Origin of the sequence: Citrobacter sp. RHBSTW-01013, from assembly GCF_013781985.1 — a bacterium.
GTDB classification, from domain to species: domain Bacteria; phylum Pseudomonadota; class Gammaproteobacteria; order Enterobacterales; family Enterobacteriaceae; genus Citrobacter; species Citrobacter braakii.
Genome location: NZ_CP056185.1, coordinates 1 through 114,604, shown reverse-complemented (window position 1 = coordinate 114,604; position 114,604 = coordinate 1). Strand labels below are relative to the sequence as shown.

The following is a 114,604-nucleotide window of genomic DNA, read 5'->3' as shown; positions in this document are numbered from 1 at the left end:
TGAATCCCTGGTTCAGGATAAGGTAAAAACAACCAATCAAATGCATGCTTTTCTGCTGGAATTTGGCATTAGCGTTCCCCGAGGAGCTGCCGTTATTAGCCGACTGAGTACCATTCTTGAGGACAATAGTTTGCCTCTTTACCTCAGCCAGTTATTGCTGAAATTACAACAGCATTATCACTATCTTGTTGAGCAGATTAAAGATTTGGAATCCCAGTTGAAACGAAAGTTGGACGAAGATGAGGTTGGACAGCGCTTGCTGAGCATTCCCTGCGTCGGAACACTGACAGCGAGTACTATTTCAACTGAGATTGGCGACGGGAAGCAGTACGCCAGCAGCCGTGACTTTGCGGCGGCAACAGGGCTTGTACCTCGGCAGTACAGCACGGGAGGTAGGACGACATTGCTGGGAATTAGTAAGCGAGGTAATAAAAAGATCCGAACTTTGTTGGTTCAATGTGCCAGGGTATTCATACAAAAACTGGAACACCAGTCTGGCAAATTGGCCGATTGGGTCAGGGATTTACTGTGCCGGAAAAGCAACTTTGTCGTCACTTGTGCTCTGGCAAACAAGCTGGCCAGAATAGCCTGGGCCCTAACGGCACGACAGCAAACTTATGTAGCATAACGGCAGAAATACACCGGTTTAAAGAATTACTGATCTGGTTTTGCGAATACTGATATTGATGATACTAACGGCCCACCGGCCTGTTGAGGAACCTGTAAAACGGAAAGGCTCATTGAAGCCGTATATTTTCTGGAGGTTCATCAGGCGCGGAACTCATCAAGGCGCGGGAATAAAATCCCATTCAGACGCCGGATAGATTCAAGCAAGCCAATTTATCGTCAAAATCGGTGTTGCAAAAACGGGAGTGACCATAGATTCCGTTTTCTGAGACGACCCCTGCATGACCATTATCGCCGCATATTATTACAACGAAGGTAAGCGAGTCCGTGAAATCAGGCTCGATGAGCACGTCGAACTAAACGAGAATCGCTCGGGCTTCTGCTGGATCGCGCTTAGCGAGCCCACCGCAGACGAACTCAGCGCGATCCAGACGACGTATAACCTCCATCCTTTGGCGATCGACAACGCCATGCACCCGCTGTGCCCGCCCAAGCTCGAGGTCTACAACGATGAGTTGTACGTCGTCGCCCAGACCGCCGAGCTGGTCGGCGACCGGATCAGCTACGGCAAGATGGCGATCTTCACCGGTCACAATCACCTTATCACCGTGCGGCACGGCAATGCCGGAGCGCTGGGCAAACTTCGGGAGCAACTCGAGGCATCGCCGACGCAGTTCGGCAAGGGTGTCGACTATGTGCTGCACGCGATCTTGCACCGAGTGGTCGACCAGTATCTGCCCATCTTCGAAATGATCGAGGACGACGTCCTGGCGATGGAGCGACGGTCGCTGCACGATTTCCTCGAGCCAGAAGAGGTGGCGCGAATCTTCGAACTAAGGTCCGAACTCACGCGGTTCCAGCGCACGCTCGGGGCTATGGCCGAGCTGGTGCGAAAGCTCGTTCGCGGCCACTTTCCCTGCATCAGCGCCGAAATGACACCATATTTCCACGACGTCGCGGACCATGTCCACCGCGTGCAGTCCATGGTCGACGGCCTCCTGCTTGTCCTGTCCACGGTCTTCGAGGCCAGCAGCCTTCTGGAAGCGCAAAGGATCGGTGTGGTCACTCGCCAGCTCGCGGCCTGGGCGGCGATCTTGGCGGTCCCGACGGCGATCGCCGGAATATATGGCATGAACTTCAAGCACATGCCGGAACTGGACACGCCATATGGCTACTTCGTCGTGCTCGGAGTGATAGCGGTGTTCTGCCTTCTCCTATTCATGCGCTTCAAGAAGGCCAAGTGGCTATGAGTAACGCACTTCGCGAGCTTCTCCGTCCGCCGAGTCACAGCGCGCTTTGTGCGCGAGCGTGTCCAATCCAGTTCAAGATGAAGGTGCTTCCATGACCTCCCAGGTGACCGACGTTCTAGAAGCAGTCCAGTCATTCATCGCCAAAGGCTATGACCGCGAATACCGCGTCAAGGACGGCAATCTCGTCGATCTCGAACTAGGGTCAACCCTCGATGCATGCAGCATTCGCGTCGATGCGGCGTTGCGCCTCGAGAGCGGGGACGACGGCGAAGATGCCTCCAACATCTACGCGATCACCGATCCGGCGACAGAGCATAAAGGCCTGTTGATCGACGCCTTCGACGTGTTCCACGAAATCTGCCCCCGCGACTTGTCCGAGCGCCTTGTGGCGCATCGGGAAACAGCACCGGCAGGTGACCAGGACGCGCCGAGCAAGCACGGACTACGGAAAGTCTACAAGAGCGAGTTTCACAGCGATCCCGAGCGTTACGTTCTGCGCGAGGGCTTTCCAGACTTCCCGCCATGCCCTTTCGGCCAATCCTTCAGCATCCTCGGCTTCGATACCGCCGAGCAGGAATATGTCTGGCTCGTCACGAGCATCATTCGAGATCCTCGGCTGATCAGGGTTCCATACCAGGGCGAAGACGTCATCAGCGACGAATAGCGGTGTCGCTTAGCCGGAAAGGCTGGCCTTCCTGGCCCACACATCTGCAGGCTGAACTTTAAGAACATCGAAAATTAGGAGGTGATTATGGACTGGAACAAGGACCACATACGAGAAACTATGCTCTTGCTGGAGACAGCAGCGTTGCACAGCGCTCGCGAAAACTACCTGGACTATGTCTCTACCGCTCGGCTCGATCGGAGCGAACCGATCGAAAACGACGAACTAGCTCAGGCCGAGGTCGCGAGCGACTTCGCTGAAGCGCTCGATGACACGCTCCATGACTACGCCAATAAACTCGAAAAGCTCAGGACGATCGATTTCGGCCCCAAGTTGGCCGTCAACGAAGGCGCTGTCGTCAAGCTGTCCGGCCGCCACTTTGTGATCGCGGTGTCAACGAGCAAGTTTACCTGTCAGGGGCGTGAGCTCATGGGCATTTCCACGATGGCGCCGATCTTCGAAGCGATCGAGGGTGCCCGAGCCGGGGAGACCGTGCAGTTCAACGGCCGGGACCTCACCGTAGAAGACGTGGAATAAAGCCCTCCACCGCAGCCGGCGCGCTAGTGCCGAACGCCCTGCATCTCTTTCTGCATGCATACGGTCACTTGCAGCCGCGTTGACCTGGCTCATCAAAGGCAAACTCATGACAACACCTTCATTCTTCATCACCCCCGGATACGGGACGCGCCTGCATGACGCGCTTCATTATTCTCAGGCAATGCGCATTGGTGACCGCGTGGAGATCTCCGGACAGGGCGGATGGAACGACGATCTCGTCATTCCGGAGTCGATTGAGGAAGAGATCGAGCAGGCGTTCAAGAACGTGGAACGGACGCTCGCGACCGCCGGAGCACGCTGGCCGCATGTGGTCCACGTCAATTCCTATCACGTCGGTGGATTCCCTCCCGTGATCAACGAAACAATGGCCAAGCTGTATCGCCACTACATGCCCGACCGCGCTCCAATCTGGACGCAGTTGGGAATCGAAGCGCTGGGGCTTCCAACCATGCGTATCGAAATTCGCGTAACAGCTATCATCGCCTGACCCCGCGGTTCGTGCAGGCGCCGTGCCGCGCTAATCCCGCACGCCCTGCGCCCGCTTCTCCATGCATATCATCGTATCGAGAGATCCGGTTATCATCGGCGTGCTCGGAGAACGGGGGGCCGCCTTGGCCTGGTTGGCGCGCCTCGGCTGCCTGCGGGCGATGGCCAGCACTGCCAGGAGCGTGAGCAACGCCGCCGCATAAAGGAACAGGCCGCCAGGGCCGACGATATTCATTGCAGCTGCTCCTATTAGGGGGCCAGCGGCTGTCCCGATCCCGTTGAGCAACAGAAGCCCGCGCGCGGTGCCGAGTAGCCGACCGGCCGGAAGATCGTCGTTTGCGACGGCGAGACACAACGAATAAATCGGGATGCCAAAGCCGCCGAACAGCGCACCTGCCGCAAGGAGCAGCGGCAGAGGCGCTTCCACCGCCAACGCTACGCCGATGGCAGACGCTGCGGACGCCAGCGCCGCACCGGCGATGACAAGATTCCGGGGCACTCGATCCGAAAGCCAACCGAGTGGCCAATGGAAGGCGAGCGTTCCACCAAGAACCGCAGCCATGAAGGCGGAGATACCGCCCACATCGAGGCCGATGCTCTGGGCGAAGTTCGCGCCCATGCCCCAGAAACCACCGATAGCCAGGCCGGCCAGGAAAGCGCCAGCCGCAGCGAGAGGTGATACGAGGACGAGGTCCCTGAACGCGACCCATTCCTGTTCCACCTGGGCCGGCGGATGACTGGGCAGCAAGGTGATCGGAACCACCGCCGCTGATATCAGCAGCGACACGATGAGGAACAATGTCACGTCGGCGGGCGGTGCGATGTTGAGTAACGCCTGCCCGATTGCCCATGAGCCCATAGAGACAACTCCGAATATCGACAGGAGCTGCCCGCGTGTGGATGGCAATGCGTGGGCGTTGAGCCAACTCTCCGTTGCGAGGATCATGCCCGCGTAGGCGAAGCCGGTAATCAGGCGAAGCGGCATCCAGGCGATCGGCTCCACGAACGCCACATGGAGAAGGGCGGTCATCGAGGCAATGGCCGCGAAGCCGGCGAAGGTTCTGACATGTCCCACGGAGACGATGATCGGTGGCAACACGAGCGCGCCGATCGTGAAACCCGCGAAATAGAAGGACATCATCGCGCTGATCGCGCCGGTCGAGAACCCCTTATGGCCGGCTCTCACGATCAGGAGCGTGCTCAGCAGGCCATTGCCCAGCAGCAGAGCGGCGACGCTCAGCAGCAGCGCCGCCACCGGCGCGAGAACGAGGCCGCGCTTGCCCGCCGACCTCATGGTATCCATCGCCGGGCTCGTTCTCGGGCCTGACTTGAGGGTTGATACTCTGCCGCACTGATGAACTGGTCGAATGCTTCGCACCAGATGACGACCGTGTTGTAGTCACGGACATCGATGCCGGCAGGCACCTCGACGATGAAGCCGTTGAACGTCTTCACATCGCCCACGCGGACTGATCTGTCCTTGATTAGGAGAAAGGCCTCCTTCGTGTCGACGAAACGTGGTGCGAGGTAGAGCTTGTAGTCGGGACCAGGGGCGAGGCGCCCGATATGGGCGATACGGTCGCGCGAGACCCGGATCTCGCCTTCCCCCCAGTGAAGCAGGTCGCTGCCTTTGAGATCGCGGGCCAGACGCCCTGCGTAGAGGGGGTCGGTTCCGGCTGAGGGCGAAATGACACCCTAAGCTTTCGGTTCCTTGGGCCAAAGATATTCGCCAGTCAGTAGAATGTGCGCCCAGCCCAATGGGGATATGTGGGGAAGAAATTCAGGGGGAACATCCAACCCTTCGTTCCGCCGCTCCGTGACGGCATGACCAAGATGGACGGTATTCCAGTAAATGATCACCGCAGTCAATAAATTGAGCCCAGCGATTCGGTAGTGCTGCCCCTCTGTCGTGCGATCGCGAATTTCCCCCTGCCTCCCGATACGGAGCGCATTTTTGAGGGCACTGTTGCAAATAGTCGGTGGTGATAAACTTATCATCCCCTTTTGCTGATGGAGCTGCACATGAACCCATTCAAAGGCCGGCATTTTCAGCGTGACATCATTCTGTGGGCCGTACGCTGGTACTGCAAATACGGCATCAGTTACCGTGAGCTGCAGGAGATGCTGGCTGAACGCGGAGTGAATGTCGATCACTCCACGATTTACCGCTGGGTTCAGCGTTATGCGCCTGAAATGGAAAAACGGCTGCGCTGGTACTGGCGTAACCCTTCCGATCTTTGCCCGTGGCACATGGATGAAACCTACGTGAAGGTCAATGGCCGCTGGGCGTATCTGTACCGGGCCGTCGACAGCCGGGGCCGCACTGTCGATTTTTATCTCTCCTCCCGTCGTAACAGCAAAGCTGCATACCGGTTTCTGGGTAAAATCCTCAACAACGTGAAGAAGTGGCAGATCCCGCGATTCATCAACACGGATAAAGCGCCCGCCTATGGTCGCGCGCTTGCTCTGCTCAAACGCGAAGGCCGGTGCCCGTCTGACGTTGAACACCGACAGATTAAGTACCGGAACAACGTGATTGAATGCGATCATGGCAAACTGAAACGGATAATCGGCGCCACGCTGGGATTTAAATCCATGAAGACGGCTTACGCCACCATCAAAGGTATTGAGGTGATGCGTGCACTACGCAAAGGCCAGGCCTCAGCATTTTATTATGGTGATCCCCTGGGCGAAATGCGCCTGGTAAGCAGAGTTTTTGAAATGTAAGGCCTTTGAATAAGACAAAAGGCTGCCTCATCGCTAACTTTGCAACAGTGCCCCTAATCGTGTTCAGCAGAATAGCCGGAGGAAGTTTCCTACTGTCGATAAGAAAGGATTGGCACAGGGAGTGTGAATATCGAAACACCATCACAGAATAATGCCAGATAGAAATGCGATAGTAGGGTTGGATATTTAAATAAGGAGCATCCCGACTTAAAATGAATATGACTGCGTAACCAGGCGCAATAAAAAAAGCGAAAGAATCGCTTTTATTCTGGTTGTTTTTTCGAAGAGTGACCGTTTTCTGAGATGACAAGAAATAAGGAAGTCCTATGATCGCTAGCGGAATAGTTCAAAAACTGAATGCGCAAATGAATCAGGAGTTTTATACCTCAAATTTGTATCTTCAGCTCAGCCAGAGGTGCAGCGAGAATAGCCTTAATGGCACCGCACTATTTTTGCGTCATCAGGCGCAAAATACGGTGACGCAAATGATGCGCATGTACGAATACATCAAACAGAGCGGCGCCACGCCGGTGTTACAGGAGCAACACGCCCGGTGCGGTGAATTTTCCACGCTGGAAGATCTGTTTGAGCAGACGGTAAGCGATTACCAGAAGCGCATTAATGCGCTGACCTCTTTGACGGAAGACGCCCAGGCAGCAAACGATAAGTCAGCGATTAACTTCCTGAAGCGATACAGAAAAGAGGAAATCGTGGACGGGACGCTGTTGCAAATCATTCTGGATGAAGTCCGCAGCGCTAAAAAAGCGGGCATCAACATGCAGCAAACCGACCACTATCTGGTTGGCGTGATCGATCGCTATCACTAAATCAATTTCGCAGTACGAGGAGGTTTTACGCCTCCTCAGAAAATCTGTTTTACATCAGAAACAGAGGTTTATGCCAGTGAACATTTGATACCCAACACGTCATAGTGATTTTTTAACTTAGCGTTTTTATATCGTGCCAAAAATGTCTCTGCTTGTGTCTTTATATTAAGGAAGGTGCGAATAAGCAGGTCATTTCTTCCCAAGCTGACTCGCTGATTAAAATTTCGCGGATCTGGGCCGATTTTTTTCCCGCAAACACATCGAATCAGCCTATTTAGGCTATTTTTTCCACCATTTCTGGCGTTATTTCCGGTTTTTACTGAGATCTCTCCCACTGACGTATCATTTGGTCCACCCGAAACAGGTTGGCCAGGGTGAATAACATCGCCAGTTGGTTATCGTTTTTCAGCAGCCCCTTGTATCTGGCTTTCACGAAGCCGAACTGCCGCTTGATGATGCGAAACGGGTGCTCCACCCTGGCACGGATGCTGGCTTTCATGTATTCGATGTTGATGGCCGTTTTGTTCTTGCGCGGATGCTGCTTCAAGGTTTTTACCCTGCCGGGACGCTCGGCGATCAGCCAGTCCACATCCACCTCGGCCAGCTCCTCGCGCTGTGGCGCTCCTTGGTAGCCGGCATCGGCTGAGACAAATTGCTCCTCTCCATGAAGCAGATTACCCAGCTGATTGAGGTCATGCTCGTTGGCCGCGGTGGTGACCAGGCTGTGGGTCAGGCCACTCTTGGCATCGACACCAATGTGGGCCTTCATGCCAAAGTGCCACTGATTGCCTTTCTTGGTCTGATGCATCTCCGGATCGCGTTGCTGCTCTTTGTTCTTGGTAGAGCTGGGTGCCTCAATGATGGTGGCATCCACCAAAGTGCCTTGGGTCATCATGACGCCTGCTTCGGCCAGCCAGCGATTGATGGTCTTGAACAATTGACGGGCCAGTTGATGCTGCTCGAGCAGGTGGCGGAAATTCATGATGGTGGTGCGATCCGGCAGGGCGCTATCCAGGGATAATCGGGCAAACAGGCGCATGGAGGCGATTTCGTACAGGGCATCTTCCATGGCACCGTCGCTCAGGTTGTACCAATGCTGCATGCAGTGAATACGCAGCATGGTCTCCAGCGGATAGGGCCGTCGGCCATTGCCCGCCTTGGGATAAAACGGCTCGATGACAGCGGTCATATTCTGCCATGGCAGAATCTGCTCCATGCGGGAGAGGAAAATCTCTTTTCGGGTCTGACGGCGCTTAGTGCTGAATTCACTATCGGCGAAGGTGAGTTGATGGCTCATGATGTCCCTCTGGGATGCGCTCCGGATGAATATGATGATCTCATATCAGGAACTTGTTCGCACCTTCCTTAGCTTTGATGAGAAATGTTGACTTAAGCAGGTTAAACCGCTCTTTTCAACCAGCTATAATGCTCGCACTTTTTCTATTTATTGTTAGGGTTATTTATGGCTAAGTTGATATGTAAAAAATGTGCCCATGTATATGGCAAAAAGGATAAAACATGTCCGAACTGTATGGCTGAAATTAATGACACACATGAAAGCAATCAGTTATCCACCTCAGAAGAAATCTCACACATCCATTCAGAAAAAGACTCAAAAACAATACCCTTTTCCGAGTTTAAAAAACTAAATAAATCTGAAAAGAAAGAGTTTTTTAATGGTGGCGGGAAAGTAAAATACTCTAGGAAGGATAAAATCACCATAGCATTTGGCATTATCTTTTTTTGTTTATTTGCTATGGTCGTCCTGGCAGTTGTAAATGCTCCGGAAAAGCCTAAGACACCTGAAGAGATCGCAACGGAGGCCGCAGAAAAGGCCGCGAAAGAGCTTACAAGTGGGCTTGAAAGCAAGTGTATCAGTAACGTTAGCGCTCGGCTTAAACTCCCAGAAACAATGGATATTGACTACGGAAGTCTAAAGACAAACATGAAAAATGATTTAAATGGGTACGCTGTATATTTTAAATTTGTCGCCGAAAACAAATACAGCATGAAAGTTCATAATGAAGCCCTTTGTACTTTTAATGGTAACAAAAAACTCGACAAGGCAATCATAAAATAATTGGGTAACACATCCGCATTATGGAGAAAGTTATTCCCATAATGCGGGCTATAGTAATACGTTACTTTACGAAGCAAGTGGACTAGTGAATATACCAGACCTAAATATATTCACCTTAAATTATTATAGCTCTCCTGTTGTCACTCTTTTCATTCAACTTCCTATCCCCCACCAAGAAAGAGAAAACCACCCCATCGCCTGCCAAGCGGGGAGCGTTAGCGACCGGGGGTTAACGCTGGTAAAATGAGCACAATATTTAAGCGATATGGTGATCAACATGGACAGCACAAGTCCGGCCAACTCAGCGCCAGAGAACAGAGGTAAAACAGGTCGGTTTCTGCCTGGTCATAGCGGCAACGCAGGAGGCAGGCCGAAGCGCGAAAGCGTACTAAGAAAGCAACTCGAAGAAGGTAGCGACGACGCTATTACGCAGGTAATTAACGCTGCTGCTGAGGGTGATATGACAGCTTGCCGCCTGATACTTGAGCGCACAGTGCCAGTGCGAAAGGCATCATATGAAGCGGTTGCCTTTGAGATGGATGATTCAAGCCTGGCTGATGCCGCAAAATCAGTGTTACGCGCCGTAGCGGCCGGGATGTTAGCGCCTGATGTGGGCGCAATGCTGATAACCGCCGTAAACAATACAGCCAAAATTATCGAGGTTGATGAACTGGAGCGCCGCCTGGCAGCGCTGGAGGACTCAAACCATGAAGATGAATGATCGTCTTATCAAACTGGAGCGGCGACAGCCTGATAATGCGCTGGCGCGTATTCGGGCAATGACTGACGAAGAGATCGAGCAGCGCATTAATACGATGACCGCAGACCAGCGGCAAACGGCACAGGAGCTTTTAAACCAATGGCTAAAATAGAAAACCGGTTATCGGCGCTCGAACGGAACGCCGCCCGCAGTCGCAGGGGCTTGCTAATTCATCCCCTTTACCAGATTGACGTATCAACCCCAGAGGGCGTTACAGCCTGCCTAAGAACGAAGCACAAACCCCGCATTGATTCCCCGCCAGTCTACAGCATCGTCGACCAGTAAAAGAAAACCCCGAACACTGTTTCCAGTGCCGAGGCGCTCCTTACTGCTGCGCTTTGATGGTGTGCCAAACAATCACTTATTTGGTGTGAATATTGTACCAGCAAGCTAGTACGGTTGGTATAATGTACCCTCACGCTAGTACATTTTAATGGTGACACCAATGACTGAGTTAGAAACAATTTTGATTGAACAAAAGCAAGCAGCAGAACAACGCCGCTTGGCTAATGAGAAGAAGCGCCATCCATCCGGCCTGTACGCTGCGGGTGATGGGTGGTATGTGAAGCAAATCGAAGAGCTTCACTCGCCGTTGGGTCTCAGTAAGGTGGTTCTGGTAAGCCCTGATGATGTTTGTGTGAGATATCAGCGCCAATATGGCAAAGCACTCACCACTGCCAAATTGAAGGAATGGAGCAGGGACGGGAACTTCCCGTTGCCGCGCTCTATTAATGGGGTTATCGGTTGGGAATCGAATGTTGTGACCAATGGCCTGAATGAACTGAGCAAAGCAGCCGGTCGAGGCTACACCAGTATTACACGAGGGTTCGCACGATGAGCAAAGAATCTGTAATGGCGGCATTGAGAAAGGCGCGTGAAGCGCGTGAAGGCAATATCTTTGGCGGTACTGGTCAGGCCGAATTTAACAAAAATTTTTACGCTGGCCGCGTCACCAAAACAGATGGTGTCAGTAAGACCGACAGTAACGAGCCGATGAACCAAAAGGCATTTAATGCCCGGTTCTATGCGGGGAAATCATGACTGAGGCATATGCGCTCTGTGTGATGCTGTACTGCTACCTGATGCTTATCTGCCCGTAACCTTCCCTCACTGCCAAGCGCCGCCGAAAGGCGGTTTCTTTTGACCTGATGGAGCCTGTCATGCTGAATGTGAACCGCTTGCCCAACAGCACCCGCCTACAGATTGCCGCCGCTATTGCTGAAGAGGTTTACGCGTTGGATCTTGATGAAGAGGCGCTAATACATGAGCTACGACGGTATGGCTTTACCCAGGCATGGGCTGAGGCGGCGACTTATCGCTTTATGACGACAGCATTTGAAATCGCAGATCCACGGCGCGAACGTAAAACAAAAATGCCAGCGCCCACCTCTCACCCCGAATGGGTTTTTGTTGATAATGTTTTAATGAAGATCACGGCGTGACTTACACAAAATTACAATTGATCATAAATCACACAATAAAAATTGTAATCCCTGTAAATCCATGTACCCCTACGTGTACACAAGCAAAACCAGAAAAACAAAAATCATTTAAATATCAATACATATAACCCACAATTCAATATTCAAATTCAGAATATCGAGTAATTTTGCGTACCATGCCTATGCTATCGTAACGTACTAGATAGCCTGCTCAATGCAGGCTATCCGTACCGCCAGTAAGTGCTGATTGATATAAAATTGAATACTTATTTATCTGGCATATATTTGTCGTTATAAATACTCTTCAGAATATCAACCCGAACAGCATTACTGCTGTTCATATTCACGACTGTCAGTACTTCATCGGATCCCCTGAGGCGCCAGCATTCTGCCTCAACATCGCATTTTACCTGTTTTTCATAGCCCGCCATTGAGAGATACTTACTAATCCTCCCCGTATCCCTGGTATCATGGAACGTCACACTCCATACATCAGCCTTAGGACCAGAAATGTTCGTATAATTAAAGTCATACACTTGGGATATTCTCGGCATTTTTTTTAAAACTTGGGGAGTGTAATAATCATATTTGGCTTTATCAAACTCTGTATATTGTGCGTTACCTGCAAGTCTCATTTTAATATTAGGCCAGAAATAAGAGCTGCATATAGCTATTACCATCAGCACTATTATGACTGCCTGTTTCATATGTTTCCCTTTTTTACCAGTTAACGACCGTTCCATCTCTGGAAACTATTTTAACGTTACCAGAACTAAAATCGCTGTAAGGTATCACTGTTCTCATGAATGCTCGCCTTGGTGCATATCCGAGAGTAACTTTCTGACATCATCTCCTCGAGCATGTCCCATATCTATCCACCCCAAAACTTCGGTGTATATTATCCCGCTTCTTAAATTTCCAGCCTCTCTGCCATCCTGAATTTCTTCTCTTACGCTCATACCTAGCATTCCAACGCACTAAATGCTGAAGATTTTGCTGTAAATGCACCCATCCACATAGAAGCGATAGCTGAGGAAGTCATTTTTCAGAATAGAAGCCGCTGAATATCAGACTTTACTCAGAATAACTTCCCCAATGACATCTGGAGTGTAGTGGTTCTAAGAAATATCATTTTTGCAGCGCACCAAAGCACATACCACACCTACTAATCTCTCGCTGCAACATTCAAGGTATGACTGAAATACGAACCGGAGTGTCAATTTGTCCAGTGGTCGAGGGTGATAGTTTGGGTGAAATATGATACGTAGCCCACCCATAAACGACGGGGCTACGTGTTTTTCCCAACACTTCGGTTGTGACCCATCCAGTTCGAATTATATTTTCTCATCATTTATTGTCACTATTCATAAAGTAAAGCGCATGCCATAACGCATTTACAGCAAAATCACATTAGCTGTAGTTATTAAAATCGCTTCACCTTAGAAAATCTCAATCGTGACAATGCGCACAAATCGTTAACCTTAGCCCCAGCAAATCAGGGGGGAATACATGCTGTTACACGTTTTATATTTAATTGGTATTACTGCCGAAGCCATGACCGGTGCGCTTGCGGCTGGGCGTCGCCGTATGGATACATTTGGCGTCATTATCATTGCCACCGCGACGGCCATTGGCGGCGGCTCGGTACGCGACATTCTTCTCGGCCACTATCCGCTCGGCTGGGTAAAGCACCCTGAATACGTCATTATCGTGGCGACCGCTGCGGTACTCACCACCATTATTGCCCCCGTCATGCCCTATCTGCGTAAAATATTCCTCGTCCTGGATGCGCTGGGCCTGGTGGTCTTTTCTATTATTGGTGCCCAGGTGGCACTGGATATGGGTCATGGACCGATTATTGCCGTGGTCGCTGCGGTCACTACCGGGGTCTTTGGTGGTGTATTACGTGACATGTTCTGCAAACGCATCCCGTTAGTATTCCAGAAAGAACTGTATGCCGGCGTTTCATTTGCCGCTGCTGTGCTGTATATCGTGCTGCAACATTATGTCTCCAGCCACGATGTGGTGGTGATCTCTACCCTGCTCTTTGGCTTTACCGCCCGACTGCTGGCGCTACGCCTGAAGTTGGGGCTGCCGGTATTTTACTATCGCCATGAAGGCCATTAAGGCATAAAACCCGTGATCCGCTGAGCAGCTAACCAGTTGCTCAGCGCTGTGATCTCTTTATCCTCCAGCCACTGAATAACCTGTCGTGCCCGTCGCTCCCCCATGAAAGGAAGTTGCCGCCAGCTTTGTTCACTGCGCTCCCGTAACTGCTGCCACGATCCATCCCGACTGGCATTCAACGTTGCCTGTGTTAACGGTATTCCCATGGCAATCACCCAGCGCGTAAATGGAAGATGGCGTGACAGATTGAACTGATGCCACAGCTTCCCCCCTTTGTTCACGCCAAATGTGGACTGTAGCTGCTCCTGCGTTAATCCAAGCCAGGAAAAGATATGTTCAAAGCGATACGTCTGATGTAGCTCCCGCCATCCCGCCTCGCCCATACCCTCCAGCCCTAACACATCTTTGGCCCCCAGCCAGACGAGCCTGGCAACAAACTGTTCCTGACACTCCGCTGTGGCATAAAAACAAGTTAGTGAATTGAAGCGCCCCTCAGGTGGTGCTGGCTTGTTACGCTGGGTGCTGCGCCAGACCACCTCATCTATACGGGGAATCCCCTGTCCGGCCAGACTTATCAGAATCTGATCGCCAGACGCAATATCCCATTCATTCCAGCGCCGTACTGAGCCAATATTGACGCGCTGCACCCGCTTATCATCCAGCATGACGGGGACCAGCAATGCAACCACCGCAATTTTCCCGCTTTTGCCAACGGAAAACTGAATACCCGTCACCTCAGATACCCTGGCCACGGGAGGATATTTCCACGCTGCCAGCCAGTCTCCCTGTCCGGGTAGCCAGTATTGCGCCCGCGGTTCTTTTCCCGTTCGCACCACCACACCATCCGTCACAAAAGGTAACGCTGAAGTCCACCACCTGGCGCGCGCCTGCTCGACGTCATCCACACTCTTCACGGCCTGAGTATATCGTTGCGTGAAACTGAACCCGGCAGCAGTGAGTTGCTCAAGTCTTTCCGACATGGCAACTGGACCATCAGGCCAGGCCCAGATAAAAATAGCCAGCGAACGTAACATTTCCGGGTTGCTCTGGCGCATCATCATTCCAGCAACCTTTGAGCGGGCGTTCATTCCCCCTCTCTGCTGCTGAATATGCCCTTGTTGCTGCAAAAATATCTCCCCCTGCAACGTACTGTTAGAGAGCGGCCCGGTGGTAGTACGTGGAACGGAAGGGATCAGAAGAACCTTTTGCGTCCAGTCTTCGCCTTTCAGACCGTTACCACGGCTAATCGCCCGTATCAGATTTCCATTGCGATAAACCAGCGTGACCGCCACCCCATCCACCTTCGGCTGCACCCAGAGATCGCTACGAGCATGCATCCATTGTTGTAGCGCTTGCTTATCGGCAAGTTTTCGAACTCCCGTGTGGGGAACGGTGTGCGAGACGGTTCCACTTATTGGGGGCGCAGATAGATCTGGTGGGGCTTCATCGCCAAAACAGCGCTGCCACTGGATGAGTTGCGCATTGAGCTGGTCATAAACAGCGTCGTCTACGACACTTTCCCCTTGTTTCCAGTAACTGTTATTCCACTGTGTTATCTGCTGCTGTAGCCGTGAAATTTCCTCTTGTGCCCTGGCTGGCGACCAGACGGGGCATACCGCCCATGAGGGTAGATACCACATTAGCAAAACCAGCCCTATGCATTTCCATAATCCCATGCTATCTCCGCTGAACCATACGTTTCCCGGCAGGTATAACGCGAATTGAAATGGAAACAGAGAGGCAAAAAATCATCCTGCGAGCAACGTTCCTGACATTTGCACGAATTGCTGCAAATCGCGGATAAAACAGGAAACTGGTACGCAAAACGCAATAAACATGCGCAAAAAGTGTGACAAGGGCTACGTCACATAGCGGCTACGTGTATAATAAGCCCGTATGTAGGCTCTCTTTCGACAATCACATACATTAAGATACTCATGGCTCAAGGCACGCTTTATATTGTTTCTGCCCCCAGTGGCGCGGGTAAATCCAGCCTGATTCAGGCTTTATTAAAGACCCAACCGTTGTATGACACCCAGGTTTCTGTTTCGCACACCACGCGCGCACCGCGCCCGGGGGAAGTGCACGGTGAACACTATTTTTTTGTGAACCATGACGAATTCAGAACCATGATTGGCAGAGACGCGTTCCTGGAACACGCTGAGGTTTTCGGTAATTACTACGGCACCTCGCGTGAGACCATTGAGCAAGTATTAGCATCCGGCGTAGACGTCTTTTTAGATATCGACTGGCAAGGTGCGCAGCAGATTCGTCAAAAAATGCCGCATGCGCGCAGTATTTTTATTTTGCCGCCATCTAAGATTGAGCTGGATCGCCGTCTTCGTGGCCGCGGTCAGGATAGCGAAGACGTGATTGCAAAACGTATGGCGCAAGCTGTTGCAGAAATGAGCCATTACGCCGAATATGATTATCTTATTGTGAATGATGATTTCGATACCGCCCTGGGCGATTTGAAAACTATCATTCGCGCCGAACGTCTGCGCATGAGCCGCCAAAAGCAGCGTCATGACGCTTTAATCAGCAAACTGTTGGCAGACTGAACCCACATTCAGTATCATGCCCAGTCATTTCTTCACCTGTGGAGCATTTTAAGTATGGCACGCGTAACTGTTCAGGACGCTGTAGAGAAAATTGGTAACCGTTTTGACCTGGTACTGGTCGCCGCGCGTCGCGCTCGTCAGATGCAGGTAGGCGGAAAGGATCCGCTCGTACCGGAAGAAAACGATAAAACTACCGTTATCGCGCTGCGCGAAATCGAAGAAGGTCTGATCAACAACCAGATCCTCGACGTGCGTGAGCGCCAGGAACAGCAAGAGCAGGAAGCCGCTGAATTACAAGCCGTTACCGCTATTGCTGAAGGTCGTCGTTAATCACAAAGCGGGTCGCCCTTGTATCTGTTTGAAAGCCTGAATCAACTGATTCAAAACTACCTGCCGGAAGACCAGATTAAGCGTCTTCGGCAGGCGTATCTCGTTGCACGTGACGCTCACGAGGGCCAGACACGTTCAAGCGGTGAACCCTATATCACGCACCCGGTAGCGGTAGCCTGCATTCTGGCCGAGATGAAACTCGACTATGAAACGCTGATGGCTGCGCTGCTGCATGACGTGATTGAAGATACCCCAGCCACCTACCAGGACATGGAACAGCTTTTTGGTAAAAGCGTTGCTGAACTGGTAGAAGGGGTGTCGAAACTTGATAAGCTTAAGTTTCGCGATAAGAAAGAGGCGCAAGCTGAAAACTTTCGCAAGATGATTATGGCGATGGTGCAGGATATCCGCGTCATTCTCATCAAACTCGCTGACCGTACCCACAATATGCGCACGCTGGGCTCATTACGCCCGGACAAGCGTCGCCGCATCGCCCGTGAAACCCTCGAAATCTATAGTCCGCTGGCACACCGTTTAGGTATTCATCACATTAAAACCGAGCTGGAAGAGCTGGGTTTTGAAGCGCTGTACCCGAACCGCTATCGCGTGATTAAAGAAGTGGTTAAAGCCGCTCGTGGCAACCGCAAAGAGATGATCCAAAAAATCCTCTCGGAAATCGAAGGGCGTTTACAGGAGGCAGGCATTCCGTGTCGCGTAAGTGGCCGCGAGAAGCACCTGTACTCTATTTACTGCAAAATGGTGCTCAAAGAGCAGCGTTTTCACTCCATCATGGATATCTACGCTTTTCGCGTTATCGTTCATGATTCCGATACCTGTTATCGCGTACTCGGCCAGATGCACAGCCTGTACAAACCTCGTCCTGGTCGCGTGAAAGACTATATCGCCATTCCGAAAGCGAACGGATATCAGTCTTTGCACACCTCAATGATCGGCCCTCACGGCGTCCCGGTTGAAGTACAGATTCGTACCGAAGACATGGACCAGATGGCAGAGATGGGTGTAGCAGCGCACTGGGCTTACAAAGAGCACGGCGGCGAAAGCAGCACCACCGCACAAATCCGCGCTCAACGCTGGATGCAAAGTCTGCTGGAACTGCAGCAGAGCGCCGGTAGCTCGTTTGAATTTATTGAAAGCGTCAAATCTGATCTCTTCCCGGATGAGATTTATGTTTTCACACCGGAAGGGCGCATTGTCGAACTGCCTGCCGGTGCAACGCCTGTCGACTTCGCCTACGCCGTGCATACCGATATCGGTCACGCCTGCGTCGGCGCACGCGTCGACAGACAACCTTACCCGCTTTCGCAGCCGCTCTTTAGCGGCCAGACCGTTGAGATTATTACCGCTCCGGGCGCCCGTCCGAATGCAGCGTGGCTCAACTTCGTCGTCAGTTCGAAAGCGCGCGCCAAAATTCGCCAACTGCTGAAAAACCTCAAGCGCGATGATTCCGTCAGTCTGGGTCGTCGACTGCTCAACCATGCCTTAGGCGGTAGCCGTAAACTGGCTGAGATCCCGCCAGAGAGCATCCAGCGTGAGCTTGAGCGCATGAAGCTCGCCACGCTTGACGATCTGCTCGCGGAAATCGGTCTGGGTAACGCCATGAGCGTGGTGGTAGCGAAAAACCTCCAGCAGGGCGAAGCAACGGCAAACGTGCCAGCGCAATCTGGCCACGGTCATCTGCCGATCAAAGGCGCAGATGGCGTGCTGATCACCTTCGCGAAATGCTGTCGTCCGATTCCTGGCGATCCAATCATTGCCCACGTCAGCCCGGGTAAAGGTCTGGTGATTCACCATGAATCCTGCCGTAACATTCGTGGCTATCAAAAAGAGCCAGAGAAGTTTATGGCGGTGGAATGGGATAAAGAGACAGAGCAGGAGTTCATTACCGAGATTAAGGTGGATATGTTTAACCACCAGGGTGCTCTGGCGAACCTGACGGCGGCAATCAACACGACCACCTCCAACATTCAAAGTCTGAATACGGAAGAGAAAGATGGCCGCGTCTATAGCGCCTTTATTCGCCTGACCGCTCGCGATCGCGTGCACTTGGCGAATATCATGCGCAAAATCCGCGTCATGCCGGACGTGATAAAAGTCACCCGTAACCGTAACTAGAACACGTTTTATGAATACTCAACGTTATGCACGTATTTGCGAGATGCTCGCACGTCGTCAGCCCGATCTGACCGTCTGCATGGAGCAGGTCCACAAACCTCATAACGTTTCTGCAATCATTCGTACTGCAGACGCGGTCGGCGTGCATGAAGTCCACGCCGTCTGGCCTGGTAGCCGTATGCGCACCATGGCCTCTTCTGCCGCAGGCAGCAACAGTTGGGTACAGGTGAAGACTCACCGCACTATTGGCGATGCGGTCACACATTTAAAAAGCCAGGGAATGCAGGTTCTGGCAACACATCTGTCAGATAAAGCCGTGGATTTTCGCGAGATTGATTACACGCGCCCCACCTGCATCCTGATGGGCCAGGAGAAAACCGGCATCACTCAGGAAGCGTTGGATCTGGCGGATCAGGACATCATCATTCCCATGACTGGCATGGTGCAATCGCTGAACGTTTCGGTCGCCTCCGCGCTGATTCTGTACGAAGCACAGCGCCAGCGGCAAAACGCCGGCATGTACCGACGAGAAAACAGCATGCTGGCGCAAGATGAGCAGCAGCGTTTGCTGTTTGAAGGCGGTTATCCGGTGCTGGCGAATGTCGCTAAGCGCAAAGGTCTTCCCTACCCCCACGTAAACACGCAGGGCGAAATTGAAGCCGATGCAACGTGGTGGGCCACTATGCAATCTGCGAGATAAACGCGATGAAAGGCCGTTTACTGGATGCCATCCCACTCAATTCTCTGACCGGCGTTGGCGCAGCGCAAAGCAGTAAACTGGCGAAAATTGGCCTGCACACCGTGCAGGACCTTCTGCTCCACCTCCCTCTGCGTTACGAAGACCGCACGCACCTGTACCCGATTGGCGAACTGCTGCCGGGCGTTTATGCCACCGTAGAAGGCGAAGTGCTGAACTGCAATATCACCTTCGGCGGACGCCGGATGATGACCTGTCAGATCAGTGATGGCTCCGGCATTCTCACCATGCGCTTTTTCAACTTCAGCGCCGCAATGAAAAATAGTCTCGCCACCGGTCGCCGGGTGCTGGCCTATGGCGAAGCCAAACGCGGAAAATACGGCGCAGAAATGATCCACCCGGAGTATCGCGTGCAGGGCGATCTCAGCACGCCGGAATTGCAGGAAACGCTCACGCCGGTGTATCCAACCACCGAAGGCGTGAAGCAGGCCACGCTGCGCAAACTGACCGATCAAGCGCTGGACCTGCTCGATACCTGCGCCATTGCCGAACTGCTGCCGCCAGAGCTGTTGCAGGGCATGATGAGCCTGCCGGAAGCTCTGCGCACATTGCACCGTCCACCGCCGTCACTGCAGTTGAGCGATCTGGAAACCGGTCAGCATCCAGCACAGCGACGTCTGATTCTGGAAGAACTGCTGGCGCATAACCTCAGCATGCTGGCACTACGCGCCGGGGCGCAACGTTTCCACGCCCAGCCGCTGCTCGCAAACAACGCGCTGAAAGATAAGCTGCTGGCGGCTCTACCGTTTAAACCCACCGGCGCCCAGGCCCGCGTTACCGCTGAGATCGAACGCGATATGGCACTGGATGTCCCTATGATGCGTCTGGTGCAGGGCGATGTCGGCTCCGGCAAAACGCTGGTTGCGGCGCTGGCCGCCCTACGTGCCATCGCACATGGTAAGCAAGTTGCGCTGATGGCCCCCACCGAACTGCTGGCTGAACAGCACGCCAATAACTTCCGCAACTGGTTCGCGCCACTGGGCATTGAAGTAGGCTGGCTGGCAGGTAAACAGAAAGGCAAAGCGCGCCAGGCACAGCAGGAAGCTATCGCCAGCGGTGAGGTGCAGATGATTGTCGGCACGCACGCAATTTTCCAGGAACAGGTGCAGTTCAACGGACTGGCACTGGTTATCATCGACGAACAGCACCGTTTTGGCGTACATCAGCGCCTGGCGCTGTGGGAGAAAGGTCAGCAGCAGGGTTTCCATCCACACCAGCTAATCATGACCGCCACCCCAATCCCGCGTACGCTGGCGATGACCGCCTATGCCGATCTCGACACGTCGGTCATTGACGAACTCCCTCCGGGGCGTACGCCGGTCACCACGGTGGCGATTCCGGATACCCGCCGCAGCGATATTATTGACCGCGTGCGCAACGCTTGTACCCATGAAGGGCGCCAGGCGTACTGGGTCTGTACGCTGATTGAAGAGTCTGGTTTGTTAGAAGCTCAGGCGGCTGAAGCTACGTGGGAAGAGCTTAAACTGGTGCTGCCAGAGCTGAATATTGGCCTGGTACACGGCCGTATGAAGCCCGCAGAGAAGCAGTCGGTAATGGCGGCCTTTAAGCAGGGCGAACTACAGCTGCTGGTTGCCACCACGGTGATTGAAGTGGGCGTAGACGTACCTAACGCCAGCCTGATGATTATTGAAAACCCGGAGCGCTTGGGCCTGGCGCAGTTGCACCAGCTACGTGGTCGCGTAGGTCGTGGCGCGGTGGCCTCCCACTGCGTCCTGCTCTACAAATCGCCGCTGTCAAAAACCGCGCAAAAACGCCTGCAAGTTCTGCGCGACAGCAACGACGGATTCGTGATCGCGCAAAAAGATTTAGAGATCCGCGGGCCCGGCGAGCTGTTGGGTACGCGCCAGACCGGAACGGCAGAATTCAAAGTCGCAGATTTGCTGCGCGATCAGGCGATTATCCCGGAAGTTCAGCGCATTGCCCGTCATATTCACGAACGTTACCCGCAACAGGCTGTGGCGCTGATTGAACGCTGGATGCCGGAAACCGAGCGCTACTCCAACGCATAGTCGATTCATAGCGGCGGCGGATGTGACTCCGCCGCACAGACATTATTGCGCAAAAATCGGCAGCAGCAGATACAGCTTAATCACCAGCGCATTGACGATATCGATAAAGAACGCCCCCACCATCGGCACCACCAGAAACGCCATATGGGATGGTCCAAAACGTTCTGTAATTGCCTGCATGTTGGCAATCGCCGTGGGTGTCGCACCGAGGCCAAAACCGCAGTGTCCGGCTGCCAGCACGGCGGCATCGTAGTTCTTACCCATCATGCGCCAGGTGACGAATATCGCGTACAGCGCCATGAAAATGGTCTGCACAACCAGGATTGCCAGCATCGGCAGGGCCAGAGAAGCCAGCTCCCACAGCTTCAGACTCATTAGCGCCATCGCCAGGAACAGCGACAGGCTAACGTTACCCAACACCGAAACCGCGCGCTCGAACACCCGATAAAAACCCATTAACGCCAGGCCGTTACTGAGGATCACCCCAACAAACAGCACGCAGACGAAAGTCGGCAGTTCCAGCACCGTTCCGACCAGCATTTGTGCAACGATTTTACCCACCGTCAGACAGATGGCGATCAGCGCAATGGTTTCAATCAGCACCAGCGAAGTGATTATGCGTCCGACATCCGGCTTTTCAAATGCGGTAGGCACAGCCTGATCGTCCGGCATGCCGTCTGGCGTGGTAGAGTGTTTGACCAGATAGCGGGCCACCGGGCCGCCAATCAATCCACCCAGCACCAGGCCAAACGTTGCGCAAGCCATCGCCACTTCCGTCGCATTAGCGAAACCATAGCGCTCAATAAACAGTTTGCTCCATGCTGCCCCGGTTCCATGCCCGCCAGAGAGGGTTATCGAACCGGCGATCAGACCCATCAGCGGATCCAGACCCAGCAGGGTCGCCATACCAATACCAATGGCGTTTTGCATCAGCAGCAGGCCAACAACCACAATCAGAAAGATACCCACCACGCGGCCACCCGCGCGCAGGCTGGCAATATTGGCGTTCAGGCCGATAGTGGCGAAGAATGCCAGCATCAGCGGATCGCGCAGGGTCATATCGAAGTTCACTTCCCAACCCATGCTTTTTTTCAGCACCAGCAGCGCAATCGCCACCAGCAATCCGCCAGCTACAGGTTCGGGAATGGTGTATTTTTTCAGGAAGGAAACAGACTGGACGAGCTTACGTCCCAGCAGCAACACAAGGGTTGCCGCAACCAGCGTTGATAACGTATCGAGATAAAACATTTACAACTCCATTAGTGCGTTTAGCACAATCACGCACGATGCATTCCAGACCGATTTTTAGCTCTTATTGAGTTTTCGGTGTGGATTTTAAGCAGAAAATCATGAAAAGTTATATAAAAATGTTTGTTTATCCGTTTTAAATATTAAGAACACCTGGTAGCAAACGTTTGCATTTCCGCCATGGTCAGATAAAATCACCGCTTTTCCACCATGGGATTGCCTCTGATGTCCGTTAACGCCGTAGAGTCAACAAATGCGCAACCGGTTGCGCAGACTCACAACAGTGAACTGATTTACCGTCTTGAAGATCGCCCCCCACTAGCCCAGACCCTGTTTGCCGCCTGTCAGCACCTGCTGGCCATGTTCGTCGCGGTAATCACCCCAGCGCTGTTAATTTGCCAGGCGCTCGGTTTACCGGCTCAGGATACTCAACACATTATCAGTATGTCGCTGTTCGCTTCCGGCGTGGCTTCTATCATTCAGATCAAAGCCTGGGGGCCGGTCGGCTCAGGGCTATTATCCATTCAGGGCACCAGCTTTAACTTTGTTGCGCCACTGATTATGGGCGGTACAGCGCTAAAAACCGGTGGTGCAGACGTCCCAACCATGATGGCGGCGCTGTTCGGTACACTGATGCTGGCAAGCTGCACTGAGATGGTTATCTCACGCGTACTGCATCTGGCGCGTCGTATCATTACCCCGCTGGTCTCAGGCGTGGTGGTGATGATTATCGGCCTGTCGCTGATTCAGGTGGGTCTGACGTCGATTGGCGGCGGCTATGCGGCAATGAGCGACAACACCTTTGGCGCGCCAAAGAATTTACTGCTGGCAGGCGTCGTGCTGGCGCTGATTATCCTGCTTAACCGCCAGCGCAACCCGTACCTGCGCGTTGCGTCACTGGTGATTGCGATGGCGGCAGGTTACCTGTTGGCGTGGTTTATGGATATGCTGCCGCAAAATACCGCGCCGGTAAGTCAGGACCTGCTGATGGTGCCAACGCCGTTGTATTATGGCCTGGGTATCGACTGGAGCTTACTGCTGCCGCTGATGCTGGTGTTTATGATTACCTCGCTGGAAACCATCGGTGATATTACGGCCACCTCCGATGTCTCCGAGCAGCCCGTTTCTGGCCCGCTGTACATGAAACGCCTGAAAGGCGGCGTACTGGCGAACGGTCTGAACTCGTTTGTTTCAGCCGTATTTAACACCTTCCCGAACTCCTGTTTTGGACAAAACAACGGGGTTATTCAGTTAACGGGCGTTGCCAGCCGCTACGTTGGTTTTGTGGTTGCGCTGATGCTGATCGCGTTGGGCCTGTTCCCGGCGGTCAGCGGTTTTGTACAGCATATTCCTGAGCCGGTACTCGGCGGTGCTACGCTGGTGATGTTCGGTACTATCGCGGCATCCGGCGTGCGTATCGTATCCCGCGAACCGCTGAACCGCCGCGCAATTCTGATTATCGCGCTGTCGCTGGCCGTCGGCCTCGGCGTTTCCCAGCAGCCGCTGATCCTGCAGTTCGCTCCGGACTGGGTGAAAAACCTGCTCTCTTCCGGCATTGCCGCAGGCGGTATTACCGCTATCGTTCTGAATCTGGTGTTCCCACCAGAGAAGCAATAAGCAAAATGCGGCGTTGATTCTGAATCAACGCCGCTGTAACGCTCTTTCACCATTCCCGCCTTGAGCATTGCGCCTAAATCGTGCATAACTTGACTATGTGCACTTCGCGGGATGGAAGACCATGAAATTTATTGGAAAGCTGCTTCTTTACGTGCTGATCGCCCTTGCAGTGGCGATCCTCGGCTTATATTTTCTACTGCAAACCCGCTGGGGCGCAGAGCACGTAAGCGCCTGGGTTTCGCAGAACAGCAGCTACCATCTGGCATTTGATGCCATCGATCACCGGTTTTCTTCTCCTTCCCATATTCTGCTGGAAAACGTCACCTTTGGCCGGGATGGTCAGCCCGCAACGCTGGTCGCCAAAACGGTCGATATTGGACTGAGCAGCCGCCAAATCACCGACCCGCTGCACGTAGACACCATTCTTTTGCAAAACGGCACGCTGAATCTTTCCCAGCAAACTGCGCCGCTGCCGTTCCAGGCCGATCGCCTGCAATTGCAAGATATGGCGCTTAACAGTCCCGGTAGCGAGTGGACCCTGAGCGCGCAGCGCGTTAACGGCGGAGTCATTCCCTGGAGTCCTGAGGCGGGTAAAATTCTCGGGAGTAAAGCGCAAATTCAGCTCAGCGCCAGTTCGTTGACGCTGAACGACGTCCCCACGACCAACGTATTGATTGAAGGCAGTATTGACCATGACCGTGTGACGCTGAGCAATATTGGCGCAGACGTGGCGCGAGGCGCATTAACCGGCGTGGCGCAACGCAATGCCGACGGTAGTTGGGTAGTAGAGAATCTGCGCCTGAACGATATTCGGCTGCAAAGCGACAAATCGCTGGCCGAGTTTTTTGCTCCGTTAAGCACTATTCCTTCCCTGCAAATTGGTCGTCTGGAAGTAACAGATGCCCGTCTGCAAGGCCCTGACTGGGCGGTGACGGATCTCGATCTGAGCTTGCGCAACATGACCTTCAGCAAGGACGACTGGCAAACTCAGGAAGGAAAACTGTCGATGAACGCCAGCGAGTTTATCTACGGCTCTCTGCACTTTTTCGATCCGATTATGAACGCCGAGTTCTCGCCGCAGGGCATTGCGCTGCGCCAGTTCACCACCCGCTGGGAAGGGGGAATGGTCAGAACATCCGGAAACTGGCAGCGCAACAACAAAGCGCTGGTCCTCGATGATGCCGCCATTGCCGGTCTGGAGTACACGCTGCCGGAAAACTGGAAACAGCTGTGGATGAAACCTCTACCAGCCTGGCTAGCCAGCCTGACGCTGAAGAAATTCAGCGCCAGCCGTAATCTGGTGATCGATATCGACCCGAGCTTCCCATGGCAGCTCACCGCGCTGGACGGCTACGGTGCTAACCTCGGGCTGGTGCAGAACAATCAGTGGGGGATCTGGAGCGGGAGCGCTAACCTCAACGCCGCTGCCGGCACCTTTAACCGCACCGACGTGCGTCGTCCTTCGCTGGCGCTGACGGCGAACAGCAGCACCATCAATATCAGCGAACTAAGCGCCTATACGGAAAAAGGGTTGCTGGAGGCCACAGCCAGTATTTCACAGTTGCCTCAGCGTCAAACTCAGGTCAGCCTGAACGGGCGCGGCGTGCCAATGACGATTCTGCAGCAGTGGGGATGGCCCGCACTGCCGCTTTCTGGCGACGGTAACATCCAGCTTACCACCAGCGGCAATATTCAAGCCGATGCGCCACTCAAGCCAACGGTCAGCGGCCAGTTGCATGCGGTGAACGTGGAGAAACAGCAGGTAACGCAAACCATGCAGGCGGGCGTGGTATCCGGTAGTGAAGTTACCGCCCCACCCGCTGCGCAGTAAAATCTGACGGCCCGGCGGCGATTTGCCGACCGGGTCGCCGTTTATCGCTGTAAGCGCGCATATTCACTGCACAACAGCCACTTCACCGGCTCATCCTCTTCTATCGCCGGGAAGCGACCGCCTGGCTCAAGGAAGTGATTGTCATGCAGGTCGTCATTGACCATCGAGATCTCCCAGCCCAGCACGAACGCTTTCTCCGCCCAAAAGCGATGATACAACCGCGGCGGCAGGCATACCCCCTGCCCCGGTTTCAATACCAGCGTCTCGCCAGCGTCAACGGAACGCCGCTGACCATCGACGCTAACCTCAACAATGCGCCGGGCATCATACCCGTCATCGGGCGTAGCCCACGCCAACTGCATACATAAATCACCGCCGCCGCGGTTAACGATATCTTCCATTTTATGGCGATGAAAATGCCATGGCGTCTGCTGATCCTGCTGAATCTGCAGCATCTTTTCGGCGTACGGTTTGGGGTAGCTGGCTGACCCTAACTGACCATTGCGCAACGTCAGTAACGTCAGCCCCGTTTGCGCAAAATCTCCGCGCCCAAAGTCGGTTATATCCCAGCCCAGTTGGAGATCGAGCACTTCACGCCACAGAGTGTGATCCTGTTGCCGCCAGGCATCAGCCGTAAAATACGCAAAGTCAGGCAGGCAAACCCGAAAAGTCTCGGCGATGGCATGCGCTTTATCGACGGCATAATTAATGTGTGAACGCTTCATTCCACTTTTCCTTGTTGCGAAAAAGGCGGGTCACCCCGCCTGTATGCGGTTAGTAAAGTGACGCTTTGCCGGTTGAGCCGAACAGTTTCATTTTGTGACGGATCACATCCCGCGCGGCGCTAATGGCTTCCGGGTAAATAACGTTCGGGTCCCACCAGGTTTCTTTCGCCAGGATTTCGCGGACTTTCTGGAAGTAAGCGTATTTCATATCGCTGGAAATGTTGATTTTGCCAACGCCCAGCGTAACGGATTCGGCAATTTCCGCATCCGGGTTCGCGGAACCTCCGTGCAGCACCAGCGGAATGTCCACTCGCCCGGCAATCTCACGCAGGATGTGCATTTGCAGCTCTGGCTGCATCCCTTTCGGGTAGATGCCGTGTGCAGTTCCAATCGCCACCGCCAGCGTGTCCGCGCCGGTACGGGCGATAAAATCCTGTGCCTGATCAGGATCGGTATAAGTGACCTTCGATACACCGCCTTCCACTGACGTCCCGGTTTGACCAATCGTACCCAGTTCCCCCTCCACCGAAACGCCTACCGCATGCGCCAGCTTGACCACTTCGCGGGTCAGCGCCACGTTCTCTTCATACGGCAGCAGCGAGCCATCAATCATCACCGAGGTAAACCCACACTGAATCGCCCGCAGGACATGCTCGACCGAAGCGCCGTGGTCCAGATGCAGAGTAAAGGGAACCGGGCTGCGCAGAGTGATATCACGGACGTAGCTAAAAAACGCATCGCCTACAAAATCATGTTCGCTGGGGTGAATGGAGATAATCGCCGGGGTATTGGTTGCTTCCGCTTCTTCCACTACTGCACGTACAAAGCAGCTGTCCGCCACGTTGAATGCGCCGATGGCAAAACCGTGCTGACGGGTAGGTTGCAGTAATTCTTTCATCGAAACTAACATGTTAATTCTCCAGTTTCAGGGTGTAGAAAGCCCTGCCAGTGCGTCGTCGCAGAGGCATAGAAGGCGTTACAGAAAATGAATCAGGCTTTGTCGATAGCGCCGCTGGCCTGCAGGTACGGAATAATGGCTTCCTCGCAGGCCTGCTCCATCAGGGCCAGGGCATCAACGAGTTCACCGGATGTGTCGCGACACAGGGTATGCAGTAGTGCAGCCTTTCCGGCTTCGAAAACCGCCGCGCCAACGTTTATCTTGGCGACGCCAAACGTCGGGCAGCGCTGTAGCTGGTCAAACGGCGTCCCGCTGCCGCCATGCAGCGCCAGCGGCACCGTTGATAAACGGGCAATTTCCTCCAGTCGCTGGAAATCAATGGCGGGTATGACACCGGGCGCGTACATGCCATGTGCCGTGCCGACCGAGACCGCCAGTAAATCGATACCGGTCTGTTGGATAAAGGGCTCCACATCGGCGGCCTGGGTCATCAAATCAGCGTTAGCTGCGTGATCATAGCGCGGGGCGTCAGCCAGATGCCCCAGCTCACCTTCCACGCACAGAGAAACGCTGGTCGCGAGCTCAACCACCGCCCGGGTCTGGCGAATGTTCTCCTCCAGCGCAAAGGCGGAGGCATCGATCATTAACCCGCTGAATCCGGCGCGAAAAGCCTGGCGAATGCGCACTGGGTCCTTTCCATGATCCAGCGCCAGCGCGACCGGTACCGACGCTTCCTCTGCCAGCGTTTTGACGACCGCCACCGCTATCGGTGCAGGAAAATGGCCCAGATGCCCCTGATACAGATTCAGAATGATGGGCGCACGGTGTTTCTCAGCCACCCGCACCGCCGCACGGGCGCTTTCCAGGTTCATACAGTTGATGGCCAGCAGCGCGTACTGCTCGCGCCAGGCTTTCGTCACCATGCTTTTCATATCGGCAAACATACGGCCTCCGGTTATTCCAGGGTGAAGGTGATCTCTTCGTCTTTCAGCTTTTGATCGCTAAGTTCATCAAACTCTTCGTCACGTTCGGTCACCGGTTTCTTCCACAACGACAGCATGACGCCGCAAATCACCGTGCCGATCCCCAGCGCCAGGCAAAACAGCAGCGGATGCGTAAAGAGCGGGACCACGAACATGCCGCCGTGCGGTACCGGGCTTTCGACGCCCCACACCATAATCAGACCGCCCGCTATCGCCGAGGCCACCACGCAGGATCCCACCACGCGTAACAGGTCGCGCGCCGCAATGGGAATGACCCCTTCGGTAATCATGCAGATCCCCATCGGGAATGCCGCTTTCAGCGCCTCGCGCTCCGCACGGGTGTACTTGTGACGCGTCAGCAAAAAGGAGAGCGTAATGCCGAACGGAGGGATTATCGAACCGACAAACTTCACCGCTTCCGGACCGTACACGCCGCTGACCAACATGCCGTCAGCAAATAGCGACATGGTTTTATTCACCGGTCCGCCAAAGTCGAATGTCGCCATTGCGCCAAGGATGGCCCCCATTAAAAAGCGTGACCCGCCCTGCATGGACTCCAGCAGATGAATCAACGCGTCCTGCAGCCAGGCTATCGGTTTGCCAATGAGCGTCATCATCAACAGGCCGCCAATGACGGTACTCAGTACCGGCAGCACCATGATGGGCATCAACCCCTGCATCGACTGCGGCAAACGGATATAGCGCTTGAGCAGCAGGACGGTATAACCGACCAGAAAACCGCCCAGCATCCCGCCGATAAAACCGGTATGAATTTCACCGCAGACAAAGCCGACAATCAGACCCGGTGCGAATCCGGGGCGGTCAGCAATAGAGTACGCAATCGCCGCGCTAATCAGCGGTACGATTAACCCCATCCCCCAGCCGCCAATCTGGTTGAGCATCCAGGGTATGGTTCCTGTTTTTTCACCCACGTTAGTACCGCCAAGTATTTGCCCGAGAGCAATACAGATCCCGGCGGCAACAATTAACGGGATCATCCACGAAATCCCCGTTAATAAATGTTTTTTTATTTCCTGAGATAGCGGAATTTTATTTTCACTCATGTGAAATCCCTCCAGAATGGGGATCGCTACTGGTTATTATTAACTAATGATTTTTCGACCTTTTCAAGAAACTGAACGGGCGATTTTATGACGATTTCAGTTTTTACTCGCACAATACGTTTATTTAAAAATCGTTCCTCCCCTTTTATTTTTACATCCACAGCGAGAATCACGACATCAGCAGCAGAAATGTCCTCTGTCAGCAGTTCGTTTTCCGTGCCGATAGTCCCCTGGGTTTCGACTCTTATATTATGACCAAGCGCTTTAGCACCTTTAATTAACTTCTCACGGGCAATATAGGTGTGCGCAATACCCGCCGTACAGGCGGCAACACAAACAATATTCATAACATGCTCCACGTTTTATTTAGCAGACATTGGATTCAGCATATTGGCTAAAAAGCTCAATAATTTTCTGTGGACTGCTTTCGACTAACAGTTGTTCAATAATGTCGTCATCCGCCAACGCGCCAGCAACCTGCGAAAGCAGACGAATATGGGTAGTGTTTTGATCTTCAAGGCGTACGGCAAACAGAATGATGCAGCGCACGTTGCTGCCGTCCAGGGTTTCCCAGGGAATATCCTGGCGGGTACGCCCAATCGCCAGTGTGGTATTGACCACCGCCGAGGATTTCCCGTGCGGAATCGCAATATGATTTTCGAAGCCGGTCGAGCCTTCTGATTCACGCTGCCAGACATCCTGAATAAACGTTTCCCGACAGCTAATTGCCCCATCTTTTTGCAGAATATCCGTCAGTTCCTCAATAACCTCCGTTTTGTTTGTAGCCTTCATGTCCAAAATAACGCGATTTGTATTGAGTATTTTCGTGATGTCCATAAATCATACCTCATGGAGTTCAGACATTAATTTTCAACGACCAGCGACGTCGCCCGATGTAATTTTTCCGTAATAACCGTTTCTGTTACCCGCTTAATATCCGCATCATTGAAGAAGGCGGTGACATACACGACCGGCATGGCAACGGCAGGTAAATTGATCGTCGATACCACCAGTTCAATATCGTCCGTCAGGACGGAGGGCAAGCTGCCTGCCGACACCACGCCGACGATGGTCCAGTCCGGAAAGGCGCGCAGAATGCGGCTTTTGAGTAAGTGAGAGGTGCCGATACCGGTTGAGCAAACCAGCAGCACACGTTTACGCGCTATCTGACGCTCCATCGCGGCCTGAAAATGCACGGTTAAATATCCCACCTCATCATCCGACACGGCCCGTTCGCCCCAGCCGCTAAACACCCGATTCACCGCGCACTGAGTCAGACGCCAGACGTCCTGCAACTCGCCTTTAATGTCCTCCAGCAGCGGATTACGAATGCGGATCTGGTAGTTGAGGCGGTTAATCAGCGGCTTAATATGGATCAGCAATCCGTCATACAGCGCAGTGTCCTGGCTAAGATCGCAGTCAACCATTTCGGCGAAGGTGGCAATCAGCCGATGGGTGATCAAGCGTGCTTCGTCGCTGGAGTGCATATGGCCAATTACGCTCACATCGTTATGCTCTTCAATCACCATACCGGAGGAGATAATATATTGATAAATAAACCAGACTTCGTCTTCCGGTAGCGGGTGGGCAATGCGTTTTTCGATATGCTGAATCATGCGACTGGCAATGGAAAAGATGTTCTCATCACATGACGTGATGCTTTCTTCTTTTCTCGGTAGCGCATTGCCCCGCGTAATGCGGTACATCATGATCAGAATATGAGTAAAGATATTGACGTAATAAGGCTCGCCCAGCGACCAGCACAGATCGTTCTCCATTTCCTGCAACAGCGTCTGGACAAATAAAACGTCTTCTTCGCCGAAGTAATGCACTAACGCTTTATAACTGCCCGGATCAAGTCGTGAATAAATCACGCTTCCAGGTTCATTATGGTTAATCACACCGTTAATCAGCGACGCCATCGCCTGGCGCACGCCGCTCTCGCTGCCTTCAATGTGTGTACCACTCTGGCTGCGAATCAGCGACAGGCCCAGCGGGGTAATCCAGGATTCAATTACTTTCAGATCGTTAACAATCGATGCACTACTAATAAAATAACGTTCGGATAATTTATTGATCGATGTTTCATGCGGCGTTTCACTTAATAATTGCGAGGCTATCTTAACCCGCCGTGAATTATTCATCATGCCGTCAGCATCATCACCCTCCGACCCTAATAACTGATCCAGATATAAAAGGTCAGTAATGTTATCGGCACTTAATATCACGCCCGCACCGGCACGTTTATCGATGGATATTTTCCATTCCGATAACCATTGTTCCAGTAACCGCAGATCGCGCTGGACGGTCTTCTCTGAAACAGATAAATATTCGGCAATTTTTAGCAGCGTAACATATTCCTTCCGGGACAGAAGAAACTTTAATAATCTGTTTTGTCGCGAGGTAATCATTTGCATTATTTACCCTTATTACATACCAGATTAAATATCTATACCCGTCATACTTCAAGCTGCATGTGCGTTGGCTTTCCTCGCTCACCCCTGTCACGTACTTATGTACGCTCAGGGGATTCGCTGCGTCGCCGCCTTCCTGCAACTCGAATTATTTAGGTTATAAAGAAGCGTTTATGCTCCACGTGTAATCCGTGATGATAAATATAAGAGGACTACGATGCGCCAACAATACTAAATCGTGTCCTGTATTCCGGACAGAAATAAGACAAAAAGAGGAAATAGTGAGATATTTACGGCGCAGATCACATTTTTCGCGGGAATTAGAGTGATAGCGCTCGCAAATATGGTGAGGTAAAAATTTAAGTCGGGATGTTTTTGATTTTCAGATCTGGAACGCTGCTCGCGGTGTGGGCCGGATAAGACGCATCCGGCACCACGTCGACACATGCTTACAAGGTAATCGTCAGCTCACTGCCCTGTGGAGTAATAACTACACCCAGCTCGCTGCCCATATGCGACCCGCATTTAATGCCGCCAATTTTCTGAATATTTCGCAGGCACAACGTCCAGTTACGTGCCTCACCATTCCCTTTCACAGTGATGGTATTACCTACACGCACCGCCTTCAGCGTGAAGATAACCGAGCCGTCAGCAGCCGGAACTTCACAGAGTGCTTCCCGGCCCTCCTGCAGATGGAACAGCTGGAACGCTGTCCCTTCGTGCCAGGCGTAGTCCGGCTTCTGGTTATTGCTACCCAACGCCAGCAGGGTATTGTCACGCACATAAACCGGCAGACTCAGGAAGTCATGCTGCTGTTTATGCCAGCGGCTACCAGACACCTCATCATTACGCCACAGATGCGTCCAGCGTCCTTCCGGCAGGTAGAACTGCACATCGCCCGCCTCGCTAAACACCGGCGCGACCATCACGCTATCGCCCAGCATGTACTGGCGGTCGAGATAATCACACGCCGGATCGTCCGGGAACTCCAGCATCATCGCGCGCATCATCGGGGTGCCCTGCGCATTAGCGCGCGCTGCTTCACGATACAGGTACGGCATCATGCGGCATTTCTGTTCGGTGAAGTAGCGCACCACATCGCAGGATTCGTCATCGTACGCCCATGGCACACGGTAGGATTTACTGCCATGCAGGCGGCTGTGGCTGGAGAGCAGCCCAAACGCACACCAGCGCTTGTAGACGTGCGCCGGAGCGGTATTCTCAAAGCCGCCGATATCGTGGCTCCAGAAGCCAAAGCCGGACAGGCCAATAGACAAGCCACCGCGCAGGCTTTCCGCCATCGATTCATAGTTGGCGTAGCAGTCGCCGCCCCAGTGCACCGGAAACTTCTGCGCGCCCACCGAAGCCGAACGAGCAAACAGGACAGCCTCTTCTTCACCGACGGTTTCTTTCAGCACGTTCCACACCAGTTCGTTGTAGATGTACGCATAATGGTTGTGCATCTTCTGCGGATCGGCACCGTCAAACCACTGTACATCCGTGGGGATGCGTTCGCCAAAGTCAGTTTTGAAGCAGTCTACGCCGATATCCACCAGACCTTTCAGCTTGTTGGCATACCACTCGCAGGCTTGCGGATTAGTGAAGTCATAAATCGCCAGGCCCGGCTGCCATTTATCCCATTGCCACAGGGAACCGTCCGGGCGCTTGAGCAGATACCCTTTCGCTTTCAGTTCATTGAACAGCGGGGATTTCTGACCGATGTAGGGGTTTATCCATACGCACACCTTCAGCCCTTTCTCTTTCAGGCGGCGGATCATACCTTCCGGGTCCGGGAAGGTCACCGGGTCCCACTCAAAGTCGCACCACTGGAAGGCCTTCATCCAGAAACAGTCGAAGTGAAAGACGTGCAGCGGCAGATTGCGCTCGGCCATGCCGTCGATAAAGCTGTTCACCGTCGCTTCGTCGTAATTGGTGGTGAACGATGTGGTTAGCCACAGACCGAACGACCAGGCTGGCGGCAGCGCCGGACGGCCGGTAAAGCGGGTATAGCGATCCAGCACCGCCTTCGGCGTTGGGCCGTCGATGACGAAATATTCCAGATACTCGCTTTCAACGCTGAACTGCACTTTCGACACTTTCTCAGAGCCGATTTCAAACGACACGCACTGCGGATGGTTCACCAGCACGCCGTAGCCGCGGTTGGTGAGATAAAACGGGATGTTCTTGTAAGACTGCTCGGTACTGGTACCGCCATCGCGGTTCCAGGTTTCCACCGTCTGACCGTTACGTACCAACGCGGTAAAACGCTCCCCCAGCCCGTACACCGTTTCCCCCACGCCCAAATCCAGACGCTCAAACATATAATTACGCCCGCTGTGGGTATCCTGCACGTAACCGCTATTCTTTAGCTGACTGCCGGTAATACGTTCACCATTACGCAGGAAATCCAGCGACCAGAACTCACCTTTGGTCACCCGAACGCTCAGATTGCCGCTCTTCAGTTCGGCAAATTCAGCGGTGTTTCGCATCTCAACATTGACGTCCTGCAACACGTTCAGCGGATAATGCGGGCCGGTATCCAGCGCGCCCTGGAAGTGCTCCATACGTACGCCCACCACGCCTTCCTGCGGCGAGAAAAAGCGTAAGGTGAAGAGTGGGGTATCCAGTTGCCAGGTACGTTCACGCACGTCGCGCGGCGCAACGTAGACAATCATCTCATTACCCTGCTGTTCAACGTCGAACACCTGAATTGGGTGTATTAAATTCAGTCCAGGTTGGGTCAGCCAGTTTCCATCGCTAATTTTCATCGTCAGTTCCTTAGTTCTGTAATTCTTTCGTCGTGAAATCCTGCTGGTTGCGGCGCGCGCCCTGAGCCAACTGACTCATAATTTCCGTCAGATACGGCGTTTTCAGGGTATAGAAGCGTTTGGCAATCACGGCACTCAGCAGGTAACAAATCGCCGGGACAATGGTGAACAGGGCGATGATGATGTTAATGGTGGCGCTGTTCTGGGTTTTCGCGGCGGCGTCGTAGCCCCCGCCCGCCAGCATCCAGCCGATCAGCGCCCCGCCGAGCGCCAGACCCAGCTTGAGCACGAACAACGTGCCCGCAAAGCTGATCCCCGTCAGGCGTTTACCGTTGCACCATTCGCCGTAATCAACGGTGTCGGACATCATTACCCACTGGATTGGCGTAACGAGCTGGTGCAGTACACCAATGACAAAAATAAAGATAAACATGGTGATGCTGGCGTGCATCGGCACAAAGAACATCGCCAGGCTCGCCACCGCCAGCGCAGCGTTGGTCCACCAGAAGACGCTGACTTTGCATTTCCAGTCGGTCAGCGGTTTTGCCAGCGCAGAGCCGATCAGGTTGCCGACGCAATAGGCGGTGAGAAAGGCGACAAACACCTCCGGCTTACCCAAAATCCAGGTGACGTAATACATCATCGCGCCGCCACGAACGCAGACGGCCAGAATATTGAGGATGGTCAGCAGGCCGACGATGCGCCATTGGTCGTTTTGCCAGATGTCGCGCAGGTCTTCACGCATAGAGGTGGTGCTCGGCGGCGCTTCCACGCGTTCTTTGGTAGTGAAGAAGCAGAACGCCAGCATCAGGAATGCCACCACGGAGAGCACCGCAATCCCACCTTGAAAGCCGAACGCTTTATCCTCGCCACCAATCAGATTCACCAGCGGCATCATCAGCACGGTGGAGAGCATGCCGCCCGCCGTCGCCAGCACAAAGCGCCATGATTGCAGGGAGATACGCTGCGTAGGGTCATTAGTGATCACGCCGCCCAGCGCGCAGTAGGGAATATTGACCACGGTATAAAGCAGGGTCAGCAGCGTGTAGGTGATTGCGGCATAAATCATTTTGCCGTTCAGGCTGAGATCCGGCGTGCTATAGGCCAGCACGCAAACCAGACCAAACGGAAGTGCGCCAAACAGCACCCATGGTCGGAATTTCCCCCAGCGAGAACGGGTACGGTCAGCCAGCAGCCCCATGCAAGGGTCTGAGATGGCATCCAGCGCGCGGGCCAGTAAGAACATAGTGCCGACAAATCCGGCTGGGATACCAAAAATATCGGTATAGAAGAACATCATATATAACATGACGTTATCGAAGATAATGTGGCTAGCCGCATCGCCCATTCCGTAGCCAATCTTCTCTTTAACAGACAGAATTTCACTTTTCATTACGCATCCTTGTTAGCACTTTCACACGCCCTGATACCGGTTACAGTTCTTGTAAACCATCCCTGTGAGCGCGGGTATTCCGATATCTCGTTATCAAATTACGATTCTTGTTTTCTGTGATCAGCGTAGCGTCTAAAAATGTGTCTAAGTGTAAGTAATGGATTTTGCGGGGATTTATTTGAAACTGGTCATGGTATAGAGAAACGGAAGTTAAAAAAGTGAGTGAGGGGGTGTGGAAACCTTTGGAAGTAGCTATAATGCGCCCCGCCTCCATGTAGCAATCGAGGCGCGGAAGATCGTCATCTCCGGTGAGGTGGCTGGACTTCAAATCCAGTTGGGGACGCCAGCGTTCCCGGGCAGGTTCGACTCCTGTGATCTTCCGCCAGTTTGCCTCTACTGAACCCCCTCTAAGTCAATAAAACCCCTGTAATACCTGATAAAACAAGAGAAATAACCCCACCATTGTCGCCTGAAGGTAATCGGCATCAAGTCCTTTTTGGGGGTACATTGGGGGGTGTTATTTTCCTTTAAAATATCAGCACCCCCATAATGGTAAAAATGTGATATATAACAAAGGGTTTTAACGACCACTTTGTTATACAAGGGTTGCATTGGGGGTATCAGATTAGTCACTGGTGGAAATCCCCTGGAGGATGGATTCACCAAATAGCCGGAGGATGTAATGGCGCTAACCGATGTTAAAGTGAAAACCGCGAAGCCAAAAGATAAGCCCTATAAGCTGACAGATGGCGGCGGCATGTATCTGCTGATTAACGCTAATGGTTCCAAATACTGGCGTATGAAGTACCGCTTCGCTGGTAAAGAAAAGATGCTTTCCATTGGCGTATACCCTGACGTTTCCTTAGCTGACGCACGCGAAAAGCGCAGTGAGGCCAGAAAAATTCTCTCCGCTGGTGGCGATCCTGGGGAAGTAAAGAAAGAAGAAAAAATCGCCCAGCAAATGAGCCACAAGAATACGTTCGAGGCCATTGCCCGCGAATGGCATCAGACAAAAGCCGACCGCTGGTCATTACGCTACCGCGATGAAATCATCGACACCTTCGAGAAAGATATCTTCCCTCATACGGGAAGACGCCCTATCGTCGATATTAAGCCGATGGACTGGCTTGAGATCCTTCGTCGCCTTGAAAAGCGCGGCGCTTTAGAGAAAATGCGCAAAGTCCGCCAGCGTTGTAATGAAGTCTACCGTTACGCCATCGTTACCGGGAGAGCTGAATATAACCCCGTGTCAGATCTTGCTACAGCGCTGGCAACGCCTAAGAAAACACATTTCCCGTTCCTCACAGTCGAAGAGTTACCACACTTCCTTAAAGATCTGGCCGGATACACCGGTAGTGTTATCACCAAAACAGCCACACAGATCATCATGTTAACCGGCGTGCGTACACAAGAGCTGCGTTTCGCTCGCTGGGAAGATATCGATTTTGAGAAGAAATTGTGGGAAATCCCGGCAGAAGTGATGAAGATGAAACGGCCTCATATTGTGCCGCTCTCAGAGCAGGTCATTGCGCTGTTTGCACAGCTTGAACCGATCTCAAGGCATCACCCGCTGGTTTTTATCGGCAGGAATGATCCTCGCAAGCCGATCAGCAAGGAAAGCATCAATCAGGTCATTGAGTTGCTGGGGTATAAAGGCAGACTGACAGGGCATGGTTTCCGCCACACGATGAGCACCATTCTGCATGAGCAGGGGTTTAACTCCGCGTGGATTGAAACGCAGCTTGCACACGTCGATAAGAACGCGATTCGTGGGACGTATAACCATGCGCAGTATCTTGATGGGCGTAGGGAGATGATGCAGTGGTATGCGGATTATATTGGTGAGTTGGGGAAAGGCGGGGCTGTCATAGAAGGGACGTTTGGGAAAACAGCATAAACCAATTAAATAGCCATCCAGCGGTAAAGATGGCTATTTTTCTAGTCTCATGACACTTTGTTTTCAAAAAGCTCTGAATTGCTGGCATAAGGTACTTTACCGGAAGGCACCACCTTTGCGGCAGCAATCAAATGCACATCCTGGTCATCAAAGAAAATATGCGGTTTAAACGCTTTTAATACTTTTGTTTTCTCTACCCCACCAAGAAAAAAAGCTTCATCGACATACACCCCCCAGCTTCTCAGCGTTTTAATGACGCGCATTTCCGAAGGGCTATTTCGGGCTGTCACCAGTGCAATACGAACAGGAGAATACTCAACGCGGGTCGGCAATCGTTCCTGAAGCTTGGCTATTTTTTTTAGCAAAGTGGCATAGGGCCCTTCAGCCATCGGGATATCCTGCTGCGCATCCTCCAGGGCGTGAAAAGCGGCCATCCCTTGAGTTTTATAAACTAACTCACTTTCATCAGAGAAAAGCACGGCATCACCGTCAAACGCAATGCGGACCTGCCCTTCTGGGATATCGGAGGCGTCGGAGGGAGGATCTTTGAGGATTGCAGCGGCGCAGAATCGGGAATCAATCACCTTTTGCGCATCTTCAACGTTAGTTGTTAAAAACAGATCCACATCAAAGGCATCAAGGTAATCGGCAACGGTTTCGCCTGCGGTAAAAGCAGAGCGAGTGATATCGAGTTTGTCATGACGAATTGTATTCAGAACACGGATACCGGTATCAGGGCTGTTACGCGACATTACGACCACTTCAACTAACGGTGATTTATTATCCGGTTGACGATACTGGTTCAGACCCAGAAGCGCTTTGACTAAGGGATAACCTGTACCAGGCTGTAAAGGCTGGTTTTCGTGCTCCAGCATATAGTCACGATACTTTTCGATAGCACTGTCGGGATCGGTCGCATAAGTTTCGCGAAACATACGATCGGATTCGCTCATGTCAAAAAGCGCAGTCGCGCTGATGCCAATAACTAAAGTGTTACTTAAATCTAAAGGCATGGTTACTTTCCAAGGTAAGAGGAATTTAACCATCATAGCGCAGGTATAGGATATCGGCTATCTACCAGAAGGCAGTACCGATATCCTCACATCCACTATATATTTGAAATATGCAAAGACGAATGGCTGATACATAGTGACCAAAGGACTATAGTACGCTTAACATTTATTAATTTACTTTTTTGCGAATTATATAATCACGAACACTGGCATAAAAAATCAAGCCAGCCTGTTAAAATCAACAAACTGGCTTACAAACTTATACTAACTCTTCTATAGATGGTCTAAAACTCTTCCATTTCTGACTTAATAACAAATTTAATCTTTCATTATTTATGTGAACATATAGAGAGATAATGAATCTAACATGATTATCTATTCTTATTTCCGCGATATTTCTCATGAATTCAATATCATGATTTTTATCATCCAAGATGAAATCACAAAAATAATCGAGGCAGACTATTATTTCCCTGATATCATCTGATATGTATGGCAATATTATTTCTGCATTTTCTTCTGCGTATTGGCGCTGCTCTTCCGGCGTAGCATTTTCATTAGACTGATAAATAACATCTCCAAGAGTACGTCTCGTTAAGCGCTGAATAACCTCTTGCTTTCTTTGATTATTATTAACTAACCAACTCTTTGATATAGAGCTCTCCAAGAAACCACACAGATCATTGAATTTATTGTAGTTATGCTCTTTGGTTACTTGTGATAACTGCTCTGTATGATTTTTTTGTGTTAGTTCTATAGTGTGCAATACAAGAATAATACTAATAACCGAAAGTAATGGAGCTGTAATACCACTCATGTAAGATCCAAAGTTACCCCAATCATCTGAAAGATGCGAAAATCCATTGTGAAAGACAAGAAGGTAAGGGGCTAATGGTATTATAGCTATAATACAGAGAACAAGGATTTTTAACTTAATATTTTCCATTGTTTAACTCTTTCAATGGTTTGAATAATTATTTGGAGGCTTGCCTCCAAATAAAATTAAGATAAATGAAAGCTTGATAATGCTGACTGTATGTCTGGGAAATTATGGTACTTTTCTTTTAATCCCCTCACTTTTTTAACAACACCTTTAAATTTCATCTGTAATGCTTTATCGGGAACTATTACATCTAAATCTCTTAATATTGCTAAATTAATATTTTTTTGTGCCACTTCTGGTGCTGTTTCCTCTAATTGTTTTTGCAAGAAACCTAACCAATGCTGAATAAATTCTACTTCGACGTGTTGGTTAGGCTGAAAGCCAACAACACTGTCTGGAAAACAAGCATCAAACGTTAAAATTCCAGTCTTGGCGATATTGGCTGCTATTGTTATACATAGAGTGCCCTTTTCCCACATTTTACTTTGTGCTAATCCAATATCTGAATATGTACTAAAATACTCAGTAATATAGCCACCAGAGTTTGCAACATCTCCAGTTTGAATCAATGGGTGAATACCACCTAATAATTCTGGGGCATTCCTTGGTCTATGTTTTGACTTTCCTCGGTCCAATGTTCCGACTTCGGAAAATTTCATCCTCTGCCATCCTTTAGGGTTTTCAACAGGATCGCCAAATATCTCTAAAAACGTAGCACGCAAAAAATCATCAGCCAGTTTGATAGCTTGCTCGCGTTTTTGGCGTATGTTCGCTGCTTTATCAAGAATAGCAACTATACGTCTCTGATCATTTAAAGATGGTAGAGGTATAAACAATTCTTTAAATCTTTCAAGATTTAAGTTCGATATGTTAGTCGTTTTTTGCCCACAATTTCTTATTATTACTTGAGTGTGTTCAAGTGTCAGCCAATAGTATAAATATTTTGGAATTACTTTTTCTTTTTTTGCTCTAATGATTGATATAAAACCACCAGCAGTAGATTTTGCCGGTAATTTTTCAATAAAACTAATTTTCCCAACAAGCTCCCAACTATTTGCACTGGAAATAAGCATATCTTCAGAACGTAAATATTGCTCATCCCGCTTAATAAAACTATCGGGAATGGCAATTAAATCCGAAATCTCTAACCCACCCCTTTGAACATTTTTTGTTCTCATGACAATGGTTGAGCCTTCACTCAATGGCTCAACCTGATCATTTGGCTTAAACGTTACTCCTCGAATGATTGATAAAACATCCCCTAACTTCACCATCGGCCAACTCACAGCATCCCCTCCAGCTCATCCAAATCCGCCAGAATCTCTTTTTCCAAATCTTTTAACCGCTTTAGTATCACCTTCGGATCTTCATACTCCTCCGCCTGATACACCACTTCTTTATAACGATTAATAGAGAGATCGTATTTCTGCGCAGCAATATCCGCTTTCGGTACAACAAACGCCGCCTGCGTGCGATCTTTAAAATCAACGCCAGCATCAATCCCTTCCGGGTACTGCTGTTTAAGCAACGAGGCTAACTTCTCACCCATAAAGTTATCAACCGGTAGCCCGCGTAAAGTACGGTAATGCTTCCAGCTTGCCAGCAGATGCGGCAGGTCGTTATCTTTTATCGGGTTACGCTTGTCATCCAGGCTGTAGCCATCATTTTGCAGATCGTAGAACCAGACCTCGTCCGTCTGACCGCCTTTGGTAAAGATCAGGATCGCCGTCGCCACACCAGCGTAAGGTTTAAATACGCCGGAAGGCAGATTGATCACCGCTTCTAACTGGTTATCTTCTACCAGCGTTTTACGCAGTGATTGGTGCGCCTTACTGGAGCCAAACAGCACACCCTGCGGCACGATAGTGGCGCTGCGTCCGCCTACTTTCAGCATTTGCAGAATTCGCGCCAAGAACAGCAGCTCAGTTTTCTTGGTTTTCACCATCGCCGACAGCGTGGCGTCGATATCTTCCTCATCCAGTGAACCGGTAAAGGGTGGGTTCGCCAATATCAGGTTGAAAGCATTTTTGCTGGCCTGTGGGAAGTTGGTGCTGAAACTCTGGCTCATGGTGTCCTGATAGTGGATATCCGGCTCTTCCACGCCGTGCATAATCAGGTTCATAGCGGCGATACGCAGCATAGTAGTATCAAAGTCGTAGCCGTGGAACATGTTGTTATCCACATGGTCACGCCACGGCGTCAGCAGATCACCAGTAAAGATTTTTTGCTCTTCCAGCTCACCGCGTTCGTTGCTGCCAATCTCGGTATGGATGGACTCCAGCGAGCTGTATTTTTCCAACAGGTACTCATAGCTGGTCGCCAGAAAACCACCAGTGCCACAGGCCGGATCGCAAATCGTCTCACCACGCGCTGGATTCGGCTCCATCATTTCAACCATCGTGCGGATAATGTGGCGCGGCGTACGGAACTGACCGTTGATTCCTGCGGTGGTTAGCTTGCTTAACAGGTATTCGTAGAGATCGCCTTTGGTGTCGCCACGATCCAGCGGCAGGTTTTTGATCACCTCTACGGCTTTGGTTAACAGCGACGGTTTGACGATCTCCAGACGGGCGTCTTTCATAAAGTTGCCCAGCAGCGTCACCTTCGAATCGTCGGCCAGCCCGAGTTGACGGAAATGCTGGAAGACGCCATCGCGCACCACTTCCATCATTTCATCCGAGCCAAGGTTGCTATAGTGACTGAAACGGAACTCCTGCTGCTCAGGCGCAAAACGCGGTTTAAAATCAACGCCCGCGATTTGTTTACGCTTCTCGTCGCGTTGTTCCTGGGTATCCAGCATCCGGGAGTACATCAGGTAGGTGATCTGTTCGATTACGGTCAGCGGGTTAGTTATGCCGCCTACCCAGAAATCTTCCCACAGGCCGTCGATTTTACTTTTTAAGTCACCGGTGATCATTGTTAACGTCTATACCTTGTTATAAATACAAAAGCCCCGCTGCCGGGGCTTGTCATGTGCGTATTATACCGTCGCTGCGTCGGTCACAACACCCAGCTCTTCGACTATCTTTTGCAGCCGGGCGATCTGCTCTATATCCGGGAACACGCCAGTAACGCCTTCGTTGTGGATATGCGTAAACGGCTGTTCAAAGAGCTGTCGCATTTCAATGGTGCCATAATCGCGAATGTGGTTTTTCAGCAATGACAGGAAGCGCAGTTGTTGGCTGGTCAAACTGTTGTCAGCGGCGAACTGGGCAAAGCGCACTTCCACCGCGTCGCTGTCCATCCCGATGATGGTACGCAACAGTTTATCCAGGCTGGCGGTTGCCTGCGGATAGAACTCTTTCAACGCACGAATATCAACGTTGGGGTTCTGGATCAGCACCAGCTTTGCCAGCTCATCCAGCTCGCTTTGCGTCACCGGCTCGCCGTTGCGGATTTTCTTCAGCACCGGGTTTTGCTGGAACAGCGGCTCCAGCGCTCCTTGAACCTGCTGACGATAGAGTTTGAAATCAATCGAGCGGATGTTGGTTTTGCGGGTCTCCGTCTGGATCAGGTTCGCATCTTCGGTAATATCCACCTGTATCGAACCAAATTGCGGCGTCGCATCTTTTTCCATCAGGTGCATAATGCCGCGCAAATGAATGCGGATATCCTCCAGCTCTTCCAGGCTAGCTTGCTTCCACCAGCCTAAATCACGAAGCTGATTAATTCGCTCCCCTTGCTGCTGAACCTGTGCCAGATGTGGCGGCAGGCGCTCCACTTTCTCCACGATGACCGGCCAGAGCACATCCAGTTCTTCCGGGTTGGTATAGCGTGCAGTTTGCGCCGTCAGAATATCCATATCAAAGCGCATGGCATCACTTTGCCCGCGAACGTCCAGCCACTGCATCAGTGGGGCCAGGACAGATAGCAGATCCTGCTGTGTCTTCGGGGAAAGCTGGCGCAGCACTTTTTCATCGCTGTACTGCGCTTTTTGCTGCCACTTCTCCTGCACGGCAATCGACTTTTCATCCAGTGCGTTGATCTGCTCACGAAGCTGGTGAGCGACTAAATCCACCGCCTGTTTATCGAACTTACGCTGCGCTGCGGCCCCTAGAGTGATCCATGCCTCGAAACGTTTTTGCGCCAGCGATTTTGTTGCTGTGACTTCGGCCTCTTCGGTATGCAGCTCGTGATACTCAAAATTGCCCCAGTGATCGAAGATACGGAATTTTTGTTTATCCAGCGGTTTGCCGTTGTCATCATAGCCGTACAACCCTGAACAAAGACGCGTACCACGGCCAATCATCTGCCAGAACTTCACTTTCGATTTGACTGGTTTGGCAAAGACCAGATTTACAATCTCCGGGACATCAATACCGGTATCGAGCATGTCAACAGAGATAGCAATGGTCAGCTCTTTGTTGGTACTTTCATCCAGCCCTTTAAAATCGTCAATCAGTTGCTCGGCACGAGGATCGTAGTTGTCGATAACCTGGCAGAAGCGTCCGGCAAACTGTGGGTACATATCGTCGAACAATTCATTCAATAACAGAGCGTGTTTGTGGTTACGGGCGAAAATGATGGTCTTACCGGGAAGCTGCCCATCGGCATCTTTCAGGCCATTTTCCATCAGGTTACGCAGGATATAGCGGTTGGTGTCTTTGTTGTAGATCGCCTCATCCAGTGCCTTGCCATCAAATTCCAGCGTATTGGGGTCGATACCCTGTTCTTCCAGCTCACGGATTTGTGCGTCGCTTAATTTCTCCCGTTTAATGCCTTCGCGCAGGAATTCCGTGGTGTGCGTAACGACTTCATAAGGCACCAGATTGTTATCGGCGATAGCATCTTCCAGGCTGTAGTTGGCGGTAGGGATGCGTCCTTCACAACCAAACAGACCGAAAGTGGTTTTGCTCACCATGTCGATCGGCGTGGCCGTCAGGCCAATCTGGAGGGCATCAAAATACTTAAATAGATCGCCGTAGACGTTGTAGATAGAACGGTGGGATTCATCGGCGATAATCAGATCGAAATAACCGACATCGAAATGGTCCATGATTTTCATCATGCCCGGATAGGTAGCGATGTAGATTCTGGCATTCTGTCTGTCTGCTTTCTTTGATTTCCCGACCACATACAGAGGCTCATTGGTGAACTGATTGAAGGCATTCGCCGCCTGTTTACGCAGCTCTTTACGGTCGCAAAGAAACAGGACGCGTTTAACCCAGCGAGCATCAATCATCAGTTTGCTTAGTGCAATTGCCACGCGGGTTTTGCCTGTACCAGTGGCCTGTACAATTAACGATTGTCGGTACTTGTTGGTAAACCGTTCGCTGACGCGGGCGATGGTTTCAAGCTGATACAAACGTCCGGCAACGGCCTTACCTTCGTTGTCTTTGACATGCGGCACACTATTCAGCGGCAGACGGGTTTCACGCTGCTGAATAAGATATTGCAGGCTTTCCTTGCAATAGAAGCCAAATACCCGGCGCGGAGGATAGCCATGAGTTTTATGGTCGTCCCATAGCCAGATATCGTAGCCGTTGGTGTAGAAGATGACCGGACGCTGACCATATTCTTTTTCCAGCCAGTCTGCATACAACCGGGCCTGAATTCGTCCTTGTTCGGCATTGACGCTGGTTTTTTTGGCTTCCACTACCGCCAGCGGTTTGTGTGCCTCATCCCACAAGACATAATCCGCATAACCGTCGCCGGTTGCGGTAGGTTGTTCTTTAACTGGATGTTCCTGCGTAATCTGATCTGTGTTGTTAAGCTCTTCCCCTACATTCCAGTCAGCAGCAAGCAGGCGGGAGTCAATCAGGCGGCGGCGGGTTTCCGCTTCATCAATAGAAAGAATGTCGGCAACATGCTGGTTGCGAGCTCTGGCTTCATTCAGGCGCTGAGTAAGGTGTTCGGCCTTTTCCTGCTCTTGCTGTAGTGCGCGTTGTAATGCCAGTTCGCGCTCACGGCTTTCATCTTGAGCCCTGATTGCATCTTCCAGACGTTTTTCATCAGCACGCCCTGAAGATTGTGTTAATGGTGGGAGAGAGAATTTGGGGCAGTCATCAACATTGCCGTGAGCATAGCGAACATACAGCCAAACCCCCAGTAAATATGCTTCCTTAAGCAGCCAGTAAGTATCTTTAGCTTTGATACGTCCGCCGTGCGCGGCGCGGTTACCGTGGATACGTAGCGCATCCATTTTCATGATGATGGCTTCCGGCATCATGCTGGCGAAGACATCGGCGTTCATTAAATCATACAGATTCGCTTTGATACCTTCCGGCAGTCGCTCCTGACGATATAACCAACGCACCATCAATTCGGTGTAGTTACGCAGTTTCACCAGACAGCTTTCTGGATCGGTGTGAACATAACGTTCCGCCATTAATCCCAGCTCAGCCAGTTCCGGCCACTGGCTGCGCAACATTTCAAAATTGAGAGACTGCTCCATCAATCATCGCCTTATGTCGTGGATACAACAGGAATTCTGGAAAGAATATCACACTAATTTGGCTGGCAAAGTGAGCCCGATGACATATGGCAGGAATGAATAGACTGGTGGAGAAGTTCTCTCTATGGCAAAGAGAGGAAAAGCTAACTTATTAAGTTTAAAAAGCTAATAACGCGTAAAAACCACATACTCATCCATCAGCTTCGTCAACACCGCATTTTTTTCCTGTCGTTGCCCCAGCCAGAAGCAAATTTCCACATGATTCATCCTCTTCAGGTTCTCAAGCCAGTCGGTCATCGAAGCCCCCAGCATCAAGTCGTACCAGCACAACCAGATCAGCTTATGACGAATCTCACGCGCCTTAAATCGCGCGGAAAGGCTGATCAACTTATTGGCTATGCGGCTTTGCTTCAATCTGACACACTCACTCAGTAAAACCCCTTCCATCCCGGCATGGGTGAACAGAAGTTCATTTTCGGTTTCAAGACTTATTTGCAAATCGTTCTGGATAGTCAACGGTTCTGGCCGTGCTTTACCATAAATAATCCGGTAGAGGCATTGCGGCACGACCGCAACCACTGCGCCAGTCTCTGGAAAATGTAACGTTGAGAGCGTAAGAAGATGGCTTGATTGAATATCCGGATGGCACATGCCGTTTCGGACTGCGATATTGGTTAAATCGGCCAACCAGCGTTGGTAGGTGTTAAGTAAATGGTCGTAACGGGCAATGGTTTCTTTCATCGGTAAAGAATCCTTCATCATCTGTAAAACAGACAGCCAGAAACCTCCGCAGCAGGCGGATCGTTAAGCTGGCTGGGGAATATGTGGCAAACACCGGAAAGCGTTACTGACGAGATTGAGCGATTCGCTCCTGTAGCCATGCTTCCACTTCACTCTGTAGCCATCGTGAACTTCGCCCCAATTTGATAGGTTTGGGAAATATGCCACCTTTGATGAGTCGGTAAATCCACTTATCACTGACCCCCAGCAGGCGGGTGATGAAAGCCATATCAACAAAGCGATCTTCGAGTAGGGTTGGTTTAACTGTCATGATTTGATTCTCCGGTAGCTAAATAGAAACCGGAGTCGGGGTTATTCGTGTTACTACCCGCTCCGGCATAGGTACCGGTGGTGCCGTAAAAAATAGTATTAGCCGGTTATTTATTTCCTGGGTCTTCCCTGTCGTGCAGGAGGTGGAACCTCATTGCATCCCCAGATCGGATTTCCATGTTTCTGGTCTTCTTTTGTTAAATAACTGACTATCCGCCTGAGGCTTTCCACGTCTGCATCATTTTTATGATCTACAATTGTATTTATATTGTCCTTGTGATAACTCTCCGCGTGGCACCATCTAATTTTTCCTTCACTGCGTGTTATATCTCCCCAAGCACTTTCTGCTTCAAGCATGAAGGGGAATGATTTTTTATGTTTCTGCCCTTTGATATAAAAAATGGCATGTGCGTGAACCGCACCTCCTCTTGTCCACTCTAATACCCAAAAACACCCGCAAATAGCAGGTTTTGCTATCATAGCATTCATTAACTCACGAAGATCATCCTGTATCTCCAGTGTTGAATTACGGATGTATCTGTTACTTCCTTTCTGATAACTGAAGTCCATACGAAAAGCTAGCACCTTTGAGTACCGACTCAAAACTTGGTTGAGATGATGATTAGCTAAATTCAGGAGGCAATCATCAGGGGTTATGTTCTGGAAGAATGGGTAGTGCTTTTTCATTTTAGTAATCCTTTGGCTTTGTCTCAAAGGATTACTTGATGCTGTTTTTTTTTGTGAAGATAACAGCATTAATGAACTCCAGCATCTTAATCGTTATCCATTCCGGGTTTAGTTATGGGGCAGAGGTAAGGGGAGTGGTGAATATACAGTAGGTAGAGGGCATAGCTACAACTCCACAATATAATATTAATTAACCTTAATTATCAAAAACGGAACGAATGCATGCCTGTTACCGGCAGCATCTGATGTGACATGGTGCAACCTCATCCGTTGGGATCTGGCCCGATTACTCTAAGTTGCAGAAATTCGCATGGAGAGCGGGAGGGGGGCGCTGAGTGTGGCTTTTCTCAACATCGCAACACGAAGAGTGACATGTTGCCGTTGTAAATCTGCTTATGAAAACCATGCCTTCAAAACAACTTAATTTACGCAATATAACTGTGAATTGATGACAGTGTGAACATCATAACTCATTGATTGATAGTGTTTTGGTGAGAAATTTTTTACTACGAAATTACTACGTAAAAAATTCTTTTTTTATACGTTTAAAAGTCTTTTCATGGTCAGTTTTGCTATTGATTATCTGCATTTATTCATCATAATGGATTCATTTTTAGCATTGCCATTGGTTGAAATATGAGTAGAGAAAAGGTCTTTACCGCTCAAGAAAAGTACAAAGCCCTGAGAAGGAAACTGAAGTGGCTGGATAATAACCCACGTGCTGCATGCTTCTATTTTTTCTACATCGCTCGTTCTTTAAGTAAGTCTGAGTCGGAGATTTCTCGGCCCGTACATCTGTACGAACGAAATCCACTTTCCGCGAAGGTTCTGGGAATGGAAAAGATTTCGCTAGGCGTCGAAATTAACAAAACAGCATCACTTTCGGTAATGACGTCGCAAATTAATTTGAACGAGATGAGTGCAGATAGAATAGATACGGAAATTGGTATGGATGAAGATCTGGAGAGGATATTAAATACAGAGATTACGGCCGGATCTGATAATGCAGTTTTGGGAAAGATGCCAGTATCAAAAAGGATAATGTCAACAGATTTTCTTTACGCTAATGGAATTTACACCCCTTTCTTACAAGGGATTGTAACCGGTACTGATGACATTATTGAACGTGTAGTGAAAGAACTATGTGACAAAGATGTATTAACTCGGCGTAATTTAATAAAGGAGATTAACATAGCCTGGGCTCAGGCAAGCAGTGATTTTCCTGAGGCTTTTTCTTGGGTGGATGTGAATGATGAAAAACAGTGTCTGTGGGTATGGGACATAATGAAAAAGAAGGCAGTTTCCCCTCCGGCAAATCCGATTAATAACATTCAACGCTGGCAATTTATTTGCGCAACGTTTGATCTTTGGGAAGGCTGGACTCATGAACAGTTGAGTTATTTAAAGGATGGTCGAAAAAAAATGAGCCAGAGTTTCTCTGATTTACTGTCGTTTCCACACTCTTCACATAAGCATAAAGGAGTGCTAATGGATGAACTGGAAAAGGCCTGGAGCCAGAAACTGTTTCGCAGACAAGTCAAAGAGAACGATACAGAAATAAAACTTTCTGTCAGAGTGAAGAAGAAACTCACTAAGCTTTCAGAAATGTATGGAGAGTCTGAGTCAGCTTTAGTGGCCTCACTTATTGAGCATGAGTATGCCGGGTTAATGGTAAAAACAGAAAAAGCCAAAAAACATTCCTGAATTCATACTTGATTTCGTGGGTTTATCTAAAAATTATACAGATATATATCATCTATTTGAACATACCCCATTAACGGCAGAACCCCATGGTTCTGCCGTTTTTGTTTTCATTTCAAAGGAGTAATGATGGAAAGATCTGAAGGTTTACAGTCGTTGCAGCAGTCGCTTTCTGGCCTGCCGCAGTGGGCATCAGAGCGTATTCTGCAACAGATAAACCAGCTTACTCGCTATGAGCCGGTGATTGGCATTATGGGTAAAACTGGCTCGGGCAAGAGCAGCCTATGCAATGCCCTGTTTGCCAGTGAGATTTCAACTGTCAGCGATGTGGCTGCCTGCACTCGCGAACCACTGCGCTTTCGACTGCAGGTGGGGGAACGCGTGATGAGCATCGTGGATCTGCCTGGTGTCGGGGAAAGTCAGACCCGTGATGCAGAGTATGCCGCATTGTACCGGCAACAGCTTCCCCGGCTGGACCTGGTGCTGTGGTTGATTAAGGCCGATGACCGGGCGCTGGCGGTGGATGAACATTTTTACCGTCAGGTGATTGGCGAGCAGTACCGGCATAAGGTGCTGTTTGTCATCAGTCAGGCCGACAAGATTGAACCAGCCAGTGGCAGCGAGAGATTGTCTACGGAGCAGAAACGCAATATCAGCCGCAAAATCTGCCTGTTACATGAACTGTTCCAGCCGGTAAACCCGGTTTGTGCGGTGTCAGTACGTCTGCAATGGGGGCTGCGGGTGATGGTTGAACGGATGATCCGTTGCTTACCACGTGAGGCCAGCAGTCCGGTGGCGGTACAGCTTAGTGCTCCACTGCGTACCGATGCCGTTAATAAAAAAGCCCGTGACGATTTTGGTGAAACGGTCGGCTCGGCACTGGACGCAGTAAGTTCCCTGCCCCTGATACCGGCCCCGGTGCGGACAGTAATCCAGGCTGTACGCGATACCGTGGTATCAGTCGCCCGTGCCGTCTGGAATTTCTTCTTCTGAATACTTAACCCCTTAACTCGTTGTTTCCTTAGCCCTGTCGCGACTATGTGACAGGGCTTTTTTGTCTTTATTTTTCCATAATGAGGAGTCTGCTTATGACCCGTCTGGCTTCGCGCTTTGGCGCATCAAATCTTATCCGTCGTGACCGTCCGTTAACCCGCGAAGAGCTGTTTCGTGTAGTGCCCAGTGTTTTCAGCGAGGACAAACACGAATCTCGCAGTGGACGGTACACATATATACCCACGATTTCTCTCCTCGACAGTCTGCAGCGCGAAGGCTTTCAGCCCTTCTTTGCCTGCCAGACCAGAGTGCGTGACCCAGGGCGTCGTGAGCATACAAAGCACATGCTGCGCCTGCGTCGGGAGGGGCAAATTACCGGCAAACAGGTCCCGGAAATTATTCTGCTCAACTCCCACGATGGCTCCAGTTCGTATCAGATGCTGCCGGGATTATTCCGTGCGGTATGCCAGAACGGGCTCGTCTGCGGTGAGTCGTTTGGCGAGGTGCGGGTGCCGCACAAAGGAGATGTCGTGAGTCAGGTGATTGAGGGGGCGTATGAAGTGCTGGGCATTTTTGACCGGGTGGAGGAGAAGCGGGATGCGATGCAGTCGTTGCTGTTGCCGCCACCTGCGCAACAGGCACTGGCACGGGCTGCACTGACGTACCGGTTCGGGGAGGACCACCAGCCGGTTGCGCCGTCACAGGTGCTCTCCCCGCGCCGCTGGCAGGATGAGAGTAACGACCTGTGGACCACGTATCAGCGTATTCAGGAGAACCTGATTAAGGGCGGTCTCAGTGGACGGAGTGCGAAAGGCGGACGAACGCATACCCGTGCGGTGCGCGGCATTGACGGGGATGTAAAGCTTAACCGGGCACTGTGGGTGATGGCGGAAGCGATGCTCAGTGGTCTCTGTCCTGCGTGAGTTCACACTTTTCATTAAATAACGTTACGGCAGTGTTAATAAATGACACTCACTGTCATTTCTGGCGGGGGTTTTTGCCGGTTAATTCACCGGAAAATGGCGCAGGCCTGACAGATACAGGCTTTAGCCCTTCCTCAAAATAGCCGTTCCCGCAGACATATCCTGTCAACTCCCTCCTTTAGAATCGTATGCCTTTCAACCTGTTAACCTGCACGGAGAATCCATCATGCCACTGGCACAGCGCCGCTACGACAGACTTGCGGTCAGGCTGTCGCTGATTATCAGCCGCCTCGTGGCGGGTGAAACGCTGGACATGCAAAAGCTCGCGACCGAGTTTGATGTGTCAGTCCGCACCCTTTACCGGGACTTCCGTGAGCGGCTGATTTATCTGGACCTCGAATGTCATCAGGGCTGCTATCGCCTGCGGTCAGGGGCTGGGCCGCAGGGCGAGCTGGATGTCCTGACCTTTGCCCACCGTACTGGCATCGCCGGTCTCTTTCCGGGGCTGGACCGTCGGCTGGTGAGCCTGCTGCTAAACTGCGAGGGTGCCCCCTGCCTGACCGGAGATGCGGTTTCTGTGGGCTCGCCAGCGACCCCTCAGTCCTTTTACCGGCTGGTACAGGCTATTACCACCTGCCAGCGCGTCACGCTGCTGGCTGACGGAAAACGTTGCGAAAGACTGGCCCCTTACCGGCTGATTGCGCAGCGGGGCCACTGGTACCTGATTGCGGAGCACAACGACCATCCGGCGGTATTTGCACTCAGTGATATTCACCTTGTGCAGACCCTTACCGAGAGCTTCAGGCGCAACGAGCGTCTTTACCGGCTGACGGAAGATTTAAGTTTTATCCGGGCACTGCCGCATTTTCAGTTTGTTCAACAAATAATTGTAAATTTAACAGATACCTAAAGGTTATTAACCCCATGCCGATAACCTTTCAGAAAATAATATTTCACAACAAGGTACTAATGATGAAGCGAAACCTGAACACCAGCTACCGGCTGGTATGGAACGAGGTTCTGGGAGCATTTGTTGTTGTCTCAGAGCTGGCAAAAGCAAAAGGAAAGCGCAGCACTGCCGTTCTGGCGCTGGCAGTTGCCGGACTGGTGGCAAGTCCTTCCGCACTGGCCGACGATGCGCCGGGTAATATTAGCACTGTCGCTGTCGCTGCCGGAGACGTGGCGAGCAACACTGTTATCAGCAACCATGACACCCAGCTGGTATCCGGTACGGCAAACAACACGGTCATCAATACCGGTCAGGAATACGGTGATGATGAAGAGGCCAACAGCGGTGGTCAGTTTGTTCAGACCGGGGGTGTGGCAAACCAGACGACCATTAACGGTAATGGTCTGCAGGGTGTACTGGCAGGCGGCAGCGCCACGGACACCACCGTCAACAGCGGTGGTGGTCAGAGCGTACATGGTCAGGCGACAGATACGGTACTCAATGGCGGAGCGCAGTGGGTACACAACGGCGGCAGTGTATCCGGTACTGTCATTAATGAAGGCGGATATCAGCTGGTCAAAGCCGGAGCGCAGGCGACCGGTAACGTGATCAACACCGGTGCACAGGGTGGCCCGGATGCGGAAAACAGTGACGGAATGTTTGTCGCCGGTACGGCAACGGATACCACCATTAATGCGAATGGTCGTCAGATTATTGCCGTCGGTGGGCTTGCCACCGGCACAGTGATTAAAGCGGGCGGCGACCAGAGTGTGCACGGTTTGGCACACACGACTCGTCTTGATGGCGGCAATCAGTACGTACATACCGGTGCATCCGCAGCAGACACGGTAATCAATGCGGGCGGCTGGCAGGTGGTACAAAGCGGTGCGACAGCGGACAACACCACGGTTAACGCGGACGGCAAACTGCAGGTGAACGCAGGAGGAACCGCCACGAACGTTACCCAGAATGCCGGGGGCGCGCTGGTGACGAACACCAGTGCCACCGTGTCCGGGACCAACAGTCTGGGGGACTTCAGTGTTGATGCCGCGACTGCCAGCGCCACTAACGTGCTGCTGGAAAACGGCGGGCGTCTTGATGTGCTGGGTAACGGCAGCGCCGATACCACCACGGTTAATCAGGGCGGTATTCTGGCCGTGGCGACCGGTGGTAAGGCGCAGAACATCGTGATGCATGACGGCGGCGTACTGATTGCCGATACCGGCGCAACGGTCAGCGGTACGAACACCTCCGGCGCATTCGGCATTGACGGTGCAACCGGTAAGGCCAGCAACCTGCGTCTTGATAACGGCAGTCAGTTCACGGTACTGGGTAACGGCAGTGCGGATAACACCACCGTGGGGGCAGGCAGCACCCTGAATGTGGCGCTGGGTGGCACACTCACCGGCACCACCTCATTTGGCGACGGTGCATCGCTGACGGGGAATGCCATCAACAGCGGACAACTACACTTCAGTACGGGTAACGGTCAGAACGCGGTCATCAGCGGTTCGGTAAGCGGTGACGGGCAGCTACTCAAGGACGGTGACGGCACCCTGACGGTCAGCAACGGCACGCTGTCCCAGTCACAGGTAAACCTGAATCAGGGTACACTGGCACTGAATAATGCCATCATCAACAGCGATATCATCGCACAGTCCGGTACGCAGGTGCGCCTGACCGGCAACTCGGTCATGAACGGGGCGATTGACCCGACTGACGTCACCCTCGACAGCGGTGCCCGCTGGAATATTCAGCGTGGTGCAGCGGTGAAATCAGTGCTCGACAACCTGGACAATGCCGGAACCATCAGTTTTTCGCCCGCACAGGCAAACAGTCCGTTTGTCCCTGAAACGCTGACGGTCACGAATCTGACAGGACGCAACGGCACCCTTAACCTGTCTATTCGTCTTGATGACCCGGCCTTCCCGACCGATATGCTGGTCATTGACGGCGGGCAGGCAACCGGTAAAACCTGGCTGAATTTCACCAATGCCGGTGATGCAGGGCTGGGCCTGGCGACAACCGGTAACGGTATCAAAGTGGTGGAGGCGATTAACGGGGCCACTACCGAAGCCGGGGCTTTTGAACTGGGCCGCAAACTGCAGGCCGGGGCGTATAACTACACCCTGAGCCATGGCAGGGCTGATGAAAACTGGTATCTCTCCAGTGAAGCGGGCTACCGTGCCGAAGTTGCACTGTACTCTTCACTGTTCGCTCAGAGCATGGATTACGACCGCACACTGGCAGGGACATACAGCCAGCGCAGCGGTGCGGTGAACGACCAGGGGGTCTGGGGGCGTATTCAGGGCGGGCATACCCGGCATGACGGTAACGGCGGCATTGCCCGGGGCGACACCCCGGAAAGCAGCGGCAGCTACGGCTTCATCCAGCTCGGCGGGGACCTGCTGAAGCATGATACCGGCTCGCTTTCCCTGACCAGTGGCCTGTATGGTGCGGCAGGCCAGTCGCTGGTGGATGTGAAAAACGATGACCGCTCTGCGGCAGGCAGCGTGCGTGACACGGTGTACAGCCTCGGCGGGTATCTGACGGCGGTTCATGAAACCAGCGGACTGTGGGCCGATGTGGTGGCTCAGGGCTCCCGTCACAGCCTGAAGGCCAGCTCAGCGGATAACCGTTTTGATACTGACGGCACCGGCTGGCTGGCCTCTCTGGAAACCGGCTTGCCGTTCGGGGTGAGTCAGGGGCTGGTGCTGGAGCCTCAGTTGCAGTATGTCTGGCAGGGGCTGTCTCTGGATAACGGGCATGACAACGGCGGTTACGTGAACTTTGGTGACGGCAGTGCGCAGCATGTGCGGGCCGGGCTCCGTTTCGGCAGTTCGTCTGAAATGGACTTCGGCCAGGGCACCTCTGCAGTCGCAGGGTTTGCTGACAGCATGAAGCGCAGCGCAGGCGAGCTGCCGGTGAACTGGTGGGTGCGTCCTTCGGTCATCCGTACCTTCAGTTCAGACGGCGAGATGAGCATGGGTACCGCGACTGCAGGCAGCAATGTCAGCTTCACCCCGTCTCAGGATGGCACCTCGCTTGACCTGCAGGCGGGCATTGAAGCGCGGGTACGGCAGAATGTCGCGCTCGGCGTGCAGGCTGGTTATACCCGCAGCGTCAGCGGCAACAGTGCTGACGGTTACAACGGTCAGGCCACACTGAAGGTCGCCTTCTGATAATCCGGCCACTCTGACCAGAGTGGCATCAGCAGTCCCCATAGCCCCTGTTGCTCAGCCAGCAGGGGCTTTTTGCATTTAAGGAGCCCCTCATGCCTGAATCTCACTTACTGCCACCGGGGCCGTTCACCCGGCAGCAGGCCGAAGCCATTATCAGCCGGTACCACAACGTCACCATCGAAGATGACCAGAAAACGCATTTTCGTCTGGTTGTGCGTGACGATGATGGCTGCATGGTCTGGCGGGCATGGAATTTTGAACCGGATGCCGGTGAAGGTCTTGACCGCTATATTCGCAGGTCAGGCATCCGCACTGATACTTTCCCCCGCTGACGCCAAATCATTTACCAGCAACATTTCACCTTTCCGGACACACTTTATTACCCCATACGCCAGCCATCGCCGCTGGCGTTTTTTATTAACGGAGATATTTACATGACAACAGCGACACAGTACGGCCTCGTACCCGCTAACGAATCCGATTTCAAACTTACAGCAACGCAGGTTCCCGACGAACAGCGTCTCGATTTCTGGCCGCAGCACTTTGGCTCTATCCCACAATGGATAACGCTGGAGCCCCGCATTTTCGCCTGGATGGACCGCTTCTGTGATGAGTACAGCGGTGGTATCTGGTCCTTTTACACGCTCAGCAATGGCGGAGCGTTTATGGCCCCTGATGCTGACAGTGACGATAAATGGCATCTGTTCAACGGCATGAACGGCAATGGTGCGGAAATGAGCGCAGAAGCCGCTGGTATCGCTGTCTGCCTGATTGAATACAGCCACCATGCCTGCCGTACAGAATGTGACGCGATGACCGCACGCTATTACCGACTGCGGGACTATGCCCTGCAGCATCCTGAAGCTCACGCCATTCTGCGTATCATCGACTGAACGGAGGAACAACGGATGAAACAGCTTTCCTTTTTACCCGGCGAGATGACGCCACAGGACCGGCGTCTCATTCAGCGGGCGCTCAGGGCTCTGGAGCGGCACCTGCATGAGCCAGGGGTATCCTTCACCTCCACTCATGCCGTTCGGGAGTGGTTGCGACTGCATATGGCCGCACTTGAGCGGGAAGAGTTTCGGGTGCTGTATCTGGATAACCAGAACCAGCTTATCGCCCATGAGACCCTCTTTAGTGGCACGATTAACCGCACCGAGGTCCATCCCCGGGAAGTAGTCAAACGTGCACTGCACTTCAATGCGGCGGCGGTGATACTGGCGCATAACCATCCTTCCGGCGAGACGACGCCCAGCCAGGCTGACAAAGCCCTCACGCAACGACTGGTTCAGGTACTTCAACTGGTGGATATCCGTGTCCCTGACCATCTGATTGTTGGTGGCAGGCAAATCTATTCGTTCGCAGAACACGGCCTGCTTTGAGGTATTACATGAAAATTATCAGTAAACGCAGGGCAATGACGATATACCGCCAGCATCCTGAGTCCCGAATCTTTCGCTACTGCACCGGAAAATATCAGTGGCACGGTAGCGTCTGTCATTACACCGGCAGGGATGTTCCGGATATCACAGGAGTCCTGGCTGTGTACGCCGAACGCCGCCAGGACCGCAACGGGCCTTATGCCTGCCTGATGAGTATTACCCTGAACTGACAATAAAGGAGGTTATCAATGAGTAACATCACATGGGGCCTGCAGCGGGATATCACGCCGCGCCTGGGGGCACGTCTGCTTCAGGAGGGCAACCGGCTGCACTATCTGGCTGACCGGGCCAGTATCACCGGTAAATTCAGCGAAGCAGAATGTCTTAAGTTGAATGTGGTATTTCCGCATTTTATCAGTCAGATGGAATCGATGGTGACCACCGGTGAGCTCAGTCCCCAACACGCCCATTGCGTCACCCTGTACCACAACGGTTTTACCTGCGAAGCCGATACTCTTGGCAGTTGCGGCTACGTATACATCGCTGTTTATCCCACTCAACGCTAACTTAATTTCACGAGAACAAACATGAAAACTCTACCTGCTACAATTTCGCGGGCGGCGAAGCCCTGTCTGTCGCCCGTTGCAGTCTGGCAAATGCTACTGACACGCCTGCTGGAGCAACACTATGGCCTGACGCTGAACGACACACCATTCAGTGATGTAACCGTTATTCAGGAGCATATCAACGCCGGTATTACGCTGGCTGATGCCGTTAACTTTCTGGTGGAAAAGTACGAACTGGTTCGTATCGATCGCAGAAGTTTTAACTGTCAGGAGCAATCACCTTATATTCGGGCGGTAGATATTTTACGGGCAAGACAGGCAACTGGCCTGTTGCGACAAAGCCGTAACAACGCAGTACGGTGAATATTGCGTACAACCTCCCGATTTACATTCCCGATCTTTCTTCCTTATTTACTCATTGCATAATGCGCCTGCCATTCCCGGCAGGCGCGTTTGCTTTTATACGGACAAAAATAATGCAAACTGAAGCTGAAGTTTTAACAGATCATAATGAGCTAATTTGCTCGACCAGTATTGAACGTATCGTCACAGGACGTGATACTGCGCTAAAACAAATAGAGGCGCTAATCCGCCAGCTTGATGATATTTCCCGATTGACCTCCAGCATTGGCGGTGACGTGGCAGATCACTGGGCAATGAGACAAGGGCATTCCTTTGACTGTTGGCTGGTACAACCTGTAGACAGGGCAATGCCGGTGATCGCCCACAATATCGATCGCAGCATCTGGCGCGATCTAATGTTGAAGTCCGGGATGCTGACGTTAATGGACGCAGAGGCGCGTAGTCAGTGGGCGAAGAACCTCGAAGAGGGTGATCTCCCGGCAATCAGTGAAGCCAACATCCTAAGCACCTTTGAACAACTCCACCACAATAAACAGGATGTTTTCGAACGTGGAATTATCAACGTATTTAAAGGGCTAAGCTGGGACTACAAAACCAACAATCCTTGCTGTTTTGGCAAGAAGATTATCGTCAACAATCTGGTGAAGCATGACCGATGGGGCTACAGCCTGAACTGGGGCTGGCGGCGCGATCAGTTAGCCGATCTGGAACGTATGCTGTATTTGCTGGATGGTAAAACCATCCCTGATAATCGGCACGATATCTCCATTCGGTTCATGGATTTTGTTCGCGATAATCCACATCAACAGGTCTTCGAGGATGATTTCTTTAGCATTCGTTATTTTCAGAAAGGCAGCGGACATATCACGTTTAAACGCCTTGATCTGGTGGAGAGGATGAATGATATCGTAGCAAAACATTTTCCTGGAGCGCTACCTGCAAGATAACCTGAGTAGATTATGGGTTTCTGGCATAATCATTGCGGCCAAGAACTCTCAACAGGCTACTACGTAACCTGTAAGTCTAATTTACAAGTTCAGCAGGGAGAGCATCGCCAGACGCTGGCAAACTGAATATGCGAAACTTCAATTGTTCGGTTTTACCAAACAACTCGGCGTTAAACAGAAGTCGGAGGCGAAAAGGATATTGCCACTTTACTACAGGCCAAAAAGTAGCTCTGGATGCCTCTGCTCTCCACAAGCAAAATCATTTGGGGGTGCTTATGGGGGTTACTCATTTATCCAATACGAAATATCAATATTAAATCAATGAGTTAAGCACCAAATGCGACTCCTGTGATCTTCCGCCAAAATCTTTATTTTTTAATGATTTTTTTGTAATGGGCTGTTGATTCTTCTATCCATCCAGGTTGTTCTAAGTTTTTAATAACCCACTGTATGAATTTCTCAGAATAACGATGTCTATTATCAATAGTATAATGCATATCAGATCGTTTAGATTTCTGTATATTATGCTTCTTAATAATTGCGGTAAAAGAAAACCTTGTGAGCACAATATTCTTCTGTTGACTATTTATTTTTTCAATTGCTGAACCTTGGTAATATGGATGGGTTATATCAGGATCTCTAGTTTCTCGAATAATTATTGCATTGCTACCTTGATTTCCTAAACCCAATGACAAATCACTATCTTTCTCACATTTAGTAAGTGTAAGCTTGTAGTCAATTGATATACTAAATTCATTCGAGTTTTGTTCTTTAGTGGCTTTATGAAATCTTGTCAGAAACTCACTTGCAACATTTGCAGTCATTTCACCATAGTTTTCTTTAATAGTGGCTATATCACTTTTAGGACCATCCACAACTAAGCTTAACATTCCGACACTCTGTCCAGCTAATGGTGACATACCTGTTTCTTTCAAATAACGCTGTTGATAATTTAAAACATTAGCCTGAAAAAGACGAGAAAGCTCCGGTTGTAATTCAGGTAATAATAAGTGTATAGCGCCATCTCTAAGTTCAATTAAAGTATCTAGATTTTTCTTAACAGGATCATTTTGCTGCAACCTTTTGTTAATTGCATCCGTTACACTTATAGAATATCCATTTTTCTTAAAAACTGAATCCATGCCTGAGTACTTAAGTATTTCCGCTTTTAACAATAGCTCCCAAGCATTCACTGATAGTATACAAAATGCTTCTACTCGATTATCAAGTGTTGGTCTATTATAGACTTCTAATGATAAAACAAAAGCATCCAAACTTCTTTTTAGCAGTGACTTATAAATTTTTAATTCTGGCGTTAGACTTTTTGCTTTTAAAGATTGTGACATTAAACTTATAAAATCATCATTGGATATTCGCTGTATTCCTTCACACTTCCATAATTTACCATTTAAACTATTTACATATATTCCGTTTAATTTCTCATTTATATATTTTCTTATACTGTTTTCAGTATAACCAGTTTCAGCAGCTAAATCAGCAATAGTGAATAATTTCTTAGTTTTTTCAAAACTCCTTAATACATCCAATAATTTCAATTGGTTAGCTGTTCGAGCCATTTCAAATTCCTTCTCAAATAGTTAATTCATATGAAAATTACCCGTTGGGTTTAATACCCTTATTCCGCAAAGCCTCCCTCGCCAGTTCCTTCAACCAACTGGCGAGACTTACCCCTTCCTCCGCCGCCACAGCATCAAGTTGCTCCTTCAATGCCGGATCAATACGCATTTTGAACTGCGGTGATTGACCACCACCTTTTGGTTTTTTTTCGCGCGATATGATTGACATGGGGCCACCTATACAACTATCTTAACCACATAGGAGGCCACCTAAAAGCCTTCTACACTAGCAACGCCCCGTTGTGCGGGAACACAGCCGGAGCGTCTAACCTCACCAACTATCAAGGAGTTGATTATGGCTGATTCGCATTCTACCCCAGACACAGACCAATCCGGAACCGAGCGCTCGTTAATTGTGGGATACCGCCCGAATGTTTTCGACAAATCCACACCCAAAATTATTCTTTCCGGCAAGTGGCTACGCGAAGCGGGGTTTGATACCGGGCAACAGATTACCGTAAAAGTGATGAATGGCTGTATCGTCCTGATGGTCTATGGCGAGCAGGAGCAACGGTTGCAGGACGAGTTGAAAGAGGCGCATCAGAAGTTGAATAGAATTGGGAGCACGCTGGCGACTCTTCAGTGAAGTGCGGCTGAACCTGTAAGCGTTAATTACAGGTTTTCCAGATGCCGGATAGCGCTAACGCTTATCCGGCCTTCTTTCAAAATGAATTACCCGTCCAAAATCAATCATCTAAATTATATATGGATATTTTAAATTCAACCGCGGAATAAGTTATTTATTTTTATCTATTATTAATGCCTTTACTATTGCAAACCAATCGTAAAAACCTTTATATGTTATTTTTTAACAAAGTGGACTATTAAAATGGCAATTCCTGCTTATCTCTGGCTCAAAGACGATGGTGGTGCTCCTATAAAGGGTTCTGTTGATGTAAACAATCGCGAACGCTCAATCGAGGTGACATCGTTTAGCCATAACCTTTATATCCCAACGGATGGTAACACAGGAAAGCTTACTGGCACACGTGTGCACGGCGCACTGATTTTTGAGAAGGAATTCGATAGCGCTTCCCCTTATCTTTTTAAAGCCGTTGCCACAGGGCAAAGCTTGCAATCGGCCGAATTCAAATGGTACGAGATCAATGATGCAGGTCAGGAAGTAGAGTACTACAACATGCTCCTCGAAGGGGTTAAAGTTGTATCCGTAACACCGATGATGCATGACACTAAAACTGTCATCAATGTTGGTCATAGAGAACAAGTACAGCTACGTTACGATAAAATCACCTGGCACTATCTCGATGGGAACATTCAATATTCAGATGCCTGGAATGAACGCATAACCGAATAAGTGAAATCATATGGACACTGTCGAAGAGCTTAACGGTACATATTTCTACAGAGGGTTTGCTAATCTTTCAGCAGGAGAACTTCTTTTCTGGATTTTCCTAGATGAAACAAGTGAACAATTTGGCGTAAATGATTATATGACCTTGGGTCTAATTTTACTTGGTCAACCTACGATCGCAACCAGAGGTAAGCCGATAGGGGCAACTGCAGGGACATCACCACTGAGCTCTCAGTTACGACATTGGTTAAATATAGAAACTAGACGTTTACCCACCCTAACTACAGGAAGTATAAGACGATTAAAATTTGCATATGTAACAAATCTGGGCGCTTTTGTTGGAAGATGGATTCCAATATTGGGGATTGTCATAATGGCTTATGACGTGACTGCGATTTCATACAAAGTCACAATTAAATATAACACCATAGCCAGAGGTAAAGATAAGCTATGGTAAGTGATGATGATATCATCGCCTGGTACGATGAAACATTTAATAAACCCAGCTTATTCTTTAAAAAGCGTTGGCCAGTCACTCTCGATACCAGTCTTTCAACGGGAGATTATGTGTGGGCCAGTGAAACGGGCGCAGACATCATGGATGCTTACTTTGCAACTTTCAATGTTGATTGCGCCAATTTCGATTTCTATAAATATTGGCCTATTGAGACATTCATACTTTATGCAATGTTTACCTGTAGCAGAGATGACGATGAGCCACAGCCATTAACACTCCGCATGCTGGCAGAGTCTGCAAAAGCGGGTAAATGGCTTTATGACTGAACCTTATTGACGGATGCCATTTATCCGACCTACCGCTTCCCCAAAAAATAAAGCCGCCGATCGGTTAATCAGCGGCTTTCTGTCACCTGCAGTTACGTCAGAAGTTATATTTCACGCCCAGCATACCGCGAGTATCGCTGTAGCCTTTGTCACCAACCTGTTGGGCCACGTTGCTCCACACGTTGAGGCGCGGAGTGATTTGACCTTCAACGCCGACTTTCAGCTCGCCAATGTTCTTGGTGCCACGCATGTCGTTGCTCACATCATCCATCTTCACGCGAGTCGTCTGCGTGTTGTGGATCCAGTTGGCTTCAACAAACGGCTGGAACTCACGAGATTTACCGTCGTCGATGGCGTTGTGACCGTTGATAAAGGCTTTTACCCCCAGACGGGTCATCAGGTTGCCATCGGTGTTGTCCTTCACGCGGGTGCCGTTCGCTTCGCGGTGGCTGTCGGCCTGCACGTCCATCCACACCACCTGAGCTTTCGGTTGCAGCCAATAGCTGTTGCGCTCGTTTTCACCCAGTTTGAAGCTGTAACCGGCTTCAACAGAAGCGGTGATCCCGCTGGATTTATATTTCTCCGTCGCCTGCTCCTGACCCATCACCTTGTTATCAAACCAGTTGTACAGCATCCAGGTGTCTACATAAGTGCCGGTCTTGTCAGCGTCATTGGCATACCAGGTGCCGTACAGTCCCACGCTGTAACCAGTGACCTGACCACGTGAATGGTAGCCGGTCAGACTGGACTGCGTGCGGTTCTGGCTGTTGGCATAACCAGCCATCGCGCCGAGGTGCCAGCGGTCGAGGCCATCGCTACTCCACTGCGCCAGGTCACCGCCTAACTGCAAGACATAGCTGTTGCTTTGGGTTTTCAACTGCCCGCTACCGTCTTTGAAGCGGGTATGTGCCCCGACGTTACGCATCCACAGACTGGTGACTTTTTTCTCGCCCGTCAGCATATCGACGTACTGCGTTTCCCCCAGACGATCGTGGAGTCGGGTCATGAACAGCGTGTTAGCAGCGTAGTTGTTCGCCAGATAACTGCCTGCTTCCGGGCGGTACTGCTGCTCAGTGACAGGGGGCGCAACAGGTTCTTCCGGCTCAGGGATAATCGGGTCGACAGGATCGACCGGGTCTGGGTCAACAGGACCTGGGTCAATAGGGTCAACCGGGTCCGGGTCAACGGGATCTGGGTCAATAGGGTCAACCGGGTCCGGATCGACGGGGTCCGGCTCTTCCGGATCCGGCGGAGCAGGAATAAAGCTGGTCAGATACCAGTTGCTGCCCTTTTGCTCCACGTTATAGTCGTACGCACCGGCAACAATACGGCCCGCTTTCTCAAAAGTACCGTCAGAATTACCGGCCACTTCGATGATCTCAATACCTTCAACGGTTTGCGCCCCAGTTCCGCCGATATTGTTCACCGCCACAAACGCGTTACCCGCGGTGTTGCCGAGCACTTTCAGCTTGTCGGTTTCGGAGGTATCGTCATTCAGGACGGTATTGAAAACGAGTTTTCCGCCGTTGCCGGTAAAATCTTCATTGATAGTAAGCGTCTGCCACGGTTCGCCGTCAGCATGCCCAAAGTTCACCACTGACCCGCCGTTCAGCGTCAGGTCAGTGAGCGTTGAGCTGTTGGTCATGTTCCAGGTCGCATCGCTCATTTGCAGCGAGATAACCCCCGTCCCGGCAGTGGCGCTGGTGACGTATGACGCCCCACTCCACAACGAGTTGTCGGTCATATTGAGTTTGATGGTACTGTTTTGCTGCGGCTGGGTGTTGTTTGCGGCAGTAGCACCGGCTGCGTGAAGATCGCCGTCGATAAGGAAACGCCCGCCAGCAGAACCGTCGACGATACCGCCCGTTTCTGTACTGATGGCATAGCTTTCATTGCTGTGATTGCCCGCCATAGCAATAGTAGCGCCGCCACCGAGATTTACCGTGCCGCGTGAAATCGCATACAGGCCGCGTGGGGCCTTGCTGAATGAGTAAACTTTATCGATGCTGTTAACACGAATCGTCGCATTATCACCCAGATTCACCGTCGCATTATAGGAATAGACCGCATGGGCGCTGGCTCCGCTCACCGAAATAGTGGCGTTATTGCCCAGTTCCGTTTTGGAAGATGAGGCGGCGTAGACCCCTATTGAGGAAGTGCCCGATGTCTCGATGGTGGCGTCATTGCCAAGGCGGATTGAGGACCCGCTCTGTCCGGAGCGGATTCCCTCTGAGCTGTTACCGGTAGTCACAATGTGGGCACGATCGCCGACAATAATCGTATTTTTGGCAAGCGTTGCGTCTCTAAACGCGTTGGCGGTGATGCCACGTCCCTGGTTACCGGTGGTTTGAATATACAGATCGTCGCCGACGTAGATGTTTGCTGAGCCTATCCCACCCTGACCGATGGCGTTGTATCCGGCGTTAATACCGTCACCATCCTGGCCATCTACATAAATACTTGTGCGATCCCCGGTGATAATAAAGACTGGATTATCCGGCGTATTAGCCCCGTGCGTGCGGATACCGTCAACATCTTTACCATTATTAGCGGCATTCTTTGACTGTGTGCGAATCGTCAGGTCGTCACCGAAAATAACGCCCGGGCTACCCGTCGCGCTGTTCTGAATAACGGTAACAGAGTGCTCAAAAGCTTCTCCTCCTGGCCCATTCAGCGTTAACCCATGGCCAAAAACGGGAATGGTGTCGGCACTCCACTGATAAACATAATTCGGTGTAGCGCTGGTTTTTTTGAAACTGTCATTCGCCTGTGCAGGAAATAAAGCCTGCAACTCCGGCGAAAGACTGCTCACCAATCCACTGGCAGGAAGACTATCAATATCAATCCAGGCCGCGTGGGTTGAAAATACCATTGACGTTAACGCGGTTGATACCGCTATCGCAATGCGTGAGTAATGCTTAGGTTTTTTCATAATAGCCTCCTGCTTTCGGGCGTAGGGCGTCCACCACATCGCAAAGATGTGAAAATAGTAAAAATCAAAAATGCGTTATAAAATATTAGACAGTATTTGATGAATGCTATGGCCTAATTTATCTTCAAGCCTGAGCTTGTAGACATATATTTTCTTAATATCTATATTATCTATTTTGGTAATTTGCTGAATACTTTTCCCTGACACAAATCGCTTCAGTAATATCATTTCTGTATAGTTGAGTGAGCGTCCGCGTTTACTGTTCGCAAGGTGGCCGGTAAATAATCGGCGAATTTTCTGATGCTGAACTTCATCATCATCATCGGAATATATAATCCCTTGTATTTTATTGCTTTTCGACAGCCAGTAGTTGGCTAACGGCGCGAGATTCCTGTCCGCTATCAACACAATATACATACCGCTGTAGGCCAGCCGGTCAACCCATTGCGCATCGGCGAACAGGCGCAGGTTTGGGAAGGAAAAGTCCACAAAAATAAACCCACGCGACAAATGATTTTGATTATTAAGGAGAAGTTTTTCAATAATTCCTTTTTGCAGAAAACTATTTCCCTCTGGCCAGATCGCAAAAGTGGCTCGGTGACAGTAGCTGGCGCGTACCACAGTATCCGGAAATAATTGACAGGATAATTCACAGCTTATGCAACGAACACTCTGTGATGGTGATCTCTTCATCAAAAATGACTCCTGTTATTTTTCCATAAATATTTCATTGGTAAATAAATGTGTCAATCCGACACGTATGACATTCCTTGTCAGTTAATAACAGTGACACTTAAAAAATGTAATAAACTCCTGATACGCTATTATGAATAGGCTGTAAGCAATGCGATTGCGCTAAGCTTTTTTCTGCTTTATCTAAGAATAACAGTCTGGGCATTAGGAATTTTATGCATAAATCCAAATCCCAGAATAAACATTAAAAAAGCACTATTTGCTAAAAATTAACCAATGAAAGGGGCTCTTATTAATTACACAATCCTGATAACTCAATCCCCCTTGAAGTGCTGTTGATAAATATAATGAGAATTCAGATAAAACTGTAATGAATTCTCATTATTTAACATTAGTTAATACTCACCTAAGAATTTACAAGCGTAACACATTGTATTTAAAGTATTTTTAATCCTTGAGTGAAATTCTTATCTTCGATCACGTACAAAGAGTGAGGCATATTCACGATTTGGATGTAAAATTTAAGGTATGTGTAGGCACACGCGGTGATACGTTATAGTTACTGAGGGCTGGGCAATTGTACCTTATCAATCAGTTGGTCGAATTTAATCCTGACAGCAAAAGTCTGGTCAATCGTCAGACCGGGCGCGCAATACAACTTCAGCTCCCAGCTTCGCTTTGCTTTCTCTATTTAATTACTCACGCAAGTGACATTGTTTCGCAGAACACATTGATAAAAGTGGGTTGGGGTGAGAGAAATAATGTGACCACAACCAACACATTTTACCAGGCTATTCTGACGCTACGTAACGCGCTGGCGGATGTGGGTCTGCCACGTGATACGGTGAAAACTATTTCTCGACGCGGACTCAGATTAAATGAAAATACGCAGGTAGAGGCGATAACGCATCCTCAGAGTGAAGTTTTCCAGTCACCGCTAATAGAGGAATACGCGCCCCCAAAGATAATTCCTCCCGCGGCACAACAAACGACGCGGGTCCCCTGGTGGAATATTATATTTAGCGCTGGCATCGTTATTGCCACATTGATTATCTGGCTGGTGTGGTATCAGACACGTCCTGTTATGCCGTTTAGTAAATTCATTTCTGTTTCTATGCAGGTCCCATCTCGGCAAAACTGTAAAATTTATTACTCACTGAATGATCACGATCAGGAAAATTATTTCAATCTGATGCAACTGCACCCTTCTCTCTGTGAAAACAACAAGCATGTTTTCCTTTCCGGCTACCGTAAAGCGGAGAGGATCGTGGCATTTGTTTGTGATAAAGATGCACGGGTAGATGCGCACGCGTTTTGTACTACCCATTATTACTGGATGCGCGGGCAATGAAAAAAATACACCACCTTATTTTAATCGTAATCGGCGTGGCGACATTGCTCGGCTCAGGCGGATGGCTATGGCATTCACGCTATGCCGAAAAGCAGCTAAATTGCGTTGGAAATGTCGAATGGAATATTGGCAGCAACCGCTTTGCAGGTACGGTTTCATTTCGGATGTACAAAGATGCAGGGCTAGCGACCATTACCGGAAAACTGTACGGACGTAATACCTCAGACATTAGCAGGAACATCTATTTCAGTTATACCCGGCAGCACGAAGCCCGAGTGCTACAGGCAATGCAGGTGGTCAAAACCTTCGCTGACAGCGCCGATGAAGCTGATATTAACAACACATTACCCGGATTTTACCGTCAAAGCGGACGAAACCTGAGCCTGGTTATGGAGGAGTATAAGGGCGCATGGATTTTTGCCAGCTCAAATGTCCCCTCGCTGTATTGCCGCAAAAGGTAACGTCATATCCGGATACAAAAAGCACGCCCCCTTCAATAGAATTCATATTTGCCATCATCGACTTACGCGACATGGGTCACTGAATCCACTCATATCCCATTGCTATTCTTCATCCCGAATCAGGAAACATCCTGAATACCACGATATCCATTGCGCAATAATTAAGCGAAATGGGCGTTTTATTTTGCCCAGAAGACTTCAACCTACGGATGGATATTTGGAGAAGACGTGGACAGGGGCGTTTATCTCTCTCGCGAGCAATGTCTGAGCGTTCAGGCGTTATCGCATTTCAGGAAACGGTGTGTTTCCGGTGTATTTTTGGCGTACATATGAGGGATACGTAATGTTTACTTTTAAAAAGTGCCTGATTGCACTTTCTATAAATTTGGCCGTTGTTTCATCAGGTTTTGCTTGTACGACCCTATTGGTCGGTAATGAAGCATCAGCGGACGGCTCCATGCTGGTAGCCCGTAGCGCTGACAGTGATGCCCTGAAAGCGCAGCATTTTGTCATTCATCCGGCCAAGCAGAATCAGACCGGGATATACAGCACCAAAGCACATAATGGCGCGAATGACTTTACCTGGCCGCTACCCAAAAACTCTCTGCGTTATACCACCGTTCCAAACTGGAAAACCCAACTGCACGGCGCGACCGGATTTAACGAATTGGGCGTTGGCGTGAGCGGTACAGAATCTATTTTTGCCTCAGCAAAAGCGCTGGCTGCCGACCCCTACGTTGAAGATAAAGGGATCACCGAAGATGATATCCCGGATATTCTGTTGTCCCAGAGCAAAACCGCGCGTGAAGCCGTGGCGTTACTGGGTCATATCGTTGAGACCGTCGGCGCTGGGGAAGGTTTTGGCGTGGCCGTCGTCGACGATAACGAAATCTGGTACCTGGAAACCGGCAGCGGTCACCAGTGGATGGCGCAGCGCCTGCCGAATAACCAGTATTTTGCCACTGGTAATCAGGGCCGCTTACAGGATTACGACCCTAAAAACCCAGACATGATGGCGTCAAAAAACCTGATTCAATTTGCGACCGAAAAAGGTCTGTACGAACCGGCAAAAGATGGCAAATTCAACTTCTCCAAAGCCTATACCCGTGATGATGAGCGTGACCGCACGTATAACGATCCTCGCGTATGGACCATCCAGAAAGAGTTCAATCCTTCCGTAAATCAGGATATGGCCAAAGGGCGCGAATTCCCGGTGTTCATGACGCCAGAGAAGAAGATGACGCTGGATGATGTGAAGGCCGTGCTGCGTAACCATTACGAAGGCACCAGCCATGACCCGTACACCAACGGTCTGAACGGCAAAGAGCCATGGCGTCCGGTTAGCGTCTTCCGCACCTATGAAGCACACGTGATGCAGGTCCGTCCGTGGTTGCCAAAAGAGATTGGTGAAACGACCTACATTGGTCTGGGTATGGCCGACCTCACCGCGTTTGTTCCGTACTACAGCGGCCTGAAAGCGTATCCGGCAAACTATACGATGGGCACCGATAAAGCGGACGATCAGTCCATTTACTGGAAATACCGTAAGTTACAGACGCTGACGATGACCGATTATCCGAAGCTCGCGCCAATCGTCAAAAAAGCCTACAAAGCATGGGAAGATAAAGTGGCTAAGGAGCAAAAAGAGGTCGAAGCAAAATATCTGAAGATGGCAAAAACCGATAAACCTGCCGCAGATAAGATGCTGAATGACTTCAACCTGCGCATCATGGCCGATGCCGAGAAGCTGACGGAAGATCTGACTAATCAGCTGTTTACCATCCGCACTAAAGACATTCAGTCTGATATCTTCTTTGCAAACGCTGCGAAAAAAGACTGAGTAACGACACGATGACATGCTGGCGCAAAGCGCTTATTAGCTTTGCGTCAACGTGTCACACCGCGCCTTCACGGCGTCATGCAGCAGACGGACCGCCGTTGAAAGCTGCTTACGATGTGGGCAAATCATATTCAGCGGGGCTTTCTCGCCCAGGTAATCAGGCATCAGTAGCTGCAATCGTCCATCACGCACATCCTCGCTGACATCCAGCCACGACTTGTATGCGATGCCTTCTCCGGCAATCGCCAGCCGTCGGATTACTTCAGCATCGTCGCTCATAATGGTGCCATTAACCTGCACACTGCTAACCTCGCCGTTATGCGTAAACGTCCAGCGATCGTGCAGGCGTCCGCGTAAGACGAAGGTCATGGCGTTGAGCTGTGTTAAATCATCCGGAGTTTGCGGCGCGCCGTTTTGCACAACCCATTCCGGTGATGCCACCAGCACGCGTCGGTTACCCGGTGCGACAGGCAGCGCAATGTAAGATGCGTCTTCGGTGTTGCCATAGCGAAACGCTACATCGACGGGGTCTTTAAAGACATCCGTCACCTGGTCGGAGAAAAAAATCCGCAGGCGCAGCGCGGGATAGCGGCGTCGAAACGACTGAAAGACCGGCAGCAGTAGGTTCCGACCGAGATCGGAAGGTACGGCGATTTGCAGCGTGCCTGAAACTTCATCTTCCGGGGTCTGAATTTTTTGCAGTCCGGCATGCATCACGTCCAGCATCTGGCGGGCATAGGGTAGCCAGACCTCACCTTCCGGCGTCAGGCGCAGACTGCGCGTGGAGCGGGCGAACAAGCGGATAGCCAGCGTAGACTCCAGGCGCTTAATAGCAGAACTGACCTGAGCAGGCTGAACGCCGACTTCGCGTGCGGCATCGCTAAAACTATTTAGCGCCGCGGCGCGGACAAACAACGTGAGATCTTCAAGCCGGAACATTTTCACTCCCCGAGTATAAGTCCTGTCGCCGAAGGGCTATTTTTCCCGTTCTGCTACCGGTTTACCATCGAATTATTCAACAGATAGAAGGTTTATTAACTGGAGAGATTATGAAAGCCATCGCTATTACCCGCGCCGCAACCGACGGCAGTAACATTGAATTTTTACAAGAGATTGACCTGCCCATGCCCGTCGCCTCCGGGCACGATCTGCTGGTTGAAGTGAAGGCCATTTCCGTCAACCCCGTTGATACCAAGGTCCGCGAAGGTTTTAACGCTGATGTGCCCCGCGTGCTGGGTTGGGACGCCGTTGGCGTAGTGAAGTCCGTGGGTGAAGCAGTCACTCTGTTCGCTCCTGGCGATGAAGTCTGGTACGCCGGTGCGCTGGGTCGCGCTGGCAGTAACAGTGAATTTCAGCTGGTTGATGAACGTATTACCGCGCTGAAGCCGCAATCGCTGGACAACGCTTCTGCTGCGGCACTGCCGCTGACCGCCATCACCGCCTGGGAAATGCTGTTCGACCGTCTGGGCGTTGAGGAAAATGGCAATGAAAATGATGTGTTATTGATTGTTGGCGCTGCTGGCGGCGTCGGTTCTATCCTGACGCAACTGGCCAGTAAGCTGACCAAAATGACTGTCATCGGTACCGCTTCTCGTCCACAGAGCCAGAAATGGGTCCGTGAAGCAGGCGCTCATCATGTGATTGACCACAGCAAGCCGCTGATGGAAGAGCTGGCTCGGATAGGCATTAAAGAGGTGACGCACGTTGCCAGCCTGAACAATACCGAGCAGCACTACCCGCAAATTATTGCCGCCCTGGCGCCGCAGGGCAAACTGACGCTGATTGACGATCCGCAAACCCTCGATGCACGTCCACTGAAGGCCAAAAGCATTTCGCTGCACTGGGAATTTATGTTTACCCGTTCGATGTTTACCACCCACGACATCATTGCGCAGCATCAGCTATTAACCCGCGTGGCACAGTTGATCGATGACAACACCATTCGCACCACGCTGGGCGAGCATTTTGGCGCAATCAACGCGGCGAATCTGCAAAAAGCGCACGCGCAAATTGAAACCGGTCGTTCAGTGGGCAAGATTGTGCTGGAGGGGTTTTAACATGTCTGATTCAGAGGTGATTTCAATTATTGCGGTACTGAAAGCCAGATCGGGGAAAATCGACGCACTAAAACAGGCGCTGCAGGCTCTGCTGCTGCCCACGCGCCAGGAGCCGGGCAATATTGAGTATGCCCTGTTCCAGTTGCGCGACACACCGGATGTCTTCTACGTTCGTGAATCCTGGCGCGGTCAGGCCGGTCTGGACGAGCATATCGCCCTGCCCCATTTCCAGACGTTTATTCTGCAAATGAACGAGCTGCTGGCCGAACCGCTACGACTGGATTATCTGACGCCGATTGCGCCGTAAGATGACTGCCGAAGCCCCCTGCGGTGTGGGGGGCTGTGCCCGTCATGTCTCACTCGCTTCGCTATCTCTGCTATGATGCCTGCACACAAATAAAACAAAACAACATGCAGAGGGAAAGATGAGTTCCACCAGAAGAGGGATGATGAACGTCCTGATTGCCGCCGTATTATGGGGAAGTTCAGGCGTTTGCGCGCAGTACATCATGGAACAAAGCCAGATGTCGTCGCAGTTTCTGACCATGACGCGCCTGATTTTCGCGGGGCTCATTCTGCTGATGCTCTCTTTCGTTCACGGTGACAACGTGTTCTCCATTATCAAAAACCGCAAGGACGCCATCAGCCTGCTGATTTTTTCCGTGGTCGGGGCACTCACCGTACAGCTAACCTTCCTGCTGACCATCGAAAAATCCAACGCCGCCACCGCGACGGTGCTGCAATTTTTGTCACCGACCATTATCGTGGCGTGGTTCTCCGTGGTGCGCAAAGCGCGGCCGGGGATTTTAGTGCTGACGGCGATCTTCACCTCACTCATCGGTACCTTCTTACTGGTCACCCACGGTAATCCGACGTCGTTATCTATCTCAGCTGCCGCGCTGTTTTGGGGAATAGCCTCGGCGTTTGCTGCCGCGTTCTATACCACCTACCCCTCAACGCTCATCGCGCGCTACGGCACGTTGCCGGTCGTCGGCTGGAGTATGTTAATCGGTGGAATGATCCTACTGCCGTTCTATGCCGGGCAGGGAACTCATTTCGTGGTGAATGGCAGTTTGGTTCTGGCGTTTTTCTATCTGGTGGTCATCGGCACGTCACTCACGTTTAGCCTGTACCTGAAAGGCGCGCAGATGATTGGCGGACCGAAAGCGAGCATTTTAAGCTGCGCGGAACCGTTGAGCAGTGCGTTGCTGTCCCTGCTGCTGTTAGGCATCACCTTTACCCTGCCAGACTGGCTGGGTACGCTTTTGATCCTCTCATCGGTCGTGCTTATCTCAATGGACTCACGTCGCCGCGCCAGAGCGGTTTAACCCCAACCGGCGCGGCAACGGGTGACGATTACCAGCCCGGAACTGCGCCGCCGTTAAAGATAGTTTCAGCGGCCTTCGCCACTTCCGGTGACTGATAAGATTGCAGGAATTCTTTCACATTCTCGGCATCTTTATTGTCTTCTCGCGCCACGAGAATGTTCACGTACGGTGAATTTTTGTCTTCGATAAATACGCTGTCATGTACCGGAGAAAGCCCGGTTTGCTGGATGTAGGTGGTACTGATAATCGCCACATCCACTTTTTGATCGTCCAGCACGCGCGGTAGCTGTGCCCCTTCCAGTTCCATAATTTTCAGATGTCGCGGATTATCCGTAATATCCAGCGCCGTTGGCAGCAGGCCGGTATCCGCTTTCAGAGTGATTAACTTCTCTTTTTGTAGCAGCAACAGCGCCCGCCCAAGGTTGGTCGGATCGTTAGGTATCGCAATCGTCGCACCGTCTTTTAGTTCAGCAACGGTTTTGATTTTCTTCGAATAACCCGCCATCGGGAACACAAAGGTATTGCCCACCGCTACCAGCTTATAGCCGTGCGCTTTATTATCTTGTTCAAGGAACGGACGATGCTGGAAGACATTGGCATCCAGCTCACCATGATTAGTAGCATCGTTGGGCAGCAGAGAACCGCTAAACCCCGCCAATTCCACCTCCAGGCCATATTTTTCTTTAGCGACTTTCTTCGCGACTTCCGCCACATCCTGCTCCGCGCCGTTAATCACGCCCACTTTAATATGCTTTGCATCATTATTCTGCTGATCGCATCCTGCCAGCAATAATCCCGCCAGTAATAACGCCGCCCCAGCCCCGAAATAAGGTATCTTCAGTTTCACGTTTTTTCCTTTTGCAATAACCGCCTGATGAGTAATGAAATGACTATAGCGGGAAGGCCGCTGCGGTTTAAAAAACGAAAAAGCATCAGCAAGAAGAAAAAAGCATAATGCGAAAAGGAAAATGAGTCGGAATGTGCCGTTAGCTCATCCCTTTTGCAGTCCTTCCGGTCATCAAAACGTTTTCGACAAATAATGGCGCGCGGAACCGGTTTCTGGAAAGTTATCGAGGGTCATTTGCAACTGATAGCCGTTTTTCTGATAAAACGGCAGCGCCTGGAAACTCATCGTGTCCACCAGCGCATGCAGGCATCCTCTCTCACGCGCCGTCTGTTCAGCGGCCTGCATCAACTTTGTGCCGTAACCGCCTTTACGCAGCGAGTCATGCATCCACAGGAAATCAATGCACAGCCATTCGCCTTTGATTTTACCGATCAGCCCGCCCAGTATTTCATTGTGCTCATCGCGCCAGTACACCGCCAGGTCGCCAAAATTGGTGGTCCTCAGGAACTGGCGATTGTAGGCGCGCAATCCAACAAGCAGAGCATTTTGATCGTCTTCAGTAATGGTATCTGTAATCTGTATTTGCATCCTATCCTCCTGAAAAACTAAAACTTCTGGCTGATTTTCTTTTTAGAAATTAACACAGGCTGATGAGTGAGGCGCATGCCGTCTACACTTACTCTTGAGATGATGCGCATCGACAACAAGGATTATTATCATGAAACAAGCCGTTTTACCGCTTATTGCCATTCTTTTCATGCTGCCGGGTTTGGCGCAGGCCGATTCGGCTTATGGCTCTCTACAGTCCGTTCATGAAAAAAACACCGTATTGAAGGATTTACGCAAGATTTGTACCCCGCAGGGGTCGCCATCGGATGAGGTGTGGGAAAAAACGATTATGGCTGATACCCGTAATCAGCAACACATCCGCGAAGCCATTCTGGCAATACAAAGAAACAATCAGAACAACTACTGGGAAGCGCTGGGCAAAGTTGAATGCCCGGATTTGTAACTATCGCATTGAAAAACGAGTGCTGTAACCGGTTTCTGTTTTGCAAAATCGCCTATTGTGTAGGGAAATGAAACACATCAAGGAGCAAGATAATGCGATACCGTTTTCCCGAAAACTTTTGGTGGGGCAGTGCCTGCTCGGCGCTGCAAACCGAAGGGGATAGTCTGAACGGCGGCAAAAGCCAGACGACATGGGACGTGTGGTTCGACCGCCAGCCTGGGCGTTTCCATCAGGGGGTTGGCCCGGCGAACACCTCGACCTTTTATCAGCACTGGAAACAGGACATCGCACTGCTCAAACAGCTGAAGCACAACAGCTTCCGCACTTCAATCAGTTGGTCACGACTGATCCCGGACGGTACTGGCGACGTCAACCCGCAGGCAGTTGATTTCTATAACAACGTCATCGATGAGCTGCTGGCGCAAGGCATTACGCCATTTATCACCCTGTTCCACTTCGATATGCCGATGGTGATGCAGGAGAAAGGTGGCTGGGAAAACCGTGATGTGGTTGAGGCGTTTGGTCGCTACGCACAAACCTGTTTTACCTTGTTCGGCAATCGGGTGAAGCACTGGTTCACCTTTAACGAACCGATTGTCCCGGTAGAAGGCGGCTATCTGTATGACTTCCATTACCCTAATGTGGTGGATTTCAAACGCGCGGCCACCGTGGCGTATCACACCGTACTGGCGCATTCCACGGCGGTGCGCGCGTACCACGCCGGAAGTTATGACGGTGAAATCGGTGTGATCCTGAATTTAACGCCCTCTTATCCGCGCTCACAACACCCGGCGGATGTAAAAGCTGCGCACCATGCGGATCTGCTGTTTAACCGCAGCTTCCTTGACCCGGTGCTAAAAGGTGAATATCCGGCGGATCTGATAGAGCTGCTAAAAGAGTACGATCAACTCCCAGCATGTCGGCCAGGCGACAGTCAGCTCATCGCCGATGGCAAAATCGACCTGCTCGGTATTAATTATTATCAGCCGCGCCGCGTGAAATGTCGTGATACTGCCGTCAATCCTGACGCGCCGTTTATGCCGGAGTGGCTGTTTGATTATTACGAAATGCCGGGGCGTAAAATGAACCCTTACCGTGGCTGGGAAATTTACGAGCCAGGTATTTACGATATTATTACTAATCTGCGTGATAACTACGGCAACCCGCGCTGTTTTATTTCTGAAAACGGCATGGGAGTCGAAAATGAGCAACGTTTTATTCAGCAGGACCAAATCAACGACAGCTACCGTATTGAATTTGTTTCTGCGCATCTTAAATGGCTACATAAAGGCATTAGCGAAGGGTGTAATTGTCTTGGCTACCATATGTGGACCTTTATTGATAACTGGTCCTGGCTCAACGGATATAAAAACCGCTACGGTTTTGTCCAGTTAGATTTAGATACGCAAAAACGTACGGTGAAGAAAAGCGGCGAATGGTTTGCCCATACCGCCGAAAACAATGGTTTTGATTGAGTCAGTCGTCAGATAGCGGTGTTGCCTGAAAGCTGCGCGCCATCAGGCAACAATCTCACTGTATTCTGACCTTCATCGTGACCAGAAGCGCCGTCAGCAGCATCAGGCTGCCGGAAAGCATCAGGGGCGAAAGCAGTCCGAGGTTATCGAGCGCATAGCCTCCCACCGCTGCCCCGCAGGTATTGGCAAGCTGGATCACGGCGACCTGGACGGATCCGGCTTTTTCTGCCTGATCGGCAAGCGATCGGGTGATCCACGTCGACCAGCCGACCGGAACCAACGCAAACGCCAGGCCCCAGATAATCGCAATACCTGCCGCCACAACTTTGTCGCTACCCCACAGGATCAGGACCAGCGCGCTAAGCGCCAGCACCAGCGGCGCACCGGCTAAGGCCAGTTTGACCGAGCGCTTCAGAACCACCGAGGAGAGCGACGTCCCGACAAAGCTGGCGATACCAAAACTCAGCAGCACCAACGTCAGGCCATCAACTTCAAAGCCTGCCAGATTCATATAGATCGGGCGAATATAGGTAAAGAAGGCGAACTGTCCGGCAAAGGACATAAAGATGGCAATCATCCCGGCCATCACCCCCGGGCGCTGCAGCAGGCTGAACATATTTTGTTTCTGATGCGAAGGTTCACCTGGCAACGACGGCAGCGCTCTCACCACCCAAATCGTGCACAGCACGCCCATTACCGCCGCCGCATTAAACACGTTGCGCCAGCCGATAATGCCGCCCAAAAAACTCCCCAGCGGCGCGGCAATCACCAGCGCGACAGAGACCGCGCCAAAAATCACCGACAGCGCTTTCGGTACCGTACGGGCGGGAACCAGACGCATGGTCAGCGACGCTGACATCGCCCAGAATCCGCCAAGCGCCAGACCGAGGCAGGCGCGGCCAATGAGCAGCAGTGAAAAAGAGTTGGCAAAGGAAACCAGCAGGCAGGAGAGCGTCAGCAGCACCGAAAACACGATCACCACATAGCGACGATCGGTCGCCTGGATAATTTGCGTCACAAACAGGCTGGCGAACATGGCAACAAATGCCGTCACAGTCACCGATTGTCCGGCAACACCTTCAGAAATCCCCAGATCCTGCGCCATCGGCGTTAACAGGCTAACGGGCAGAAACTCAACGGTTATCAGGCAGGCAACGCAGAACGCCACGGCGAATACCGCCGACCAGTTCGGTCGGGCATTTGCCTCAGCGCGGGATTTTTGTTCAACAGCTTCACTCATTTTGTTACCTGCGTGGGGTTATTGCAGAAAAGTTACGCAGTGTAACATTAAATTTGTGACGTATTTAACGTTTTGGCAACTACTTTCATCTAACACAAAATCCAGGCCACACGGATTTTTAAAGATGAAACGCGACTCTTTTACCTGTCGGTAACTTAACATCAATGCTCAGTTCGCCACCTAACGCCGTGACATAACGCTTAAGCGTCGACAGACGAGGATCGTTATCCGCCTGCTCCATTTTTGCGATTGTTGGCTGCTTAACGCCCATTGCCGAGGCAAGTTCCGCCTGAGAGAGATTCAGTTCTTCCCGTAACATATTTAACGCAATCACCTGACGTAGCACTTCTACTTTTTCAGCAATGCGCTCCTGGCTTTCCGGGCTTTGTTTCGCCATCAATTCTTTAAGCGTCGCCATAATTTTCCTTACTTATTAAGGTGATTTCGGTACTCAGCGTCAGCAAGCCTGATCATCTCTTTATAGAATTTCTTCTCGTTTAACCCTGTTTTATCGCCAGCGCATAACACGATGCCATGGCGAGAAGGATCAAACACGAAGAACGCCCGAATCGGGTTGCCCTGATGCTGCACTCGCAACTCTTTCATATTTGAAAAAGCAGAAGCATTTACCGTATCAGCAAACGGCCTGCCTAACTGAGGACCATACTCGGATAAAATCATCATCGCTGCGAGCATATCTTCCTTGAGCGCCTCGGTCTGTACGTCAAACCATTTATCGAAAACATCCGTTGTTTCCACTTCCCACATCAACGATCCCTCATAGCTAATAAGCTATAGGTAAATTATAGCCCATTAGCTATTAAATCAATTTATATTTGCACAATTAATTCGCCAACAGGCATGACTGTCAGTGTAGCCAGTGCACGCCATCTTCGGGCTGGAAAAAGGCGTTATAGCGCATCTGAAACGCATTAAACTCCTGCATATCCGGCTCTATCTCGCGCAGAAAACCAAGCGCCAGACGCACCTGTGCGTCAGTAATCGGCGTGGCCAATCGGGCTTTTTGCAGCCAACGGTGCCATTGCAGCAGATTCGACTCACTGCCGTCGACAATAACGATTTGCCAGATCAACAACACCTGGGCAGCATTTTGCAGATGCGATTCATCTGGGCGGTGGAGGTACTGTAAAAAAGCCTCACCCTGTACTTTTCCCATCTGATCGATCATCGACTCTACCGGCACAACATCAATATTTAGTCGCTCGCTCAGACGGCGAATTGCCCGTCGAGATCCGGACGTCAACACCCGAAAACCCACTATAAAAACAACGACCAATGTGGCCAGCATTATCCAAATCATGCGCACATCCATTACCAGACAGGATGCCCATCATAACGGCAAATTCCTCTCTGTCGACGACTGAACGTATCAACACGATTCAGGATGGATCCGCGACATAAAAAAGCCCGCCATCCAGGCGGGCAAAAGTTACCAATGCACACTTAACTTAAGCGACTTTCAATTGTTGAATTTTTTTCTCGCGGCGAATTTTACGTTCTTCAAACACGGCCACGATGGCCATCAGGCAGATACAACCGATGGCGGCGGTATCCAGCGCGGCGAACGTGCCCGCCCAGCCGGTCAGACCAAAAATCGGCGTGCCGTCGGCAATCATCCCCAGACCCAGCTTGGCGAAGCTGTCACCAATCAGGTATGCGAAGGTGCCTTTAATCCCATCGGCTGCGCCGATCGCTTTTTTCGGTACGAATCCGACGGCTGCAACGCCGATTAACAGCTGAGGACCAAACACCAGGAAGCCCAGCGCAAACAGCGAAGCCAGATAGACATACTGGTTGCTGGCGTGCTGATAAACGCCCAGGGTCGCGATAATCAACGCCAGCGCCACGCAGGCTACCAGCGCACGACGACCGTTAGCCAGGTCAGAGAGCCAACCCCACAATAGCGTGCCGACCAACGCGCCCACTTCAAACAGGGTAAAGCCCTGAATCGCCACTTCTTTGGAGAGCTTCAGCTCCTGGAAAGCGTAGACAGTGGACCACTGGTCGATACCGATACGCACCACGTACAGGAAAATGTTGGAGAAGCACAGCAGCCAGATCACTTTGTTTTTCAGCACGTATTCAACAAAGATCTGCCATTTGGTCATCTCATTTTCTTCAGTCTCTTTGTCCTCTTCGCTTATCTCCTCGCCGAACAGCTCTTCAGCTTTACCGAGGCCATAAGACTCCGGGGAGTCGCTGCCGTAGCGCAGGCCGATAAAACCGACAATCAGGGCGATAATCGACGGGAAGATAAACATACCAATGACGTGACCGTCGAACAGATAGTTGGCGCCAAACAGCGCCACGCCAGCCGCACCCGCACCACCGAGGTTATGGGAGATATTCCACATGCCGAGGTAAGAACCCCGCTTGCGACGCGGCGTCCATTTGGTGATGGTGGAATAGCTACACGAGCCACCGGTACTCTGGAAAAAACCGCTCAGCGCGTAGAAGGCGATCATCAGGAACAGGCTGGTTGAACCCGCCCCCATGCTGGCGCTGAAGCCGAGCATACAGATGGCGGAGAGGATCAGCATAAACGGCAGGAACTGCTTGGTATTTTTGCCGTCGGCGTAGTAGGAAACCAGCGTTTTACCCACGCCGTAGGTGATGGAGAAGCCCAGGCCAATCATCCCCAGCTGCGTCATGCTCAGCCCGTAGGTGGAGATCATGTCGTTCTGCGCGATATTGAAGTTTTTGCGGATCAGATACATGGTCAGGTAGCCAATAAAGACTACCAGATAGGACTGCATGAACGGTTTGAACCACATTTTGCGCCGCACATCGAGCGGCAGATCCAGGGTCGGCTTGCGTACCTGGTTTAGAAAGGCCAGCATTTGACACTCCCGAGCTAATTTTTATACCTGCGAATGGCAGGCATTGTAAAAATCAGCCGGGGGACGCGCCTGAGACAGCGTCCAGGTGAAACCGGGAAAATTTCTTAGTTTTGCCCTACTCGGGGCAAAAAGGTGAGGTGCATCACGCTTCGTTAAGTTCGCGTGGAGCCTGGGCGTTCAAAAACGGCAGCAGCAGCAGCGCGGAAATCCCCGCCGCAATGGCGATCACCACAAAGAATCCGGTCCAGTGCCAGACCTCCATCACCTTCGCCAGCGGCCAGCCGGAAAGCGATGCCCCCAGATAGGCAAACAGCCCGACAAATCCGGTTGCCGCGCCCGCTGCCTCTTTGTGCGAGCACTCCGCCGCCGCCATGCCGATCAGCATTTGCGGGCCGAAGACGAAGAATCCGGTGGTGAAGAAGCACGCCGCCTGCATCACGTAACTGGCGAACGGCATCAGCCACAACGAGCCCACGGAGAGCAAAATTCCGGCAGCGAAAATCAGGTTCATTGGACCGCGGTTGCCGTTAAACAGTTTGTCCGAGCCCCAGCCTGCGACCAGCGCGCCGATAAATCCGCCCAATTCGAACATGGTCACGGCGGTATTGGCGGTCACCAGATCCACGCCGAGCGTCTCCGACATATACAGATTGCCCCAGTCGTTGATGGCGGCGCGGACGACGTACACCAGCACGTAACACAGCGACAGCAACCAGATATAGGGATTCAGCAATACATAGCGGGTGAGGATCTCTTTACGGCTCAGCCCTGCGCCTTCCTGCTGCTGGGCGATTTCCAGCTCATCATGGCGCCAGTCGCCAATCGGCGGCAGACCAATCGCCTGCGGCCTGTCGCGCAGCCGCCAGCAGAGAAAAACCCCCACCACAATCGCCAGCAGCCCGGCGATCATCATCCCGGCACGCCAGCCGTAGTGCAGCGCCGTCGCCGCCATCACGATAGGGATCAGCGCCCCGCCAACATTGTGCGCAGTATTCCACAGCGCCCACCAGCCGCCGCGTTCGGTACGCGAATACCACGCAGTCAATAAACGCGCGCAGACCGGCGACCCCCAGCCCTGGAAAAAGGCGTTCAGCGCCCAGAGCACCGCAAAAGCCCAGAGCGAGGTGGAAAAACCAAACAGAATGTTCACCACGCCGGTGGCGACAAGCCCAAACCCCATAAAATAACGGGCGTTGGAACGGTCACTGACGATACCGGAAACAAACTTCGACAGGCCGTAGGTGATGTAAAACAGCGTCGCCAGCAGACCAATGTCGCTGCGGGTCAGCACGCCGCTGGTGAGGATATCCGGTACGGCGGCGTTGAAGCTCTTGCGTGTGAAATAGAACAGCGCGTAGCCGAGCCAGATAGTGGTCAGAATATGCCGCCGCCAGTAGCGGTAGAGGGCATCCACTTCACGCTTATCGGTGATGAGCGGCGCGCTGACTGGGGATTTTAAAAACGAAAACATGACCGCTCCTTACACATAACGCTGGGGTAACGACACGCTGACCCGCGTGCCGTGCGTACAGGAAATCGAGAGCGATCCCCCGAGGGCGGTAATACGTTCACGCATCCCGGTGAGGCCAAATCCCTGCTGATTCGACCCCGGCGGCAGGCCGCTGCCGTCGTCCTCAATCACCAGCATCAGCCGTTCATCCTGCTGCCAGCCCTGAAGCGTCACCGCGCTGGCGTTGGCGTGCTTAACGATGTTGTTCAGCCCTTCCTGACAGACGCGAAACAGCGTCACCCGCTGACTTTCGCTGAGTGCAGATTCGTCAATTCGCCAGTCAAGGTGGCTGACAATGCCACGGCTTTCCAGCTCCATTTCACGCATCAATGAGCGGATCGCTTGTTCCAGCGTGAGATCATCCAACTGGCGCGGACGCAGACGACCCAACAGACGACGCACCGAATCGTACACGCCAAGAGAAAGTTGTTCGATATGCGCCCCGCTGCGCTTCACCCCTGCGTTTTCCGGCGCCAGCCGCTGGACAATGCCCGCCTGGGTGCGAATGGCGGTGATGGTCTGACCGATATCATCGTGCAGTTCGCGCGCCACATCCCGGCGCACGCTCTCTTCGGTCTCCAGCAGGCGTTCAGCCAGACGGTGGTTGCGCGCTAATTCGTTTTGCAGCGACTGGTTAAGCTCGCGCAGACGCTGGATCCCCGCGCCGAGCAGCAGCCCGGTCAGGCTTTGCACCAGCAGGGAGAGCAACAGGTCGACGGGATGATCGTGCCAGGTCTGGCTGGCAATCAGCGCAATGGCGTTCATTAACGTGGCAATCAGCGCCCCCTGCCAGCCGTAGTGCCAGGCGAGCGCAATGATCGGCAGTGCGAGGCAAAACGGCGTGAAGCGCGACAGTTCATCGGGCAGGCCAAGCTGCAACCACAGGCTGACGCTAAACAGCAGCAGATACCAGACCAGATGCCGCCCGCGCCAGTTCACCGGCTGAGACACCACCGCCGGGCCCAGCGGCAACCAGGTGGTGCTGGTAAGATAGTGCCAGAAAACCAGACAGATCGGGGCCAGCGTTAATCCACCGGTGAGCGTCAGCAGCAGGGCATTCCACGCCTCTTCGCCTTGCCCAAGCCAGGGCAGCGATTGCAGCAACGCCGCTGCCGTCAGCGCCGCGCCCTGTAACAGCAGCGTGCGCCAGTCGCGCTGATGGCGATAGCGCGAAATCAGCATCACCGGGAGTAACGTGAGGAAGCTCCCAATCATCAAAAGTGGCAAGTGAGCCAGCGCCACTTCCTGCGCCAGCCAGAAAAGAAGCAGCCATTCCGCACCCAGCAGCACCGGCCAGTAGCCGCGTGGACATTGCAGCATCAGCCCCAGACGCAGGCCAAACGGAAACAGCAGTACCGCCAGCTCCGGGCGCTCAACCAGGTGCAGGCTGATACTCCACAAGCAAAACCACGCGGCAGAGAAGATAAAGAAGCAGGCAACAACGGTGATTAACCGGGAACAGAGCGTGTTCATTGCCAGCCGTCAAACATCCGGCGGGCCAGTTCGACATCGTTGCTAACGCCCAGTTTTTCCATCAGGTTAGCACGATGCACGTGCACCGTTTTCGGCGACAGGCCCAGTTCGGCGGCAATCTCTTTTACCGCCATGCCTTGCGCCAGTTTCTCCGCCACCTGACGTTCGCGTTTGGTCAGCGGATCCTGACGACCAGCCGCCAGTTTGACGGCGATATCCGGCGTCAAATAGCAGCCGCCGGTCGCCACGGTATGCACCGCCGCGATCAGCTCATCAGGGCTACAGCGTTTAGAAAGGAAACCACGCGCGCCCGCGTTGAGCGCCTGCTCCACCAGCGCCGGGCTGTCGTGGACGGAGAGCATGATAATCGCCATCCCTTTTGGCAACTGGCTTAACAGTTCAAGACCGGAGATATCAGGCATCGAGATATCACAGATACATACCTGCACGCCACGTCCCGGTAATCCCGCCAGCGCCTCGCTGCCTGAGCCGAACTCAGCCACAACCTGCAAATCAGGTTCCAGCCCCAGCAACTGGGCAAAGCCGGAGCGGACGATAGTGTGGTCGTCGATAAGGGCAACGGTGATCATGGGTTCTGTCCTGGGGGATAAAAAACGTGCTTACCTTAACGATATACACTTTATCCTTCAAGCAGACTTGCCGCCTTATGCAGCTTGAAGGATTTTGTGTTCCGACGCGCTGCTGTTTAAGCCTTGAGCGATCAGGCGATGCCAGTTGTGACGGTAAATGTGCGGGTGTGCTGCGGTTCTAGCTGAATCAACGTGCCTTTTCGCTGTGCCGCCAGGAAGCCTTCAGGGCGACAAGTCGCAGGTAGGGCGAAGGCTGCCACCTGCTGATCGCCGTTATAGAGGATCCAACGGGTGACATAATTCAGCTCCGCGCTGGAGAAACGCGTCACGAACGTGGTGCCATCAGGTGCGATCATGCGAAATTCAGGCTTATCCGTGTATCGGTCCAGTTGGTCAGCGAAGAAAACGATTTCCGGATCGTAAAAATCGGGCTCGTTGAGGCGCCCCAGCGAGGTCTCGCCCTGGATGATCCGCTGATTAAACGCCAGCCACTGCTCGGTAGGCTTAACATGCGCGGGTACCGACTCACGCAGCTTCATGGCTTCATCCGGGATATTCTGGCTGAAGGTCGCTTCCGGTACGTAGGCATAGTTCATATGGCACATATACTGTAAAGGCATTGCCACTGAGGCGAGGTTGGTGACCGCCATCTGAATATCAAACAGCGCACTCGCTTTGCGCATAACCACCGCAGGATGCGCCTGATAATGATGACCGAACCCCATCACATACTCGTAGCGTCCGCTCACGCGCAAATTCTCTCCCTCCAGCTCCAGCCAGGCCTCATCCATCGCGGCACAGGCCATTTCGCCATGCAACGGGTGAGAATCTTCCGGCGAAGGGCAGCCATTAGCCAATATACCCGAGTGGAAAGCAAAGCAGCCGTATGTCGCTACCACTTCCGCAGCCGGTTTCGGCTGACTGAACATGTTGCGCATGGTCAGTTCATGCCCGTCAAACTGAGCATCCCAGATCATCTGCCCCATCCAGGGCAGAATAACCAGATGTCCACGACTGTTTTCTACCTTCAGCCCTTCCACACCGCTGGCGTAACGAAATGCGGTAACCGTGAAGTCGCTATTCTTCAGTAAGATTCGCGGATGCTCTGCAAAGAGTTCCCGCCACAGCGTGATACGTGTTGTCATGATCGCTCTCCTCAGGAAACAGTCGCTTCAGCCAGGTTATTGCGCACTTTGCTTTCACGCCAGAAGTAGATACCGACGTACACGAAGCACAACATGGAGACCAGGAACGAGAGTTGTAGCGAGTGGAACATATCGGCCACATAGCCCTGAATTGCCGGAACCACCGCTGCACCAACAATGGCCATGACAATAACCGCTCCCGCCATTTCAGTATGTTCGTTATCCACGGTATCCAGCGTACCGGCATAGATTGTCGCCCAGCAGGGTCCAAACAGGACGCTCACCAGTACGGCAACGTACACGGCGCTGAAGCTTGGCGCCAGCGCAACATAGACCAGAAACAGTGCGCCAATGATGGAGTAGAGGATCAGCACTTTTTCCGGATTGAAGCGTGTCATCAAGATGTTGGCGATAAACTTGCCGATAAAGAAGCAGGCAAAGCTATAGACCATGAAGGTTGAGGCGTCGCGCTCGTTGATATCACCCAATTCCAGCGCCAGACGGATGGTAAATGACCACACCGCGACCTGCATCCCCACGTACAGGAACTGCGCCACAATCCCACGGCGGAAACGGGCATTGCTGGCCAGATAACGCAGCGTATCCATCGCTGACGGACGTTTATGACTCGCCGTTTGCGCGACTTTACAGGTCGGGAAGCGGGTCAGCAGGAACAACACCATCACCACAACCAGCACCATAATCATGTACTTGTAAGGCTCAAGTGTATTTTCCAGCATCAACACTTTAAAGTTGTGGATCTGCTCCGCGTTCATCCCAGCCATCTGTTTTTCCAGACTCTCGCCTTCAGAGAAGACCAGATATTTACCCAGCAGAATACCAGCGGCTGCACCAATGGGGTAAAAGGTCTGGCTGATGTTCAGGCGCAGGGTGGCATACGCTTTTGGGCCTATCATGGAGCTGTAGGTGTTGGCTGCGGTTTCCAGGAAGCTCAGGCCAATCGCAATCGCAAAAATTGCCGCGAGGAACATGGTGTAGGTGGCCATGTGCGATGCCGGGAAAAAGAGCGTACAGCCAACAATATAAAGGGTCAGTCCCATTAAGATGGCGATTTTATAACTGGTCTTTTTAATCACCAAAGATGCCGGAATCGCAATTAAAAAATAACCGCCATAAAAGGTACTCTGAACTAATGCCGAAGCAAAGTTGCTGAGTGAAAATACGCTTTTGAATTGCGTAATCAGAATATCATTTAATGCGGCTGCGCATCCCCATAAAGGGAATAAACAGGATAACAAAATAAACTGGAACAGAGGCGTCTTATTCAGATAGCCGTCGGGCATCTGAATGATGTTTTTATCGTTCATAGTGCTACCTTTTACAATGCAGGAGTATTATTCGTTTAAGGTAAGAAACTCATTAAATTGTTCGATGCTTGGATAAGATGATTGAGTGCCTTTCCCGGTAACGCTGAATGCAGCGAAGAGAGCGGCTTTTTTCATGGCGGCTTCGACATCACCGCTTTGAACGTAATAGTGGGCAAAACAACCGATGAAAGCGTCACCTGCGCCACTGGTATCGACAGCGTTCACTTTAAACGCCGGGACATGGACTTCCTGGTCACGCGTCATCCACAGAGCGCCTTTCTCCCCCATGGTGACGATAATATTGTTCAGACCTTTATCGACCAAAGAACGTGCCGCGGCGCGAATATGGTCATAGGTATCCACCGGCATACCGGTTAATATTTCGAGCTCGGTTTCATTTGGCACGAAGAAATCGCATTTACAGGCATAAGACATATCTAATTCCCGTAATGCAGGGGCGGGATTTAATAACACTTCAATACCGTGTTTTTTACCGAATTCAATCGCGTGATAAACCGTTTCCAACTGTACTTCCAGCTGCAGGACAATAAGTTGACACTTTTTCAGATCTTCCGCCGCGCGATCGATATCTTCCGGGGAGAGAAACTTGTTGGCACCTTTAATAATCAGAATGCTGTTGCTGGAGTTTGCATTAACAAAGATCGGTGCAACGCCGCTGCTGGTGCAGGGTACCTTTTCGACATAGGTCGTATTAATCCCCCAGGATTCGAGATTACGAATGGTGTTATCCGCAAAAATATCATCACCGACTTTCGTCAGCATCAGCACTTTGGAGTTGAGCTTAGCAGCCGCAACGGCCTGATTTGCCCCTTTACCGCCACAACCAATTTTAAAGGCGGGTGCTTCCAGCGTTTCCCCTTCTTTGGGCATCTGGTTGATGTAGGTGATGAGATCCACCATGTTGGAGCCAATAACCGCGATATCCATTTTACTACCTCTCAGAAACAATCACACAACAATGATATTAAAATAACATTATCATGTTACTTCCGTATCATTTGTGACTAGGATCGCGATTGGAGGATCATTTTATTGTTTATTTATTATGCTAAATGTTGCGTCTCTATCACACTCAAAATGATTAACTTGCTTACAATTGACTGAAAACTCGCTGCTTATAATCAATAAAACGTGTAAAAACACGCTTTTATTTCCCAATGGTCAGACGTATAGTAATGCAGCAATGTCATGTTCCCAGAAACACATAAATGTTACTGAAGGAACATGAAAACATGATTCGTGGAGAGTGTGCATGGAAACCAAGCAAAAAGAACGTATTCGACGTCTGATGGAATTGTTGAAGAAGACCGACAGAATCCATCTGAAAGAGGCGGCGCGCATGCTGGAGGTTTCCGTGATGACCATCCGTCGGGATCTCAGCCAGGATGACGAACCATTGCCGCTTACGCTACTCGGTGGTTACATCGTGATGGTGAACAAGCCCGCCACCCTCGTTAACGCTCCGCTCCCCGTGCAAAAGCAGTATCATCGCGACGATTTACCGGTTGCCATTCTGGCCGCGGGACTGGTCAGTGAAAACGATCTGGTCTTTTTTGATAATGGTGCGGAAATGCCATTAGTCGTCAGCATGATCCCGGACGATATTACCTTTACCGGAATTTGCTACTCACACCGGGTATTCGTGGCGCTAAATGAAAAACCCAACGCCACGGTGATTCTTTGCGGGGGCACCTATCGGGCGAAAAGTGATGCCTTTTACGACACCAGCAATCCCTCTCCGCTGGATGCGCTCAACCCACGAAAAGTGTTTATCTCTGCCAGCGGAGTCCATGAGCATTTCGGCGTTAGCTGGTTCAATCCGGACGATCTGGCCACCAAACGCAAAGCAATGGAACGCGGATTGCGCAAAATTCTGCTGACCCGCCACGCCCTGTTTGATGAGGTTGCTCCCGCCAGCATTGGTCCGCTTTCCACTTTTGACGTACTGATAAGCGATCGCCCGTTGCCGGCAGATTACGCAACCCACTGCCGGAACGGTTCTGTCAAAGTCATCACCCCGGATTCAGACGGCGACTAACTCACTCAAAGAAAACCGTGATTTTGTTAAACATCGACGGGTCGGACTGGTTGCGGGCCACTTTCACCACATCTTCCAGCTTGTCGATCTGGCTTATCATCTGCTCAAGACGTTGATCGTCATTGACCAGTAGCCAGATGCGGCTCTTGTCGCTGTCCTGAATCGGTAGACAGAGAATGCCTTCCACGTTGAACGCGCGGCGGGCAAACAGCCCGCAGACGTGGGTCATTACGCCCGGATGGTTGCGTACGGTGAGTTCCAGGATTACGTTGTCATGAGTCTGCTGTTGCATGGCTTATTCCCCCACCATTTCTGTGTTTGCCGCACCCGGCGGCACCATCGGGTACACTTTTTCTTCGGCATCGATGCGCACGTGGATCAGCGCAGGTCCAGGGCGATTAATAATCTCCTGCAACGCTGCCTGTGGATCCGCTTCGTTATTCAAATCGCAGGTTTCGAGGCCAAACCCGGCGGCTATCTGCATAAAGTTAATCATCCCCGGATATGTCGCCGCAAAAACGCCCTGCTTATAGAACAAACTCTGCTGCTGATACACCAGACCCAACGCTTCGTTATTCATCAGGATGATTTTAATATCCAGCTGATTTTCGCTGGCCGTCGCCATTTCCTGAATATTCATCATCAGGCTACCGTCGCCGGAGAAGCACAGCACCTTTTTGTCCGGGTTGGCCAGCGCTGCGCCAATTGCCGCCGGCAGGCCAAAGCCCATGGTTCCCAGACCGCCGGAGGTCAGCCACTGACGCGGACGGTTCAGCGGGTAAGCCTGTGCGGCCCACATCTGATGCTGGCCTACGTCGGTGGTGATAATGGCATTGTCATCCACGCAGGCCGCTACGGCGTTGATCAGCCCATAGTGGCTGAGCGGGTCGCTTTCCTGCGGAATGCTGCAGGGGAATTCGCGTTGTAAATCGGCCACCATTTGATGCCACGACTCTCGCGGCTGCGCGTCAATTAATGGGATCAGTTGTGCCAGAACCTCATCGACATCCGCCTGAATCGCCACGTGCGGCTGTTTGATTTTACCCAGCTCCGCACGGTCGATATCCACATGGATGATTTTGGCGTTCGGACAGAACTGCTCGGTTTTACCAATCGCCCGGTCATCAAAACGCGCGCCCAGAACAATCAATAAGTCCGCTTCTTGCAGAATAAAGTTAGTGCTGCGCGCGCCGTGCATACCCAGCATGCCTAACGACAGCGGATGCGCTTTCGGCAACATACCGAGCGCCATTAAGGTCATGGTGGTGGGCAGCATGGCTTTTTCTGCCAGTTCACGAACCCGCTCAGGCGCGTTAATCACGCCGCCGCCGAGATACAGCACCGGACGCTGTGCGGCGTTAATCATAGCTGCGGCATCGCGAATGCTGTCCTGGCTGAACGCCGGTGCCGCCATTTTCTGCGCGGGCTCCGGCATCTCTTCAATTTCAAAAACGGCGGTTTGAATATCCTTAGGAATGTCTATCCACACCGGGCCCGGACGGCCGGACTGCGCAATGCGGAACGCATCGCTCATGACCTGCGGTAATTCACTGATATGGCGGACCAGATAGTTGTGCTTGGTGATGGGGATAGAGATGCCGTAGGTATCGACTTCCTGGAAGGCGTCGGTCCCGATCATTGAGGCCGGAACCTGCCCGGTGATACACACCAGCGGGATAGAATCCAGCCGCGCGTCGGCAATGGCGGTCACCAGGTTGGTCGCGCCCGGTCCGCTGCAGGCCATACAGACGGCGGGTTTACCATCGGTTCTCGCCATCCCCTGCGCGATAAACCCCGCGCCCTGCTCGTGGCGCGCCAGGATATGACGGATTTGCGTGCTTTGGCTTAAAGCGTCATAGACGGGAAGAATCGATCCGCCAGGAATACCGGTGACCACCTGAATCCCCTGGCGTTCCATGAAATGAACGATGAATTCTGCGCCCGTAAAACGCGTACGCTTGGATGTTATGCCCGAACTTGCCATGCTCCAGTCCTTTTATTCTGGGCCTTTGCTTCGGGCAGGTCTCTTAAACGAAAAACCCCGCCCGGTTTGCGCCGGCGGGGTTTTGGAATCGTGTGTTGATCCGGACCCTACGGCGCATTGCCGACGACCACCACCACACGCACGACGACCGCTGCGCGAGATGGCGCAGTTTTTAGTAGGGTCGCAGTCAGCATGGAAGGGTTCATTAGGGACCTGTCTGTTTGTTGATTAACTGGATTTATACAAACACAGGTTTTTCAGCGTGACAATGGAAAATTTTTCATCTGCATAAAAATGCGTCAACGATCACATTTCGCTGTGCAGAGTCGGAAAACAAAAAACCCCGCCGGAGCGAGGTTTTTTTCAGCGCTGTGCGGTTGGTAGCCGCCGAACACACTGTGTTATGTCAACGGAAAAAGTATACGCGTTCTGCGAAGAACACGCAATTTCGGCACGAATTTTGATGGTTTTGAGTATGGAACATGAATGACACAACGTCCATAAAATACTGTTAATTTATACAGTATTTATCTATAATGTCTCGGTACGCAATGTGTTATGCGGGGGGCCGCATCGTAAACCGGCGCATCAAAGTCCTGGCTGAAACGGGTGGTGCCGTCAGCGCCTTAACCCCCGTGTGAGCACACTGTGTTATGTCAACAAAGGTGCTGGCAACAGGCAGCGGCGAGGTACGTCAGCACCGTGCTCCTTGTACCAAAAGGAGAGCGTATGAGCCTCGTGGATATCGCTATTCTTATCCTCAAACTCATTGTTGCAGCACTGCAACTACTTGATGCCGTTCTGAAATACGTTAAGTAATTCGGATTCAAGTCGCACCTAAGGGGAGCGGGTAACACTCCGCTCCCCTTTCACCTTCTCCCTGGTGCTTGTCTCGCGCCAATATGTTACGTTTTTATGACATTCTCAGGGAAGAACGCCACCATGACGCTTTCTGTTTTCTGCATTTTGCTGTTTGCCGCGCTGCTGCATGCCAGTTGGAATGCCATTGTTAAAGCTGGAAACGATAAACTGTACTCGGCGATTGGCGTCAGCGGCTCCGCGGCGATTATGGCACTGATCTGCTTACCCTTCGCGCCTCAGCCTTCCGCCGCCAGCCTGCCGTTTTTGGCCATCTCAACCGCGTTGCAAGTGGTGTATACGGTCCTGGTCGCCAAAACCTATCAGGTTTCGGATATGAGTCAGACCTATCCTCTGATGCGTGGGACAGCACCGCTGCTGGTTGCGATTATCAGCGTCTTGTTCCTTGGCGATAGCCTGTCTGTGTTTGCCTGGGTGGGGATTGCTACGATCTGTCTGGCCATTCTCGGCATGGCATTTAACGGACGCAGCAGCTCACAACGCGGGATCGTACTGGCGCTCATTAACGCCTGCTTTATCGCTGGTTACACGCTGGTTGATGGCACCGGCGTACGCTTATCAGAAACCGCGCTCGGTTATACGCTGTGGACCTTCTTTCTGAACGGTTCCTGTCTGCTGGGCTGGGCGATGATCGCCCGGCGCCGGGAAGCGTCACGCTATCTGGTACAACAGTGGAAGAAAGGTATTCTGGGCGGGATTGGCACGATGGGTTCTTACGGTCTGGCGCTGTGGGCCATGACCCAGGCTCCGTTGGCGGTGGTCGCAGCGCTGCGTGAAACCTCCATTCTGTTTGGCGCTCTGCTCGCCTGGCTACTGCTGAAAGAAAAGGTTGCCGGAATACGCCTTGTCGCGGCCGCCGGTATTGCCGTAGGCGCTGTCTTACTTCGCTTGTCATGATCGCGCCGTAAAGCCGATGCAATCCGGCAACATTTGTTGCCGCTTTTTGTTTACATTTCCTGCCGTTCATCGCGTAAACATTCCAGCCCACTATCTGGCCTTCTTTTTCTGTTGTGGTAGATTCCACGCGCATTTACGGGAAAGTACAGCACCTTATTCTTCTTTTTTCTCTTTTTTAAAAGTAATCAGCGAAATGAAAAGGCATAGAAGCGTCAATTTGTTGTTGATGTTGGTATTACTGGTGGCGGTAGGTCAGATGGCGCAAACCATTTATATCCCCGCGATTGCTGATATGGCGCGTGAACTGAACGTTCGCGAAGGAGCGGTGCAAAGCGTAATGGCCGCCTACCTGCTGACCTACGGCCTGTCACAACTGTTTTACGGCCCACTTTCCGATCGCGTTGGCCGCCGTCCGGTGATCCTCGCCGGAATGTCTATTTTTATGCTGGCCACGCTGGTCGCGATTACCACCCACAGCCTGACGGTACTGATTATCGCCAGTGCAATCCAGGGCATGGGCACAGGCGTCGGCGGTGTAATGGCGCGAACCTTACCGCGCGATCTGTACGAAGGCACGCAGCTGCGCCACGCGAATAGTTTGTTAAACATGGGGATTCTGGTGAGTCCGCTGCTGGCCCCGCTGATTGGCGGCATGCTGGATACCCTGTGGAACTGGCGCGCCTGTTACATCTTCCTGCTGGTTCTGTGCGCGGGCGTCACGTTTAGCATGGCGCGCTGGATGCCGGAAACGCGTCCTGCGGGCGCACCGCGTCCACGCCTTATCGCCAGCTATAAAACGCTGTTTGGTAACAGTTCTTTCACCTGTTACGTGCTGATGCTGATCGGCGGCCTGGCGGGCGTTGCGGTCTTCGAGGCCTGCTCCGGGGTATTGTTGGGCGCAAGGCTCGGTTTAAGCAGCATGGTGGTCAGTATCCTGTTTATTCTGCCCATCCCGGCGGCATTTTTCGGCGCCTGGTTCGCCGGTCGCCCGAATAAGCGTTTCTCGACGCTGATGTGGCAGTCGGTTATCTGCTGTCTGGTAGCCGGTTTAATGATGTGGATCCCGGGCCTGTTTGACGTGATGAACGTCTGGACGCTGCTGGTTCCCGCCGCACTATTTTTCTTCGGTGCCGGGATGCTGTTTCCGCTGGCAACCAGTGGCGCAATGGAGCCTTTCCCATTCCTGGCAGGCACTGCCGGTGCGCTGGTTGGGGGATTACAGAATATTGGTTCCGGCGTGCTGGCGTGGTTCTCTGCAATGCTGCCGCAGACCGGGCAAGCCAGTCTGGGCCTGCTGATGACCCTTATGGGACTATTGATTTTTGTTTGCTGGCTTCCGCTGGCGTCACGCGTGTCGCATCAGGGGCAGGCGGTTTAAGCGTATGATGGCCCGGCTTATCGCCGGGCTTTTCGCATTCAGGCGCGATCATCGTCGTCAGTAACGGCTCCAGCGCTGGACGCCAGGCGCCTTCCTCGCCATCATAAAACTGCGTATCCGCATTGATAGCATAGGGAATTTTCGCTTTTTTCAGTTCGCACGCCATAAATCGGGCAAACGCCATTTGCGAGGCAGAAGGCGCGTTCCTGATGGTTTCTCCTGGCGACCACCCTCCCACCCAACTGACATGACCCGTTTTCTGCTGCCAGTGAATGGCGGTATTGATACGGGCGCGAATAGCAGCCTTTTCTGCCGCTGTGCCTGAGGTCCACGGATATTTACCGTTATTTTTCAGCGGCCCCCACGGAAAAATATGCCATTGAGCCAGCACGGTATTCTGACTTTGCGGCGGCAGTTTCAGGTCAGGCAAATCTTCCGGCGCGGCGCGTAGTCGCGGCGCGATAAAAATCATCCGCTGCGGGTCGATGGCATGGACAGTACGAATGGTTTTGTCATACACCCGATTGAGCGACACCTGATTATGGTTGAGCTTATCAGAGGGTTCATATATCAGGTCGAAACCCAGTAACGGCGAGCTTTGACCAAAGTAATGCGCCACCGCCACCCACCAGTTAACCACCTCTTTTTCGTTACCGGTACTGGGATCTTTTTTATATTCGTCAGCCTGATAGGCAATTATCGGGATCACGCCATACTGCTCGCAGGCTTCCACCAGCTTGCGCAGATGTATAAGCCGCGCCTCCGTAGGCTCTCCCGCCACGCGAATGCGCACGTGGGTTAACCCTTTCGCCTTGTAATCCCGCACCACCAGCGGATCGAATTCACGGATACCCCGATCGGTGCGCGCCCAGTCTACGTCCATCCCAACGCCAAGCTGCTGCGCATACTGCGCCGCAGTCAGCACAGGTTGCGCGGCACACACGGTGGCGCTGGCTAACAGTAAAAGGGAAACAATCGGCTTTAACACGGTCGTCCTTACGCAAATCATCAGGAGTGATATCACGTATTTAGCATGCTTTTTCACTTTGCGTGTAGCGAGAAAGCGTAAAAAATATTCGCGGCCTGCTTATTTAACCTGTTCCTGAAGCCAGCGAATAAACGCCTCGATTTTCGGCCACTGTCTGCCAGGCAGGGTGGTGATGTAGTAGTGCTGATGGCATTTCAGCGCCATATCGCCAAAAGGCGCAACCAGCTCTCCACTGTCGAGGCGTTTTTGCACCAGCCGCTTTCGGCCCATCGCCACGCCGATATGATTCATCGCCGCAATCACCGCCAAATCAGAACGATCGAAGCCAATTCCCGACGATGTCGGCAGATTCACCGAAAAATGCTGCGCCCAACTGTGCCATTCATCGGTCCCGGAGTCGTTACTCCACGCCTGTCTGTCATGCAGCAACGTACAGTGCGGTAAATTCACCAGCGAACCGTTAAGGTCATGGCGGCGAGCGTAGTCCGGGCTGCATACCGGCAGGATCTCTTCATCCATCAGGAAGTGGTGCGTGAGCTGCGCGGAGGGTGCGTCGTCAAAATAGATGGCCAGATCGACCCCGGCACGCTGCAGATTGACGTTGTCGTTCCCGGTCAGCATGGTCAGCGAAATCGACGGATAGCGACGGGTAAAGTCGCCGAGCGCCGGAACCAGCCAGCACTGAGCGATAGAAGGCCGTGAGTACACGGTGAGGGTCCCGGACAACTCCTGATTTTTAATATCAAGGATTTCCTGATTCAGCGTATCCAGCGATGATTTCAGCGCCCAGAACACCCGCTTGCCCTCGTGGGTGAGTTCCACTTTACGATGCGAACGAACAAACAGCTGAATACCCAGCTCATCTTCCAGCTGATTAATGCGATGGCTGACAGCGCTGGGGCTTAGTGACAGCTCATCTGCCGCCAGCGCAAACGACTGATGTCGGGCCGCCACTTCAAAGGTATACAGCTTTGACAACTGCCAGCCGTTGAGCAGCCGATTTCTGACCTCGCGTAAGGGATCCATGTTCACCTCCTGTCCTCCTGATTCATTCGCCGGAGTGTAAAAAAGTTCGCTGCAAAAATCAGCACAAAGATGAATCAAGGTGAACCATATCGCATAAACAAAGCGTAATTAGACGCAAATCACCTACTTGATGCAATCTGGCTCATGTGAAAGGGGATTTATATCGTTTGTCAGACTATGCCTTATTTTTGTCCAATAACCCTATATTAATCACAGGGCAAGGTGAGTTATGCACTCTCAAATCTGGGTTGTGAGCACGCTGCTGATAAGCATCGTGTTAATCGTTTTGACCATCGTGAAGTTCAAATTCCACCCGTTTCTGGCGCTGCTGTTAGCCAGCTTCTTCGTGGGTACGATGATGGGTATGGGGCCGCTGGATATGGTCAATGCCATTGAGAGTGGCATCGGCGGTACGCTGGGCTTCCTCGCCGCGGTTATCGGCCTTGGGACCATTCTTGGCAAAATGATGGAAGTGTCCGGCGCGGCCGAACGCATCGGCCTGACGCTACAGCGCTGTCGCTGGCTTTCCGCTGACGTCATTATGGTACTGGTCGGGCTGATTTGCGGGATCACGCTGTTTGTTGAAGTCGGCGTAGTGCTGTTGATTCCTCTGGCCTTTTCAATTGCCAAAAAAACCAATACCTCGCTACTGAAGCTGGCGATTCCGTTATGTACAGCGCTGATGGCGGTACACTGCGTCGTGCCGCCACATCCAGCCGCCCTGTTCGTGGCGAACAAGCTGGGCGCGGACATTGGCACCGTGATTGTCTACGGCTTACTGGTGGGCTTAATGGCCTCGCTGATCGGCGGTCCGCTGTATCTGAAATTCCTCGGTAACCGTCTGCCGTTTAAACCGGTTCCGGCTGAGTTTTCCGACCTCAAGGTGCGCGACGAAAGTACGCTGCCATCGCTGGGCGCTACGCTGTTTACCGTACTGCTGCCGATTGGCCTGATGCTGGTAAAAACCGTCGCTGAGCTGAACATGGCGAAAGGCAGCACGGTTTATACGCTGTTGGAGTTTATTGGTAACCCGATCACCGCGATGTTTATTGCCGTTTTCGTGGCCTATTACATTCTCGGCCTGCGTCAGCACATTGGCATGGGTGCGCTGCTGACCCACACCGAAAACGGTTTTGGCTCCATTGCTAACATTTTGCTGATTATCGGCGCAGGCGGCGCATTCAACGCTATCCTCAAGAGCAGCGGACTGGCGGATACCCTCGCGCTGATCCTCTCGAACATGCATATGCACCCGATTCTGCTGGCATGGCTGGTGGCGTTAATCCTGCATGCTGCGGTGGGCTCTGCCACGGTGGCGATGATGGGTGCGACGGCAATCGTGGCCCCGATGCTGCCGCTCTACCCCAACGTTAGCCCGGAGATCATCGCCATTGCCATCGGTTCCGGCGCGATTGGCTGCACGATCGTCACCGATTCCCTCTTCTGGCTGGTGAAGCAATATTGCGGTGCCACCCTAAATGAGACGTTCAAATATTATACGACCGCGACATTTATCGCGTCCGTTATTGCACTGGTTTGCACATTCCTGCTTTCCTTTATTATCTAAGCGCAAAGAGACTGACTATGGAAAACATTCAAACACTTATCGCCCAGCATCCTTTAGTGGAAGATCTGGTCGCTCTCAAGGAGACGACCTGGTTTAACCCTGGCACTACCTCTCTTGCGGAAGGTTTACCGTATGTTGGCCTGACAGAGCACGATGTTCAGGATGCCCACGCTCGTCTGACGCGCTTCGCGCCGTATCTGGCGCAGGCATTCCCGGAAACCGCAGCCACCGGCGGCATTATCGAATCTGAACTGGCCGCGATCCCGGCGATGCAAAAGCGGCTGGAAAAAGAGTATGAGCAGCGCATCAACGGCGAAATTCTGCTGAAGAAAGACAGCCATCTACCGATTTCCGGCTCAATTAAAGCGCGTGGCGGTATTTATGAAGTGCTAACCCACGCGGAAAAACTGGCGCTGGAAGCCGGTCTGCTGACCACACAAGACGATTACAGCATTCTGCTTTCGCCTGAGTTTAAACAGTTCTTCAGTCAGTACAGCATCGCCGTAGGCTCCACTGGCAACCTTGGGATGTCGATCGGCATTATGAGCGCCCGTATCGGCTTTAAGGTAACTGTTCATATGTCTGCCGACGCTCGCGCATGGAAAAAAGCCAAACTGCGCAGCCACGGCGTGACGGTCGTGGAGTATGAAGAAGATTATGGCGTGGCGGTTGAGCAGGGCCGTAAGGCGGCACAATCCGATCCGAACTGTTTCTTTATCGATGATGAAAATTCCCGCACGTTGTTTTTAGGTTATGCGGTCGCCGGCCAGCGTCTGAAGGCGCAGTTCGCGCAGCAGGGGCGCGTGGTGGATGCCGACCATCCGCTGTTTGTTTACCTGCCGTGCGGCGTCGGCGGTGGGCCTGGCGGGGTAGCGTTTGGCCTGAAGCTGGCATTCGGCGATAACGTGCACTGTTTCTTCGCAGAACCGACCCATTCACCGTGCATGCTGCTGGGGATTTATACCGGGCTGCACGATACGATTTCTGTGCAGGACATTGGCATCGATAACCTGACAGCGGCAGATGGGCTGGCGGTGGGCCGCGCGTCCGGCTTTGTTGGCCGGGCAATGGAACGTCTGCTCGACGGTCTGTACACCCTGGACGATCAGACTATGTACGACATGCTGGGCTGGCTGGCGCAGGAAGAAGGCATTCGCCTTGAGCCGTCGGCGCTGGCCGGGATGGCCGGTCCGCAGCACGTTTGCGCTTCTGCTGACTATCAGCAAATGCACGGCTTCAGCGCGGAGCAGCTCAATAACGCCACCCACCTGGTGTGGGCGACCGGCGGCGGCATGGTGCCGGAAGCCGAAATGGCGCAGTATCTGGCCAAAGGACGTTAAACGCCGCTGAAATTAACGCAGCATCGCCATCAGTTCCATCGGTGAGCGATGTTGCTTCAGAAGGTCACGCATCACGCGCATATGCGGCGCGGTATGATTGAAGAAAGCGCTGTATCCGCCGCAAATCGCACTCTTTCCACTGCTGTCGCGATGCTTTGGACAATCGCCATGGCAAAAGCGTAATAGCGAACACGCCTGGCATTCCGCGCTCAGCGTGGTTCTCTTGGACTGACCAAACGCCGCTGCCCACGGGCTGGCGTTGAGCTCACTCAACGACGTGCGATGAATATTACCCAGGCGAAAATCAGGGTGAACATAGTGATCGCACTGATACAAATCGCCATTCGCTTCCAGAGCAAAAGCATGTCCGCAGGTGGAGCTTAGCGAACACATCTGCGCCGGGTGTCCGCACCATACGCCCAGAGTTGAATCAAATAACTGGACGAATACGCGGCCAATATCCTCTCTGACCCAGATATCAAAGACGGAATTCAGGAAGGTTCCCCACGCCTGAGGCGGGACGGATTCGGCGGTAAGCTCGCTGTCTTCATCATATTCAACCAGCGGAATGAACTGCAAAAAAGGCGTGCCAAGCTGGCGAAGGTAGCGATACATCTGTCCTGGTCGCTGGCTGTTCAGAGAATTAACCACTACCAGCAGATTGAACTCCACCTGATGCTTACGGAGCCTGGCAATGGCGTCCACCACCTTATGGTGAGTCGGTTTTCCGCTGCGGTTAACACGATAAGCATCGTGCAACTCGGCGGGGCCATCCAACGAAATCCCCACCAGCCAGCCGTTATCGTGCAAAAACTGACACCATTCGTCGTTGAGCAAAATCCCGTTGGTCTGGAACGCGTTATGGATTTTCTTCCCTTCCCCGTACTGTTTTTGCAACGTCACTATGCGGCGAAAAAAGTCGATGCCACAGAGGGTTGGCTCTCCGCCCTGCCAGGCGAACATCACGTCAGCCCCCGGCTGTGCGGCGATATGCTGACGGATAAACGTCTCTAAGGTGGCGTCGTCCATTTCGGGTTGAGTGGGTTTATCAATGTAAAAACAGTAACGACAATCCAGGTTACAACGAGAGCTGGCTGGTTTGGCCATGACCTGACATCCTGTCATGCTAAATTCCCGATAAACGCAATAAGTTGGCGGACATGCGTTACAGCAAACAGTATTGCGAGGGATAACACCGCGAGGGAGATCATAAATTTGTCACGCACCGCGCGAGATTCAGAAAAATCGCTATGCGTAACATCCATCAGATTACGGCTGCGGGTATAGCGCCACAGAACGATTGCCACCAGCGCCAGCACCACAATTGAAACCCAAAACAGGAAACCCGCCTGATGCCAGTTGTGCTTCAGCGCCAACGCCATTAGCGCGCCATAACCCAGAAGCGTACGAAACCAGGCCAGCGATGTTCGCTCCGGTTGTAACCCCGGATCGGCGATACGTCGCGACTTACGGCTATCCGGCATACAGCACCAGTCCCATGACAATCACCGCGACAATAAACAAAATCAGACTGATGATTAACAGGCTATGGGTATAGGGCAAATCCTCTTTCAGGCGCATCGCCCTCTCATTACGCAGCCAGCGCAGGTAGCCATAAATCGCCAGACCACCGGCAAACAGGCATAGCAACAGCGCTAAAAGCTCACGAATTACCGGCGTGGCAAAATCCGGAGCCAGTTGGTCGAGACCAACCCCCGCCGCCAGAAATCCCAGCGCGGTACGGATCCACGCCAGAAAGGTACGCTCATTTGCCAGTGAGAAGCGGTAATCCGGGGCTTCTCCAAGGCGGGAAATTTTCATCAGGACTCCTTTTTACTTTCACAGTTCAGCTACAACGCTGCTCACTTTCAGAATTGCGAACATGGTATTGCTGATACTCTTTATGCCATCCAGCACAAGGAGGTCTGATGGACATATTATCGCAAAACAAATGTAGCTCATTGGGAATGCTTTTTGGCGCCATTGCATTGATCCTTGGCATTTTTCATTTTTCTTTCGGTCCTTTTTCCGCCCCGCCTCCTACGCTTGAAAGCGTGGTATCAGAGAAGGTATCTGCCGTTAAAAAAGGTATTCTTGCTGGACTGAAAGGCGAACAAGCATCTGCCGCAGTGGAAAAACCAGCAACAGATATCGATAAGATACTGGATAACAGCGGCATTGCTCTTGCCGTCATCGCGCTGGTATGTGCATTTATTGGCGGCATGCGCAAAGAAAATCGTTGGGGTATTTGTGGTGCGATGTGCTTTGGTGGCGGAACGCTCGCCTTTCACGCCCTGCTTTTTGGTATTGGAATTATCTGCGCCATCATCCTGCTTATTCTGATCTTCTCCTTTCTCGGCAACGTTTCACCGGTTTAGTTTGCATGCCAGATGGCGACGTTCATCTTACCCGGCCTACAGGTGATGCAGGCCGGATACTCGCTCTTTAACCCATCCCCCAAAAAATCACCGCCAGCAGTTGCGGCGTGATAATTCGCAGGAACATCACCAGCGGATAAACGGTCGCATACGAAAGCGCCGCTGCCCCGCTGGTGGCATGCAGGTTGTTAGCAAATGCCAGTGCAGGCGGATCGGTCATTGAGCCAGCCAGCATGCCGCACAGCGTGAGGTAGTTCATTTTGACGAAAATCCTCGCCAGCAGCCCCACGGTAATCAGCGGAATCGCGGTGATGAAAATACCGTAGCCCACCCAGCTCAGGCCATCTCCCTGCGTCAGGGTATGAACAAAATCACCGCCTGACTTCAGACCAACCACTGCGAGAAACAGCACGATACCCAACTCTCGCAGCGCCAGGTTAGCGCTGGGGGGCATAAACCAATACAGCTTACCAATGCTGCCAATACGCCCCAGGATCAACGCCATAATCAGCGGCCCACCGGCCAACCCCAGTTTTAGCGCCACCGGGAACCCCGGAATGAACAGCGGGATTGAACCCAGCAGAACACCCAGCCCGATCCCGATAAATACCGGCAGCATCTGCACCTGCTGCAGTTTTTGCTGGGCGTTACCCACCACATTGGCAACAGTATCAATCGAGGAAGGTCGACCGACCAGATTGAGGATGTCGCCAAACTGCAGGCTGGCGTCGCTGCTGGCTACCAGCTCAACCCCCGCACGGTTCAGACGGGAGATAACCACGTCGTATCGTTCTTTGAAATGCAGGTCGCGGATTCGTTTCCCCAGCACCTGTTCGTTGGTCACCACCACGCGCTCAACGCGTAAATCGGTGCCTCGCGTCGACAGCGATGTGTCCACCTCCTGCCCAATCACTACCTGCGCGTTGTGCAGATCAGCAGGCTGACCAACCAGGTGTAGCAGGTCGCCCATCTGGATAATCGTCCCCGGCGACGGCACCATCAATGTTTCTTCACGTTTTAAACGTGAGCAGATAATTTTGTCGCTGTTCAGGATTGGGACATCCTGAATCGCCATATTGTTGAGGTTCGGGTTTTCCACACGGATATTCATCGTCTGAATCAGCGCGTGCCCGTTGGTCAGCGTGGATTCATGCTGATGGGCTTCGGCATCGACGTTAACGCGAAAAATAAGGCGCATCAGCCACATAGTGAGCAAAATACCGCAGATACCAAAAGGATAAGCCATGGCATAGCTCATCCCCATCTGATCCACCACATCAACAGAAGTACCCAGATCGCGCAGAATCTGCTGCCCCGCGCCTAATGCCGGAGTATTGGTGACCGCACCGGAAAAAATGCCCAGCACCACGGGAAGGGGAATGGCAAAAATCTTATGCAGGATCGCGGTGACCAGGCCACCCATGATAACAATCAGCACGGCAAACAGATTCAGCCGTAGGCCCGAAACGCGCAGTGACGCAAAAAAGCCCGGCCCCACCTGAATACCGATGGTGTAGACGAAAAGAATCAGGCCAAATTCCTGAATAAAATGCAGCATGTCGCCGCTCAGGGTCATCCCTGCCTGATCGACAAAATGCCCGACAATAATACCGCCGAACAGCACGCCTCCGATGCCAAAACCAACACCACGTATTTTTATGTTGCCGATCCATAATCCGACAACTGCCACCATTGCCAGAACGCTGACCGTCAATGCTATATCACTCATTTTCCTGTTCCCTGTGAATAACATTTTATTTAACGAAGATTATGACTGAACCGTTCAGGCATGAATGCAGAGTGGCGCACATTATCATGCTACAGAGCGCCCAGGAGCGCTTAAGAAGGGCGTTCTTTACTGTTTTTCTTCACGTCGATTTGAAATTGCTGAATGCTTTTTTCTGGCAATGGCAGCGCTTCCGGCATCCTGCCCTCCAGATCATAGTTTCATGTGGGCTGATGCACAAAAAAGCCCCGTCATTTCTGGCGGGGCAAAGGCATGGAGCTATTTAACTGTCTAATGCGGGACGTTCGCTGATGGCGATACGTTGTGGAGCGATGGTTTCAGGTTCATTCCGGGTCAAATCGATATGCAGCAAGCCGTTAGTGAAGCTTGCGCCGGAGACTTCCATATTTTCAGCCAGCGTAAAGCTCAGGCTGAACGGCTGAGTGACCAGCCCCTGATGCAACCATTTGGTCTCTTTTTCCGGCTGCTGCGGCGTACCTTTCACGGTCAGGCGTGTGCCTTCCAGTTGAATATCCAGATCTTCCTGGCGGAAACCGGCTAACGCAAGGGTAATGCGGTAGTGGTTATCATCGCTCTTTTCGATGTTATAAGGCGGGAAGCTCTGGCTTTCGCCAGTGTTTTGCAAGGCATTGGCCAGTTTGTCAAAACCGATCCATTGACGCAGCAGTGGGGATAAATCGTAGTTACGCATAATAATCTCCTTCTAAGAAGCGAGTAAGTACCTTTTGGCTCCCTGACGGCAAGCCGATTGCTTAGCAGGGCCGCCTGAAGCGGCCCACAGAATTAGTTGATTTCGATGCGGCGCGGCTTGTTCGCCTCGGGAATCACGCGTTCGAGATCGATATACAGCAGACCATTCACCAGGTTCGCGCCGCGAACATGAATGTTCTCCGCTAACTGGAACTTACGTTCGAAGTTGCGCTCGGCAATCCCCTGATACAGGTAAGTACGTTCTTTTTGATCGTCCGCATGGGCGCCTTTCACCACCAGCAGATTGTCCTGGGCAGTAATTTCCAGTTCGCTTTCAGCAAAACCAGCAACGGCAATCGCAATTCGGTAATGGTTTTCGTCTACCAGCTCAACGTTATACGGAGGGTAGCCGCCATTGCTCTGGCCCTGATTGTTTTCCAGCAGGTTAAACAGGCGATCAAAACCAATAGCAGAACGGTACAGCGGGGATAAATCAAAGTTACGCATAATCAATAGCTCCTGAAATCAGCGAGAATAATAGACCTTCCATCATGGACAGGTCAGGTAGCCAGGACACCCATCAGGCATGCCCTTCATTTGTCTACACTCTAAAAATGGGTCTTAATACAAACTTTTCAAGCGTATTCATCTGACTTTTTTTGCAGTTTGTTGTCTATTGCATACACTGGTGGGAGCAGTTGTTATCGTTAAATCGCGATAGCCGCCACAGTGTGACGAAATGGTGATGTTATTTTCGCAACGGATCGCTTTAACTCACCATGCAAACACAATAAATACAGATGAAAAAAATGATGATAAAAAAAATGTTGGTAACACTGACAATGTGCAGCGGGATGGCGTTTGTGAGCGGCTGTTCCAGCATTATGTCGCATACCGGGGGCAAAGAAGGGACGTATCCTGGCACGCGCGCCAGCGCCACAATGATTAGCGAAAGTGATACAAACTGGGGAACCAAGTCACTGGCGATTCTGGATATGCCGTTTACCGCAGTACTGGATACAGTATTACTTCCGTGGGATCTCTTTCGCAAAGATAACTCGGTGAGATCCCGTGTAGAAAAAAGCGAGGAGAGAACGCAGGCCGCGAACGCCGTTATCCCTCCGGCTGAAATGCCTGCTCCTTAAGTTAACGCCCTGTCTCTGTCACCCACAACTGGCGGAAACCCTCGACGTCTTCCATCCACGCAACCTGTCGACCATCAGGAGAGAAGATGATCGCATCGCCCGATGGTGGGTTGCCGTGACGGTCCGTTAGAAAATCAACCTCTCCCGTCTGAGCATCACAACAAGCAATTTTGTTATCCAGTACAAACCCCAGCCATTTCCCTGACGGATGCCAGTTGAATGCTGACTGAATATCCGTGGCGCAGCGGGTAAGCTGACGCGGTTCTCCTCCTTGTGGGGAAATCAGCCACAGTTGCACAATGCCGACGTCATCACGCATTAAAAACGCAATCTCAGATGCCTTTGGATTACTGCGCACCCAATGGCGCGGCTGATTTACCAGACCGGGAAAGGCGCGCGCATGAGTAAACGTTAGACGGCGTTGATAAATACCAAATGGCGGCGCAGGCATTGTCGCCTCAGTGCCCTCCAGCGGAGCGTCGCCCGGCTGTTTCCAGCCGCTTTCATCCTGTGGTAAATCAACAATAAATAACTCCGGCACTTTCTCGCCCGTGACTGATAACGTATCACCGATAAACGCCAGTCTGTTTTCCCCTACCCAGCCCTCTTCATAGGCGCGGTTAATCTCATCGCTACCCGGTTTAGGCGTGGGTGTCGTCTGGGTTACCAGCACGCACCAATGGCTCCCGCTGTACTCACGGGGATGCTGCGCGGAGACCGTCACCGGACCATAGGGCGCAGCCACACCGACATTGCGTAAATCCAGCGCCGGTGAGCGCTCATGCAGCACATGGTCGTTATAGGTGAAACTGACAAACTCGCCGCTCGGGCTAAATACATGCACATGGCTACCACCGCGCAGCGCGCCCGGCGTATATGGGGCGGTAATATCCATCGCATCCAGATTCTCCACTTTTGCCTGCGTAGCTATCACCCCACGCCGATGATGGAAGTCGTAATGCCATGTTTCATCAGGATTTTCAGGCCCATGAATAAACACATATTTTTCCGACTTTGGATGAACGGTCACCACGCCAACGTGCGATCCCTGCATGGCCCGATAAATCACCTCCAGCTCGCCAGTATGAATATTGACGCGCTCAATTGTGTCACCGGTAAAAGAGGCACCGGAAGGGCGCACATCAAAGACCAGCCACTGGCTGTCCGGTGTCCAGGTATTGATATTGGTAAGCTGATGATTACGCGGCGTAAAGGTGATTTGCTTCATGGAATGCCCTGATACAAGACGATTTCAGCAATCATACTTCACAAGCACTTCACTTTCAGGCTTTAGCGTATCGCCATCTTCATTTTTGCGGACAGAAAGATGGAACATTTTGACGTAGCCATTATCGGGTTAGGCCCGGCAGGCGCAGCGCTAGCGCGGCAGTTGAGTGGAAAAATGCGCGTGATCGCGTTGGATAAAAAACACCAGTGTGGCAACGAAGGTTTCACCAAACCCTGCGGCGGTCTGTTGGCCCCGGATGCCCAGCGTTCGTTTATCCGCGACGGGATAACCTTACCCGTTGATGTCATCGCTAACCCACAAATATTTAGCGTTAAAACGGTTGATGTTGCAGCCTCTTTGACGCGTAACTACCAGCGTAGCTACATTAATATCAACCGCCATTCTTTTGATTTATGGCTTAAATCTCTCATTCCTGATGATGTACAGGTGTACCACGACAGCCTGTGTCGGAAAATCTGGCGCGAGGGCGATAAATGGCATGTCATCTTCCGCGCCGACGGTTGGGAGCAGCAGATCACCGCGCGTTATCTGGTGGGAGCCGACGGCGCAAACTCACTGGTACGCCGTCATCTCTATCCCCGGCACCAGATCCGTAAATATGTTGCTATTCAACAATGGTTTGCGGAAAAACATCCCGTCCCGTTCTATTCCTGCATTTTTGATAACGACGCAACCGACTGTTATTCCTGGAGTATCAGCAAAGATGGCTATTTTATCTTTGGCGGTGCCTACCCGATGAAGGACGGTCAGGCGCGCTTTGACGCGCTGAAAGCGAAGATGGAAGCGTTCCAATTTCAGTTCGGCAAACCGGTGAAAAGTGAAAAATGTACGGTGCTGTTTCCTTCACGCTGGAAAGACTTCATCTGTGGCAAGGACAACGCATTTTTGATTGGCGAAGCGGCCGGTTTTATCAGCGCCAGCTCACTGGAGGGGATTAGCTATGCGCTGGACAGCGCGGAGGCGCTCAAATCTGTATTGTTGCGGGATGCACCAGATATGAATCACGCTTACCGCAAAGCCACCCGCAAGTTACGTCTCAAACTGTTTGGCAAAATCCTGAAAAGTCGGGCCCTGACGTCGGCGTTTTCCCGTAAATGGATAATGCGCAGCGGCGTGGCGCATATTCCTCAAGGTGACCACTCAGTATCACAAATAATTGCTGAAACAGGGCAAACGCGCCAAGGCATTTGCCCATAACATCTTATTTCAGCGCAAACTTCTCAATGGCATACGCGACGCCATCTTCAAGGTTAGATTTCGTCACAAAGTTGGCGATTTCTTTGACTGACCCAATAGCGTTGTCCATGGCAACGCCCACGCCTGCGTATTCAATCATCGCGATGTCGTTTTCCTGATCGCCAATCGCCATCACCTCTTCAGCTTTTATACCCAACGCATCGGCCAGCGATTTCACGCCAGTCCCTTTATTGACGCGTTTATCGAGGATTTCGAGGAAATACGGTGCACTTTTCAGCACGGTGTACTTCTCTTTTACTTCCGCAGGTATGCGCGAGATAGCTTTATCGAGGATCTCCGGCTCGTCAATCATCATCACTTTCAGGAACTGGGTTGCGGGATCCATTTTCTCGGCTTCACAGAACACCAGCGGAATCGTCGCAACAAACGATTCATGCACCGTGTAGTAGCTGATATCACGGTTCGCGGTATACAGGGTGTTGCGATCGAGAGCGTGGAAATGCGAGCCAACGTCCCGGGAGAGCTGCTCCAGATAACGATAATCATCATAGCTCAACGCGGTTTGCGCGACAGTACTGCCATCCCCTGCTTTCTGCACTAGCGCGCCATTGTAGGTAATGCAGTAGTCACCGGGTTCTTCCATATGCAATTCTTTCAGATAGCTGTGGACGCCGGCATACGGGCGCCCCGTGGTCAGCACCACATTTACGCCACGCGCGCGCGCTGCGGCAATCGCCGTTTTGACCGCGGGTGAAATGGTGTGATCGGGCAGCAGAAGTGTGCCATCCATGTCGATAGCAATAAGTTTGATAGCCATGAGTTCCCCGGATTAAATGAGTCCGTCCTCATGCTAACGCGATTCCGCTCAAAAAACAGCTACGAAAAGGGGGATAGAAAGGGGAATCGAGATTCCCCTTTTGCAGGACGGTTGTAGACCTGGGTGCAAGTTAGATATCGATGTTCGCCGCTTTCAGGGCGTTTTCTTCGATAAACGCGCGACGCGGTTCAACGGCATCGCCCATCAGCGTAGTGAAGAGCTGGTCGGCGGCAATCGCATCCTTCACGGTAACGCGCAGCATACGACGGCTTTCCGGATCCATGGTGGTTTCCCACAGCTGATCCGGGTTCATCTCGCCCAGACCTTTATAACGCTGGATAGCGAGGCCGCGACGTGACTCTTTCTGCAGCCATTCCAGCGCCTGCTCAAAGCTGGCAACCGGCTGGCGGCGCTCGCCACGTTCGATAAACGCATCGTCTTCGATCAGCCCGCGCAGCTTCTCACCGAGCGTACAAATACGACGGTATTCGCCACCGGTCACAAACTCGTGATCCAGAATATAGTCGGTATCCACACCGTGAGTACGGACGCGCACAATCGGCTCAAACAGGTTCTGCTCTGCGTTGTGGTGGATATCAAACTTCCACAGGCTGCCGTGCTGTTCTTTTTCGTTCAGCTCGGTAATCAACGTATTAACCCAGCGGGTAACGGTCTGCTCGTTCGCCAAATCAGCTTCCGGCAGCGTCGGTTGATAAACCAGTTCTTTCAGCAGCGCTTTCGGGAAACGACGTTCCATACGGCCAATCATTTTCTGCGTCGCGTTGTATTCAGAAACCAGTTTTTCTAACGACTCACCTGAAAGAGCAGGTGCGCTGGCATTAGTGTGCAGCGTTGCACCATCCAGAGCGATAGAAATTTGGTACTGATCCATCGCTTCGTCATCTTTAATATACTGTTCCTGCTTACCTTTTTTCACTTTGTACAGCGGTGGCTGTGCAATGTAAACGTGGCCGCGTTCCACGATTTCCGGCATCTGACGATAGAAGAAGGTCAACAGCAGCGTACGAATATGCGAGCCGTCGACGTCCGCATCGGTCATGATGATGATGCTGTGATAACGCAGTTTGTCCGGGTTGTACTCGTCACGACCAATGCCACAGCCGAGCGCGGTGATCAGCGTTGCCACTTCCTGAGAAGAGAGCATTTTATCAAAGCGCGCTTTCTCGACGTTGAGGATTTTACCCTTCAGCGGCAGAATCGCCTGGTTTTTACGGTTACGGCCCTGCTTCGCAGAACCGCCCGCGGAGTCCCCTTCCACAAGGTACAGTTCGGACAGCGCCGGGTCGCGTTCCTGACAGTCCGCCAGCTTGCCCGGCAGGCCCGCTAAGTCCAGCGCGCCTTTACGACGAGTCATTTCACGCGCGCGACGTGCCGCTTCACGGGCACGTGCAGCATCAATAATTTTGCCAACGACGATTTTCGCGTCAGACGGGTTTTCCAGCAGGTATTCGCTCAGCAGTTCGTTCATCTGCTGTTCTACCGCCGATTTCACCTCAGAGGAGACCAGCTTGTCTTTGGTCTGTGAGGAGAATTTCGGATCCGGTACTTTCACGGAAACAACGGCAATCAAGCCTTCACGGGCATCGTCACCGGTGGCGCTGACTTTGGCTTTTTTGCTATAGCCTTCTTTGTCCATGTAGGCGTTCAGGGTACGGGTCATCGCCGCACGGAAGCCTGCAAGGTGAGTACCACCGTCACGCTGCGGAATGTTGTTGGTGAAGCAGTAGATGTTTTCCTGGAAACCATCGTTCCACTGCAGCGCAACTTCAACGCCGATACCGTCTTTTTCGGTGGAGAAGTAAAAGATATTCGGGTGGATCGGCGTTTTGTTTTTGTTGAGGTATTCAACAAACGCCTTGATGCCGCCTTCGTAGTGGAAATGGTCTTCTTTACCATCGCGCTTGTCGCGCAGACGAATAGAGACGCCGGAGTTCAGGAACGACAGCTCGCGCAGACGCTTAGCCAGAATCTCGTATTCAAACTCAACGACGTTGGTAAAGGTTTCGTGGCTTGGCCAGAAACGTACCTGAGTACCCGTCGCTTCTGTTTCGCCGGTTACCGCCAGCGGCGCCTGCGGCACACCGTGCACGTAAGTTTGCTGATGCACTTTACCTTCGCGGCGAATCACCAGCTCCAGTTTCTGTGACAGGGCGTTTACTACGGAAACACCTACGCCGTGCAGACCACCGGAAACTTTATAGGAGTTATCATCGAATTTACCGCCTGCGTGCAGAACGGTCATGATAACTTCCGCCGCCGAAACGCCCTCTTCCGGGTGAATACCGGTTGGGATACCACGGCCATCATCGGTAACGGACACGGAGTTGTCAGCGTGAATCGTTACAACGATATCTTTACAGTGACCCGCGAGCGCTTCGTCGATAGCGTTATCTACCACCTCGAATACCATGTGGTGCAGACCGGTGCCGTCATCCGTGTCGCCGATATACATACCCGGGCGCTTACGCACCGCATCCAGTCCTTTCAGGACTTTGATACTGGAGGAGTCATAAGAATTCGACATCAACGTTTCTCGCTCATTTAAACTTGGGTTAATCCGTTATTTTACCCTTTTCCACGGTGAACATCTTCGAATTTTTGTCCGACATGTCCAGAACGTGTTCAGCGCTGATTGCGCTGACAAAGACCTGAGATTGCGTCGCTTTTAAGCGGCTGGCTAACAGCCCACGACGGGCATCATCAAGTTCAGAGGCAAAATCATCTATCAGGTAGAGACACCGCCGCCCACTTTCGCGGGTGAGGAACTCCCCTTGCGCCAGACGTAAGGCGCACATCAGCAGCTTTAGCTGCCCACGCGACAACGTGTCTTCCACCGGCGCACCGTCAGCGCGAATGCGAAAATCCGCTTTGTGCGGACCGTGTGCGGTGTAGGTCAACATGCGATCGCGTTCAAAACTGCGTTCCAGCACTTCGGCATAATCGGTCTCTTTCTCCCAGCCGCGCTGGAATGAGAAGGAGAGAGAAAACTCGGGTAGAAACTGCTGACAGGTATCCGCCATATCCTGCGCGATACCGGCGCTGTACTCCGCGCGCCAGGTGCTGATTTGTTCCGCCAGCGGGATCAGTTCTTTATCCCACGGACGCAGTTGCTCATAACGACTCACCTGGCGCAGGGCTGCGTTGCGCTGCTTGAGCAGTCGCTTCAGATTGCTCCAGGCGGTGAAAAATCCGGCTTCATTGTGAAAGCATCCCCAGTCAAGGAATGCTCTTCTGTATTTGGGGCCGCCATTGAGTAAAGTAAACCCCTCTGGCGTGATCAGCTGCATCGGCATCAGGTGCGCCAGTTCCGCAACCTTGTGCCCGTCAGTACCGTCAATGCGCACTTTGCTGTCGCCCAGTTTGTCTTTCGTCAGACCAATCGATGTCTCACGCTCTTCCCCTTGCAAACGCCCGTGTAAAACAAACGACTCCTGCTCGTGGCGAATTACGCGGCCAATCTGCAAACTGCGAAACGCCCGGCCGTGGCCGAGCGTATAGATGGCTTCCAGCACGCTGGTTTTGCCGCTGCCGTTCGCGCCAACCAGGAAGTTAAAGCCAGGGGATAAAGCGAGATCCGCGCTTTCGATATTGCGAAAGTCGCGGATCAACAGACGGGTGAGCGACATTACAGTCTCATTGGCATAACAACATAAGCCGCGCTCTGGCTGGCAGCATCTTCAATCTGTACGCTCGATACGGAATCGGTCAGCAGAATACGAACGTTCTCGCACTTCAGCGCGTTTAGTACGTCCAGTACGTAGCTAACGTTAAAACCGATTTCCAGTTCAGTACCAGGATAGGAGACATCCAGAATTTCTTCCGCTTCTTCCTGCTCCGGGTTGTTGGCGGTGATTTTCAGCTGGTTTTCACTGACATACAGACGCACGCCGCGGAATTTCTCGTTAGAGAGGATCGCCGCACGAGCAAATGCCTGTTTGAGGATATCGCAACCGGCTTCCAGATGTTTGTCCGGATTCTTCGGCAATACGCGGCGATAATCCGGGAAACGGCCATCAACCAGCTTGGAGGTAAAGATGAAGTCACCCACGTGTGCACGAATGTTGTTGCTGCCAATCTGCACGCGCAGAGGGTTGTCGCCGCCGTCGAGCATACGCATCAGTTCAATCACGCCTTTACGCGGAACGATCACCGAATGGCTGGGTAACTGCTGACCGACAGGCATTGAACAGACCGCCAGGCGGTGACCGTCGGTCGCCACGGTACGCAGCTCTTCCCCTTCGGTTTCAAACAGCATGCCGTTTAAGTAGTAACGCACGTCCTGATGCGCCATCGAAAACTGCGTGGCTTCAATCAGGCGCTTCATCGTGGCCTGCGGCAGAGTGAATTCGACTTCGCTCTGCCAGTCGTCCAGATTCGGGAAGTCGGCGGCAGGCAGCGTAGACAGCGAGAAACGGCTGCGGCCAGACCGCACCAGCATGCGATCGCCTTCCAGTTGAACGGCTATTTCCGCGCCTTCCGGCAACCCACGGCAAATATCGAAGAATTTACGCGCCGGAACGGTGGTCGCACCAGGTTCATGAGGCTGGATCAGCGCCACGCGCGCCACCATCTCCATTTCGAGATCGGTACCGGTCAGAGAAAGCGCACCGTCAGCAACCTGCAGCAGCAGATTTCCGAGAATAGGCAGTGTAGGACGTCCACCCAGCGGGCCGCTGACCTGCTGAAGCGGTTTTAATAAATGTTCACGTTCAACGGTAAATTTCATAGCGTCACGAAGATAATGTTCTGATTAAATTGGAGAAATCTTCTTTAATATCATGGCTTTCTTCACGCAACTGCTCAATCTTGCGACAGGCATGAAGCACGGTAGTATGGTCACGCCCACCAAACGCGTCGCCAATTTCCGGCAGACTGTGGTTAGTGAGCTCTTTTGCCAGCGCCATCGCCATCTGGCGCGGACGAGCTACCGAGCGAGATCGACGCTTAGAAAGCAGATCCGCAATTTTGATTTTGTAATACTCCGCCACCGTCTTCTGAATATTGTCGATGGTGACCAGCTTTTCCTGCAAAGCCAGCAGATCGCGCAACGCTTCGCGCACGAAATCGATGGTAATCGCCCGGCCGGTAAAATTAGCGTTGGCGATCACACGGTTCAGTGCGCCTTCCAGCTCACGTACGTTAGAGCGTAGACGCTTGGCAATAAAGAACGCCACTTCACCCGGCAGACGAATGTCGTTTTCGTCGGCTTTTTTCATCAGGATCGCGACGCGCGTTTCCAGCTCAGGCGGCTCGATCGCAACAGTCAGTCCCCAGCCGAAGCGGGATTTCAGACGATCTTCAACGCCGTTGATCTCTTTTGGATAGCGATCCGAAGTCAGGATGATCTGCTGATTGCCTTCCAGCAGGGCGTTAAAGGTGTGGAAAAACTCTTCCTGCGATCGTTCTTTATTCGCGAAGAATTGGATATCGTCAATCAGCAGCGCATCCACGGAACGGTAGTAGCGTTTAAACTCTTCGATCGCGTTGTTTTGCAGGGCCTTAACCATGTCCTGCACAAAACGTTCGGAGTGCATATACACCACTTTCGCGTTTGGCTTACGCGCCATAATACCGTTACCGACAGCGTGCAGAAGGTGGGTTTTACCCAGACCCGTACCGCCATAAAGGAATAACGGATTGTAGGCGCCGCCAGGATTGTCCGCCACCTGCCGTGCCGCCGCGCGCGCCAGTTGGTTAGATTTACCTTCAACGAAGTTATCAAACGTGTGTTTGACGTTGACGTTAGAACGATAGGTAGGTTCTGCCGGTGCCGGGACGTTATCCCAGCCTGAGCGCGCCGCCGGAGCGGCACGTTGCGGTTGCACTTGCTGAGCCACGTAAGCGGGCGCAACAACGTTGTTCACCGGCGTTTTCAGCGTTTGCGTGACGGGTTTAGTACCGACTTCAAAGCGCAGCTGCGGGGCATCCGCTCCACAGAAGTTATTGAGTAATCCATTAATATTATTAAGGTATTTATCCCTTACCCAATCAAGCACGAAACGGTTTGGCGCATACAAAGCCAGCGTGTTATCGCTCAGTTCCGCCTGCAACGGGCGTATCCACATACTGAACTCTGTGGCTGGTAACTCATCCTGCAATCGGGCAAGACACTGCTGCCAAAGCGAAAGTGACAC

The 114,604-nt window shown here is 51.9% G+C and carries 113 protein-coding genes, 1 tRNA gene, 1 pseudogene and 1 other annotated feature (1 of these 116 cut by a window edge); of the genes and pseudogenes, 56 read left to right on the top strand and 59 right to left on the bottom strand.

Going from position 1 to position 114,604, the window contains the following annotated elements; translation table 11 throughout:
* From HV350_RS00575 to HV350_RS00555, 5 genes are all read left to right on the top strand, one after another.
* A protein-coding gene (locus tag HV350_RS00575) for an IS110-like element IS4321 family transposase (RefSeq protein WP_000427623.1) crosses the window boundary here: on the top strand, positions 1-628 show its 3' portion. It extends 377 nt beyond the left edge of the window; 628 of the gene's 1,005 nt are visible here — the last part of the coding sequence; its start codon lies beyond the left edge, outside the window; its stop codon occupies positions 626-628.
* A gap of 280 nt (positions 629-908) precedes the next feature.
* Positions 909-1,877, top strand: coding sequence for a magnesium and cobalt transport protein CorA (locus HV350_RS00570; RefSeq protein ID WP_032640602.1), 969 nt, complete (start codon positions 909-911; stop codon positions 1,875-1,877).
* Between the two features lie 91 nt (positions 1,878-1,968).
* Entirely contained in the window at positions 1,969-2,541 is a 573-nt protein-coding gene (locus HV350_RS00565) for a hypothetical protein (protein ID WP_004099040.1), read from the top strand.
* A gap of 87 nt (positions 2,542-2,628) precedes the next feature.
* Positions 2,629-3,078 carry a hypothetical protein gene (locus HV350_RS00560; RefSeq protein WP_004099042.1) on the top strand — a complete coding sequence of 150 codons (450 nt, stop codon included), beginning with the start codon at positions 2,629-2,631 and terminating at the stop codon, positions 3,076-3,078.
* A gap of 106 nt (positions 3,079-3,184) precedes the next feature.
* Positions 3,185-3,586 (top strand): RidA family protein, encoded by a 402-nt coding sequence (locus HV350_RS00555; protein WP_004099044.1) that lies wholly within the window; start codon positions 3,185-3,187, stop codon positions 3,584-3,586.
* Positions 3,587-3,616: 30 nt separating this feature from the next.
* On the opposite strand, the gene HV350_RS00550 is transcribed toward HV350_RS00555, so the two are convergent.
* From HV350_RS00550 to HV350_RS00540, 3 genes and pseudogenes are all read right to left on the bottom strand, one after another.
* On the bottom strand, positions 3,617-4,888 hold the full coding sequence (locus HV350_RS00550; RefSeq protein WP_004357638.1) for an MFS transporter: 1,272 nt from the start codon (positions 4,886-4,888) through the stop codon (positions 3,617-3,619).
* Positions 4,876-5,151, bottom strand: a complete 276-nt coding sequence (locus HV350_RS00545) for a DM13 domain-containing protein (RefSeq protein ID WP_242501607.1) — start codon at positions 5,149-5,151, stop codon at positions 4,876-4,878. Before HV350_RS00545 ends, HV350_RS00550 begins: the two co-directional genes overlap by 13 nt.
* Before the next feature lie 129 nt (positions 5,152-5,280).
* A pseudogene (locus HV350_RS00540) lies at positions 5,281-5,547 on the bottom strand (Tn3 family transposase); the annotation flags it as partial.
* Between the two features lie 60 nt (positions 5,548-5,607).
* Here HV350_RS00540 and HV350_RS00535 point away from each other — a divergent pair.
* Positions 5,608-6,312, top strand: a complete 705-nt coding sequence (locus HV350_RS00535; RefSeq protein WP_001067855.1) for an IS6-like element IS26 family transposase — start codon at positions 5,608-5,610, stop codon at positions 6,310-6,312.
* 326 nt (positions 6,313-6,638) lie between these two features.
* Positions 6,639-7,139: a non-heme ferritin-like protein gene (locus tag HV350_RS00530; protein WP_001752509.1), complete on the top strand. Its 501-nt coding sequence runs from the start codon at positions 6,639-6,641 to the stop codon at positions 7,137-7,139.
* Positions 7,140-7,455: 316 nt separating this feature from the next.
* Here HV350_RS00530 and HV350_RS00525 read toward each other — a convergent pair whose 3' ends face one another.
* Positions 7,456-8,436, bottom strand: coding sequence for an IS5-like element ISKpn26 family transposase (locus tag HV350_RS00525; RefSeq protein ID WP_000019450.1), 981 nt, complete (start codon positions 8,434-8,436; stop codon positions 7,456-7,458).
* A gap of 165 nt (positions 8,437-8,601) precedes the next feature.
* Between HV350_RS00525 and HV350_RS00520 the strand changes: the two genes are divergently transcribed.
* The 6 genes from HV350_RS00520 to HV350_RS00495 all read left to right on the top strand — a co-directional run bounded on the left by HV350_RS00520 (position 8,602) and on the right by HV350_RS00495 (position 11,421).
* Positions 8,602-9,219: a hypothetical protein gene (locus tag HV350_RS00520; RefSeq protein ID WP_181629592.1), complete on the top strand. Its 618-nt coding sequence runs from the start codon at positions 8,602-8,604 to the stop codon at positions 9,217-9,219.
* Positions 9,220-9,496: 277 nt separating this feature from the next.
* Positions 9,497-9,940 carry a DUF5681 domain-containing protein gene (locus HV350_RS00515; protein ID WP_052138039.1) on the top strand — a complete coding sequence of 148 codons (444 nt, stop codon included), beginning with the start codon at positions 9,497-9,499 and terminating at the stop codon, positions 9,938-9,940.
* A complete protein-coding gene (locus tag HV350_RS00510; RefSeq protein WP_161784579.1) occupies positions 9,927-10,091 on the top strand; it encodes a hypothetical protein in 165 nt (54 codons plus the stop codon). Before HV350_RS00515 ends, HV350_RS00510 begins: the two co-directional genes overlap by 14 nt.
* Positions 10,092-10,424: 333 nt before the next feature.
* Complete coding sequence (locus tag HV350_RS00505; protein ID WP_227449444.1) at positions 10,425-10,817, top strand: hypothetical protein; 393 nt, start codon at positions 10,425-10,427, stop codon at positions 10,815-10,817.
* A complete protein-coding gene (locus tag HV350_RS00500; RefSeq protein ID WP_044071072.1) occupies positions 10,814-11,020 on the top strand; it encodes a hypothetical protein in 207 nt (68 codons plus the stop codon). Before HV350_RS00505 ends, HV350_RS00500 begins: the two co-directional genes overlap by 4 nt.
* Before the next feature lie 119 nt (positions 11,021-11,139).
* A complete protein-coding gene (locus tag HV350_RS00495; protein WP_181629590.1) occupies positions 11,140-11,421 on the top strand; it encodes a hypothetical protein in 282 nt (93 codons plus the stop codon).
* A gap of 266 nt (positions 11,422-11,687) precedes the next feature.
* Here the strand turns inward: HV350_RS00495 and HV350_RS26570 are convergent, their stop codons facing one another.
* Entirely contained in the window at positions 11,688-12,128 is a 441-nt protein-coding gene (locus tag HV350_RS26570) for a hypothetical protein (protein WP_019078037.1), read from the bottom strand.
* Between the two features lie 802 nt (positions 12,129-12,930).
* Between HV350_RS26570 and HV350_RS00485 the strand changes: the two genes are divergently transcribed.
* Positions 12,931-13,548, top strand: a complete 618-nt coding sequence (locus HV350_RS00485) for a trimeric intracellular cation channel family protein (protein WP_003024049.1) — start codon at positions 12,931-12,933, stop codon at positions 13,546-13,548.
* Here HV350_RS00485 and ligB read toward each other — a convergent pair.
* Positions 13,545-15,224 (bottom strand): NAD-dependent DNA ligase LigB, encoded by a 1,680-nt coding sequence (gene ligB / locus HV350_RS00480; RefSeq protein ID WP_181629588.1) that lies wholly within the window; start codon positions 15,222-15,224, stop codon positions 13,545-13,547. The genes HV350_RS00485 and ligB overlap by 4 nt on opposite strands.
* A gap of 261 nt (positions 15,225-15,485) precedes the next feature.
* Here ligB and gmk point away from each other — a divergent pair, with 261 nt between their 5' ends.
* Genes gmk through recG form a run of 5 tightly spaced genes read left to right on the top strand, consistent with a single transcriptional unit; the run spans position 15,486 to position 21,359 of the window.
* Positions 15,486-16,109, top strand: a complete 624-nt coding sequence (gmk, locus tag HV350_RS00475) for a guanylate kinase (RefSeq protein WP_019078035.1) — start codon at positions 15,486-15,488, stop codon at positions 16,107-16,109.
* Positions 16,110-16,163: 54 nt separating this feature from the next.
* The gene (gene rpoZ, locus HV350_RS00470) at positions 16,164-16,439 is read left to right on the top strand and encodes a DNA-directed RNA polymerase subunit omega (protein ID WP_000135058.1); all 276 of its coding nucleotides are present in this window, start codon (positions 16,164-16,166) and stop codon (positions 16,437-16,439) included.
* Positions 16,440-16,457: 18 nt separating this feature from the next.
* A complete protein-coding gene (gene spoT / locus HV350_RS00465; RefSeq protein ID WP_003024038.1) occupies positions 16,458-18,572 on the top strand; it encodes a bifunctional GTP diphosphokinase/guanosine-3',5'-bis pyrophosphate 3'-pyrophosphohydrolase in 2,115 nt (704 codons plus the stop codon).
* A 10-nt stretch (positions 18,573-18,582) separates the two neighbouring features.
* Complete coding sequence (gene trmH, locus HV350_RS00460; RefSeq protein WP_016155007.1) at positions 18,583-19,272, top strand: tRNA (guanosine(18)-2'-O)-methyltransferase TrmH; 690 nt, start codon at positions 18,583-18,585, stop codon at positions 19,270-19,272.
* Positions 19,273-19,277: 5 nt separating this feature from the next.
* Complete coding sequence (gene recG, locus HV350_RS00455) at positions 19,278-21,359, top strand: ATP-dependent DNA helicase RecG (protein ID WP_181629587.1); 2,082 nt, start codon at positions 19,278-19,280, stop codon at positions 21,357-21,359.
* A 42-nt stretch (positions 21,360-21,401) separates the two neighbouring features.
* Here recG and gltS read toward each other — a convergent pair whose 3' ends face one another.
* Complete coding sequence (gltS, locus tag HV350_RS00450) at positions 21,402-22,607, bottom strand: sodium/glutamate symporter (RefSeq protein WP_016155009.1); 1,206 nt, start codon at positions 22,605-22,607, stop codon at positions 21,402-21,404.
* Positions 22,608-22,832: 225 nt separating this feature from the next.
* Here gltS and xanP point away from each other — a divergent pair, with 225 nt between their 5' ends.
* Both xanP and HV350_RS00440 read left to right on the top strand, forming a co-directional pair.
* The gene (xanP, locus tag HV350_RS00445) at positions 22,833-24,224 is read left to right on the top strand and encodes a xanthine/proton symporter XanP (protein ID WP_003024026.1); all 1,392 of its coding nucleotides are present in this window, start codon (positions 22,833-22,835) and stop codon (positions 24,222-24,224) included.
* 121 nt (positions 24,225-24,345) lie between these two features.
* Entirely contained in the window at positions 24,346-26,055 is a 1,710-nt protein-coding gene (locus HV350_RS00440; RefSeq protein ID WP_181629585.1) for an AsmA family protein, read from the top strand.
* A gap of 41 nt (positions 26,056-26,096) precedes the next feature.
* Here the strand turns inward: HV350_RS00440 and HV350_RS00435 are convergent, their stop codons facing one another.
* The 9 genes from HV350_RS00435 to HV350_RS00395 all read right to left on the bottom strand — a co-directional run bounded on the left by HV350_RS00435 (position 26,097) and on the right by HV350_RS00395 (position 36,300).
* Positions 26,097-26,780, bottom strand: a complete 684-nt coding sequence (locus HV350_RS00435) for a D-lyxose/D-mannose family sugar isomerase (protein ID WP_016155011.1) — start codon at positions 26,778-26,780, stop codon at positions 26,097-26,099.
* A 49-nt stretch (positions 26,781-26,829) separates the two neighbouring features.
* A complete protein-coding gene (locus HV350_RS00430) occupies positions 26,830-27,690 on the bottom strand; it encodes a ketose-bisphosphate aldolase (protein ID WP_016155012.1) in 861 nt (286 codons plus the stop codon).
* Between the two features lie 80 nt (positions 27,691-27,770).
* Entirely contained in the window at positions 27,771-28,622 is an 852-nt protein-coding gene (locus HV350_RS00425; RefSeq protein ID WP_047415757.1) for a class II fructose-bisphosphate aldolase, read from the bottom strand.
* 11 nt (positions 28,623-28,633) lie between these two features.
* A complete protein-coding gene (locus HV350_RS00420) occupies positions 28,634-29,725 on the bottom strand; it encodes a PTS fructose transporter subunit IIC (protein ID WP_042311543.1) in 1,092 nt (363 codons plus the stop codon).
* 26 nt (positions 29,726-29,751) lie between these two features.
* Positions 29,752-30,072, bottom strand: a complete 321-nt coding sequence (locus tag HV350_RS00415; RefSeq protein ID WP_181629583.1) for a PTS fructose transporter subunit IIB — start codon at positions 30,070-30,072, stop codon at positions 29,752-29,754.
* 19 nt (positions 30,073-30,091) lie between these two features.
* On the bottom strand, positions 30,092-30,562 hold the full coding sequence (locus HV350_RS00410; protein ID WP_003842172.1) for a fructose PTS transporter subunit IIA: 471 nt from the start codon (positions 30,560-30,562) through the stop codon (positions 30,092-30,094).
* Between the two features lie 26 nt (positions 30,563-30,588).
* Positions 30,589-32,142, bottom strand: a complete 1,554-nt coding sequence (locus HV350_RS00405; RefSeq protein ID WP_016155015.1) for a PRD domain-containing protein — start codon at positions 32,140-32,142, stop codon at positions 30,589-30,591.
* Positions 32,143-32,588: 446 nt separating this feature from the next.
* A complete protein-coding gene (gene yicI / locus HV350_RS00400; RefSeq protein WP_181629581.1) occupies positions 32,589-34,907 on the bottom strand; it encodes an alpha-xylosidase in 2,319 nt (772 codons plus the stop codon).
* Positions 34,908-34,917: 10 nt separating this feature from the next.
* Positions 34,918-36,300 carry a glycoside-pentoside-hexuronide family transporter gene (locus tag HV350_RS00395; protein WP_016157778.1) on the bottom strand — a complete coding sequence of 461 codons (1,383 nt, stop codon included), beginning with the start codon at positions 36,298-36,300 and terminating at the stop codon, positions 34,918-34,920.
* A 290-nt stretch (positions 36,301-36,590) separates the two neighbouring features.
* On the opposite strand from HV350_RS00395, the gene HV350_RS00390 reads away from it, so the two are divergent.
* Positions 36,591-36,685: transfer RNA gene (locus HV350_RS00390), tRNA-Sec, on the top strand.
* Positions 36,686-36,982: 297 nt separating this feature from the next.
* Positions 36,983-38,197 (top strand): integrase arm-type DNA-binding domain-containing protein, encoded by a 1,215-nt coding sequence (locus tag HV350_RS00385; RefSeq protein ID WP_181629579.1) that lies wholly within the window; start codon positions 36,983-36,985, stop codon positions 38,195-38,197.
* Between the two features lie 47 nt (positions 38,198-38,244).
* On the opposite strand, the gene HV350_RS00380 is transcribed toward HV350_RS00385, so the two are convergent.
* From HV350_RS00380 to HV350_RS00345, 8 genes are all read right to left on the bottom strand, one after another.
* Positions 38,245-39,210 (bottom strand): 5'-nucleotidase, encoded by a 966-nt coding sequence (locus HV350_RS00380; protein WP_181630615.1) that lies wholly within the window; start codon positions 39,208-39,210, stop codon positions 38,245-38,247.
* Between the two features lie 259 nt (positions 39,211-39,469).
* Positions 39,470-40,156 carry a hypothetical protein gene (locus HV350_RS00375; RefSeq protein ID WP_181629578.1) on the bottom strand — a complete coding sequence of 229 codons (687 nt, stop codon included), beginning with the start codon at positions 40,154-40,156 and terminating at the stop codon, positions 39,470-39,472.
* A gap of 56 nt (positions 40,157-40,212) precedes the next feature.
* Positions 40,213-41,379, bottom strand: coding sequence for a restriction endonuclease subunit S (locus HV350_RS00370; protein WP_220131611.1), 1,167 nt, complete (start codon positions 41,377-41,379; stop codon positions 40,213-40,215).
* Positions 41,376-43,010 (bottom strand): class I SAM-dependent DNA methyltransferase, encoded by a 1,635-nt coding sequence (locus HV350_RS00365; RefSeq protein WP_181629577.1) that lies wholly within the window; start codon positions 43,008-43,010, stop codon positions 41,376-41,378. Before HV350_RS00365 ends, HV350_RS00370 begins: the two co-directional genes overlap by 4 nt.
* Positions 43,011-43,073: 63 nt before the next feature.
* Positions 43,074-46,487, bottom strand: a complete 3,414-nt coding sequence (locus HV350_RS00360; protein ID WP_181629575.1) for a DEAD/DEAH box helicase family protein — start codon at positions 46,485-46,487, stop codon at positions 43,074-43,076.
* A gap of 165 nt (positions 46,488-46,652) precedes the next feature.
* Positions 46,653-47,228, bottom strand: a complete 576-nt coding sequence (locus tag HV350_RS00355) for a hypothetical protein (RefSeq protein WP_181629574.1) — start codon at positions 47,226-47,228, stop codon at positions 46,653-46,655.
* A gap of 103 nt (positions 47,229-47,331) precedes the next feature.
* Entirely contained in the window at positions 47,332-47,538 is a 207-nt protein-coding gene (locus HV350_RS00350; protein WP_039026317.1) for an AlpA family transcriptional regulator, read from the bottom strand.
* Positions 47,539-47,648: 110 nt separating this feature from the next.
* Positions 47,649-48,224, bottom strand: coding sequence for an inovirus-type Gp2 protein (locus tag HV350_RS00345; RefSeq protein ID WP_181629572.1), 576 nt, complete (start codon positions 48,222-48,224; stop codon positions 47,649-47,651).
* A gap of 834 nt (positions 48,225-49,058) precedes the next feature.
* On the opposite strand from HV350_RS00345, the gene HV350_RS00340 reads away from it, so the two are divergent.
* From HV350_RS00340 to HV350_RS00285, 12 genes are all read left to right on the top strand, one after another.
* Complete coding sequence (locus HV350_RS00340) at positions 49,059-49,928, top strand: hypothetical protein (RefSeq protein ID WP_181629568.1); 870 nt, start codon at positions 49,059-49,061, stop codon at positions 49,926-49,928.
* A 126-nt stretch (positions 49,929-50,054) separates the two neighbouring features.
* Positions 50,055-50,918 (top strand): GTPase family protein, encoded by an 864-nt coding sequence (locus HV350_RS00335; RefSeq protein WP_181630611.1) that lies wholly within the window; start codon positions 50,055-50,057, stop codon positions 50,916-50,918.
* Positions 50,919-51,013: 95 nt separating this feature from the next.
* Positions 51,014-51,841: a DUF932 domain-containing protein gene (locus tag HV350_RS00330; protein ID WP_181629566.1), complete on the top strand. Its 828-nt coding sequence runs from the start codon at positions 51,014-51,016 to the stop codon at positions 51,839-51,841.
* 226 nt (positions 51,842-52,067) lie between these two features.
* Entirely contained in the window at positions 52,068-52,751 is a 684-nt protein-coding gene (locus HV350_RS00325) for a WYL domain-containing protein (protein ID WP_025798993.1), read from the top strand.
* Positions 52,752-52,813: 62 nt separating this feature from the next.
* The gene (locus HV350_RS00320) at positions 52,814-55,972 is read left to right on the top strand and encodes an AIDA repeat-containing protein (protein ID WP_181630609.1); all 3,159 of its coding nucleotides are present in this window, start codon (positions 52,814-52,816) and stop codon (positions 55,970-55,972) included.
* 92 nt (positions 55,973-56,064) lie between these two features.
* On the top strand, positions 56,065-56,304 hold the full coding sequence (locus tag HV350_RS00315; protein ID WP_181629565.1) for a DUF905 domain-containing protein: 240 nt from the start codon (positions 56,065-56,067) through the stop codon (positions 56,302-56,304).
* A 102-nt stretch (positions 56,305-56,406) separates the two neighbouring features.
* Positions 56,407-56,865 (top strand): antirestriction protein, encoded by a 459-nt coding sequence (locus tag HV350_RS00310; RefSeq protein ID WP_181629564.1) that lies wholly within the window; start codon positions 56,407-56,409, stop codon positions 56,863-56,865.
* Positions 56,866-56,880: 15 nt separating this feature from the next.
* Positions 56,881-57,357 carry a RadC family protein gene (locus HV350_RS00305; protein ID WP_181629562.1) on the top strand — a complete coding sequence of 159 codons (477 nt, stop codon included), beginning with the start codon at positions 56,881-56,883 and terminating at the stop codon, positions 57,355-57,357.
* An 8-nt stretch (positions 57,358-57,365) separates the two neighbouring features.
* Positions 57,366-57,587, top strand: coding sequence for a DUF987 domain-containing protein (locus HV350_RS00300; protein ID WP_000691995.1), 222 nt, complete (start codon positions 57,366-57,368; stop codon positions 57,585-57,587).
* 18 nt (positions 57,588-57,605) lie between these two features.
* Entirely contained in the window at positions 57,606-57,923 is a 318-nt protein-coding gene (locus HV350_RS00295; protein ID WP_181629561.1) for a type IV toxin-antitoxin system YeeU family antitoxin, read from the top strand.
* A gap of 21 nt (positions 57,924-57,944) precedes the next feature.
* Positions 57,945-58,286, top strand: a complete 342-nt coding sequence (locus HV350_RS00290) for a TA system toxin CbtA family protein (RefSeq protein ID WP_181629560.1) — start codon at positions 57,945-57,947, stop codon at positions 58,284-58,286.
* A 113-nt stretch (positions 58,287-58,399) separates the two neighbouring features.
* Complete coding sequence (locus HV350_RS00285; RefSeq protein WP_181629558.1) at positions 58,400-59,233, top strand: DUF4942 domain-containing protein; 834 nt, start codon at positions 58,400-58,402, stop codon at positions 59,231-59,233.
* Between the two features lie 368 nt (positions 59,234-59,601).
* Here HV350_RS00285 and HV350_RS00280 read toward each other — a convergent pair whose 3' ends face one another.
* Both HV350_RS00280 and HV350_RS00275 read right to left on the bottom strand, forming a co-directional pair.
* Positions 59,602-60,810 (bottom strand): DUF3644 domain-containing protein, encoded by a 1,209-nt coding sequence (locus tag HV350_RS00280; RefSeq protein WP_181629557.1) that lies wholly within the window; start codon positions 60,808-60,810, stop codon positions 59,602-59,604.
* Between the two features lie 37 nt (positions 60,811-60,847).
* Positions 60,848-61,039: a toxin-antitoxin system HicB family antitoxin gene (locus tag HV350_RS00275; protein WP_049042829.1), complete on the bottom strand. Its 192-nt coding sequence runs from the start codon at positions 61,037-61,039 to the stop codon at positions 60,848-60,850.
* A gap of 126 nt (positions 61,040-61,165) precedes the next feature.
* Between HV350_RS00275 and HV350_RS00270 the strand changes: the two genes are divergently transcribed.
* From HV350_RS00270 to HV350_RS00255, 4 genes are all read left to right on the top strand, one after another.
* On the top strand, positions 61,166-61,456 hold the full coding sequence (locus HV350_RS00270; protein ID WP_049042830.1) for a SymE family type I addiction module toxin: 291 nt from the start codon (positions 61,166-61,168) through the stop codon (positions 61,454-61,456).
* A 243-nt stretch (positions 61,457-61,699) separates the two neighbouring features.
* On the top strand, positions 61,700-62,185 hold the full coding sequence (gene tssD, locus HV350_RS00265; protein WP_040231549.1) for a type VI secretion system tube protein TssD: 486 nt from the start codon (positions 61,700-61,702) through the stop codon (positions 62,183-62,185).
* A 10-nt stretch (positions 62,186-62,195) separates the two neighbouring features.
* On the top strand, positions 62,196-62,639 hold the full coding sequence (locus tag HV350_RS00260; RefSeq protein ID WP_049042695.1) for an STM2901 family protein: 444 nt from the start codon (positions 62,196-62,198) through the stop codon (positions 62,637-62,639).
* Complete coding sequence (locus tag HV350_RS00255; RefSeq protein ID WP_040231546.1) at positions 62,633-62,965, top strand: DUF1493 family protein; 333 nt, start codon at positions 62,633-62,635, stop codon at positions 62,963-62,965. The genes HV350_RS00260 and HV350_RS00255 overlap by 7 nt, the downstream gene beginning before the upstream one ends.
* A 97-nt stretch (positions 62,966-63,062) precedes the next feature.
* Here HV350_RS00255 and misL read toward each other — a convergent pair whose 3' ends face one another.
* Both misL and HV350_RS00245 read right to left on the bottom strand, forming a co-directional pair.
* Positions 63,063-65,897, bottom strand: coding sequence for an intestinal colonization autotransporter adhesin MisL (gene misL / locus HV350_RS00250; RefSeq protein WP_181629555.1), 2,835 nt, complete (start codon positions 65,895-65,897; stop codon positions 63,063-63,065).
* A gap of 75 nt (positions 65,898-65,972) precedes the next feature.
* Positions 65,973-66,590, bottom strand: a complete 618-nt coding sequence (locus tag HV350_RS00245) for a helix-turn-helix transcriptional regulator (RefSeq protein WP_181629554.1) — start codon at positions 66,588-66,590, stop codon at positions 65,973-65,975.
* 577 nt (positions 66,591-67,167) lie between these two features.
* On the opposite strand from HV350_RS00245, the gene HV350_RS00240 reads away from it, so the two are divergent.
* From HV350_RS00240 to HV350_RS00230, 3 genes are all read left to right on the top strand, one after another.
* Complete coding sequence (locus HV350_RS00240) at positions 67,168-67,941, top strand: winged helix-turn-helix domain-containing protein (protein WP_049282829.1); 774 nt, start codon at positions 67,168-67,170, stop codon at positions 67,939-67,941.
* Positions 67,938-68,402, top strand: coding sequence for a hypothetical protein (locus tag HV350_RS00235; RefSeq protein WP_016155024.1), 465 nt, complete (start codon positions 67,938-67,940; stop codon positions 68,400-68,402). The genes HV350_RS00240 and HV350_RS00235 overlap by 4 nt, the downstream gene beginning before the upstream one ends.
* Before the next feature lie 343 nt (positions 68,403-68,745).
* A complete protein-coding gene (locus tag HV350_RS00230; protein ID WP_047498724.1) occupies positions 68,746-70,242 on the top strand; it encodes a C69 family dipeptidase in 1,497 nt (498 codons plus the stop codon).
* 36 nt (positions 70,243-70,278) lie between these two features.
* On the opposite strand, the gene HV350_RS00225 is transcribed toward HV350_RS00230, so the two are convergent.
* Positions 70,279-71,181, bottom strand: a complete 903-nt coding sequence (locus HV350_RS00225; RefSeq protein ID WP_101700905.1) for a LysR family transcriptional regulator — start codon at positions 71,179-71,181, stop codon at positions 70,279-70,281.
* A gap of 110 nt (positions 71,182-71,291) precedes the next feature.
* On the opposite strand from HV350_RS00225, the gene HV350_RS00220 reads away from it, so the two are divergent.
* The 3 genes from HV350_RS00220 (at position 71,292) to HV350_RS00210 (ending at position 73,627) form a co-directional block, all read left to right on the top strand.
* Positions 71,292-72,299 carry a zinc-binding alcohol dehydrogenase family protein gene (locus HV350_RS00220; RefSeq protein ID WP_181629552.1) on the top strand — a complete coding sequence of 336 codons (1,008 nt, stop codon included), beginning with the start codon at positions 71,292-71,294 and terminating at the stop codon, positions 72,297-72,299.
* 1 nt (position 72,300) lies between these two features.
* Positions 72,301-72,606 carry a putative quinol monooxygenase gene (locus tag HV350_RS00215; RefSeq protein WP_181629551.1) on the top strand — a complete coding sequence of 102 codons (306 nt, stop codon included), beginning with the start codon at positions 72,301-72,303 and terminating at the stop codon, positions 72,604-72,606.
* Between the two features lie 118 nt (positions 72,607-72,724).
* Positions 72,725-73,627, top strand: a complete 903-nt coding sequence (locus HV350_RS00210) for a carboxylate/amino acid/amine transporter (protein WP_153689879.1) — start codon at positions 72,725-72,727, stop codon at positions 73,625-73,627.
* A gap of 28 nt (positions 73,628-73,655) precedes the next feature.
* Here HV350_RS00210 and nlpA read toward each other — a convergent pair whose 3' ends face one another.
* On the bottom strand, positions 73,656-74,474 hold the full coding sequence (nlpA, locus tag HV350_RS00205; protein WP_181629549.1) for a lipoprotein NlpA: 819 nt from the start codon (positions 74,472-74,474) through the stop codon (positions 73,656-73,658).
* Positions 74,475-74,645: 171 nt separating this feature from the next.
* On the bottom strand, positions 74,646-75,062 hold the full coding sequence (locus HV350_RS00200; protein WP_016155037.1) for a GNAT family N-acetyltransferase: 417 nt from the start codon (positions 75,060-75,062) through the stop codon (positions 74,646-74,648).
* A 130-nt stretch (positions 75,063-75,192) separates the two neighbouring features.
* On the opposite strand from HV350_RS00200, the gene HV350_RS00195 reads away from it, so the two are divergent.
* On the top strand, positions 75,193-75,486 hold the full coding sequence (locus HV350_RS00195) for a YicS family protein (RefSeq protein ID WP_019078023.1): 294 nt from the start codon (positions 75,193-75,195) through the stop codon (positions 75,484-75,486).
* 92 nt (positions 75,487-75,578) lie between these two features.
* A complete protein-coding gene (locus HV350_RS00190; RefSeq protein ID WP_047498768.1) occupies positions 75,579-76,961 on the top strand; it encodes a glycoside hydrolase family 1 protein in 1,383 nt (460 codons plus the stop codon).
* A 55-nt stretch (positions 76,962-77,016) separates the two neighbouring features.
* Here HV350_RS00190 and nepI read toward each other — a convergent pair whose 3' ends face one another.
* The 11 genes from nepI to rbsK all read right to left on the bottom strand — a co-directional run bounded on the left by nepI (position 77,017) and on the right by rbsK (position 88,056).
* A complete protein-coding gene (gene nepI, locus HV350_RS00185) occupies positions 77,017-78,201 on the bottom strand; it encodes a purine ribonucleoside efflux pump NepI (protein WP_016155040.1) in 1,185 nt (394 codons plus the stop codon).
* Positions 78,202-78,319: 118 nt separating this feature from the next.
* Positions 78,320-78,619, bottom strand: coding sequence for a helix-turn-helix transcriptional regulator (locus tag HV350_RS00180; RefSeq protein ID WP_016157799.1), 300 nt, complete (start codon positions 78,617-78,619; stop codon positions 78,320-78,322).
* A gap of 8 nt (positions 78,620-78,627) precedes the next feature.
* Positions 78,628-78,969 (bottom strand): type II toxin-antitoxin system RelE/ParE family toxin, encoded by a 342-nt coding sequence (locus HV350_RS00175; protein ID WP_016157800.1) that lies wholly within the window; start codon positions 78,967-78,969, stop codon positions 78,628-78,630.
* A 100-nt stretch (positions 78,970-79,069) separates the two neighbouring features.
* A complete protein-coding gene (locus HV350_RS00170) occupies positions 79,070-79,522 on the bottom strand; it encodes a DUF1198 domain-containing protein (RefSeq protein WP_181629548.1) in 453 nt (150 codons plus the stop codon).
* Between the two features lie 148 nt (positions 79,523-79,670).
* Positions 79,671-81,062, bottom strand: coding sequence for a hexose-6-phosphate:phosphate antiporter (gene uhpT, locus HV350_RS00165; RefSeq protein ID WP_003023929.1), 1,392 nt, complete (start codon positions 81,060-81,062; stop codon positions 79,671-79,673).
* Positions 81,063-81,204: 142 nt separating this feature from the next.
* Positions 81,205-82,533, bottom strand: coding sequence for an MFS transporter (locus HV350_RS00160; RefSeq protein ID WP_181629547.1), 1,329 nt, complete (start codon positions 82,531-82,533; stop codon positions 81,205-81,207).
* Between the two features lie 9 nt (positions 82,534-82,542).
* Positions 82,543-84,045: a signal transduction histidine-protein kinase/phosphatase UhpB gene (gene uhpB / locus HV350_RS00155; protein ID WP_016157802.1), complete on the bottom strand. Its 1,503-nt coding sequence runs from the start codon at positions 84,043-84,045 to the stop codon at positions 82,543-82,545.
* The gene (gene uhpA, locus HV350_RS00150; RefSeq protein WP_016155044.1) at positions 84,042-84,635 is read right to left on the bottom strand and encodes a transcriptional regulator UhpA; all 594 of its coding nucleotides are present in this window, start codon (positions 84,633-84,635) and stop codon (positions 84,042-84,044) included. Before uhpA ends, uhpB begins: the two co-directional genes overlap by 4 nt.
* A 131-nt stretch (positions 84,636-84,766) precedes the next feature.
* On the bottom strand, positions 84,767-85,780 hold the full coding sequence (locus HV350_RS00145; protein ID WP_019078019.1) for an aldose 1-epimerase family protein: 1,014 nt from the start codon (positions 85,778-85,780) through the stop codon (positions 84,767-84,769).
* A gap of 11 nt (positions 85,781-85,791) precedes the next feature.
* A complete protein-coding gene (fucP, locus tag HV350_RS00140) occupies positions 85,792-87,108 on the bottom strand; it encodes an L-fucose:H+ symporter permease (protein ID WP_181629545.1) in 1,317 nt (438 codons plus the stop codon).
* 27 nt (positions 87,109-87,135) lie between these two features.
* Entirely contained in the window at positions 87,136-88,056 is a 921-nt protein-coding gene (gene rbsK, locus HV350_RS00135) for a ribokinase (RefSeq protein ID WP_003827124.1), read from the bottom strand.
* A gap of 325 nt (positions 88,057-88,381) precedes the next feature.
* Between rbsK and HV350_RS00130 the strand changes: the two genes are divergently transcribed.
* The gene (locus HV350_RS00130; RefSeq protein ID WP_016157805.1) at positions 88,382-89,167 is read left to right on the top strand and encodes a DeoR family transcriptional regulator; all 786 of its coding nucleotides are present in this window, start codon (positions 88,382-88,384) and stop codon (positions 89,165-89,167) included.
* Between the two features lies 1 nt (position 89,168).
* Here HV350_RS00130 and ilvN read toward each other — a convergent pair whose 3' ends face one another.
* The 3 genes from ilvN to ivbL all read right to left on the bottom strand — a co-directional run bounded on the left by ilvN (position 89,169) and on the right by ivbL (position 91,357).
* Positions 89,169-89,459, bottom strand: a complete 291-nt coding sequence (ilvN, locus tag HV350_RS00125; protein WP_003023914.1) for an acetolactate synthase small subunit — start codon at positions 89,457-89,459, stop codon at positions 89,169-89,171.
* Between the two features lie 3 nt (positions 89,460-89,462).
* Positions 89,463-91,151 (bottom strand): acetolactate synthase large subunit, encoded by a 1,689-nt coding sequence (ilvB, locus tag HV350_RS00120; RefSeq protein ID WP_181547025.1) that lies wholly within the window; start codon positions 91,149-91,151, stop codon positions 89,463-89,465.
* A 107-nt stretch (positions 91,152-91,258) separates the two neighbouring features.
* Positions 91,259-91,357 (bottom strand): ilvB operon leader peptide IvbL, encoded by a 99-nt coding sequence (gene ivbL / locus HV350_RS00115; RefSeq protein WP_003827118.1) that lies wholly within the window; start codon positions 91,355-91,357, stop codon positions 91,259-91,261.
* A gap of 523 nt (positions 91,358-91,880) precedes the next feature.
* Here ivbL and tisB point away from each other — a divergent pair.
* The 3 genes from tisB (at position 91,881) to emrD (ending at position 94,305) form a co-directional block, all read left to right on the top strand.
* The gene (tisB, locus tag HV350_RS00110; protein WP_003023909.1) at positions 91,881-91,970 is read left to right on the top strand and encodes a type I toxin-antitoxin system toxin TisB; all 90 of its coding nucleotides are present in this window, start codon (positions 91,881-91,883) and stop codon (positions 91,968-91,970) included.
* Between the two features lie 123 nt (positions 91,971-92,093).
* Entirely contained in the window at positions 92,094-92,927 is an 834-nt protein-coding gene (locus HV350_RS00105; protein WP_181629544.1) for a DMT family transporter, read from the top strand.
* A gap of 193 nt (positions 92,928-93,120) precedes the next feature.
* Positions 93,121-94,305: a multidrug efflux MFS transporter EmrD gene (emrD, locus tag HV350_RS00100; protein WP_075848952.1), complete on the top strand. Its 1,185-nt coding sequence runs from the start codon at positions 93,121-93,123 to the stop codon at positions 94,303-94,305.
* On the opposite strand, the gene HV350_RS00095 is transcribed toward emrD, so the two are convergent.
* Together HV350_RS00095 and dsdC are read right to left on the bottom strand one after the other, a co-directional pair.
* On the bottom strand, positions 94,232-95,314 hold the full coding sequence (locus HV350_RS00095) for a cellulase family glycosylhydrolase (protein ID WP_181629543.1): 1,083 nt from the start codon (positions 95,312-95,314) through the stop codon (positions 94,232-94,234). The two genes, emrD and HV350_RS00095, sit on opposite strands and share 74 nt — an antisense overlap.
* A 78-nt stretch (positions 95,315-95,392) precedes the next feature.
* Positions 95,393-96,319, bottom strand: a complete 927-nt coding sequence (dsdC, locus tag HV350_RS00090; protein ID WP_181629542.1) for a DNA-binding transcriptional regulator DsdC — start codon at positions 96,317-96,319, stop codon at positions 95,393-95,395.
* A gap of 229 nt (positions 96,320-96,548) precedes the next feature.
* Between dsdC and dsdX the strand changes: the two genes are divergently transcribed.
* On the top strand, positions 96,549-97,886 hold the full coding sequence (gene dsdX / locus HV350_RS00085; RefSeq protein ID WP_016157809.1) for a D-serine transporter DsdX: 1,338 nt from the start codon (positions 96,549-96,551) through the stop codon (positions 97,884-97,886).
* Positions 97,887-97,903: 17 nt separating this feature from the next.
* Positions 97,904-99,226: a D-serine ammonia-lyase gene (dsdA, locus tag HV350_RS00080; protein ID WP_181629540.1), complete on the top strand. Its 1,323-nt coding sequence runs from the start codon at positions 97,904-97,906 to the stop codon at positions 99,224-99,226.
* 12 nt (positions 99,227-99,238) lie between these two features.
* Here the strand turns inward: dsdA and HV350_RS00075 are convergent, their stop codons facing one another.
* Genes HV350_RS00075 through HV350_RS00065 form a run of 3 tightly spaced genes read right to left on the bottom strand, consistent with a single transcriptional unit; the run spans position 99,239 to position 101,047 of the window.
* Positions 99,239-100,351, bottom strand: a complete 1,113-nt coding sequence (locus HV350_RS00075) for an anaerobic sulfatase maturase (RefSeq protein ID WP_181629538.1) — start codon at positions 100,349-100,351, stop codon at positions 99,239-99,241.
* Positions 100,348-100,710 carry a DUF202 domain-containing protein gene (locus HV350_RS00070; RefSeq protein WP_016155058.1) on the bottom strand — a complete coding sequence of 121 codons (363 nt, stop codon included), beginning with the start codon at positions 100,708-100,710 and terminating at the stop codon, positions 100,348-100,350. The genes HV350_RS00075 and HV350_RS00070 overlap by 4 nt, the downstream gene beginning before the upstream one ends.
* Positions 100,700-101,047 carry a DUF202 domain-containing protein gene (locus tag HV350_RS00065; protein WP_016157812.1) on the bottom strand — a complete coding sequence of 116 codons (348 nt, stop codon included), beginning with the start codon at positions 101,045-101,047 and terminating at the stop codon, positions 100,700-100,702. The genes HV350_RS00070 and HV350_RS00065 overlap by 11 nt, the downstream gene beginning before the upstream one ends.
* A 107-nt stretch (positions 101,048-101,154) precedes the next feature.
* Between HV350_RS00065 and HV350_RS00060 the strand changes: the two genes are divergently transcribed.
* On the top strand, positions 101,155-101,604 hold the full coding sequence (locus HV350_RS00060) for a hypothetical protein (RefSeq protein WP_181629537.1): 450 nt from the start codon (positions 101,155-101,157) through the stop codon (positions 101,602-101,604).
* Positions 101,605-101,671: 67 nt separating this feature from the next.
* On the opposite strand, the gene HV350_RS00055 is transcribed toward HV350_RS00060, so the two are convergent.
* The 3 genes from HV350_RS00055 to ibpA all read right to left on the bottom strand — a co-directional run bounded on the left by HV350_RS00055 (position 101,672) and on the right by ibpA (position 104,548).
* The gene (locus HV350_RS00055) at positions 101,672-103,333 is read right to left on the bottom strand and encodes a putative transporter (RefSeq protein WP_181629534.1); all 1,662 of its coding nucleotides are present in this window, start codon (positions 103,331-103,333) and stop codon (positions 101,672-101,674) included.
* Between the two features lie 280 nt (positions 103,334-103,613).
* Positions 103,614-104,042 (bottom strand): small heat shock chaperone IbpB, encoded by a 429-nt coding sequence (gene ibpB, locus HV350_RS00050; RefSeq protein WP_003827096.1) that lies wholly within the window; start codon positions 104,040-104,042, stop codon positions 103,614-103,616.
* A gap of 92 nt (positions 104,043-104,134) precedes the next feature.
* On the bottom strand, positions 104,135-104,548 hold the full coding sequence (gene ibpA / locus HV350_RS00045) for a small heat shock chaperone IbpA (RefSeq protein WP_003023882.1): 414 nt from the start codon (positions 104,546-104,548) through the stop codon (positions 104,135-104,137).
* Positions 104,542-104,614: a sequence feature (ROSE (Repression Of Heat Shock gene Expression) occurs in the 5'-region of heat shock genes and acts as an RNA thermometer to modulate expression.), on the bottom strand. (Overlaps the previous gene by 7 nt.)
* Before the next feature lie 239 nt (positions 104,615-104,853).
* Between ibpA and HV350_RS00040 the strand changes: the two genes are divergently transcribed.
* Complete coding sequence (locus HV350_RS00040) at positions 104,854-105,186, top strand: YceK/YidQ family lipoprotein (RefSeq protein ID WP_172864455.1); 333 nt, start codon at positions 104,854-104,856, stop codon at positions 105,184-105,186.
* A gap of 1 nt (position 105,187) precedes the next feature.
* Here HV350_RS00040 and HV350_RS00035 read toward each other — a convergent pair whose 3' ends face one another.
* On the bottom strand, positions 105,188-106,414 hold the full coding sequence (locus HV350_RS00035; RefSeq protein ID WP_049282848.1) for a DUF3748 domain-containing protein: 1,227 nt from the start codon (positions 106,412-106,414) through the stop codon (positions 105,188-105,190).
* 99 nt (positions 106,415-106,513) lie between these two features.
* Here HV350_RS00035 and cbrA point away from each other — a divergent pair, with 99 nt between their 5' ends.
* The gene (gene cbrA, locus HV350_RS00030; RefSeq protein ID WP_181629533.1) at positions 106,514-107,632 is read left to right on the top strand and encodes a colicin M resistance lipid reductase CbrA; all 1,119 of its coding nucleotides are present in this window, start codon (positions 106,514-106,516) and stop codon (positions 107,630-107,632) included.
* 4 nt (positions 107,633-107,636) lie between these two features.
* Here the strand turns inward: cbrA and yidA are convergent, their stop codons facing one another.
* From yidA to dnaA, 5 genes are all read right to left on the bottom strand, one after another.
* Positions 107,637-108,449, bottom strand: a complete 813-nt coding sequence (gene yidA / locus HV350_RS00025) for a sugar-phosphatase (protein ID WP_016155065.1) — start codon at positions 108,447-108,449, stop codon at positions 107,637-107,639.
* Positions 108,450-108,579: 130 nt separating this feature from the next.
* Positions 108,580-110,994, bottom strand: a complete 2,415-nt coding sequence (gene gyrB, locus HV350_RS00020; RefSeq protein ID WP_047498797.1) for a DNA topoisomerase (ATP-hydrolyzing) subunit B — start codon at positions 110,992-110,994, stop codon at positions 108,580-108,582.
* Positions 110,995-111,022: 28 nt separating this feature from the next.
* Positions 111,023-112,096 carry a DNA replication/repair protein RecF gene (gene recF / locus HV350_RS00015; protein ID WP_016155067.1) on the bottom strand — a complete coding sequence of 358 codons (1,074 nt, stop codon included), beginning with the start codon at positions 112,094-112,096 and terminating at the stop codon, positions 111,023-111,025.
* Positions 112,096-113,196: a DNA polymerase III subunit beta gene (gene dnaN, locus HV350_RS00010; RefSeq protein WP_016155068.1), complete on the bottom strand. Its 1,101-nt coding sequence runs from the start codon at positions 113,194-113,196 to the stop codon at positions 112,096-112,098. The genes recF and dnaN overlap by 1 nt, the downstream gene beginning before the upstream one ends.
* Positions 113,197-113,200: 4 nt before the next feature.
* Complete coding sequence (gene dnaA, locus HV350_RS00005) at positions 113,201-114,604, bottom strand: chromosomal replication initiator protein DnaA (RefSeq protein ID WP_016155069.1); 1,404 nt, start codon at positions 114,602-114,604, stop codon at positions 113,201-113,203.

Bases quoted from the DNA above. Each gene is read 5' to 3' on its own strand.
- HV350_RS00570 (WP_032640602.1), top strand. From the start codon at position 909: ATGACCATTATCGCCGCATATTATTACAACGAAGGTAAGCGAGTCCGT.
- HV350_RS00565 (WP_004099040.1), top strand. From the start codon at position 1,969: ATGACCTCCCAGGTGACCGACGTTCTAGAAGCAGTCCAGTCATTCATC.
- HV350_RS00560 (WP_004099042.1), top strand. From the start codon at position 2,629: ATGGACTGGAACAAGGACCACATACGAGAAACTATGCTCTTGCTGGAG.
- HV350_RS00555 (WP_004099044.1), top strand. From the start codon at position 3,185: ATGACAACACCTTCATTCTTCATCACCCCCGGATACGGGACGCGCCTG.
- HV350_RS00550 (WP_004357638.1), bottom strand. From the start codon at position 4,888: ATGGATACCATGAGGTCGGCGGGCAAGCGCGGCCTCGTTCTCGCGCCG.
- HV350_RS00535 (WP_001067855.1), top strand. From the start codon at position 5,608: ATGAACCCATTCAAAGGCCGGCATTTTCAGCGTGACATCATTCTGTGG.
- HV350_RS00530 (WP_001752509.1), top strand. From the start codon at position 6,639: ATGATCGCTAGCGGAATAGTTCAAAAACTGAATGCGCAAATGAATCAG.
- HV350_RS00525 (WP_000019450.1), bottom strand. From the start codon at position 8,436: ATGAGCCATCAACTCACCTTCGCCGATAGTGAATTCAGCACTAAGCGC.
- HV350_RS00520 (WP_181629592.1), top strand. From the start codon at position 8,602: ATGGCTAAGTTGATATGTAAAAAATGTGCCCATGTATATGGCAAAAAG.
- HV350_RS00515 (WP_052138039.1), top strand. From the start codon at position 9,497: ATGGACAGCACAAGTCCGGCCAACTCAGCGCCAGAGAACAGAGGTAAA.
- HV350_RS00510 (WP_161784579.1), top strand. From the start codon at position 9,927: ATGAAGATGAATGATCGTCTTATCAAACTGGAGCGGCGACAGCCTGAT.
- HV350_RS00505 (WP_227449444.1), top strand. From the start codon at position 10,425: ATGACTGAGTTAGAAACAATTTTGATTGAACAAAAGCAAGCAGCAGAA.
- HV350_RS00500 (WP_044071072.1), top strand. From the start codon at position 10,814: ATGAGCAAAGAATCTGTAATGGCGGCATTGAGAAAGGCGCGTGAAGCG.
- HV350_RS00495 (WP_181629590.1), top strand. From the start codon at position 11,140: ATGCTGAATGTGAACCGCTTGCCCAACAGCACCCGCCTACAGATTGCC.
- HV350_RS26570 (WP_019078037.1), bottom strand. From the start codon at position 12,128: ATGAAACAGGCAGTCATAATAGTGCTGATGGTAATAGCTATATGCAGC.
- HV350_RS00485 (WP_003024049.1), top strand. From the start codon at position 12,931: ATGCTGTTACACGTTTTATATTTAATTGGTATTACTGCCGAAGCCATG.
- ligB (WP_181629588.1), bottom strand. From the start codon at position 15,224: ATGGGATTATGGAAATGCATAGGGCTGGTTTTGCTAATGTGGTATCTA.
- gmk (WP_019078035.1), top strand. From the start codon at position 15,486: ATGGCTCAAGGCACGCTTTATATTGTTTCTGCCCCCAGTGGCGCGGGT.
- rpoZ (WP_000135058.1), top strand. From the start codon at position 16,164: ATGGCACGCGTAACTGTTCAGGACGCTGTAGAGAAAATTGGTAACCGT.
- trmH (WP_016155007.1), top strand. From the start codon at position 18,583: ATGAATACTCAACGTTATGCACGTATTTGCGAGATGCTCGCACGTCGT.
- recG (WP_181629587.1), top strand. From the start codon at position 19,278: ATGAAAGGCCGTTTACTGGATGCCATCCCACTCAATTCTCTGACCGGC.
- gltS (WP_016155009.1), bottom strand. From the start codon at position 22,607: ATGTTTTATCTCGATACGTTATCAACGCTGGTTGCGGCAACCCTTGTG.
- xanP (WP_003024026.1), top strand. From the start codon at position 22,833: ATGTCCGTTAACGCCGTAGAGTCAACAAATGCGCAACCGGTTGCGCAG.
- HV350_RS00440 (WP_181629585.1), top strand. From the start codon at position 24,346: ATGAAATTTATTGGAAAGCTGCTTCTTTACGTGCTGATCGCCCTTGCA.
- HV350_RS00435 (WP_016155011.1), bottom strand. From the start codon at position 26,780: ATGAAGCGTTCACACATTAATTATGCCGTCGATAAAGCGCATGCCATC.
- HV350_RS00430 (WP_016155012.1), bottom strand. From the start codon at position 27,690: ATGTTAGTTTCGATGAAAGAATTACTGCAACCTACCCGTCAGCACGGT.
- HV350_RS00425 (WP_047415757.1), bottom strand. From the start codon at position 28,622: ATGTTTGCCGATATGAAAAGCATGGTGACGAAAGCCTGGCGCGAGCAG.
- HV350_RS00420 (WP_042311543.1), bottom strand. From the start codon at position 29,725: ATGAGTGAAAATAAAATTCCGCTATCTCAGGAAATAAAAAAACATTTA.
- HV350_RS00415 (WP_181629583.1), bottom strand. From the start codon at position 30,072: ATGAATATTGTTTGTGTTGCCGCCTGTACGGCGGGTATTGCGCACACC.
- HV350_RS00410 (WP_003842172.1), bottom strand. From the start codon at position 30,562: ATGGACATCACGAAAATACTCAATACAAATCGCGTTATTTTGGACATG.
- HV350_RS00405 (WP_016155015.1), bottom strand. From the start codon at position 32,142: ATGCAAATGATTACCTCGCGACAAAACAGATTATTAAAGTTTCTTCTG.
- yicI (WP_181629581.1), bottom strand. From the start codon at position 34,907: ATGAAAATTAGCGATGGAAACTGGCTGACCCAACCTGGACTGAATTTA.
- HV350_RS00395 (WP_016157778.1), bottom strand. From the start codon at position 36,300: ATGAAAAGTGAAATTCTGTCTGTTAAAGAGAAGATTGGCTACGGAATG.
- HV350_RS00385 (WP_181629579.1), top strand. From the start codon at position 36,983: ATGGCGCTAACCGATGTTAAAGTGAAAACCGCGAAGCCAAAAGATAAG.
- HV350_RS00380 (WP_181630615.1), bottom strand. From the start codon at position 39,210: ATGCCTTTAGATTTAAGTAACACTTTAGTTATTGGCATCAGCGCGACT.
- HV350_RS00375 (WP_181629578.1), bottom strand. From the start codon at position 40,156: ATGGAAAATATTAAGTTAAAAATCCTTGTTCTCTGTATTATAGCTATA.
- HV350_RS00365 (WP_181629577.1), bottom strand. From the start codon at position 43,010: ATGATCACCGGTGACTTAAAAAGTAAAATCGACGGCCTGTGGGAAGAT.
- HV350_RS00360 (WP_181629575.1), bottom strand. From the start codon at position 46,487: ATGGAGCAGTCTCTCAATTTTGAAATGTTGCGCAGCCAGTGGCCGGAA.
- HV350_RS00355 (WP_181629574.1), bottom strand. From the start codon at position 47,228: ATGAAAGAAACCATTGCCCGTTACGACCATTTACTTAACACCTACCAA.
- HV350_RS00350 (WP_039026317.1), bottom strand. From the start codon at position 47,538: ATGACAGTTAAACCAACCCTACTCGAAGATCGCTTTGTTGATATGGCT.
- HV350_RS00345 (WP_181629572.1), bottom strand. From the start codon at position 48,224: ATGAAAAAGCACTACCCATTCTTCCAGAACATAACCCCTGATGATTGC.
- HV350_RS00340 (WP_181629568.1), top strand. From the start codon at position 49,059: ATGGAAAAGATTTCGCTAGGCGTCGAAATTAACAAAACAGCATCACTT.
- HV350_RS00335 (WP_181630611.1), top strand. From the start codon at position 50,055: ATGGAAAGATCTGAAGGTTTACAGTCGTTGCAGCAGTCGCTTTCTGGC.
- HV350_RS00330 (WP_181629566.1), top strand. From the start codon at position 51,014: ATGACCCGTCTGGCTTCGCGCTTTGGCGCATCAAATCTTATCCGTCGT.
- HV350_RS00325 (WP_025798993.1), top strand. From the start codon at position 52,068: ATGCCACTGGCACAGCGCCGCTACGACAGACTTGCGGTCAGGCTGTCG.
- HV350_RS00320 (WP_181630609.1), top strand. From the start codon at position 52,814: ATGAAGCGAAACCTGAACACCAGCTACCGGCTGGTATGGAACGAGGTT.
- HV350_RS00315 (WP_181629565.1), top strand. From the start codon at position 56,065: ATGCCTGAATCTCACTTACTGCCACCGGGGCCGTTCACCCGGCAGCAG.
- HV350_RS00310 (WP_181629564.1), top strand. From the start codon at position 56,407: ATGACAACAGCGACACAGTACGGCCTCGTACCCGCTAACGAATCCGAT.
- HV350_RS00305 (WP_181629562.1), top strand. From the start codon at position 56,881: ATGAAACAGCTTTCCTTTTTACCCGGCGAGATGACGCCACAGGACCGG.
- HV350_RS00300 (WP_000691995.1), top strand. From the start codon at position 57,366: ATGAAAATTATCAGTAAACGCAGGGCAATGACGATATACCGCCAGCAT.
- HV350_RS00295 (WP_181629561.1), top strand. From the start codon at position 57,606: ATGAGTAACATCACATGGGGCCTGCAGCGGGATATCACGCCGCGCCTG.
- HV350_RS00290 (WP_181629560.1), top strand. From the start codon at position 57,945: ATGAAAACTCTACCTGCTACAATTTCGCGGGCGGCGAAGCCCTGTCTG.
- HV350_RS00285 (WP_181629558.1), top strand. From the start codon at position 58,400: ATGCAAACTGAAGCTGAAGTTTTAACAGATCATAATGAGCTAATTTGC.
- HV350_RS00280 (WP_181629557.1), bottom strand. From the start codon at position 60,810: ATGGCTCGAACAGCTAACCAATTGAAATTATTGGATGTATTAAGGAGT.
- HV350_RS00275 (WP_049042829.1), bottom strand. From the start codon at position 61,039: ATGTCAATCATATCGCGCGAAAAAAAACCAAAAGGTGGTGGTCAATCA.
- HV350_RS00270 (WP_049042830.1), top strand. From the start codon at position 61,166: ATGGCTGATTCGCATTCTACCCCAGACACAGACCAATCCGGAACCGAG.
- tssD (WP_040231549.1), top strand. From the start codon at position 61,700: ATGGCAATTCCTGCTTATCTCTGGCTCAAAGACGATGGTGGTGCTCCT.
- HV350_RS00260 (WP_049042695.1), top strand. From the start codon at position 62,196: ATGGACACTGTCGAAGAGCTTAACGGTACATATTTCTACAGAGGGTTT.
- HV350_RS00255 (WP_040231546.1), top strand. From the start codon at position 62,633: ATGGTAAGTGATGATGATATCATCGCCTGGTACGATGAAACATTTAAT.
- misL (WP_181629555.1), bottom strand. From the start codon at position 65,897: ATGAAAAAACCTAAGCATTACTCACGCATTGCGATAGCGGTATCAACC.
- HV350_RS00245 (WP_181629554.1), bottom strand. From the start codon at position 66,590: ATGAAGAGATCACCATCACAGAGTGTTCGTTGCATAAGCTGTGAATTA.
- HV350_RS00235 (WP_016155024.1), top strand. From the start codon at position 67,938: ATGAAAAAAATACACCACCTTATTTTAATCGTAATCGGCGTGGCGACA.
- HV350_RS00230 (WP_047498724.1), top strand. From the start codon at position 68,746: ATGTTTACTTTTAAAAAGTGCCTGATTGCACTTTCTATAAATTTGGCC.
- HV350_RS00225 (WP_101700905.1), bottom strand. From the start codon at position 71,181: ATGTTCCGGCTTGAAGATCTCACGTTGTTTGTCCGCGCCGCGGCGCTA.
- HV350_RS00220 (WP_181629552.1), top strand. From the start codon at position 71,292: ATGAAAGCCATCGCTATTACCCGCGCCGCAACCGACGGCAGTAACATT.
- HV350_RS00215 (WP_181629551.1), top strand. From the start codon at position 72,301: ATGTCTGATTCAGAGGTGATTTCAATTATTGCGGTACTGAAAGCCAGA.
- HV350_RS00210 (WP_153689879.1), top strand. From the start codon at position 72,725: ATGAGTTCCACCAGAAGAGGGATGATGAACGTCCTGATTGCCGCCGTA.
- HV350_RS00200 (WP_016155037.1), bottom strand. From the start codon at position 75,062: ATGCAAATACAGATTACAGATACCATTACTGAAGACGATCAAAATGCT.
- HV350_RS00195 (WP_019078023.1), top strand. From the start codon at position 75,193: ATGAAACAAGCCGTTTTACCGCTTATTGCCATTCTTTTCATGCTGCCG.
- HV350_RS00190 (WP_047498768.1), top strand. From the start codon at position 75,579: ATGCGATACCGTTTTCCCGAAAACTTTTGGTGGGGCAGTGCCTGCTCG.
- nepI (WP_016155040.1), bottom strand. From the start codon at position 78,201: ATGAGTGAAGCTGTTGAACAAAAATCCCGCGCTGAGGCAAATGCCCGA.
- HV350_RS00180 (WP_016157799.1), bottom strand. From the start codon at position 78,619: ATGGCGACGCTTAAAGAATTGATGGCGAAACAAAGCCCGGAAAGCCAG.
- HV350_RS00175 (WP_016157800.1), bottom strand. From the start codon at position 78,969: ATGTGGGAAGTGGAAACAACGGATGTTTTCGATAAATGGTTTGACGTA.
- HV350_RS00170 (WP_181629548.1), bottom strand. From the start codon at position 79,522: ATGATTTGGATAATGCTGGCCACATTGGTCGTTGTTTTTATAGTGGGT.
- uhpT (WP_003023929.1), bottom strand. From the start codon at position 81,062: ATGCTGGCCTTTCTAAACCAGGTACGCAAGCCGACCCTGGATCTGCCG.
- HV350_RS00160 (WP_181629547.1), bottom strand. From the start codon at position 82,533: ATGTTTTCGTTTTTAAAATCCCCAGTCAGCGCGCCGCTCATCACCGAT.
- uhpB (WP_016157802.1), bottom strand. From the start codon at position 84,045: ATGAACACGCTCTGTTCCCGGTTAATCACCGTTGTTGCCTGCTTCTTT.
- uhpA (WP_016155044.1), bottom strand. From the start codon at position 84,635: ATGATCACCGTTGCCCTTATCGACGACCACACTATCGTCCGCTCCGGC.
- HV350_RS00145 (WP_019078019.1), bottom strand. From the start codon at position 85,780: ATGACAACACGTATCACGCTGTGGCGGGAACTCTTTGCAGAGCATCCG.
- fucP (WP_181629545.1), bottom strand. From the start codon at position 87,108: ATGAACGATAAAAACATCATTCAGATGCCCGACGGCTATCTGAATAAG.
- rbsK (WP_003827124.1), bottom strand. From the start codon at position 88,056: ATGGATATCGCGGTTATTGGCTCCAACATGGTGGATCTCATCACCTAC.
- HV350_RS00130 (WP_016157805.1), top strand. From the start codon at position 88,382: ATGGAAACCAAGCAAAAAGAACGTATTCGACGTCTGATGGAATTGTTG.
- ilvN (WP_003023914.1), bottom strand. From the start codon at position 89,459: ATGCAACAGCAGACTCATGACAACGTAATCCTGGAACTCACCGTACGC.
- ilvB (WP_181547025.1), bottom strand. From the start codon at position 91,151: ATGGCAAGTTCGGGCATAACATCCAAGCGTACGCGTTTTACGGGCGCA.
- ivbL (WP_003827118.1), bottom strand. From the start codon at position 91,357: ATGAACCCTTCCATGCTGACTGCGACCCTACTAAAAACTGCGCCATCT.
- tisB (WP_003023909.1), top strand. From the start codon at position 91,881: ATGAGCCTCGTGGATATCGCTATTCTTATCCTCAAACTCATTGTTGCA.
- HV350_RS00105 (WP_181629544.1), top strand. From the start codon at position 92,094: ATGACGCTTTCTGTTTTCTGCATTTTGCTGTTTGCCGCGCTGCTGCAT.
- emrD (WP_075848952.1), top strand. From the start codon at position 93,121: ATGAAAAGGCATAGAAGCGTCAATTTGTTGTTGATGTTGGTATTACTG.
- HV350_RS00095 (WP_181629543.1), bottom strand. From the start codon at position 95,314: ATGATTTGCGTAAGGACGACCGTGTTAAAGCCGATTGTTTCCCTTTTA.
- dsdC (WP_181629542.1), bottom strand. From the start codon at position 96,319: ATGGATCCCTTACGCGAGGTCAGAAATCGGCTGCTCAACGGCTGGCAG.
- dsdX (WP_016157809.1), top strand. From the start codon at position 96,549: ATGCACTCTCAAATCTGGGTTGTGAGCACGCTGCTGATAAGCATCGTG.
- dsdA (WP_181629540.1), top strand. From the start codon at position 97,904: ATGGAAAACATTCAAACACTTATCGCCCAGCATCCTTTAGTGGAAGAT.
- HV350_RS00075 (WP_181629538.1), bottom strand. From the start codon at position 100,351: ATGACAGGATGTCAGGTCATGGCCAAACCAGCCAGCTCTCGTTGTAAC.
- HV350_RS00070 (WP_016155058.1), bottom strand. From the start codon at position 100,710: ATGCCGGATAGCCGTAAGTCGCGACGTATCGCCGATCCGGGGTTACAA.
- HV350_RS00065 (WP_016157812.1), bottom strand. From the start codon at position 101,047: ATGAAAATTTCCCGCCTTGGAGAAGCCCCGGATTACCGCTTCTCACTG.
- HV350_RS00060 (WP_181629537.1), top strand. From the start codon at position 101,155: ATGGACATATTATCGCAAAACAAATGTAGCTCATTGGGAATGCTTTTT.
- HV350_RS00055 (WP_181629534.1), bottom strand. From the start codon at position 103,333: ATGAGTGATATAGCATTGACGGTCAGCGTTCTGGCAATGGTGGCAGTT.
- ibpB (WP_003827096.1), bottom strand. From the start codon at position 104,042: ATGCGTAACTACGATTTATCCCCACTGCTGCGTCAATGGATCGGTTTT.
- ibpA (WP_003023882.1), bottom strand. From the start codon at position 104,548: ATGCGTAACTTTGATTTATCCCCGCTGTACCGTTCTGCTATTGGTTTT.
- HV350_RS00040 (WP_172864455.1), top strand. From the start codon at position 104,854: ATGATAAAAAAAATGTTGGTAACACTGACAATGTGCAGCGGGATGGCG.
- HV350_RS00035 (WP_049282848.1), bottom strand. From the start codon at position 106,414: ATGAAGCAAATCACCTTTACGCCGCGTAATCATCAGCTTACCAATATC.
- cbrA (WP_181629533.1), top strand. From the start codon at position 106,514: ATGGAACATTTTGACGTAGCCATTATCGGGTTAGGCCCGGCAGGCGCA.
- yidA (WP_016155065.1), bottom strand. From the start codon at position 108,449: ATGGCTATCAAACTTATTGCTATCGACATGGATGGCACACTTCTGCTG.
- gyrB (WP_047498797.1), bottom strand. From the start codon at position 110,994: ATGTCGAATTCTTATGACTCCTCCAGTATCAAAGTCCTGAAAGGACTG.
- recF (WP_016155067.1), bottom strand. From the start codon at position 112,096: ATGTCGCTCACCCGTCTGTTGATCCGCGACTTTCGCAATATCGAAAGC.
- dnaN (WP_016155068.1), bottom strand. From the start codon at position 113,196: ATGAAATTTACCGTTGAACGTGAACATTTATTAAAACCGCTTCAGCAG.